This window comes from Arthrobacter sp. ASL1 (assembly GCF_056680475.1).
In genome coordinates, this window is record NZ_CM155284.1 from 856,883 (window position 1) to 968,566 (window position 111,684).

Annotated in this window: 108 protein-coding genes, 2 pseudogenes and 1 riboswitch (2 of these 111 only partly in view); of the genes and pseudogenes, 42 read left to right on the plus strand and 68 right to left on the minus strand. The window is 67.9% G+C overall.

Annotated features, from left to right (window positions below; all coding sequences use genetic code 11):
• The 17 genes from AC1MEQ_RS04000 to glyA form a co-directional block, all read right to left on the minus strand.
• Positions 1-195: the beginning of a YihY/virulence factor BrkB family protein gene (locus AC1MEQ_RS04000; RefSeq protein ID WP_479794165.1), read on the minus strand. It extends 993 nt beyond the left edge of the window; the window shows 195 of its 1,188 coding nt (coding positions 1-195); it begins with the start codon at positions 193-195; its stop codon lies beyond the left edge, outside the window.
• On the minus strand, positions 167-748 hold the full coding sequence (locus AC1MEQ_RS04005) for a 2'-5' RNA ligase family protein (protein ID WP_479794166.1): 582 nt from the start codon (positions 746-748) through the stop codon (positions 167-169). Before AC1MEQ_RS04005 ends, AC1MEQ_RS04000 begins: the two co-directional genes overlap by 29 nt.
• A gap of 3 nt (positions 749-751) precedes the next feature.
• A complete protein-coding gene (gene trpS / locus AC1MEQ_RS04010; RefSeq protein WP_479794168.1) occupies positions 752-1,825 on the minus strand; it encodes a tryptophan--tRNA ligase in 1,074 nt (357 codons plus the stop codon).
• Positions 1,826-1,837: 12 nt separating this feature from the next.
• A complete protein-coding gene (locus AC1MEQ_RS04015; protein WP_479796048.1) occupies positions 1,838-2,683 on the minus strand; it encodes an exodeoxyribonuclease III in 846 nt (281 codons plus the stop codon).
• 15 nt (positions 2,684-2,698) lie between these two features.
• Positions 2,699-3,220 (minus strand): hypothetical protein, encoded by a 522-nt coding sequence (locus AC1MEQ_RS04020; RefSeq protein ID WP_479794170.1) that lies wholly within the window; start codon positions 3,218-3,220, stop codon positions 2,699-2,701.
• 115 nt (positions 3,221-3,335) lie between these two features.
• Complete coding sequence (locus AC1MEQ_RS04025) at positions 3,336-4,397, minus strand: saccharopine dehydrogenase NADP-binding domain-containing protein (protein WP_479794172.1); 1,062 nt, start codon at positions 4,395-4,397, stop codon at positions 3,336-3,338.
• Positions 4,394-4,753 (minus strand): VOC family protein, encoded by a 360-nt coding sequence (locus AC1MEQ_RS04030; RefSeq protein WP_479794174.1) that lies wholly within the window; start codon positions 4,751-4,753, stop codon positions 4,394-4,396. The genes AC1MEQ_RS04025 and AC1MEQ_RS04030 overlap by 4 nt, the downstream gene beginning before the upstream one ends.
• 60 nt (positions 4,754-4,813) lie before the next feature.
• Positions 4,814-5,644, minus strand: coding sequence for an ABC transporter permease (locus AC1MEQ_RS04035; protein WP_479794175.1), 831 nt, complete (start codon positions 5,642-5,644; stop codon positions 4,814-4,816).
• 1 nt (position 5,645) lies between these two features.
• On the minus strand, positions 5,646-6,479 hold the full coding sequence (locus AC1MEQ_RS04040) for an ABC transporter permease (RefSeq protein WP_479796050.1): 834 nt from the start codon (positions 6,477-6,479) through the stop codon (positions 5,646-5,648).
• Between the two features lie 103 nt (positions 6,480-6,582).
• Entirely contained in the window at positions 6,583-7,524 is a 942-nt protein-coding gene (locus tag AC1MEQ_RS04045) for an ABC transporter ATP-binding protein (protein WP_479794177.1), read from the minus strand.
• Between the two features lie 49 nt (positions 7,525-7,573).
• Entirely contained in the window at positions 7,574-8,689 is a 1,116-nt protein-coding gene (locus AC1MEQ_RS04050) for a fatty acid desaturase family protein (RefSeq protein ID WP_479794179.1), read from the minus strand.
• A 217-nt stretch (positions 8,690-8,906) separates the two neighbouring features.
• On the minus strand, positions 8,907-9,887 hold the full coding sequence (locus tag AC1MEQ_RS04055; RefSeq protein ID WP_479794181.1) for a hypothetical protein: 981 nt from the start codon (positions 9,885-9,887) through the stop codon (positions 8,907-8,909).
• An 87-nt stretch (positions 9,888-9,974) separates the two neighbouring features.
• Positions 9,975-10,250, minus strand: a complete 276-nt coding sequence (locus tag AC1MEQ_RS04060) for an SHOCT domain-containing protein (RefSeq protein ID WP_479794183.1) — start codon at positions 10,248-10,250, stop codon at positions 9,975-9,977.
• A 164-nt stretch (positions 10,251-10,414) separates the two neighbouring features.
• On the minus strand, positions 10,415-11,101 hold the full coding sequence (locus AC1MEQ_RS04065) for a response regulator (RefSeq protein ID WP_479794185.1): 687 nt from the start codon (positions 11,099-11,101) through the stop codon (positions 10,415-10,417).
• Positions 11,098-12,237, minus strand: a complete 1,140-nt coding sequence (locus tag AC1MEQ_RS04070) for a sensor histidine kinase (RefSeq protein WP_479794187.1) — start codon at positions 12,235-12,237, stop codon at positions 11,098-11,100. The genes AC1MEQ_RS04065 and AC1MEQ_RS04070 overlap by 4 nt, the downstream gene beginning before the upstream one ends.
• Before the next feature lie 148 nt (positions 12,238-12,385).
• Positions 12,386-13,270 (minus strand): bifunctional methylenetetrahydrofolate dehydrogenase/methenyltetrahydrofolate cyclohydrolase, encoded by an 885-nt coding sequence (locus tag AC1MEQ_RS04075; protein ID WP_479794189.1) that lies wholly within the window; start codon positions 13,268-13,270, stop codon positions 12,386-12,388.
• A 2-nt stretch (positions 13,271-13,272) separates the two neighbouring features.
• Positions 13,273-14,562: a serine hydroxymethyltransferase gene (gene glyA, locus AC1MEQ_RS04080; RefSeq protein ID WP_479794191.1), complete on the minus strand. Its 1,290-nt coding sequence runs from the start codon at positions 14,560-14,562 to the stop codon at positions 13,273-13,275.
• Positions 14,563-14,630: 68 nt separating this feature from the next.
• A riboswitch (ZMP/ZTP riboswitch) is annotated at positions 14,631-14,718 on the minus strand.
• Between the two features lie 141 nt (positions 14,719-14,859).
• On the opposite strand from glyA, the gene AC1MEQ_RS04085 reads away from it, so the two are divergent.
• The 9 genes from AC1MEQ_RS04085 to AC1MEQ_RS04125 all read left to right on the plus strand — a co-directional run bounded on the left by AC1MEQ_RS04085 (position 14,860) and on the right by AC1MEQ_RS04125 (position 25,408).
• Positions 14,860-15,930 (plus strand): FAD-dependent oxidoreductase, encoded by a 1,071-nt coding sequence (locus AC1MEQ_RS04085; RefSeq protein ID WP_479794192.1) that lies wholly within the window; start codon positions 14,860-14,862, stop codon positions 15,928-15,930.
• Between the two features lie 5 nt (positions 15,931-15,935).
• The gene (gene purU, locus AC1MEQ_RS04090) at positions 15,936-16,784 is read left to right on the plus strand and encodes a formyltetrahydrofolate deformylase (RefSeq protein WP_479794194.1); all 849 of its coding nucleotides are present in this window, start codon (positions 15,936-15,938) and stop codon (positions 16,782-16,784) included.
• Positions 16,785-16,817: 33 nt separating this feature from the next.
• Positions 16,818-17,339, plus strand: coding sequence for a gamma carbonic anhydrase family protein (locus AC1MEQ_RS04095; protein WP_479794196.1), 522 nt, complete (start codon positions 16,818-16,820; stop codon positions 17,337-17,339).
• Positions 17,340-17,390: 51 nt separating this feature from the next.
• Positions 17,391-18,464: a Gfo/Idh/MocA family protein gene (locus AC1MEQ_RS04100; protein ID WP_479794198.1), complete on the plus strand. Its 1,074-nt coding sequence runs from the start codon at positions 17,391-17,393 to the stop codon at positions 18,462-18,464.
• A gap of 72 nt (positions 18,465-18,536) precedes the next feature.
• Entirely contained in the window at positions 18,537-20,006 is a 1,470-nt protein-coding gene (locus tag AC1MEQ_RS04105) for a glutamate-cysteine ligase family protein (protein WP_479794200.1), read from the plus strand.
• Between the two features lie 114 nt (positions 20,007-20,120).
• Positions 20,121-21,311 carry an ROK family transcriptional regulator gene (locus AC1MEQ_RS04110; RefSeq protein ID WP_479794202.1) on the plus strand — a complete coding sequence of 397 codons (1,191 nt, stop codon included), beginning with the start codon at positions 20,121-20,123 and terminating at the stop codon, positions 21,309-21,311.
• Positions 21,312-21,381: 70 nt separating this feature from the next.
• On the plus strand, positions 21,382-22,941 hold the full coding sequence (gene mmsA / locus AC1MEQ_RS04115; RefSeq protein WP_479794204.1) for a multiple monosaccharide ABC transporter ATP-binding protein: 1,560 nt from the start codon (positions 21,382-21,384) through the stop codon (positions 22,939-22,941).
• A gap of 51 nt (positions 22,942-22,992) precedes the next feature.
• On the plus strand, positions 22,993-24,261 hold the full coding sequence (mmsB, locus tag AC1MEQ_RS04120) for a multiple monosaccharide ABC transporter permease (protein ID WP_479794205.1): 1,269 nt from the start codon (positions 22,993-22,995) through the stop codon (positions 24,259-24,261).
• 43 nt (positions 24,262-24,304) lie between these two features.
• Positions 24,305-25,408, plus strand: coding sequence for a substrate-binding domain-containing protein (locus AC1MEQ_RS04125; protein WP_479794207.1), 1,104 nt, complete (start codon positions 24,305-24,307; stop codon positions 25,406-25,408).
• 85 nt (positions 25,409-25,493) lie between these two features.
• Here AC1MEQ_RS04125 and AC1MEQ_RS04130 read toward each other — a convergent pair whose 3' ends face one another.
• Positions 25,494-26,516: a bile acid:sodium symporter family protein gene (locus tag AC1MEQ_RS04130; RefSeq protein WP_479794209.1), complete on the minus strand. Its 1,023-nt coding sequence runs from the start codon at positions 26,514-26,516 to the stop codon at positions 25,494-25,496.
• Between the two features lie 231 nt (positions 26,517-26,747).
• On the opposite strand from AC1MEQ_RS04130, the gene AC1MEQ_RS04135 reads away from it, so the two are divergent.
• Positions 26,748-26,879 (plus strand): hypothetical protein, encoded by a 132-nt coding sequence (locus tag AC1MEQ_RS04135; RefSeq protein ID WP_479794211.1) that lies wholly within the window; start codon positions 26,748-26,750, stop codon positions 26,877-26,879.
• Positions 26,880-27,070: 191 nt separating this feature from the next.
• On the opposite strand, the gene AC1MEQ_RS04140 is transcribed toward AC1MEQ_RS04135, so the two are convergent.
• A complete protein-coding gene (locus tag AC1MEQ_RS04140) occupies positions 27,071-28,315 on the minus strand; it encodes a type II toxin-antitoxin system HipA family toxin (RefSeq protein ID WP_479794213.1) in 1,245 nt (414 codons plus the stop codon).
• Positions 28,299-28,643, minus strand: a complete 345-nt coding sequence (locus tag AC1MEQ_RS04145) for a helix-turn-helix transcriptional regulator (RefSeq protein WP_479794214.1) — start codon at positions 28,641-28,643, stop codon at positions 28,299-28,301. Before AC1MEQ_RS04145 ends, AC1MEQ_RS04140 begins: the two co-directional genes overlap by 17 nt.
• Positions 28,644-29,140: 497 nt before the next feature.
• On the opposite strand from AC1MEQ_RS04145, the pseudogene AC1MEQ_RS04150 reads away from it, so the two are divergent.
• The 7 genes and pseudogenes from AC1MEQ_RS04150 to AC1MEQ_RS04180 all read left to right on the plus strand — a co-directional run.
• Positions 29,141-29,740 (plus strand): annotated as a pseudogene (locus AC1MEQ_RS04150) (recombinase family protein).
• Positions 29,741-29,987: 247 nt separating this feature from the next.
• Positions 29,988-31,658, plus strand: coding sequence for an ABC transporter substrate-binding protein (locus AC1MEQ_RS04155; protein WP_479794216.1), 1,671 nt, complete (start codon positions 29,988-29,990; stop codon positions 31,656-31,658).
• 15 nt (positions 31,659-31,673) lie between these two features.
• A complete protein-coding gene (locus AC1MEQ_RS04160) occupies positions 31,674-32,693 on the plus strand; it encodes an ABC transporter permease (RefSeq protein WP_479794218.1) in 1,020 nt (339 codons plus the stop codon).
• Positions 32,694-32,698: 5 nt separating this feature from the next.
• A complete protein-coding gene (locus AC1MEQ_RS04165) occupies positions 32,699-33,562 on the plus strand; it encodes an ABC transporter permease (RefSeq protein ID WP_479796052.1) in 864 nt (287 codons plus the stop codon).
• Positions 33,559-35,199, plus strand: a complete 1,641-nt coding sequence (locus AC1MEQ_RS04170; RefSeq protein ID WP_479794220.1) for a dipeptide ABC transporter ATP-binding protein — start codon at positions 33,559-33,561, stop codon at positions 35,197-35,199. The genes AC1MEQ_RS04165 and AC1MEQ_RS04170 overlap by 4 nt, the downstream gene beginning before the upstream one ends.
• 379 nt (positions 35,200-35,578) lie before the next feature.
• Positions 35,579-36,358: an alpha/beta fold hydrolase gene (locus AC1MEQ_RS04175; RefSeq protein ID WP_479794222.1), complete on the plus strand. Its 780-nt coding sequence runs from the start codon at positions 35,579-35,581 to the stop codon at positions 36,356-36,358.
• Between the two features lie 50 nt (positions 36,359-36,408).
• Positions 36,409-36,693, plus strand: a pseudogene (locus tag AC1MEQ_RS04180) (transposase); the annotation flags it as partial.
• 374 nt (positions 36,694-37,067) lie between these two features.
• Here the strand turns inward: AC1MEQ_RS04180 and AC1MEQ_RS04185 are convergent.
• Together AC1MEQ_RS04185 and AC1MEQ_RS04190 are read right to left on the minus strand one after the other, a co-directional pair.
• On the minus strand, positions 37,068-39,293 hold the full coding sequence (locus AC1MEQ_RS04185) for an NADP-dependent isocitrate dehydrogenase (protein ID WP_479794224.1): 2,226 nt from the start codon (positions 39,291-39,293) through the stop codon (positions 37,068-37,070).
• A 183-nt stretch (positions 39,294-39,476) separates the two neighbouring features.
• Complete coding sequence (locus AC1MEQ_RS04190; protein WP_479794226.1) at positions 39,477-40,052, minus strand: DUF6318 family protein; 576 nt, start codon at positions 40,050-40,052, stop codon at positions 39,477-39,479.
• Between the two features lie 219 nt (positions 40,053-40,271).
• On the opposite strand from AC1MEQ_RS04190, the gene AC1MEQ_RS04195 reads away from it, so the two are divergent.
• A complete protein-coding gene (locus tag AC1MEQ_RS04195) occupies positions 40,272-41,207 on the plus strand; it encodes an N-acetylglucosamine kinase (protein ID WP_479794228.1) in 936 nt (311 codons plus the stop codon).
• Here AC1MEQ_RS04195 and AC1MEQ_RS04200 read toward each other — a convergent pair.
• From AC1MEQ_RS04200 to AC1MEQ_RS04215, 4 genes are all read right to left on the minus strand, one after another.
• Positions 41,191-41,970: an alpha/beta hydrolase family protein gene (locus AC1MEQ_RS04200; RefSeq protein WP_479794230.1), complete on the minus strand. Its 780-nt coding sequence runs from the start codon at positions 41,968-41,970 to the stop codon at positions 41,191-41,193. The genes AC1MEQ_RS04195 and AC1MEQ_RS04200 overlap by 17 nt on opposite strands.
• A gap of 91 nt (positions 41,971-42,061) precedes the next feature.
• On the minus strand, positions 42,062-42,328 hold the full coding sequence (locus AC1MEQ_RS04205; protein ID WP_479794232.1) for a hypothetical protein: 267 nt from the start codon (positions 42,326-42,328) through the stop codon (positions 42,062-42,064).
• A 180-nt stretch (positions 42,329-42,508) separates the two neighbouring features.
• The gene (gene purH, locus AC1MEQ_RS04210; protein WP_479794233.1) at positions 42,509-44,173 is read right to left on the minus strand and encodes a bifunctional phosphoribosylaminoimidazolecarboxamide formyltransferase/IMP cyclohydrolase; all 1,665 of its coding nucleotides are present in this window, start codon (positions 44,171-44,173) and stop codon (positions 42,509-42,511) included.
• A 139-nt stretch (positions 44,174-44,312) separates the two neighbouring features.
• Entirely contained in the window at positions 44,313-44,855 is a 543-nt protein-coding gene (locus AC1MEQ_RS04215; protein ID WP_479794235.1) for a COG4315 family predicted lipoprotein, read from the minus strand.
• 201 nt (positions 44,856-45,056) lie between these two features.
• Here AC1MEQ_RS04215 and AC1MEQ_RS04220 point away from each other — a divergent pair, with 201 nt between their 5' ends.
• Together AC1MEQ_RS04220 and AC1MEQ_RS04225 are read left to right on the plus strand one after the other, a co-directional pair.
• The gene (locus AC1MEQ_RS04220; protein ID WP_479794237.1) at positions 45,057-45,554 is read left to right on the plus strand and encodes a sigma-70 family RNA polymerase sigma factor; all 498 of its coding nucleotides are present in this window, start codon (positions 45,057-45,059) and stop codon (positions 45,552-45,554) included.
• Entirely contained in the window at positions 45,551-46,303 is a 753-nt protein-coding gene (locus AC1MEQ_RS04225) for an anti-sigma factor family protein (protein ID WP_479794239.1), read from the plus strand. The genes AC1MEQ_RS04220 and AC1MEQ_RS04225 overlap by 4 nt, the downstream gene beginning before the upstream one ends.
• Here the strand turns inward: AC1MEQ_RS04225 and AC1MEQ_RS04230 are convergent.
• Complete coding sequence (locus tag AC1MEQ_RS04230; protein WP_479794241.1) at positions 46,300-46,968, minus strand: hypothetical protein; 669 nt, start codon at positions 46,966-46,968, stop codon at positions 46,300-46,302. The genes AC1MEQ_RS04225 and AC1MEQ_RS04230 overlap by 4 nt on opposite strands.
• A gap of 205 nt (positions 46,969-47,173) precedes the next feature.
• Complete coding sequence (locus AC1MEQ_RS04235) at positions 47,174-48,445, minus strand: Nramp family divalent metal transporter (protein ID WP_479794243.1); 1,272 nt, start codon at positions 48,443-48,445, stop codon at positions 47,174-47,176.
• A gap of 214 nt (positions 48,446-48,659) precedes the next feature.
• Between AC1MEQ_RS04235 and AC1MEQ_RS04240 the strand changes: the two genes are divergently transcribed.
• The 3 genes from AC1MEQ_RS04240 to AC1MEQ_RS04250 all read left to right on the plus strand — a co-directional run bounded on the left by AC1MEQ_RS04240 (position 48,660) and on the right by AC1MEQ_RS04250 (position 51,620).
• On the plus strand, positions 48,660-50,009 hold the full coding sequence (locus AC1MEQ_RS04240; RefSeq protein WP_479794245.1) for an MFS transporter: 1,350 nt from the start codon (positions 48,660-48,662) through the stop codon (positions 50,007-50,009).
• A gap of 94 nt (positions 50,010-50,103) precedes the next feature.
• A complete protein-coding gene (locus tag AC1MEQ_RS04245; protein ID WP_479794247.1) occupies positions 50,104-51,387 on the plus strand; it encodes a S8 family serine peptidase in 1,284 nt (427 codons plus the stop codon).
• On the plus strand, positions 51,384-51,620 hold the full coding sequence (locus tag AC1MEQ_RS04250) for a hypothetical protein (RefSeq protein WP_479794248.1): 237 nt from the start codon (positions 51,384-51,386) through the stop codon (positions 51,618-51,620). The genes AC1MEQ_RS04245 and AC1MEQ_RS04250 overlap by 4 nt, the downstream gene beginning before the upstream one ends.
• A gap of 132 nt (positions 51,621-51,752) precedes the next feature.
• Here the strand turns inward: AC1MEQ_RS04250 and purN are convergent, their stop codons facing one another.
• A complete protein-coding gene (gene purN, locus AC1MEQ_RS04255) occupies positions 51,753-52,331 on the minus strand; it encodes a phosphoribosylglycinamide formyltransferase (RefSeq protein WP_479794249.1) in 579 nt (192 codons plus the stop codon).
• A 44-nt stretch (positions 52,332-52,375) separates the two neighbouring features.
• Here purN and AC1MEQ_RS04260 point away from each other — a divergent pair, with 44 nt between their 5' ends.
• Together AC1MEQ_RS04260 and AC1MEQ_RS04265 are read left to right on the plus strand one after the other, a co-directional pair.
• The gene (locus AC1MEQ_RS04260; protein ID WP_479794250.1) at positions 52,376-52,780 is read left to right on the plus strand and encodes a hypothetical protein; all 405 of its coding nucleotides are present in this window, start codon (positions 52,376-52,378) and stop codon (positions 52,778-52,780) included.
• Positions 52,777-53,331, plus strand: coding sequence for a DinB family protein (locus AC1MEQ_RS04265; protein WP_479794252.1), 555 nt, complete (start codon positions 52,777-52,779; stop codon positions 53,329-53,331). The genes AC1MEQ_RS04260 and AC1MEQ_RS04265 overlap by 4 nt, the downstream gene beginning before the upstream one ends.
• Positions 53,332-53,342: 11 nt before the next feature.
• Here the strand turns inward: AC1MEQ_RS04265 and AC1MEQ_RS04270 are convergent, their stop codons facing one another.
• Positions 53,343-54,593 carry a cell division protein PerM gene (locus tag AC1MEQ_RS04270; protein ID WP_479796054.1) on the minus strand — a complete coding sequence of 417 codons (1,251 nt, stop codon included), beginning with the start codon at positions 54,591-54,593 and terminating at the stop codon, positions 53,343-53,345.
• A gap of 280 nt (positions 54,594-54,873) precedes the next feature.
• On the opposite strand from AC1MEQ_RS04270, the gene AC1MEQ_RS04275 reads away from it, so the two are divergent.
• Positions 54,874-56,091, plus strand: coding sequence for a glycosyltransferase family 4 protein (locus AC1MEQ_RS04275; RefSeq protein WP_479794254.1), 1,218 nt, complete (start codon positions 54,874-54,876; stop codon positions 56,089-56,091).
• A 551-nt stretch (positions 56,092-56,642) separates the two neighbouring features.
• Here the strand turns inward: AC1MEQ_RS04275 and AC1MEQ_RS04280 are convergent.
• The gene (locus AC1MEQ_RS04280; RefSeq protein ID WP_479794255.1) at positions 56,643-57,872 is read right to left on the minus strand and encodes an MFS transporter; all 1,230 of its coding nucleotides are present in this window, start codon (positions 57,870-57,872) and stop codon (positions 56,643-56,645) included.
• Positions 57,873-58,131: 259 nt separating this feature from the next.
• Between AC1MEQ_RS04280 and AC1MEQ_RS04285 the strand changes: the two genes are divergently transcribed.
• Complete coding sequence (locus tag AC1MEQ_RS04285; protein ID WP_479792799.1) at positions 58,132-59,379, plus strand: IS256 family transposase; 1,248 nt, start codon at positions 58,132-58,134, stop codon at positions 59,377-59,379.
• Here the strand turns inward: AC1MEQ_RS04285 and AC1MEQ_RS04290 are convergent, their stop codons facing one another.
• From AC1MEQ_RS04290 to AC1MEQ_RS04310, 5 genes are all read right to left on the minus strand, one after another.
• Entirely contained in the window at positions 59,380-60,453 is a 1,074-nt protein-coding gene (locus AC1MEQ_RS04290; RefSeq protein WP_479792800.1) for a tyrosine-type recombinase/integrase, read from the minus strand.
• Positions 60,450-61,385, minus strand: coding sequence for a tyrosine-type recombinase/integrase (locus AC1MEQ_RS04295; protein ID WP_479790705.1), 936 nt, complete (start codon positions 61,383-61,385; stop codon positions 60,450-60,452). The genes AC1MEQ_RS04290 and AC1MEQ_RS04295 overlap by 4 nt, the downstream gene beginning before the upstream one ends.
• Entirely contained in the window at positions 61,382-62,467 is a 1,086-nt protein-coding gene (locus AC1MEQ_RS04300) for a site-specific integrase (RefSeq protein ID WP_479790704.1), read from the minus strand. Before AC1MEQ_RS04300 ends, AC1MEQ_RS04295 begins: the two co-directional genes overlap by 4 nt.
• Before the next feature lie 323 nt (positions 62,468-62,790).
• Entirely contained in the window at positions 62,791-62,976 is a 186-nt protein-coding gene (locus AC1MEQ_RS04305) for a hypothetical protein (RefSeq protein WP_479794257.1), read from the minus strand.
• Between the two features lie 2 nt (positions 62,977-62,978).
• Positions 62,979-64,025 (minus strand): MBL fold metallo-hydrolase, encoded by a 1,047-nt coding sequence (locus AC1MEQ_RS04310; RefSeq protein ID WP_479794259.1) that lies wholly within the window; start codon positions 64,023-64,025, stop codon positions 62,979-62,981.
• A 103-nt stretch (positions 64,026-64,128) separates the two neighbouring features.
• On the opposite strand from AC1MEQ_RS04310, the gene AC1MEQ_RS04315 reads away from it, so the two are divergent.
• Positions 64,129-65,049 (plus strand): LysR family transcriptional regulator, encoded by a 921-nt coding sequence (locus tag AC1MEQ_RS04315; RefSeq protein ID WP_479794261.1) that lies wholly within the window; start codon positions 64,129-64,131, stop codon positions 65,047-65,049.
• Positions 65,050-65,202: 153 nt separating this feature from the next.
• On the opposite strand, the gene AC1MEQ_RS04320 is transcribed toward AC1MEQ_RS04315, so the two are convergent.
• Positions 65,203-65,712 (minus strand): MarR family winged helix-turn-helix transcriptional regulator, encoded by a 510-nt coding sequence (locus AC1MEQ_RS04320; protein WP_479794263.1) that lies wholly within the window; start codon positions 65,710-65,712, stop codon positions 65,203-65,205.
• 218 nt (positions 65,713-65,930) lie between these two features.
• Between AC1MEQ_RS04320 and AC1MEQ_RS04325 the strand changes: the two genes are divergently transcribed.
• From AC1MEQ_RS04325 to fahA, 3 genes are read left to right on the plus strand one after another with little or no spacing between them, the layout of a single operon-like run.
• Complete coding sequence (locus AC1MEQ_RS04325; RefSeq protein ID WP_479794265.1) at positions 65,931-67,136, plus strand: homogentisate 1,2-dioxygenase domain-containing protein; 1,206 nt, start codon at positions 65,931-65,933, stop codon at positions 67,134-67,136.
• Positions 67,133-67,993 carry a hypothetical protein gene (locus AC1MEQ_RS04330; RefSeq protein WP_479794267.1) on the plus strand — a complete coding sequence of 287 codons (861 nt, stop codon included), beginning with the start codon at positions 67,133-67,135 and terminating at the stop codon, positions 67,991-67,993. Before AC1MEQ_RS04325 ends, AC1MEQ_RS04330 begins: the two co-directional genes overlap by 4 nt.
• Entirely contained in the window at positions 67,990-69,252 is a 1,263-nt protein-coding gene (gene fahA / locus AC1MEQ_RS04335; RefSeq protein ID WP_479794269.1) for a fumarylacetoacetase, read from the plus strand. The genes AC1MEQ_RS04330 and fahA overlap by 4 nt, the downstream gene beginning before the upstream one ends.
• Positions 69,253-69,296: 44 nt before the next feature.
• Here the strand turns inward: fahA and AC1MEQ_RS04340 are convergent, their stop codons facing one another.
• Positions 69,297-70,115 (minus strand): aldolase/citrate lyase family protein, encoded by an 819-nt coding sequence (locus AC1MEQ_RS04340; protein WP_479794271.1) that lies wholly within the window; start codon positions 70,113-70,115, stop codon positions 69,297-69,299.
• Complete coding sequence (gene hpaH / locus AC1MEQ_RS04345) at positions 70,100-70,885, minus strand: 2-oxo-hept-4-ene-1,7-dioate hydratase (protein ID WP_479794273.1); 786 nt, start codon at positions 70,883-70,885, stop codon at positions 70,100-70,102. The genes AC1MEQ_RS04340 and hpaH overlap by 16 nt, the downstream gene beginning before the upstream one ends.
• Before the next feature lie 333 nt (positions 70,886-71,218).
• Here hpaH and AC1MEQ_RS04350 point away from each other — a divergent pair, with 333 nt between their 5' ends.
• Positions 71,219-71,416: a CsbD family protein gene (locus AC1MEQ_RS04350; RefSeq protein ID WP_479794275.1), complete on the plus strand. Its 198-nt coding sequence runs from the start codon at positions 71,219-71,221 to the stop codon at positions 71,414-71,416.
• 142 nt (positions 71,417-71,558) lie between these two features.
• On the opposite strand, the gene AC1MEQ_RS04355 is transcribed toward AC1MEQ_RS04350, so the two are convergent.
• Positions 71,559-72,185 (minus strand): CE1759 family FMN reductase, encoded by a 627-nt coding sequence (locus AC1MEQ_RS04355; RefSeq protein WP_479796055.1) that lies wholly within the window; start codon positions 72,183-72,185, stop codon positions 71,559-71,561.
• A gap of 75 nt (positions 72,186-72,260) precedes the next feature.
• Positions 72,261-72,473, minus strand: coding sequence for a hypothetical protein (locus AC1MEQ_RS04360; protein WP_479794277.1), 213 nt, complete (start codon positions 72,471-72,473; stop codon positions 72,261-72,263).
• A gap of 250 nt (positions 72,474-72,723) precedes the next feature.
• Between AC1MEQ_RS04360 and AC1MEQ_RS04365 the strand changes: the two genes are divergently transcribed.
• On the plus strand, positions 72,724-73,578 hold the full coding sequence (locus AC1MEQ_RS04365; protein WP_479794279.1) for a DNA/RNA non-specific endonuclease: 855 nt from the start codon (positions 72,724-72,726) through the stop codon (positions 73,576-73,578).
• Positions 73,579-73,774: 196 nt separating this feature from the next.
• Here AC1MEQ_RS04365 and AC1MEQ_RS04370 read toward each other — a convergent pair whose 3' ends face one another.
• The 23 genes from AC1MEQ_RS04370 to AC1MEQ_RS04480 form a co-directional block, all read right to left on the minus strand.
• Positions 73,775-74,506, minus strand: coding sequence for a GvpL/GvpF family gas vesicle protein (locus AC1MEQ_RS04370; protein WP_479794281.1), 732 nt, complete (start codon positions 74,504-74,506; stop codon positions 73,775-73,777).
• 113 nt (positions 74,507-74,619) lie between these two features.
• The gene (locus tag AC1MEQ_RS04375) at positions 74,620-74,943 is read right to left on the minus strand and encodes a gas vesicle protein K (RefSeq protein ID WP_479794283.1); all 324 of its coding nucleotides are present in this window, start codon (positions 74,941-74,943) and stop codon (positions 74,620-74,622) included.
• A gap of 39 nt (positions 74,944-74,982) precedes the next feature.
• Complete coding sequence (locus AC1MEQ_RS04380) at positions 74,983-75,984, minus strand: gas vesicle protein (protein ID WP_479794285.1); 1,002 nt, start codon at positions 75,982-75,984, stop codon at positions 74,983-74,985.
• A complete protein-coding gene (locus AC1MEQ_RS04385) occupies positions 75,985-76,485 on the minus strand; it encodes a gas vesicle protein (protein ID WP_479794287.1) in 501 nt (166 codons plus the stop codon). It lies immediately after the preceding gene.
• Between the two features lie 65 nt (positions 76,486-76,550).
• Complete coding sequence (gene gvpO, locus AC1MEQ_RS04390) at positions 76,551-76,805, minus strand: gas vesicle protein GvpO (RefSeq protein ID WP_479794289.1); 255 nt, start codon at positions 76,803-76,805, stop codon at positions 76,551-76,553.
• A 284-nt stretch (positions 76,806-77,089) separates the two neighbouring features.
• Positions 77,090-77,323, minus strand: coding sequence for a gas vesicle protein GvpG (locus AC1MEQ_RS04395; RefSeq protein WP_479794291.1), 234 nt, complete (start codon positions 77,321-77,323; stop codon positions 77,090-77,092).
• Positions 77,324-77,326: 3 nt separating this feature from the next.
• Positions 77,327-78,058: a GvpL/GvpF family gas vesicle protein gene (locus AC1MEQ_RS04400; protein ID WP_479794293.1), complete on the minus strand. Its 732-nt coding sequence runs from the start codon at positions 78,056-78,058 to the stop codon at positions 77,327-77,329.
• Between the two features lie 19 nt (positions 78,059-78,077).
• Positions 78,078-78,515, minus strand: a complete 438-nt coding sequence (gene gvpJ, locus AC1MEQ_RS04405; RefSeq protein ID WP_479794295.1) for a gas vesicle protein GvpJ — start codon at positions 78,513-78,515, stop codon at positions 78,078-78,080.
• 10 nt (positions 78,516-78,525) lie between these two features.
• Positions 78,526-79,779, minus strand: coding sequence for an SRPBCC family protein (locus tag AC1MEQ_RS04410; protein ID WP_479794297.1), 1,254 nt, complete (start codon positions 79,777-79,779; stop codon positions 78,526-78,528).
• A gap of 53 nt (positions 79,780-79,832) precedes the next feature.
• Positions 79,833-80,654, minus strand: coding sequence for a hypothetical protein (locus AC1MEQ_RS04415; RefSeq protein ID WP_479794299.1), 822 nt, complete (start codon positions 80,652-80,654; stop codon positions 79,833-79,835).
• A gap of 309 nt (positions 80,655-80,963) precedes the next feature.
• Positions 80,964-82,220 (minus strand): ABC transporter ATP-binding protein, encoded by a 1,257-nt coding sequence (locus tag AC1MEQ_RS04420; RefSeq protein WP_479794301.1) that lies wholly within the window; start codon positions 82,218-82,220, stop codon positions 80,964-80,966.
• Between the two features lie 31 nt (positions 82,221-82,251).
• Positions 82,252-83,094, minus strand: a complete 843-nt coding sequence (locus AC1MEQ_RS04425; protein WP_479794303.1) for a carbohydrate ABC transporter permease — start codon at positions 83,092-83,094, stop codon at positions 82,252-82,254.
• Positions 83,094-84,047 (minus strand): carbohydrate ABC transporter permease, encoded by a 954-nt coding sequence (locus AC1MEQ_RS04430; RefSeq protein ID WP_479794305.1) that lies wholly within the window; start codon positions 84,045-84,047, stop codon positions 83,094-83,096. Before AC1MEQ_RS04430 ends, AC1MEQ_RS04425 begins: the two co-directional genes overlap by 1 nt.
• A gap of 46 nt (positions 84,048-84,093) precedes the next feature.
• Positions 84,094-85,407: an extracellular solute-binding protein gene (locus AC1MEQ_RS04435; protein ID WP_479794307.1), complete on the minus strand. Its 1,314-nt coding sequence runs from the start codon at positions 85,405-85,407 to the stop codon at positions 84,094-84,096.
• Positions 85,408-85,604: 197 nt separating this feature from the next.
• Positions 85,605-85,895 carry a hypothetical protein gene (locus AC1MEQ_RS04440; protein WP_479794309.1) on the minus strand — a complete coding sequence of 97 codons (291 nt, stop codon included), beginning with the start codon at positions 85,893-85,895 and terminating at the stop codon, positions 85,605-85,607.
• Positions 85,873-86,142 (minus strand): hypothetical protein, encoded by a 270-nt coding sequence (locus tag AC1MEQ_RS04445; RefSeq protein WP_479794311.1) that lies wholly within the window; start codon positions 86,140-86,142, stop codon positions 85,873-85,875. The genes AC1MEQ_RS04440 and AC1MEQ_RS04445 overlap by 23 nt, the downstream gene beginning before the upstream one ends.
• Before the next feature lie 29 nt (positions 86,143-86,171).
• A complete protein-coding gene (locus AC1MEQ_RS04450) occupies positions 86,172-86,426 on the minus strand; it encodes a DUF7218 family protein (protein ID WP_479794313.1) in 255 nt (84 codons plus the stop codon).
• Between the two features lie 98 nt (positions 86,427-86,524).
• The gene (locus tag AC1MEQ_RS04455) at positions 86,525-88,162 is read right to left on the minus strand and encodes a molybdopterin-dependent oxidoreductase (RefSeq protein WP_479794315.1); all 1,638 of its coding nucleotides are present in this window, start codon (positions 88,160-88,162) and stop codon (positions 86,525-86,527) included.
• A gap of 123 nt (positions 88,163-88,285) precedes the next feature.
• Complete coding sequence (locus AC1MEQ_RS04460; RefSeq protein WP_479794317.1) at positions 88,286-88,723, minus strand: DUF4383 domain-containing protein; 438 nt, start codon at positions 88,721-88,723, stop codon at positions 88,286-88,288.
• Between the two features lie 141 nt (positions 88,724-88,864).
• Positions 88,865-89,698 (minus strand): anti-sigma factor, encoded by an 834-nt coding sequence (locus AC1MEQ_RS04465; RefSeq protein ID WP_479794319.1) that lies wholly within the window; start codon positions 89,696-89,698, stop codon positions 88,865-88,867.
• Entirely contained in the window at positions 89,698-90,279 is a 582-nt protein-coding gene (gene sigK / locus AC1MEQ_RS04470; protein ID WP_479794321.1) for an ECF RNA polymerase sigma factor SigK, read from the minus strand. The genes AC1MEQ_RS04465 and sigK overlap by 1 nt, the downstream gene beginning before the upstream one ends.
• 163 nt (positions 90,280-90,442) lie before the next feature.
• Positions 90,443-91,156, minus strand: a complete 714-nt coding sequence (locus tag AC1MEQ_RS04475) for a fasciclin domain-containing protein (protein ID WP_479794323.1) — start codon at positions 91,154-91,156, stop codon at positions 90,443-90,445.
• A gap of 361 nt (positions 91,157-91,517) precedes the next feature.
• Entirely contained in the window at positions 91,518-94,028 is a 2,511-nt protein-coding gene (locus AC1MEQ_RS04480) for a hypothetical protein (protein ID WP_479794324.1), read from the minus strand.
• A gap of 113 nt (positions 94,029-94,141) precedes the next feature.
• On the opposite strand from AC1MEQ_RS04480, the gene AC1MEQ_RS04485 reads away from it, so the two are divergent.
• Positions 94,142-96,619 (plus strand): phosphoketolase family protein, encoded by a 2,478-nt coding sequence (locus AC1MEQ_RS04485; RefSeq protein WP_479794326.1) that lies wholly within the window; start codon positions 94,142-94,144, stop codon positions 96,617-96,619.
• A gap of 58 nt (positions 96,620-96,677) precedes the next feature.
• On the opposite strand, the gene AC1MEQ_RS04490 is transcribed toward AC1MEQ_RS04485, so the two are convergent.
• Both AC1MEQ_RS04490 and AC1MEQ_RS04495 read right to left on the minus strand, forming a co-directional pair.
• The gene (locus AC1MEQ_RS04490; protein ID WP_479794328.1) at positions 96,678-97,601 is read right to left on the minus strand and encodes an SDR family oxidoreductase; all 924 of its coding nucleotides are present in this window, start codon (positions 97,599-97,601) and stop codon (positions 96,678-96,680) included.
• A 94-nt stretch (positions 97,602-97,695) separates the two neighbouring features.
• Complete coding sequence (locus AC1MEQ_RS04495; RefSeq protein ID WP_479794330.1) at positions 97,696-100,191, minus strand: ATP-dependent DNA ligase; 2,496 nt, start codon at positions 100,189-100,191, stop codon at positions 97,696-97,698.
• Between the two features lie 129 nt (positions 100,192-100,320).
• On the opposite strand from AC1MEQ_RS04495, the gene ku reads away from it, so the two are divergent.
• From ku to AC1MEQ_RS04515, 4 genes are all read left to right on the plus strand, one after another.
• The gene (gene ku / locus AC1MEQ_RS04500) at positions 100,321-101,352 is read left to right on the plus strand and encodes a non-homologous end joining protein Ku (RefSeq protein ID WP_479794332.1); all 1,032 of its coding nucleotides are present in this window, start codon (positions 100,321-100,323) and stop codon (positions 101,350-101,352) included.
• A 177-nt stretch (positions 101,353-101,529) separates the two neighbouring features.
• Positions 101,530-102,585: an acyl-CoA dehydrogenase family protein gene (locus tag AC1MEQ_RS04505; protein WP_479794334.1), complete on the plus strand. Its 1,056-nt coding sequence runs from the start codon at positions 101,530-101,532 to the stop codon at positions 102,583-102,585.
• Positions 102,579-103,982, plus strand: coding sequence for a PIG-L family deacetylase (locus AC1MEQ_RS04510; RefSeq protein WP_479794336.1), 1,404 nt, complete (start codon positions 102,579-102,581; stop codon positions 103,980-103,982). Before AC1MEQ_RS04505 ends, AC1MEQ_RS04510 begins: the two co-directional genes overlap by 7 nt.
• On the plus strand, positions 103,975-104,763 hold the full coding sequence (locus AC1MEQ_RS04515) for a glycosyltransferase family 2 protein (protein ID WP_479794338.1): 789 nt from the start codon (positions 103,975-103,977) through the stop codon (positions 104,761-104,763). Before AC1MEQ_RS04510 ends, AC1MEQ_RS04515 begins: the two co-directional genes overlap by 8 nt.
• A 74-nt stretch (positions 104,764-104,837) precedes the next feature.
• Here AC1MEQ_RS04515 and AC1MEQ_RS04520 read toward each other — a convergent pair whose 3' ends face one another.
• Positions 104,838-106,010: an alcohol dehydrogenase catalytic domain-containing protein gene (locus AC1MEQ_RS04520; RefSeq protein WP_479794340.1), complete on the minus strand. Its 1,173-nt coding sequence runs from the start codon at positions 106,008-106,010 to the stop codon at positions 104,838-104,840.
• A 153-nt stretch (positions 106,011-106,163) separates the two neighbouring features.
• Positions 106,164-108,269 carry a catalase gene (locus AC1MEQ_RS04525; RefSeq protein ID WP_479794342.1) on the minus strand — a complete coding sequence of 702 codons (2,106 nt, stop codon included), beginning with the start codon at positions 108,267-108,269 and terminating at the stop codon, positions 106,164-106,166.
• A 294-nt stretch (positions 108,270-108,563) separates the two neighbouring features.
• Here AC1MEQ_RS04525 and AC1MEQ_RS04530 point away from each other — a divergent pair, with 294 nt between their 5' ends.
• From AC1MEQ_RS04530 to AC1MEQ_RS04545, 4 genes are all read left to right on the plus strand, one after another.
• Positions 108,564-108,971, plus strand: a complete 408-nt coding sequence (locus AC1MEQ_RS04530; protein ID WP_479794344.1) for a GNAT family N-acetyltransferase — start codon at positions 108,564-108,566, stop codon at positions 108,969-108,971.
• A 219-nt stretch (positions 108,972-109,190) separates the two neighbouring features.
• Entirely contained in the window at positions 109,191-109,709 is a 519-nt protein-coding gene (locus AC1MEQ_RS04535) for a hypothetical protein (RefSeq protein WP_479794346.1), read from the plus strand.
• 43 nt (positions 109,710-109,752) lie between these two features.
• Entirely contained in the window at positions 109,753-111,180 is a 1,428-nt protein-coding gene (locus AC1MEQ_RS04540; protein WP_479794348.1) for a phytoene desaturase family protein, read from the plus strand.
• 204 nt (positions 111,181-111,384) lie between these two features.
• Positions 111,385-111,684: the 5' portion of a TIGR03885 family FMN-dependent LLM class oxidoreductase gene (locus tag AC1MEQ_RS04545; RefSeq protein WP_479794350.1), read on the plus strand. Its footprint extends 675 nt past the window's final position; the window shows 300 of its 975 coding nt (coding positions 1-300); it begins with the start codon at positions 111,385-111,387; its stop codon lies beyond the right edge, outside the window.

The following is a 111,684-nucleotide window of genomic DNA, read 5'->3' on the forward strand; positions in this document are numbered from 1 at the left end:
TTTCTCGCGTCGGGCGCGCCCGAAGGCGGTGCGCTGGTGCACCACTGCGGCTCGCAGCCCGGCATGGTCCAGCGGTGAGACGGCGTCGGCCACCAGATCCGGGTCGGACGGCAGGTCGACGCCCGGGCCCGCGGCGGGAGGGGCCGCACGTTGGGCGATGGTGCGACTAGCTAGGCGTTTGTCCGGCTTGGCCAAGGATCAGTTCCTCCTGCAGGGCCCACAGGCCATCGGCGTCGTGTTCAAACAACCCGATTCTATCCACAGGGAATTCCGCGGCGTAGCCACCCAGGCTTTCCAACGCGAGATCGAGCTGGCCTGCCGTCAGGTCGTGCGCGATCGTCAGGTGGGGGTGGAAGTCGAATTCCGCGGTGGAACTCAATGGCCCGGACTGCAACGCCCGGTGCAGGTCGACGCATTCCTCGAACCCCTCCTCGACCTGCAGGAACACCACATTGGTGACCGGCCGGAAGCTGGCCGTGCCACGCAGCGCGATCCGGAAGGGACCGGAGCCGGCGGCGATGTGGCGGACATGGTCCCGTGCCGCGATCCAGTCGGTCGCCACGGCACCGGTCACCAGCGTGATGTGCGGGGGGATGCTCTGTGCCACGGGATCGCCCAGCGTGGTACGCGCCGTGCGCAGCTCCGAACGCAGCGGCTCGGGCAGCGGGATGACCACGCCGACGCTGACTGCCTCGTCCCCGGGGCCTGGGGCCCCGGGGATCTCGGTTTCCGGCTCGGGAAGGACCATGCGCTAACGCGCGTCCTCGCCGATCGCCACTTCACCGGTCACGGCCGCGTTGACGGCCGGCAGGAAACCGACATTCGCGTAGACCGCCTCCAGGGTGGCGGAGGCGATTTCCCGGGCGCGCGCGGCGCCGACGGCCAGCTGCCGGTCGAGTTCTGCGGAATCGTCGAGCAATTCGAAGGTCCGCCGGCGGATCGGCTCGACGCGGGAGACCACCGCGTCGGCCACGTCGACCTTCAGGTGCCCGTACATCTTGCCCTCGTACTCCGCGACAAGGTCCGCCACGGGCCGGTCGGTGATCGTCGAGAGGATCTCCAGGAGGTTGGTCACCCCCGGTTTGGTCTCGCGATCGTAGGCGATCACGGTATCGGTGTCGGTCACCGCCGACTTGATCCGCTTGGTGATGAGCTTCGGGTCGTCGAGAATGTTGATCAGCCCGTTCGGGCTGGCCGCCGACTTGGACATCTTGGACCGGGGGTCCTGCAGGTCGTAGATGCGTGCCCCCTCCTTCTGGATCAGCGGTTCGGGGATCCGGAACGTCGCCCCGAAGCGGTGGTTGAACCGCTGCGCCAGGTCGCGGGCCAACTCGACGTGCTGGCGCTGGTCGTCGCCCACCGGCACGGCATGGGGCTGGTACAACAGGATGTCGGCCGCCATGAGCACCGGGTAGGTGAACAGGCCCAGGCTGGCCGATTCCTGGCCGCCCTTGGAGGACTTGTCCTTGAACTGGGTCATGCGCGAGGCCTCCCCGAACCCGGTGATGCAGTTCAGCACCCACGCCAGCTGGGCGTGCTCGGGGACGTGGGACTGGACGAACAAGGTCGCGGCGTCCTGGTCGATGCCGCCCGCGATGTACTGCGCGGCGGTCCGGCGCGTGCGCTCACGCAATGCGGCGGGGTCATGTCCCATGGTGATGGCATGCATGTCGGGAACGAAGAAGAAGGCGTCGAAATCGTCCAGCGATTTCACCCAGTTGACCAGGGCCCCGAGGTAGTTGCCCAGATGCAGCGAATCGGCGGAGGGCTGCATGCCGGACAGGACGCGGGGGCGGTGGTCCGCGGGATTCTGGAGTTCAGTCATGTGTGCGTGTTCCTAGAACTGGTAGTCGATGACCAGTGGTGCATGGTCGGAGAAGCGCGACGCGTAGGTCGGTGCACGGTCGACGACGGCGTTGCCGGCGATCGCGGCGAGGTCCGGGGTGGCCATGTGGTAGTCGATGCGCCAACCGGTGTCGTTGTCGAACGCCTGTCCGCGCCAGGACCACCAGGTGTAGGGCCCGTCGACGTCCCCGGCCAGCCGGCGGGCGACGTCGTGGTAGCCGATCTCCTCGCCGAAGAACCGGTCGAAGTAGGCACGCTCCGCCGGGAGGAAGCCGGACCGTTTGACGTTGCCCTTCCAGTTCTTGATGTCGCGCTCGGTGTGCCCGACGTTGAGGTCACCGGTCACCAGGACGTGGTCCGAGTCGGCCTTCAGGGCGGGCAACCGGGTGGTCATGACGTCCAGGAAGCGGAATTTGTCGTCCTGCTTCGGGGTGTCGACCTCTCCGGAGTGCACGTACGCGCTGACCACGGTGAGGGTCGCACCGGCGATGTCGAAGTCGGCCTCGACCCAGCGCCCGGAGGTGGCGAAGTAGTCCTCGCCGATGTGTTCACGGGTGGCAGTGGGGGCCAAGCGGGAGGCGATGGCGACCCCGGCGCGACCCTTGGCCGCGGCCTCTGCGTGCAGGATGTGCCACTCGTCGCCCAGCAGCTCGCGCACGATCGCGTCGGGGGCGCGCACTTCCTGCAGGGTCAGGATGTCGATATCGCGTTCGGCCAGCCAGTCTGCCATTCCACGCTTGTAGGCGGCCCGGATGCCGTTGAGGTTGACGGAGGCGACGCGCACGGCGCCGGCGTTCTTGCTGGGGTTCTGTTCCGCTGCTGTGCTCACCCGATCCAGCTTACCGAAGATCGGTCAGTCGATGACCTCGCCGGAGAGCGGAGCGCTGCCGTCGGAGGGTTTCATCATGTCCCGGGCGTTGTGGGCGGTGATTTCGATGGTCTCCAGGGCACGGTCGACCATGCCGCGGGCCTCGGCGCCCGGCGTGTCGAGGTGCTCCTTGATGACGCCGGCCTGGACCTGGACGATCTTGAAGGAGTGGTCCAGCTTCAGGTCCCGGGCGCGGGTCCCCTCGTCGACGACCACGGTCTCGGAGGGGCCGGGCTGCTGGGCGCGGGCGGCCATGGAGGCCGACGCGTTCTGCAGGTGGCTGCTGACCTTGCGGGCGCCGCGGCGCAGTCCGAACACCAGGAAGGCGGCCAGCAGCAGCCAGGCCAGGGAGATGACGGCGACGATCCAGCCGATGACGTCGTTCTGGTTGGCCGCAAAGACGACCGCGACGAGGAAGACGGTGACCATCACCGCCAGCGACAGGGTACTGGCCTTGAGGGTGATCTTCTTGTCCGGGGCGGTCCGGACCGTGCCGAGGGGTTCCATGCCCTCCAGTATCCCAAACCGGCGGGCAGTCGAGGGACGACTTTCCCGTGGGCGAACACCGCCAGCGGTGGACGACGGCGGTGTCCCCCACCCCGGAGGCCGGCCCCCGCCCCCCTCAGCTGGTGGTGACGCCCGCCAGGAAACGGTCCTCGGCGGCGTAGTCGAAGAACCCGTCGAAGTAGGGATCGGCGTCGAACTGGCTCCGTGGCCGGGTGGCCATCCAGTCCAGGGCCGGCCCGATGGTCTGCGCATAGCTGCCCACGGGGACATACCCCAGGGCCGTCGCGGCGGAGGTGTCCAGGACGATGCCGGGGCGGGCGTCCCAGGGGTGGGCACCGAGCCCGGCAGGAGCGTCGTCGGCCAGCAGCACCTCACGCCAGTCGTGGCCGAAATGCGCGGCCACCGCGTGGGCGATGTCCCGCCCGTTCGGCGCATCGGGGTCGGCGCTATTGAGGATCCGGGTTCCCGGCGGCGCGTCGGCGATGCAGTGCACCAGGGCAGCGGTGTTCACGGCGGCCGTGGTGTGGTCGGTTCCGGTGCCGGCTCCGGCGAGCAGGACAGCGGGCCGCCGGTCCATGACGCGCCGGGCGAACACCCATTCACGCGGCCGGGCGGTGCCGACCCCGTGGACCTTGGAGGCGCGGATGACCGTGGTGTTGGCTCCGGCGTCCAGCAGCACGTTTTCGGCAGCGACCTTGTTCGGCCCGTAGCCCCGGGGCGAATTGTGGGGCATGTCGCCCGGGGCGAGGGTGGGGTGGTCCTCGGCGATGGGCCCGGCGAACGAGGGGCCGGCGGGTGAGTTCACGTGCCGGCCGGTGGCGTCGACGTACACGGCCTTGCTGGAGAGCATGACGGTGGTGCCGACGTCGTGCAGGAAGGGCAGCAGCAGGCGGGCGTCGGCCGCCGTGTAGGCGAGCGCATCGACGAGCAGGTCGGCGCCGCCGCTCAGCAGCGCGGCGAGGGCCCCGGCGTCGTGCCGGTCCACAGTGGCGAAGCCGACACCGAGTGCCCTCAGCCCCGCCGGGAGGTGGGCGGGGGTCCGGCCGGTGACCGACACGGCCCAGCCGCCCCGGGCCAGGCGTTCGGCGATGGCGCGGCCGAGCAGGCCGGTCCCGCCGAGGACGACGGCGCGGCGCCGGGTCCCGGTCCGCATCCCGGCCCGTCGGCCCCCGCTCACCAGGTGACGAGGCAGAAGGGGTGGCGTTGCGGGTCCAGGTAGACCCGGTAGTTCTGTCCGCCGGTGTTCATCGAGGTGGCACCCAGCTTGAGCACCGCTTCCTCGGCGACGTCCAGATCATCGACCCGGATGTCCAGGTGCGCCTGTTGCGGGTGCGTCTGCCCCGGCCAGTCGGGGGCCTGGTAGTTCTCCACGCGCTGGAACGCGATGGCGGGACGGTCCGGGGCGTCGCCGATGGTGATCCATCCGTCGTCGTCATGCTGCACCCGCACCATGCCGAGCATCTGCTCGTAGAAATCGGCCATGATTTCCGTGTCCTCGCAGTCGATGACGACCGCATGCCAACTGCCGATCACGGCGCCTCCTTGGGTTCTGGTGTGGAACAGACTACCTGCCGACGGGCCCGGGCACCCAGCTCACTTCAGGAACAGGGCCCGCAGCCGGTGCGTGGTCAGCGCCATCCCGACGGCCGCCATCACCACGTAGTAGAGCAGGTGCACGGCGGTCATGAGCCCGAAGGAGCCCACCGACAACTGGCGCAGCAACTCGACTCCGTGCCAGAGCGGCAGCGCCTGGATCACCCACTGGATCGGTTCCGGGTAGACGCTCAGCGGGTAGAACGTGGCCGAGAACAGGAACATCGGCAGCATGATGAACGTCACCCAGTCCAGCTGCTGGAACGTGCGGATGTACGAGGTGATGCCCATCCCGATGGAGGCGAATCCGAAGGCGATCAGGACCGCTGCGGGGACCATCAGCAGCGCCCACCAGGTGGTGATCAACCCCATCGCCGCCATGACGATGGTGAAGCCGGTGGCGTAGAGGAACCCGCGCAGCAGGGCCAGGAAGATCTCCCCCAGCGCGACGTCGAGCGGGCCGAGCGAGGTGTAGAGCATGTTCTGGTAGAGCTTGGCGTAGTTCATCTTGAAGAACACGTTGATGGTGGAGTCGTAGAGGGCCCCGTTCATCGCCGAGACGGTCAGCAGGGCCGGCGCGATGTACGCGGCGTAGCTGATCGGTGTTCCGCCGGGGCCCTCGACCGTTCCGATGAGGGCGCCGAGGCCGATCCCCATCGAGAGCAGGTACAGCACCGGCTCGACGAACCCGGAGATCATGATGGCGGCGTTGGAGGTCTTGGTGGCCACCAGCCCGCGCACGATCACCGCGCGGATGTTGCGCGAGTAGAGGGCCGCCAGCGGCCTCCGGTCGGCGGTCAGTTCGAGGTCTGCATCCCTCACCAGGCTCATCTCAACCCTCCAGCCGTCGGGCGTAGACGCGCCGGGCCAGCAGCAGTCCCCCGCCGGCCAACGCCAGCAGGTACAGCACATGGAGCACCGAAAACCAGCCGGGTTCGGCGTAGCCGTAGGAGAGCACGCGGCCGAGTTCGGTGGCATGCCAGACCGGGGAGATCCAGCCGATCCACTGCAGGAACCAGGGCAGCGTGGACAGCGGGAACAGGGTGCCGGAGAACAGGAAGAAGGGCATGACGATGAACCGCTGGACCAGGGCGAACTGGCCCTTTTCCTCCGTGATCGACGCGGAAAAGGCCATCAGCGGGAGCCCGAACGCCACCCCGGCCAGGGAAGCGGTGAAGATCGTGACCCACGCCCACCCGCTGGTGGCGGCCCCGAAGAACAGCACGATCACCAGGTAGACGGCGCTCTGGGCCAGGATGCGGATCGTCACGGCCAGCGCGTGCCCCTGGCAGATCTGTTGCGGCGTCAACGGCGTGGCCAGCGGCCCGTAGTAGGTCTTCCACCACTTGAACCCCGACATGACCGCATAGCTGAATTCCCCGGCGGCGGTCATCATGGCGGCCGAGGCCAGCAGGGCCGGGGCGATGAACTGCAGGTAGCTGACGCCGCCGAACGCCCCGCCCCCGGAATTCGAGTCGACGAGGGAAGCGAGCCCGATCCCCATCGCGAACAGGTACACCAGCGGATTGCCCACCGAATAGGCGATGACGATGTCCAGGTAGCCCTTCATCCCGCGCAGGTGCTGCTCGGCGAGGTACCAGGTCCCGAAGCGGCGGGCCTTCGCAGCGCTGGTCAGCGGGGGGTGCGGCACGAGGGTGGAGGCCAGGTAGGCCGGGACGTCCTGTCCTGCGGAGGACGACGACGGTGCCGGCGCAGGCTCCCCGGCGGGGGCCGCGTCGCCATCACCGGTGGCGGGTCCGCGCGCGGGGCTACTCAATGAGGCTCCGCCCGGTCAGCCGGAGGAACACGTCCTCCAGGGAGGAACGGCGCACCAGCGAGGTCAGCGGCGTCAGCCCGCGGGCGCCGACCGCCTCGAGGGCGGCCTCGCCATCGTGGGCGTAGACGAGCAGGCGGTCCGGCAGGACCTCGATGCGGTCCCCGATCCCCTCCACGGCCGTTGCGGCCCCGGCGTTCCGGTCGGCACCGAAGCGCAGTTCGAGGACCTCCCGGGTGGAGTACTGGCGGATCAGCGACGACGGGGAACCCTCGGCCATGATGCGCCCCCGGTCCACCACGATGAGGCGGTCGCAGAGCTGTTCGGCCTCATCCATGTAGTGGGTGGTGAGGATGAGGGTGACCCCGCGCTCCTTGAGCCGGAACAGCCGGTCCCACAGGATGTGGCGCGCCTGCGGGTCCAGGCCGGTGGTCGGTTCGTCCAGGAGCAGGACGCGTGGGTCGTTGATCAGCGAGCGGGCGATGGTCAGCCGGCGCTTCATGCCCCCGGAGAGGTCCTCGACCCGGGCGTTGGCCTTGTCGGTGAGCTGCGCGAAGTCCAGCAGCTCATCGGCCTTGGGCCGCAGGTAGGACAGCGGCAGGCCGAAGTAGCGGCCGTAGACGATGAGGTTGTCCCTGACCTTGAGTTCCTGGTCCAGGTTGTCCTCCTGCGGCACCACGCCGAGGTGGGCGCGGACCTCGGGACCCTGTTCCTCGGGGTCCAGGCCCATGATCCGCAGCGTGCCGCCGCTGCGCTGGGACACCCCGCCGATCATCCGCATGGTGGTGGACTTGCCGGCCCCGTTGGGGCCCAGCAGCCCGAAGGACTCCCCGGCAGGGACCTCGAAGGAGATGGCATCGACCGCGGTGAAGTCGCCGTAGCGCTTGGTCAGCTGGTCGGCGGCGATCACTGTCGGACGGGATGTGGTCTGTGGCACAACCGCACTCTACTGCCCAGCAGTGGTTGGCACAAATCAATCACCGCGTCTAGTGCGGGCGGTACTCCGTGACCATCGGGCAGTCGAAGGGATCACGGGCCGAAAGGCCAACCTCGTTGAGGTAGCGGACGACCTGGCCGTAGGAACCGGCGACGGAGGCAACCGTGTAGGGGACCTTCAGTTCCTGGCAGTACTGGCGGACCATGGTGCTGACCTCGCGCAGGTGCGGGCGCGGCATGCTGGGGAACAGGTGGTGCTCGACCTGGTAGTTCAAGCCGCCGAACACGGCGGTGAGCACGCGGGTGCCCCAGGATGTCTTGCCCACGATGTTACGGCTGGTGAGCACCTGGCGGCTGAAGAAGTCGATGGTCGAGGTCTTCGGGATCAGCGGCATCCCCTTGTGGTTCGGCGCGAACGAGGCACCCATGTAGATGCCGAACACGGCGAGCTGGACGCCCACGAACGCGCTGGCGATCCCCCAGGGCAGGAAGATGTAGATCGCGGCGAGGTAGATGGCCAGGCGCAGCCCGATCGTCGTCAGTTCCCGCTTCCGGGCCTTGACCTTGTTGCTGGAGAAGAGGTACTTGATCGAGTGGATGTGCAGGTTTACGCCCTCGAAGGTGAGCAGCGGGAAGAAGAGATAGCCCTGCCGGCGGGTCAGCCAGGCCATCAGGCCCTTGCGGGCCGCCGCGTCCTCGGGCTGGAAGGAGATCGTGTCCTGATCGATGTCGGGGTCCTTGCCGATGGTGTTCGGCTTGGCGTGGTGGCGGGTGTGCTTGTTCATCCACCACTGGTAGCTGATGCCGACGACCGCGTTGGCCAGGATCCGTCCGGCCCGGTCGTTGGCGGGACCGGATTCCATGACCTGGCGATGCGAAGCCTCATGGGCCAGAAACGCGAACTGGGTGAGGATGATGCCCAGGGCAGCGGCGACGAAGAGCTGGAACCAGCTGTCGCCGAGCAGCGTGAACCCCGTGACGGCTGCGGCCAGGAAGAGTGTCAGGAGCATCACAACGCCCAGGTAGTAGCCTCGGCGGCGGCGCATGAGGCCCGCCTCCAAGACACGGTTCTTGAGGAGACTGAAGTTCCGGGCGCCGGCGTTGCGGCGCCGCGGGGCAGCCTCGGTCGGTGACGGGGAGGTCATGGAAGAGGTTTGAGTGCTCATGGGCAACTCCCTACTTAGCAAAGTTCTCGGCGGTGACGCCGCAGGACCCATAGACAAAGGGCCCTTGGCTCTCCACTGTACCCACAAACACTGTGTGCGTCCTGCAAGTGCGTACGGTGCCCGCCAGATCGCCTGGCTCCGGCCGGTCCGGGGACGACGGAGGACCGCCCCGGTGTTTTACCACCGGGACGGCCCTGCGCAGGGGTGCGGCTGCCGCTCAGCCCTGGTCGCGGTGTTTCGGCACGTCGCCGTGGCGACCGTGCGGATCCACGTCCTCGGGGTCGAGCCCCTCGACGCCATCGTCCGGGTGACGGGCGTCGCGTTCACCCCGTTGACTGGCCGCGGCACCGTAGGCGTCCGGGCTGTCCATGGCCAGGGGATCGCCGGAGGCCGGGGCGGCCTCCTGACGACGGGGCGGTTCCCCGTCCTGGCGGGTGCGGCTCCCGTAGGCGTCGGCGTGGTGTTCGGCCACCGGTGCACCGGCGCTCTCGGCGTCCGGCTCGGGGTTGGCCCCGCGCCCGGGGCCGTCGCCGCGGTGCTCCACGGCCGGTTCCCCGGCGCGGTGGGTCGAGTACGGGTCGACCGGTTCGGCGGCGCCGCCCCGGTGCTCCTGGCCGTCCACGGGAGAAGCGGCCGCGGGCCTTTCATCGGCGCGCGGGCGGTCCGCCGCAGCGGCACCAGCGCCACCGGCGGCCATGCCGGCCCCGGTTCCGGCCGGACGATCCCGGCCGTCCGCCGGATCCACGCGGTCGTCGGCCCGCCGCGCCGGGGCCCCGTCGGCGGTGTTCCGCGACCGGCCGTCGGACCCGGTGTCGGGATCCAGCTGGTCGGCGTGGCGCAGCCGTTCCTCCGAATGCCGTTGGCGCTCGGCGGCGTCGGCACCCAGGGTGTCGGCTTCCATCCGTTTGCGTTCGGCCGCGACATCGGCATCGTTGGCTTCGGTCTGCAGGCGCCTGGCCTCGACGTCGCGCTCCTTCGCCTTCAGTTCCGCGGAATCGGCATCGGCTTGCGCCCGCTGGGCGGCATTTTCGCGTTCGCGTGCCTCGAGTTGGGATTCCTGGGCCTCGGTGCGGATCCTGCCCGCCTCCTCGCGATTGCGTTCGGCCTTGCGGCGGCCGGCAAGACGGGCGATGATGCCGATGATGATCAGCACCACCACGATGGCGACGATGATCCAGACGATCTGTGATGTGTCCATGCGATCTAACCCCCTGGTGGGTGGGAAACTTCGGGACCTTACACGGCCATGTCTACCATTTCTGCCCGGTGGACGACAGCATGCAGGTTACCCGCGGCCCGATCCGCGCAACACCTCCAGCCGCTGGCGGAACTCCGTCTCGTCGACTTCGCCGCGGGCGTACCGCTCCCGCAGGACGCCCTCGGCGGCCCGCCGGTGTTCGACCTGGTGGCCGCGGCGGCGTCCGAAGACGAAGAGGGCGATCAGCAGGATCCAGAACAGCGGAAAGATGAACCACCACCCGAATCCCCCGTGTCCCCAGTTGGCGGCATGGCCAGCGGCCTGGGCGGTGGTGGTGGCAAGGGCGGCTGTTGTCATCAGCATGGTCTCTCCTGGTGGTTGATGGCGGCCGGTGTGGCCACATCACCCACCCTTCCGCGTTCCGGGTTGACGGGCATCCGGCCCGGGGAGGCACTTCCCGCACCGTCGCATACACCACCGGGAGGCGCTGCCCCGATGCCGGGAGTAGCTGGCGGCACCGGCAACGTTCAGGTGCCGGCGTCCCCGTCCTGCGCCGTGCCCGGGGTGACGAGCCCGCTCTCGTAGGCCAGGACCACCAGCTGGGAGCGGTCCCGGGCGTCGACCTTGCCCATGATGCGCGATACATGCGTCTTCGCGGTCAGGGGGGTGATGAACAGCCGTGCGGCGATGCCCGCGTTGTTCAGCCCGCGGCCGACCAGCGCCAGGACCTCTCGCTCGCGCAGCGTCAGGGCCTCCACACTGGCCGGCGGGCGCACCGGTTCCCGCCGGGTGCCGGCGACGCGGGCGAGCAGCCGACGGGTGACCGAGGGCGAGAGCAGGGCATCGCCGCGGGCGACGGCGCGCACCGCCCGCAGCAGCTCCTCGGGTTCGGTGTCCTTGACGAGGAATCCGCTGGCGCCGGCACGCACCGAGTCCAGGATGTAGTCGTCGAGCTCGAAGGTGGTGAGCATGATGACCTTCGTCCCGGCCAGGTCGGGGTCGGCCAGCAGGGCGCCGGCCGCCTCGATCCCGTCGCCGCCGGGCATGCGGATGTCCATGAGCACGACGTCGGGGCGCAGTGCCCGGGCCTGGGCCAGGGCCGCCGCGCCGGTGGCTGCCTCGCCGACGACGTCCAGGTCGTCCTCGGCGGCGAGCAGCGAGCGGAATCCGGCACGGATGAGTGCCTGGTCGTCGGCCAGCAACACGGTGGTCATGGGTCCTCCTGTGCGGGGATGGTCACGGTCACGGCGGTCCCGGGGTCCAGGTCCGCCAGGTCCACGGTGCCGCCGCGTGCCGCCACGCGCTCGCGCATGCCGCGCAGGCCGTTGCCGTCGGGGGCACCGCCGCGGCCGCGTCCGTCGTCGCGCACCCACAGCCGGGCCCCCGCGTCCTCGAGCGTGAGCTCGACCTCCACGGTGCGGGCCGCGGCGTGGCGCACCACGTTGGTCAGCGATTCCTGCACCGCCCGGAAGAGGACGTTTTCCGTGCGTCCGCCCACCCAGCCGGGCCAGGGCTTGGCGGGCGCGGCGTACCTGACGTCGAGGCCGGCCGTGCGGACCCGTTCGATGAGTTCGTCCAGCGCGTCGAGCCGTTGGCTGGGCACCCGGGGCGCGTCCTGGCGCAGCACGGCCAGCACCTCGCGGACCTCGGCGAGGGCAGCGGCGGAGCCGGCCTTGATGGTGGCCAGCGCCTCCAGCAGGGCGTCCGGGTCGGGGTTGCGGCGGCCCAGATGCAGGGCCACGGAGGACTGGACGTTGATCATCGAGAGCGAATGCGCGACGACGTCGTGGATGTCGCGGGCGAGCACCAGGCGTTCCTCGTCGCGCCGGTGGGTGGCCTGCTCGCGGGCGATGCGTCGTTGTTCGGCGCCCCGTTCCCGGCGTGCGCGGGCGAGTTCGGTGACCAGCAGGATGACGGCGAACCAGGCAGGCAACACCAGCCAGCGGCCTTCCCGGACCGCCTGCCCCGGCCCCGATGACCATCCGGGGGCCACTCCCGGGGCCAGGTCGGCGACGGCCAGGCCCACCGCCAGCACGGCCACCGATGCCCAGCCCCACCAGCGGGCGCGGCCGAGTACCGCGAACACCAGAGCCAGGACCAGGGAGAGCAGCACCGGGCCCCACGGGTAGCCGGCGAACAGGTAGGCGCCGTCGACCAGGGTGATCGCGGCGGCCGCGGGGCCGGGCGCCCGGCGGCGCAGCAGCAACAGGGCGGGGCCGGCGAGCAGGAGCACGATCGCGCCCCCGGGCAGCTCGAGCCGCTGGTGGTGGGCCGCGAAGGTGCTGCCGACGAGCTGGAAGAAGGCCACCACCACCGGCAGCACGGCCAGCGGCGGTCGGCGTCTTCCCATGGTGTGAGCGTACCCGCGCACCCACACCGGGACATCCGCCCGCGGCGGTAGCCGAGGCACCGCCGTCGTACTCCCGCCGGTGTAGGCCCCCGAACGGCACGGGGCCCGGGAACCGTGTGGTTCCCGGGCCCCGGAGGGGCAATGGCGGTCAGCCGGCCTGGCGCTCGGCGGATTCCACCACGTTGGACAGCAGCATGGCGCGGGTCATCGGGCCCACGCCGCCGGGGTTCGGCGAGATCCACGAGGCGACGTCGTAGGCGCCCGGGTCCACGTCCCCGGTGACCTTGGCCTTGCCGGAGCCGTCGTCGACCCGGCTGACGCCGACGTCGAGCACGATCGCGCCGGGCTTGAGGTCCTGGGCCTTGATCATGTGCGGGGATCCCGCGGCGGCGATGACGACGTCGGCGCGCGCCAGGTGCGCGGCCAGGTCGGTGGTCCCGGTGTGGGCCAGGGTGACCGTGGCGTTGATCTCCTTGCGCGTGAGCAGCAGGCCGATGGGGCGGCCGATGGTGACGCCGCGGCCGACCACCAGCACGTCCTTGCCCAACAGGTCGATGCCGTGGCGGGCCAGCAGTTCCACGCAGCCCTTGGGCGTGCAGGGCAGCGGCGACTCCATGGGGCGGTTCACGTTGGCCACGAGACGGCCCAGGTTCATCGGGTGCAGGCCGTCGGCGTCCTTGGCCGGGTCCATCGCCTCCAGCACGGCGTCCTGGTCGATGTGCTTCGGTAGCGGCAGCTGGACGATGTAGCCGGTGCACTCGGGGTTCTCATTGAGCTCACGGACCTTGGACAGCAGCATGTCCTGGGTGGTGTCGTCGGGCAGGTCGATGCGGATCGAGGTGATGCCGACCTCGGCGCAGTCCTTGTGCTTGCCGCCGACGTACCACTTCGATCCCGGATCATCGCCCACCAGGATGGTCCCCAGGCCGGGGGTGATGCCGCGTTGGGCCAGGGCGGCGACGCGTTCGGTCAGTTCGGCCTTGATGGCTGCCGCGGTGGCCTTGCCGTCGAGGATCTGGGCACGTTCTGCCATGTTTACCACTGCTCCAATTCTGCGTAGAGGGGGAATGCGGACGCGAGCTTCCCGACCCGGGCGCCGAGGGCCGCGGTGTCTGCCGCCGCCCCGTCGCGCAAGGCGATGGCGATGATGTCGGAGACCTCGGTGAATTCGGCGGCACCGAAACCGCGCGTGGCCAGTGCGGGGGTGCCGATGCGCAGCCCGGAGGTGACCATCGGCGGGCGGGGGTCGAACGGCACGGCGTTGCGGTTGACCGTGATGCCGATGGAGTGCAGCAGGTCCTCGGCCTGCTGGCCGTCCAGCTCGGAGTCACGCAGGTCCACCAGCGCCAGGTGGACGTCGGTGCCACCGGTGAGCACGGAGACGCCCTTCGCCGCGACGTCCTCCTCGCCGAGGCGGGCGGCCAGGATGCGCGCGCCCTCGAGGGTGCGTTCCTGGCGTTCGCGGAACTCCTCGGACGCGGCGATCCTGAACGCGACCGCCTTGCCGGCGATGGCATGCATCAGCGGTCCGCCCTGCTGGCCGGGGAAGACATTGGAGTTGATCTTCTTGTACAGCTCCAGGTCGTTGGTCAGGATCAGACCCGAGCGCGGCCCGGCCAGCGTCTTGTGCACCGTGGAGGTCACGACGTCGGCGTAGGGCACCGGGTTCGGGTGCAGGCCGGCGGCGACGAGCCCGGCGAAGTGGGCCATGTCGACCCAGAGCAGCGCGCCGACCTCGTCGGCGATGGAGCGGAAGGCGGCGAAGTCGAGCTGGCGCGGGTAGGCGGACCAGCCGGCGATGATGACCTGCGGCTTCTCGGCAATGGCCTGGGCGCGCAGCTTGTCCATGTCGATGGTGAAGGTGTCCGGTTCGACCTCGTAGGCGGCGACCGTGTAGAGCTTGCCGGAGAAGTTGAGCTTCATCCCGTGCGTCAGGTGTCCGCCGTGGGCCAGCGAGAGGCCCAGGATCTTGTCCCCGGGCTCGATCATGGCGGCCAGGGCTGCGGCGTTGGCGGAGGCGCCGGAGTGCGGCTGGACGTTGGCGTACTTCGCCCCGAACAGGGATTTCACGCGGTCGCGCGCCAGGTTCTCGGCGACGTCCACGTGCTCGCAGCCGCCGTAGTAGCGGCGGCCCGGATAGCCCTCGGCGTACTTGTTGGTCAGCACCGAGCCCTGGGCCTGCAGGACGGCGCGCGGGGCGAAGTTCTCCGAGGCGATCATTTCCAGGGTGTTGCGCTGGCGTCCGAGTTCGGCGGTCAGCACCGCGGCGATCTCCGGGTCCACCTCGGACAAGGGCTGGTTGGTGACGATGTTGTCTCTGCTCACTGGTTCTTCTCCTGCTACGGGGATGTTCTGCGGTCTGGGACACGACGACGGCGCAAGCCGCATCGCTGACCCCGGGTCCAGGCGCGCGATCCGGTGGTTGATCCTGCCGTCGCTCCCCCGTGGTCCTCCACTTAAACGCCAGTCGCGACGCTCCCATGCTAACCGAGCCGGGCCCGGCACTGCCGAAGGTTTACGCGCCCATTGCGCGGCATGAAGCCCGTCACCGCACGGTGGGGAATACGCACCCATCCGCAGCCGTTCCCCCAGTAGTTGAGTATTCAAGCAAAGGGGTGTGGCATGCAGGTCGTGGTCATCGGGGCGGGCCAGGCGGGGCTCAGCGCCGCCTACCACCTGGTCCGGCGCGGGCTGGCCCCGGGAACCGACTTCGTGGTGCTCGATGCCAACGACGGGCCCGGCGGGGCCTGGCGGCACCGCTGGGACGCGCTGACCTTCGATGCGGCCCACGCGCTGCACGACCTGCCCGGCCTGGCCCTGGGCACCCCCGACCCCCAGGAACCGGCCTCCGCCGTCGTCTCCCGCTACTACGGCGACTACGAAGCGCGCTTCGGGCTCGGGGTCATCCGCCCGGTTCCGGTAGTGTCCGTCACCCGCGCCGACGACCCCGCCGACGGGCTGCTCGTCCGTGCAGCCGACGGCAGGACCTGGACCGCCGGCGCCGTGGTGAACGCCACCGGCACCTGGGACCGTCCCTACTGGCCGTCCTCTCCCGGTCGCGGCGACTTCGCCGGCCGGCAGCTGCACACCCACGACTTCACCGCAGCCACCGACTTCACCGGCGAGCGCGTGCTGGTGGTCGGCGGCGGGACCTCCGCCGTGCAGTTCCTGCTCCAGCTCGATGCCGCCGGCGCCGACACCACCTGGTCGACCCGTCGCGCCCCGGACTGGACGGACATCGCCTTCGACGCAGCATGGGGCCGCGGCGTCGAGGAACGGGTCAACGCCCGCACCTCCGCCGGGCTGCCGCCGCGCAGCGTGGTCGCCGAGACCGGGCTGCCGCTGACGGCGCAGTACCGCGACGGGATCGCCTCCGGGGTACTGGCCTCCCGCGGACCGCTCCAGCGCCTGCTGCCCCACGGCGCGGTCTTCGCCGACGGCACGACGGCGGAGATCGACGCCGTGCTCTGGGCCACCGGGTTCCGGGCCGCGGTGGAGCATCTGGCCCCATTGCGGCTGCGCGAGCCCGGCGGCGGCATCCGCCTGGCCGCGGACGCGGTCTCGGTGGCCCGCGAGCCGCGCCTGTTCCTGGTCGGCTACGGGGCGTCGGCCTCCACGCTGGGGGCCACCCGGGCCGGCCGGGCCGCGGCGCGGGCCGCCCTGCGGTCGCTGGAACCGGTGCCGGTAGGCTAGGTGCGGTGACCAGCCAGCAATTCATCGTGACCCTCTCCTGCGCCGACCAGCCCGGCATCGTGCACGCCGTCTCCGGCGCCCTGCTCCAGGCCGGATGCAACATCACCGAGTCCCAGCAGTTCGAGAGCCCCGAGTCGGGCCTGTTCTTCATGCGCGTCGCCGTGTCCACCGCCGCGGACATCGACGCGGTGCGCGCCCCGCTCGACGCGGTGTCCGCCGCCTTCGACATGACGCTCGCCGTCCACCCCCAGGCCCAGCCGCTGCGCACGCTGATCATGTGCTCCACCGCCGGGCATGCGCTCAACGACCTGCTCTTCCAGCAGCGCGCCGGTTCGCTGCCCATCGAGGTCCCGCTGATCGTCTCCAACCACACCGATCTGGCCCCGATGGCCCAGTTCTACGGGGTGGACTTCCTGCACCTGCCGGTCACCGCCGGCACCAAGCCCGACGCGGAGGCGCGGCTGCTCGAGCTGGTGCGCCGGCACGACATCGAGCTGGTGGTCCTGGCCCGCTACATGCAGATCCTCTCCGACGGGCTCTGCCGCGCACTCTCCGGGCGCGCCATCAACATCCACCACTCGTTCCTGCCCTCCTTCAAGGGTGCACGCCCCTACCACCAGGCGCACGCCCGCGGCGTGAAGATGATCGGGGCCACCGCCCACTACGTCACCGCGGACCTGGACGAGGGGCCGATCATCGACCAGCAGGTCATCCGGGTCAACCACGCCAAGACGCCGGAGCAGTTCGTGGCGATGGGCCGCGACGTGGAGGGGCGCACGCTGGCCCAGGCCGTGCAGTGGGCCGCCCAGCGCCGTGTCCTGCTCGACGGGCGCCGCACCGTCGTCTTCAACTAAGGCACCGGCGGGCCGGGTTTGTACACTCGGGTCATGACCCACATCATCACCATCGATTCGAAGACCCCGAAGGTCGCCCAGCCGTCCTTCATCGCCCCCACCGCCGTCCTGTCCGGCGACGTCGAGATCGGCGAGCGCGCCAGCGCGTTCTACGGCGTCTCGGTCCGCGGCGACTCCGCCCCCATCCGCATCGGCGCCATGACCAACCTGCAGGACAACGTCGTCGTGCATGCCGATTCCGGCTACCCGGCCACCGTGGGCACCGGCGTCTCCGTCGGCCACTCGGCCGTCATCCACGGCTGCACCATCGGCGACGGCTGCCTGATCGGCATGAGCGCCACCGTGATGAACGGCGCGCAGATCGGCGAGCAGTCCCTCGTCGCGGCCGGCGCCCTGGTCCTGGAGGGGACCGTCGTCCCGCCGCGCTCCCTGGTGGCCGGCGTCCCGGCCAAGGTCCGCCGCGAGCTCACCGAGGAGGAGGTCCACGGGTTGCGCACCAACAGCGAGCACTACCTCGTCCTGGCGGAGAAGCACCGCGCGGCCAACACGCACTGACCCGCCGGGCGGTGCGTTGCCGCCCCCGGGCCCCCGTGCCAAGCTGGGGGCATGAGCCTGCGCTTCCCCACCCCGCCCTGTGCCGAGCCGAACGCCGCATCGCCCCTGTCCGCGACGGGGCGCCCGGTGCGCTGGGGCGTGGTCTCGACCGGACGCATCGCCAGCACGGTCACCGCGGACCTGGCCCTGCTCGAGGACGCCGTCCTGCAGGCTGTCAGTTCGCGCGATGCCGGCCGGGCCGCCTCCTTCGCGGCCGAACACGGCTTCGCGACGTCCTACGGGGACGACGGCGGACGCACCGGACTGGCCGCGCTCCTCGCCGATCCGGCGGTGGATGCCGTCTACATCGCCACACCGCACGGCCAGCATTTCGAGGTCGCCCGCGACGCCCTCACCGCGGGCAAGCACGTGTTGTGCGAGAAGTCGCTGACCATCAACGCCGCCGAGGCGCTCGAGCTCGTGGAGCTCGCCCGCACGCGCGGGCTCTTCCTCATGGAGGCGGTCTGGACCCGGTTCCTGCCGGCGGTGCACCGCGCCCTGGAGCTCGTCGACTCCGGCGGGCTCGGCGACATCGCCTGGATCCGCGCCGACCTCGGCTTCCCCGCCCCCTACGACCCCGCCTGGCGGCTCTGGGATCCCGCGGCCGGGGGCGGCGCCCTGCTGGATCTGGCGGTCTACCCGCTGACCTGGGCGCTGGGCTGCCTGGGCTTCCCGAACTCCGTGCAGGCGGTGGGGAACCTGAACGACGACGGGGTGGACACCCAGGAGTCCCTCACCCTGGGCTACGGCTCGGGGGCGCAGGCCCAGCTGCTCTGCTCACTCACCGGGGCAGGGCCCCGCGAGGCGGTCATCGCCGGCAGCACGGGCTGGCTGCGCACCTCCGGGCCGCTGAACAACCCGTCCTCCTTCGAGGTCCACCCCCTCGGGGGCGAGCCGCGCACCGTGTCCTTCGAACCGGTGGGGCGGAACTACGTCTACGAGCTGCGCGAGGCGACCCGCTGCATCCAGCAGGGACTCGCCGAGAGCCCGACCATGAGCTGGGCCGATTCGGTGGACACCATGCGCCTGCTCGACGGGGTGCGCAACCAGCTCGGTGTCAGCTACCCCAACGACGCCGTCGTGTGAGCCGGTGCCCGCGCTCCCGGGCGGATCCCGGTTGCCGTATACACCGCGGCGACTCGCCAGTACTCTCGGTTCATGGGAGCCGAAGTCAGCAAGAAGACCTTCACGCGGGCGCAGCGCACGACGTACCGTGAGCGCCTGAACCAGAACCTCGAGACCTTCGAGGCGTTCCTCTCCGATGGGCATTTCGCCGCCTCGGGAACCATCGGCCTGGAGCTCGAGTTGAACCTGGCCAACGGGGACTTCACCCCGGCCATGCGCAATGCCGCAGTGCTCGAGTCCATCGCCGACGAGGCCTTCCAGACGGAGATCGGCGCGTTCAACATCGAACTGAACCATCCGGCCCTGGACGTGGCCGGGCGTGGGCTGCGCGAACTCGAGGAGAGCCTGCGCGAGCAGCTCAATCGTGCCGATGCCCGGGCCGACGCTGCCGGGGCGGACCTGCTGATGACCGGCATCCTGCCCACGCTGCGTGCCGACCAGCTGCAGGAGAAGGGCTGGATGAGCGCGGGCAAGCGCTATGCGGCCCTGAACACCTCGGTGCTGCAGGCCCGCGGCGAGGATGTGCTGATCGACATCTCCGGGCGCGAGCACCTGCGTTTCTATGCCCAGACCATCGCCCCGGAGGCCGCCTGCACCTCGGTCCAGCTCCACGTGCAGCTGTCCCCCAACGAATTCGCCCCGGCCTGGAACGCAGCCCAGATCATTGCCGGACCGCAGGTCGCGCTGGCCGCCAACTCCCCCGTGTTCCTCGAGAAGGTGCTCTGGCATGAGACCCGCATCGAGTTGTTCAAGCAGGCGATCGACACCCGTGCACCCGAAATGCGCGCCCAGGGGGTGCGGCCCCGCGTGTGGTTCGGCGAACGCTGGATCACCTCGTTCTTCGACCTGTTCGAGGAGAACGTGCGCTACTTCCCGGCATTGCTGCCCGAACTGGCCGGACGGCGGCCGGAGAAGACCCGTTCGGGGGCACCACAACTGCACGAGCTGCTGCTGCACAACGGGACGGTCTACCGCTGGAACCGGCCCATCTACGACCCGGGAACCGCCCTGCCGAACCTCCGCCTGGAAAACCGCCTGCTGCCCGCCGGGCCCAGCGTGCTGGACACGGTGGCCAACGCCGCCTTCTTCTTCGGTCTGGTCCGCCGGCTGCGCACCGCCCAACGCCCGCTCTGGTCGAGGATGGCCTTCGGGACCGCCACGGAGAACTTCCTGGCCTGCGCCCGCGACGGCCTGCACGCCACCGTCTACTGGCCCGGCGTCGGGGAGATCCCGGTCTCCGAGCTCATCGTGCGCCACCTGCTGCCGCTGGCGGCCGAGGGGCTCGCCGACCTCGGCGTCGACGACGCCGTGGCCGCGCGCTACCTCGACGTGCTGCGCGAGCGGGCCAGCACCGAGCAGAACGGCGCCCTGTGGCAGATCCAGGCGCTGGACCGCCTCGAGGGCCACGGACTCGACCGGCGCCGGGCCCTGCAGGAGATGACCCGGTTGTACTGGGAGCACATGCACCACACCGGCCCGGTCCACGAGTGGCCGCTGCCGTGACCCCAGGCCCCCGGGAAGCCACCTTGCGGTAATTTCAAAAGGCCAAAGATCACGTTTTGGCATTCATGCGTTCACTTCTTGACGCCAAGTCAAATGTGATGCAGACTACTTCCCATGCTGGAAACGAGAGCCGCGTCACCGACGGCGCGCAAGAGCCCGGGCTCCCAATCGGCGCTACGCCACCTGAACCAGCAGCGCATCATCGATTGCCTGCTCTCCGGACCGTCCACCCAGGCCGAACTGGCCCGGCAGACCGGGCTGTCCACCGCTACGGTGTCGAACATCGTGAAGTTCATGCAGACAGCCGGACTCGTCAGCACCGAACCCACCACCAGCTCCGGCCGACGCGCCCTGAACGTGAAGCTGATCAGCGACGGCGCGATCGCCGTCGGCATCGACTTCGGGCGCCGCCACCTGCGCGTGGTGTTCTCCTCGTTGAACTACCAGATCGTCGCCGAGAAGACGGTCATCCTGCCGCTGGGCCACCATGCCGAGGAGGGCATCGCCGCGGCAGCGGGACTGATCACCGAACTGCTGGCCGCCAAGGGCCTGGCCCCCAGCGCCCTCATCGGCGCCGGTGTGGGCATCCCCGGCCCCATCGACCGCCGCACCGGCACGGTCGCCCAGGGCGCCATCCTGCCCGAGTGGGTGGGACTGAACATCCAGGAACGGCTCGAGGAAACGCTCGACCTGCCCGTGATCGTGGACAACGACGCGAACCTCGGAGCCCTGGCCGAGGTCACCTGGGGCCCGCACAACGGGATGGAGAACCTCGTCTTCATCAAGATCGGTTCGGGCATCGGCGCCGGGCTGATCATCAACGGCGCCCCCTACTACGGAAATGTCGGCATCACCGGGGAGATCGGCCATGCCACGGTCCAGGAGCACGGAGCCGTCTGCCGCTGCGGCAACCGCGGCTGCCTGGAGACGGTCGCCTCCACCACCGTCATGATCAACCTGCTCTCCCGGTCGGGAACGCCCCCGGAGACGGCGGAAGACATCGTCGGGCAGGCAGCCGACGGGCGCTCGGCGGTCCTGCGGGTCGTGGATGACGCCGGCATGGCCGTGGGACAGGCGCTGGGCAACATCGCCAACCTGCTCAACCCGGAAGTAATCGTCGTCGGCGGCCCCCTGGCCGGACTCGGCGACCTGCTCCTTGACCCCATCCGGCGCGGCCTGCTGCGCCATGCCGTCCCCGTCGTCGGCGCGAGCACGACGCTGGTCATGTCGTCCCTGGGCGACCGGGCCGAGGCCCTCGGAGCCGCCGCATTGGCCTTCCAGCATGTGGGCATCCGTGCCCCCTGATCCCGTCGCCGGACCCCGAGGACGACACAGCACCCCCATCGACACATCCACCGGAAGGCCGCAGGGCACCATGAACACACCACCCACCGGGCACCAGGCCCCCAACATCCTGGAGATGCGGTCCATCACCAAGGAGTTCCCGGGCGTCAAGGCCCTGGCCGACGTCAACCTGGCGGTCCGCGCCGGCGAGATCCACGCCATCTGCGGGGAAAACGGCGCCGGGAAATCCACCCTGATGAAGGTCCTCTCCGGCGTCTACCCCCACGGCACCTACACCGGTGACATCTACTTCCAGGGCGCCATCCAGTCCTTCCGCGGCATCAACGCCAGCGAGCAGGCCGGCATCGTGATCATCCACCAGGAACTCGCGCTGATCCCCGAGCTGAGCATCATGGAGAACATCTTCCTGGGCAACGAACCGACCCGGTTCGGCATCATCGACTGGGCCTCGGCCCGGGTGCGCGCCATGGAGCTGCTCGCCCGCGTCGGCCTCTCGGATTCCCCGGACACCCCGATCAAGGAAATCGGCGTCGGCAAACAGCAGCTGGTGGAGATCGCCAAGGCACTGAACAAGTCGGTGAAGCTGCTCATCCTCGACGAACCGACCGCGGCACTGAACGAATCCGACTCCCAGCACCTGCTGGACCTGATCCGTGGGCTCAAGGGCAAGGGCATCACCTCGATCATGATCTCCCACAAGCTCAACGAGATCGAACAGGTCGCCGATTCCATCACCATCCTGCGCGACGGGGAATCCATCGAGACCCTGGACGTGGCCAACGAGGGTGTCAACGAGGACCGGATCATCAAGGGCATGGTGGGTCGCACGCTGGAATCGCGTTTCCCGCACCACACCCCCCAGATCGGCGAAAAGTTCTTCGAGGTCAGCCACTGGAACGTCGCACACCCCCAGATCCCGGACCGGATGGTCTGCAAGGACTCCAGCTTCTTCGTCCGCCGCGGCGAAATCGTCGGCTTCGCCGGTCTGATGGGTGCCGGCCGCACCGAGCTCGCCCGATCCATCTTCGGGCGTTCCTACGGGAAGTTCGTGTCCGGGACCATCACCCTGAACGGCCGGGACATCGTGCTGCGCAATGTCGCCCAGGCCATCGACGCCGGTTTGGGCTATGTCACCGAGGACCGCAAGACCCTGGGCCTGAACCTGCTGGACGATATCAAGGCGACCACCGTCGCCGCCAACCTCAAGGAGATCAGCCCCCGCTCCATCGTGGACCGGAACCGTGAATTCGAGGTGGCCGAACACTACCGGCAGGCGCTGCGCACCAAGACCCCCTCCGTGGAGGAGGGCGTCAACAAGCTCTCGGGCGGCAACCAGCAGAAGGTGGTGCTGGCCAAGTGGATGTTCACCCAGCCGGACCTGCTGATCCTGGACGAACCCACCCGCGGCATCGACGTCGGCGCGAAGTTCGAGATCTACGGCATCATCCAGGAACTGGCCAACCAGGGAAAGGGCGTCATCGTCATCTCCTCGGAGCTGCCCGAACTGCTGGGGCTCTCGGACCGCATCTACACCATCTTCGAGGGGGCCGTCACCGGCGTCGTCGACAAATCCGAGGCCACCCCCGAACACCTCATGCGGCTCATGACCTCAAGCCGCGTCCCCGCCTAGGCCACCCCGGCCGGCCTCCCCCCGCAAACCCCGCGAACCAAGGAACTAACAATGAACGCGATCAAGCAGCTCTTTGGCGGCAACACCCGCCAATTCGGCATGATCTTTGCCCTGGTGGCCCTGGTGGTCTTCTTCCAGATCATGACCGAAGGCGTGACCCTGACCTCCGGCAACCTGATGAACCTGCTCAACGGCAACGCCTACATCCTGATCCTGGCCATCGGGATGGTACTGGTGATCATCGCCGGCCACATCGACCTCTCCGTCGGCTCCATCGCCGCCTTCGTGGGCATCACGGTGGCCCTGACGATGCGCGACTGGGGCCTGCCCTGGTGGGGCGGCGTCCTGCTCGGACTGGCCCTCGGCGCGGTCATCGGCGCCTGGCAGGGGTTCTGGGTCGCCTACGTGGGGATCCCGGCGTTCATCGTGACGCTGGCCGGCATGATGCTCTTCCGCGGGCTGAACCAGTTCGTCGGCAAGTCGAACACGATCCCGGTCCCGGAGGACTTCCAGTACATGGGCGCCGGCTACCTGCCCGAAATCGGGCCGACCACCGGATACAACAACCTCACGGTGCTCCTGGGCCTGGCCACGGTGGCGCTGGTCGTCACCATGGGGCTGCGCGGCCGGGCCAAGGCCGCACGGCTGGGCGCCGTGGTCGCGCCGATGTGGGTGCAGGTCACCAAGCTGACCCTGATCAGCGCGGCCATCCTCTACGCGACCTACCTCTTCGCCACCGGCCGCCCCGGCACGTCGCTGCCGATCCCCGGCATCATCCTCATCGGCCTGGTGCTCATCTACGGATTCGTCTCCTCGCGCACCGTCATCGGCCGCCACATCTACGCCGTCGGCGGCAACCGCCACGCGGCGGAGCTCTCGGGCGTGCGCTCGAAGAAGGTCAACTTCCTGGTCATGATGAACATGGCCATCCTCGCCGGCCTGGCCGGCATGATCTTCATCGGCCGCTCCACCGCCTCCGGCCCCTCGGACGGCATGATGTGGGAGCTCGACGCCATCGCCGCCGTCTTCATCGGCGGCGCCGCGGTGACCGGCGGTGTCGGAACCGTCGTCGGGTCGATCATCGGCGGCCTGGTGATGGCCGTGCTGAACAACGGCCTGCAGCTGCTCGGCGTGGGCGCCGACGCCACCCAGATCATCAAGGGTCTGGTGCTGCTGGCCGCCGTCGCCTTCGACGTCTACAACAAGTCCCAGGGCAAGCCATCCATCACCGGGCTGCTCTCCCGCGGGCTGCTCACCAAGAGCAAGCCCGAGGCGGAAGCCGTCGAGGCCTCCCAGGAAAAGATCCCCACCGGGGCCTGAAAACCACCCGCTCCACCTCTCTCACACCAGAAAAGGAAAACCAATGAAAATCATGGGCAAGGCAACACAGCTCGCGGCGGTCACCGCGATTGCCGCGCTGGCGCTGACCGGCTGCGGCCGCCAGGATGCCAGCACGGATGCCGCCGCGGGCTCCTCCGCCGCCGGATTCGACCAGGGCGCCACCATCGGCGTCGCCCTGCCGCAGAAGACCAGTGAGAACTGGGTCCTGGCGGAAAACCTGTTCAACAAGGACCTCACGGACGCCGGCTTCAAGGCAGATGTCCAGTTCGCCAACGGCGGAGTCGCCGAACAGCAGAACCAGATCAACGCCATGATCACCAAGGGCGCCAAGGTCATCATCGTCGGTGCCATCGACGGCAAGCAGCTGGGTAACCAGCTCAAGGCCGCCAAGGATGCCGGGGCCACGATCATCGCGTACGACCGGCTGCTGCTGAACACCAAGGACGTCGACTACTACGTGGCGTACGACAACTTCAAGGTCGGCCAGCTGCAGGGCCAGGCGCTGCTGGACGGGTTGAAGGAGAAGAAGGGCAAGGCGCCGTACAGCATCGAGCTCTTCGCCGGGTCCCCGGATGACGCCAACGCCAAGGTGTTCTTCGACGGTGCCATGGACGTGCTGCAGCCGAAGATCGACGACGGCACGCTCAAGGTCGCCTCGGGCCAGAAGAAGTTCGACCAGGCGGTCACCCAGGGCTGGAAGGCCGAGAACGCCCAGAAGCGCATGGACACCCTGCTGACCGGCACCTACCCCGGTTCCAAGAAGGTCGACGGCGTACTGTCCCCGAACGACACGCTCGCCCGGGCCATCCTGACCTCGGTCAAGGCCGCCGGCAAGGACATCCCGATCGTCACCGGACAGGACTCCGAGGTCGAATCGGTGAAGTCGATCATGAAGGGCGTGCAGTACTCCACCATCAACAAGGACACCCGTGCCTTGGTGGAGCATGCCACGTCCATGGTCAAGGACCTGCAGCAGGGCAAGGAGCTCGAGGTCAACGACACCGAGTCCTACGACAACGGCGTCAAGGTCGTCCCGGCCTACCTGCTCGAACCGCAGATCGTCACCAAGGCCAACGTGAAGGAAGCCTACGTGAACGACCCGGTGCTCGGCCCGATCACCAAGTAGCACCGCAGCACCCCACCAAGGAGGGCGTGCGACGGCGGATCATCCCGCCGGCGTGCGCCCTCCTTTTCATGCCACGCGGCGGCGGCTACCGGGTGCGCGCGCTGCTGCGCCTCCAGATGGCGGCGAGGATGGCTCCGGAGACGTTGTGCCAGACCGAGAATACGGCGCCAGGAAGGGCCGCCTCGGGGGCGAAGTACGTCTTGGCCAGGCCGGCGGCGAGCCCGGAGTTCTGCATGCCGACATCGATCGCCATGGTGCGCCGCGAGGGGATCGGCAGGCGGAAGAGCTTGGCGGCGCCGTAGCCGAGCAGGTAGCCCAGCCCGTTGTGCAGGATGACCGCGGCCAGGATCAGCAGCCCGGCGCTGAAGATTGCCGCGGCACTGCCGGCGACGACGGCGATGACCACGAACGTGATCGCCAGCACCGACACCCAGGGCAGCGCCGGCAGCACTGCGGCAACCAGCTTCGGCGCGGCCATCCGCACGACCAGGCCCAGCACCACCGGGACCAGCACGATCTGCACGATCGACAGGGCCATCGACCCGGCGTCGACCGGCAGGTACTGCCCGGCCAGCCAGAGGGTGAGCAGCGGGGTGAAGATCGGGGCGATCAGCGTCGAGACGCTCGTCATCGTCACCGACAGGGCGACGTCGCCCTTGGCCAGGTAGGTCACCACGTTCGACGCCGTGCCGCCGGGCGCGCAACCGACCAGGATGACGCCGGCGGCCAGGGCCGGGGGCAGGCCCAACAGCGTCGAGACGCCGAGGCCGGCCAACGGCATGATCACGTACTGGGCGATCACACCCAGCAGCACCGGCAGCGGCTGGCGGACCACCAGGGAGAAGTCGGGCAGGGTCAACGTCAGGCCCATGCCGAACATGATGAGCATCAGGCCGGGGTTGATGAACGCCGCCCAGCCCAGGAACGGGGCCGGGAGGAACAGCGCGATGGCTCCCCCGGCGAGGATCAACAGCGGGAACAACGTGACGGCCACGCGGGCGCTGCGCTCCTCGCCGGCATTCCCTCCGGCGGTGGGGGCAGCTGCCCGGTCGGACGTGGCCGTCGAGCGGCCACCGCGGCCCTCTGGATTTTCTGGAGTGGTTGACATGGGCAACATGATCCCAAAACGGCGGTCGCCGCCGGTAATTGTGACCCGCCCGCTCCAGGACCCGTTCATGACACGCGCGTACATTGTCCGAGGACAACTGCACGGAATGCCCACAGTCGCCTGCCTGATGTGCCATGCCCTTTCGGCGACAAATTCCGGCGGCAGGCGTACTACGGAGTTGGCGATGGCTGGTGCTTCAGCTGCGGGGGCTTTGCCCGCCACGTCAAGCTCATGTTCATCAACGGCGCGGGCCTCGAACCGGCACCACCGGTGACACCTGTGGGCATGGGCAAGGCCACTCGGGGTGTGGAGCTGGAGTCTTTAGGGATTCTCGATAAACACCAGATCGCGATGTGGATGTAGCAAATTGCGTCCGTGCGCGGTGTTGGTGGTAGGAAGCGTTGAGCAGAGGGGGCGAAGCGTAATGAGGTGCTGTCAGTTAGTGGGTGGATCGATCTCGGCGTCGCTCGGGCACCAGGGTCCCTGGACGGGCGGCTTGCCGGCAGTTCCTGAGTGCTCATCGACGCCTTGGCGACTTTGCCCACGGTCGAACTTCACCGATCACGGAAACCGTAGAGGGTGCCGGGATTGAGAAACTGCCGCCCCCACAGGAGGCGCCTGTCGGCGCTGGTCAGCATTCCGAAGTCCGAAGCCTCTGCCCAGTGCTCACGAATAGCGTCTTCGATTCGGGCAACGATGCTGTTGGCCTCGTCTCTGGTCAGGTCATAGAGACTACGGGCGGCGATGAGGTCAGATAAGTTGTTCCGCCTTGTTCCGTTCCTGTCATATGCGATGGCCTGCGAAGCCGTCTCTCCGCTACGCCGCATGGGCGAAAGGTCATAGGCGGGGCTGAGTATCGCTACAGATCCGTCCCAGAGCGCCGCGTGGTTCCGAAGGTGGTCGTCGGAGTTGGAGATTGACATGTTGAATGCGATGCGTGCGAAGAGCTCGGATGCAGTACCCTCGGGCGCGCCGTTGCTGCGAAGAGCGTCCAGAAACTCGACATAGCTGCCGCTGCGCGCCTGCAACTCGTCTAAGCCGGTCAGGGTCAGGGCACTCGTCGCAAGGATGCGCCCGCCGTCGTTCGTTCGGTCGAATCGCTCAACCAGCAGGACAATCCGACCGAGGACACTCTCGACCCGAGTTCGAGCGACGTTGAGCCCCGCCTTCTCGGCGAGAAACATGCTCGCTGCCTCTGCCCCGACCACAGGGAAGTGGTCATTGGATGCGGTGAACTTCGCGATGTACTCGCGACCAGAGTCGTGGATGACGGACTTCGGGCGCGCCCCACCCATCGCTGTACCGCTCAGGAGAGCTCGCTCGAGTTCGAACGGCAGATCGGCTCCGGCTTCAATGAGGTCTGCTGCGTTCAGGAGAGTTTCCAGCGGGGCGGACGCCGTAGCACGCGGGACGTAGTCGGTGACTGACGTCTGGAAATCGATAGCGCCGAAGCGGTTGGAGCCGGAGTTCAAGAGGTATGTGCGTTCGTCAAGGTCACCCGTGTCTGCGTCGTCACCTCGGTCACCGGTGACTTGGTACTGAACGACCCGCCGGCCCCATGCATCTGGTGACGAGTCGCGCAGAGCACCAGGTAGCCCCATTGACCCAGTGGGCCCGAACGTTCGCTTTGATAGCGGGAGGGTTGGGGCTAGGGAAATGGCGTTGCCGCGCTCCAGATACCGCCGACCGTAGTCGAAGGAGAACTGGCCGGGCGCACCCTCCCGAAGACGGCCAGCGGGGACCGGTGCGGCCGCCTCGGGCAGCCACGCCCAAACATAGATGTCAGAAGTCGAGGCCATCGTCGTTGTCCTTTCGCTTCTTGTCCACACGTGCGGGAAGTAGTGCGAGCCGTTCCTCGCCTCGTCGGCGGAGCGCGATGAGTTCACCGGGGTCGTCGACCCCGAACAGGGGGACACCAACGATCGACGCAACGTTGAACACGTTGCCGATACTGCTCGCGGCGCTTCCGCGCTCGATGGCCGCCAAGGTTTTCCGTGTCATGCCGGCTGTGCCAGCGAGATGCTCGGCGGTCATCCCTCGCGCAGCGCGTGCCATCCGGATTTGCTGCCCGAGCACGACCATCGCGTCCTCGGCAGCGCGGGTTACACCAAGTTCTCGACGTCCCATGGGTAATAGTTTACCCCTAAAGCCTATTTATGTATAAACTATTACCCGTTCCACTCCCGCGCCAGGTGTTACCCCTCGATGAGCGCGTCGGCGCCGCGACGACGGGTCCCGTTGCCTTGGGTTAGCCGAGTGCCAGGGTGTGGAGAAGTCGAAAGACTCGACTTACAGGCAGCTCGAGCGGTTACGTCTGGATCCGATGCCACAGTGACGACATGTCTCCACGCCGCCTTTCCGCGCGCAGACATGAGGAACGATGCTGCCGACACTCAACGCCAACTCGTAGAGGACCACACTCCGCTATGACCACATCGCGACTAACCAACGTAGAGCGTTCTTCCGCTACCTCCGCACCGCCTATGCGCGCGGCCCGCAAGCCGGTCCTCCACCGGGCACGACGGATCAAAATATGAGTTGCCGAGAGCACCGGGCCAACGCCGTCCCGTAAGACCCTTCCGGTGACTTGTCCGGTGAAGGAACTACGCGGCGCACTGATCTGCATGTCTGAGATCACCACTCGCTACGTACAAGTGTCCACGAAATAGCAAGACCTCACCGCGCAGCGTGATGCCGGGCCAGCCCTTGGCGTCGACTCGGAACGTGTCTATGTTGATCATGGGCTTACCAGCATGAACAAGAATCGTCCTGGCCTGCGCGAGGCCTTGGCCGCGTGCCGCGCGGGGGACACGTTTGCTGTGACCAAGCTTGACCGCCTGGTCCGTTCCGTTCGGGATGCCCACGAAATTGCCGATGACCCCGCCCGGCGCGAAGCCAAGCTCAGCATCGACGGTTCCGTCCATGAACCTACCGACCCAATGGGCAAACTGCTGTTCACGGTGTTGGCGATGATCTCCGAGTTGGAAGTCGACCCTATTCGGATGCGCACCCGCGAAGGAATGAAGGTCGCCAAAGCCAAAGGTCGACTTCGGGGGAAGCAGCCCAGACTCTCGGCGATGCAAGAAAAGCACCTACTCGAACTCCACGCCGCTGGGGAACACGGCAAGGCCGAGCCGGCTGAGCTGTTCAGGATCGCTCGCTCTACTGTCTACCGAGCCATTGAATGTGGGCAGCTGCAGAACCTAAACCACCACACGCCGTGAAATTCTGTGCAGCGAACTTCTGACATGTTGTGCACGCTACGCCGAACAATTAACGGTTCATAGTCGCCTGCACACCTCTGGCACTCTGATCCTGCCGGTGCAGTCGTCTTCGACAATGACGGGCGCCACGGCGCGGCGCGGGGGTCTGGACTAGGATGGTGGGGCGCTTAGCGCACCACCGCACCGCTTCGTCGCCGGCCCGCAGCCCGGGTTGGCGACACCCCAGCACCTGTCGAGGAAGTCAGCCATGCCCGCATTCCCCCGTTCCGCACGCCCGGCAACCACCGTTGCCGGCCTGCTCGCCGCCTCGCTCCTGTTGGCCGGTTGTGCCGGCTCCGGCGGATCCGGCGGCGCAGGTGACCCGTCCGCCGCGGGCGAACCGGTCAGCGGCGGCACGATGGTCTACGCCTCCGGCGACGCCGAACCGACCTGCCTGGACCCCCATGTGGGAGGGAACTACCCGCAGGCACTGCTGGCCGGGCAGTTCCTCGAGACGCTGTACACCAAGGACGACGACGGCAAGATCGTCCCGTGGCTGGCCTCCGGCGCCGAGGTCTCCGCCGACGGCAAGACGTGGACGCTGAAGCTGCGCGACGGGATCACGTTCACCGACGGGACAGCGTTCGACGCCGCCACGGTCAAGGCCAACATCGAGCACCTGCAGGACCCGGACACCGCCTCCTCCACCGGCTACCTGGCCGTGGCGAAGATCAAGACCATGGACGTCGTCGATGACACGACCCTGCGCCTGAACCTCTCCGCCCCGGATTCGGCGCTGCTCGAGTCCTTCTCCATGCCGTGGGTCGCGATGGAATCGGCGAAGGCCCTGAAGCGCAGCCAGGCCGAGAACTGTGCCTCCCCGGTGGGCACCGGCCCGTTCACCGTGGAGAAATGGACGAAGCAGGACTCCGTCGAGCTCGTCCGCAACGAGGACTACACCCCGCCGGTGCAGGGCTCCGGCCACGACGGCCCGGCCTACCTGGACGGCATCACCTGGAAGTTCATCCCCGAGGCCGCCACCCGTTACGCGGCCCTGCAGTCGGGCACCGTGGACATCATCGACAACGCCCAGCCGGACACCATCAAGGCCGCCGAGGACTCGGGCACCATCGGCCACCTCGATGCCCCGCGCCCGGGCGCCTCGAACCGGATCGAGCTCAATTCCTCCAAGGCACCGTTCAACGACGAAAAGGTCCGCGAGGCCTTCGTCCGTGCCGTGAACGTCGATGACGGCATCTCCTCGCTGTTCTTCGACACCGCGAAGCGCTCCTACTCGGCGCTGTCCAGCGTCGAGCCGATGGGCTACTCCGACAAGTCCCTCTTCGGCCGCGACCTGGCCGCGGCCAACCGCCTGCTCGACGAGGCCGGCTGGGACCAGCGCGACGATGCCGGATACCGCACCAAGGACGGCAAGCGCCTGTCGTTGGCCTTCCCCGTGAGCACCAACCAGTCGGTACCGGCCGAGCAGTCGCTCTTCCAGCAGCTGCAGGCCACCGCCAAGGAGGCCGGATTCGAGGTCAAGCTGGACCTCCTGGATCTCTCCAGCTGGTACGGCGTCCTCGGGGAGAACCAGTACGACCTGGTCTCCGCCCCCTACACCAAGGTGGGCCCGGACGTGCTGAGCATCCTCTTCCACTCCTCCAACACGGTCCCGGCGCCCTCGGGCTACTTCGCCAACCATGCGCAGGTGAAGGACCCGAAGCTCGACGCCCTGCTGGAGGCCGCCAGCGCCACCACCGACCCGGCGGAACGCAAGGACAAGTACACGCAGGCGCAGCAGATCGTGCTCGGCGGCTACTACATCCTGCCGTTGTACGACCAGCAGAACCACTTCCTGTACGGCCAGCAGCTGCACGGCGTGGGCGCCACCACGGCGGTGGCCTCCCCCACGTTCCACGACACCTGGCTGCAGGACTAGGCACGACGGCGGCGCATGGCTGAGACGGCATTGCTGGGCTCCCCCGGCGGCGGCTTCCCCCGCCGGGGAGGCCGAGCCGTCGTGCCCCGGAATGGACGGTGGCGGGCCGCGGGGCTCTGGCTGGCCCGCCGGATCGGCTCGGCGGTGTTCGTGCTGTGGGCCGTGGCCACGCTGATCTTCCTGGCCATCCGGCTGATCCCCGGGGACCCGGCCGAGGCCATCATGGGCGGACCCGGGTCCCAGGCCTCCGCCGAAGCGCTGGACGCCGCGCGCGCCGAATACGGGCTCGACCAGCCCCTGTGGGTCCAGTACCTCTCGCAGCTGGGCCGGCTGGCGACCGGGGACCTGGGGACCTCCTATGCGCTGAAGGTCCCGGTGGCGCAACTGCTCGGCGACCAGCTGCCCGGCACGCTCGGACTGGCCGTCGGCGCGTGGGTACTGGCATGGATCCTGGCCCTGGGGCTGGCGCTCTGGTCCGGGCTCGGCGGCCGCGGCGCCGCAGTGGTCGGTTCCGCACTGGAAATCGCTGCGGCCTCCGTGCCGCACTTCTGGCTCGGCTCGGTGCTGGTGCTGCTCTTCTCCACCGCGTGGGGCTGGCTGCCACCGGTGAGCAACGGCAGCGCCCCCGGACTCATCATGCCGGTCATCACGCTGGCGTTGCCGCTGGCCGGATTCCTGGGCCAGGTGATGCGCGAATCGATGCTCACCGCCATGAACTCCCCCTTCGCACTCTCGGCCCGCGCCCGCGGGGAGTCCGAGGCCGGCGTCGTGCTGCGCCACGCCCTGCGCCACGCGGCACTGCCCGGGATCGCCCTGTCCGGGTGGGCGCTGGGATCCCTGGTCTCCGGTGCCGTCGTCGTCGAATCGATCTTCGCCCGCCCGGGCCTGGGCCGCAGCCTGCTGCAGGCGGTGACCCTGCGCGACGTCCCGCTGGTCACCGGGGTGGCCCTGGTCTCGGCGCTGGCCTACGTGGTGGTCATGGCCGTCTCCGACCTGGCCGAACAGGCCATCGACCCGCGGACCAGGGACCGGTGAGCGGCATGGGCAACGCCTCGACTCGCCGCGCCGGTACCCTGCGGCGCGGGCCACGGGCCGGTTGGCTGCGGGCCGGCAATATCCTGCCCGCCGTGGCGGCACTGACGGCGTTGTTCCTGGTGCTCGCCGCGCTGGTGCCCGGATGGCTGGCCCCGACCGATCCGCTGGCGATCGACCCGTCGGCGGCGTTCCGCGGCCCGTCCGGCGCGCATTGGCTGGGCACCGACGAATCGGGCCGGGACATCTATTCACGCATCGTGCACGGGGCCCGTCCCTCGCTGCTCATCGGGGCCGCGGCCACCGCGCTGGGCCTGGGCCTGGCGCTGGTGCTTGGCCTGGCGGCGGGGCTGGGTGGGCGCTGGCTCGATGCCGGGGTCGGGCGCATCGTCGAGGTCCTGCTGGCGCTGCCCGGGCTGCTGTTGGCCCTGGTCTTCATCGCGCTGGCGGGCCCGGGCGTGGCGACCACGATCGTCGCCGTTGGGTTGTCGACCGCGCCGGGCTATGCCCGGATCATCCGCACGCAGGTGCGCGCGCTGCGCACCTCGCCGATGATCGAGGCCGCCCGCGTGCTCGGCCACTCCCCCGCCCGGATCCTCGCCAGGCACCTGTTGCCCAACGCGCTGGGACCCGTGCTGGTGTTGGCCACCCTGGGCATCGGGCAGGCAGTGGTCTGGGCGTCGGCGTTGAGCTTCCTGGGCCTGGGCGAGGCACCCCCGGCGCCGGAGTGGGGCGCGATGCTCGCCGCCGGACGCACCTATCTGGGCTTCGCCTGGTGGATGACGTTCTTCCCCGGGCTGGCGATCGTCGCCACGGCGGCCTCGAGCACCGTACTGGGCCGGACCCTTCAACGCCGGGCGGTGGGCGCATGACTGTTGCACCCCTGTTGCGCGTCGACGGGCTCGACGTCGGCTTCTCCGGCACGGCCGTCGTCCAGGATGTGTCCCTGCAGATCGGCCGGGGCGAATGCCTGGCCCTGGTGGGCGAATCCGGCTCCGGCAAATCCGTCACCGCTCGCGCGCTGCTGGGGTTGGCCGGCCGCGGCTCCCGGGCCGCCGCCCGCACACTGGACTTCGACGGGACCGATCTCTCCAGTGCCGGGCAACGCGCTTGGCGCCGGCTGCGCGGGTCGCGGATCGGCCTGGTGCTCCAGGATGCACTCGTCTCCCTGGACCCGCTGCGGACCGTCGGCCGGGAGATCGACGATGCGCTGCGCCTGCACACCGCGCTGTCCCCGGCGGAGCGTGCGGCGAAGGTCGCCGGCCTGCTGGAATCGATGGGCCTCGCTGCAGCCGATGCCGGACGCCGGGCCGGTGAACTGTCCGGGGGCATGCGCCAGCGGGCCCTCATCGCCGCGGCCACGGCCCTGGATCCGGACCTGCTGATCGCCGATGAACCCACCACCGCGCTGGACGCCGAGGCCCAGGCGCAGGTCCTGGATCTGCTCGGTGGCTTGCGCGCCGGTGGGTCGTCGCTGCTGCTGATCAGCCACGACCTGGCGGTCGTCTCCGCGGTCGCCGATCGGGTGGCGATCATGCGCGGCGGCCGGATCCTCGAACAGGGGTCGACGGAACAGGTGCTGGGGGCGCCGGAGCACGAGTACACGCGGATGCTGCTGCGCGCCGTTCCCGCCGGCCGCCCGCGGGGCACCCGGCTCTCCGCCCCGACCGGCGGTTCAGGTGCCGGACCAAATGCGCCGGACGCCAAGCTGCCGGACTCCTCGCCGTCGACCGGAGGACCGGTCCTGGAGGCCAGGAACCTGGTACGCAGCTTCCCAGTCCTCGGCGGAGGTATCCAGCATGCGGCCGCCGATGTGAGCCTGCGCATCGAAGCGGGGCGGACCCTCGGTCTGGTCGGGGCTTCGGGATCGGGCAAGAGCACGACGGCGCGGATCCTCCTGGGCCTGGACGTTCCGGAGTCCGGAACGGTCGAGTTGTTCGGCGAGCCATGGGTGCCGCTGCCGGAGGCGTCCAGGCGGCCCCGGCGGACACGGCTGGGTGCCATCTACCAGGACCCGCTCAGCTCGTTCGACCCCCGCCGACGAGTGGGCGCCATCCTGGCCGACGCGCTGGCCGCGACCACGACCGGCAGCGCGCCCGAAGGTGCCCACGACCCGGCGGGCCTGCTGGAGCTGGTCGGCCTGGATCCGACGCTGGCAGGGCGCCATCCGTCCACGCTCTCGGGCGGGCAACGCCAGCGGGTCGCCATCGCCCGGGCCCTGGCTCCCGGCCCCCGTGTGCTCATCTGCGACGAACCGGTGTCCGCCCTGGACGTGTCGGTGCAGGCGCAGATCCTCGACCTCCTCGATGACCTGCAGACCCGGCTCGGGCTGGGCTACCTGTTCATCTCGCACGACCTAGCCGTCGTCCGCCATGTCAGCGATCGGCTGGCCGTCATGCGCGACGGGCGGATCGTGGAAAGCGGTCCCACCGAGCAGGTGTTTGCCGACCCACGACACGAGTACACCCGCGCCCTGCTGGCGGCTTCCCCCACGCTGTCCTCGAGCTGACACGGACTTGACGCGGCCACGAGTCAGGCGTGCTGGGCCACGTCGAACTCATTGCCCTGCGGTCGGCGTGCGTGAACCAGCGGAAGCCGTCGTCTCCCCGACGTCCTATGAGGGTGGCTCCGGCAGCGAGCAAGCGATCGACCTCGGTTCTGGATCGGGCGCCTTAGCCTTTAACCACCGATCTGCCTGGGCGTCGGCCGGCGCCGCGGCCGAAAAGACGGACATCTCCCCATAAATGACGTCCTACTCCACCGATGTCCAGCGAACGATCACGGCCGAGGCCGTCGACGAATGGAACGCCGGCCGGCTCTGTGCGGTCAGGCCTTTCGCAAGATGACTTTCTGGCCAGATATGTTGCACCACCACCTAGAGTGAACTCATGCTGCACTCAACCCGGCAAGGCTCCGGTAAGCCACTCCTCCTGATCCATGGGCTCGGTTCCAGTATTGGTAACTGGAACCCGGTAATCCCGGCGCTGGCCGCTAAACGCGAGGTAATCGCCGTCGACCTCCCCGGTTGCGGCGAATCCGCGCCGCTGACCGGCGAAACCACCATTGCCACGCTGACCGATGCCGTCGAAGCCTACATCCGCGACGAGGAACTGGGTGACATTGATCTGGTAGGCAGCTCCATGGGCGCCCGGATGGCAATGGAGATGGCACGGCGAGGGCACGCTGGTACCACGATCGCCCTTGACCCTGGAGGCTTCTGGAGTGACCGCCAGGCAGCGATCTTTGGTGCAAGCATCAAAGCATCCGTCGCACTGGTGCGCCGCATCCAACCGGCGCTCCCCTTCCTCACGGGCAACCCGGTGGGTCGCACGGCCCTGTTGGCTCAGTTCTCCGCCCACCCCTGGAGGCTGCCGCAGGATCTGGTCCTGCATGAGCTTCGCGGGTTCAAGACATCGACCAGTCTTGACCCGGCCCTCAACGCGCTGATTCACGGGCCCCGCCAGGAAGGCGCACCGTCCGGTTCACTCAAGGGCAAAGTGGTCATTGGATGGGGTCGAAAGGACAAGGTCACCGCTCCCAGCGAGGCGGCGCGAGCCACGGAGCTGTTCCCGGATGCAACACTCCACTGGTTCGAAAACTGCGGTCACTTCCCGCACTGGGACCAACCATCGGAAGCGGCGCGCCTGATCCTCGCTAGCACTGCCTGAGCACGGGGGCGGAGCCAAACCCGCGCCGGCATCGGGGACACTGCCCCGGCAAGGAGGACTCCCGCAACGGGTGCCGCCACCAGGACTTCAACACCCGGGCCGGGACCCTGGACGTGGCCATCCCCAAGCTGCGCCAGGGCTCGTATTTTCCGGACTGGTTGCTGGAGCGCCGGCGCCGTGCCGAGGCGGCCCTGACTTCTGTGGTGGCCGCCTGCTACCTGCTGGGCGTCTCGACTCGTCGAATGGCGAAGCTCGTCGAGTCCCTGAGTATTACCCGGCTCTCCAAGTCCCAGGTCCCGGCCATGGCCGCTGACCTCCCTGCTCGGCGAGAAAGCCGTGGACCACCTCCCTGACTGTGGCTTGAAGAAGGACGAGCCGCGGTTGGACCAGCCAGGCGCGGATCCGCTTTGGGGTTCCGGAACCTGACGAACTACATCGCCCGATCACTGCTGGAATGCGGAGGATTCAGGCCCCATACACTCTGGATTGTGAAGAGCCACAATAGTCGCCACAAGACTCTCGGAATGGTGAGAGCACCCCCCACTGCCATCCTTCTCCGACAAGTCGCATAGCGGGGCTCAAGCCCCTTCATGGTCCGCGGGCCCTTGCCTCCCGGCCCGGACACAACAAACGGCGCGCCGCCCGGTGGCAATCACCGGGCAACGCGCCGTCGTCATGCTCTGGGAAGCCGGCTACCCCGGCGACCGTGCTACTTCCGGGACAGGGTGTCCAGCACGCGGTTCAGCGTGGCGGACGGGCGCATGGCCTGCGTCGCGGCCTCGTCCGAGGGACGGTAGTAGCCGCCGAGCTCCACGGCGGAGCCCTGCACGCCGAGCAGTTCGGCGTTGATGGCGTCCTCGTTCGTGGCGAAGTCCTTCGCGATTTCGGCGAAGGCTGCGGCCAGCTCGGCGTCCTGCTCCTGCTTCGCCAGCTCCTGGGCCCAGTACATGGCCAGGTAGAAGTGGCTGCCGCGGTTGTCGAGTTCGCCGACCTTGCGCTTGGGCGACTTGTTCTCCAGCAGGAAGGTGCCGGTGGCGGCGTCCAGCGTGTCGGCCAGGACCTGCGCGCGGGCGTTTCCGGTCGAGGTGGCCAGGTGCTCGAAGCTGACGGCCAGGGCCAGGAATTCGCCGAGGGAATCCCAGCGCAGGTGGTTTTCCTTCAGCAGCTGCGAGACGTGCTTGGGGGCGGAACCACCGGCACCGGTCTCGAACAGTCCGCCGCCATTGATCAGCGGGACCACGGAGAGCATCTTCGCCGAGGTGCCCAGTTCCAGGATCGGGAAGAGGTCGGTGAGGTAGTCGCGCAGCACGTTGCCGGAGACGGAGATGGTGTCCTCTCCGCGGCGGATGCGGTCGAGCGTGTAGGCGGTGGCGTCGATCGGGGACATGATCTCCAGGGTCAGGCCCTCGGTGTCGTGCCCGGCGAGGTATTCATTGACCTTGGCGATCAGGTTGCGGTCGTGGGCGCGGGTCTCGTCGAGCCAGAAGACCGCGGGGGTCTCGGAGGCGCGGGCGCGGGTGACGGCCAGCTTGACCCAGTCGCGGATCGGGATGTCCTTGGTCTGGCAGGCGCGCCAGATGTCGCCCTGCTCGACCTTGTGCTCGATGAGCACGTGGCCGGCGGCATTGACGATCTGCACGGTGCCGGCGGCGGCAAGTTCGAAGGTCTTGTCGTGGCTGCCGTATTCCTCGGCGGCCTGGGCCATCAGGCCGACGTTCGGGACGGTGCCCATCGTGGTCGGGTCGTAGGCGCCGTGGGCGCGGCAGTCGTCGACGACGGCCTGGTAGACGCCGGCGTAGGAGCTGTCGGGCAGGACGGCCAGGGTGTCGTGCTCGCCGCCGTCGGCGCCCCACATGTGGCCGGAGGTGCGGATCATGGCCGGCATCGAGGCGTCCACGATGACGTCCGAGGGAACGTGCAGGTTGGTGATCCCGTGGTCCGAATCCACCATGGCGATGGCCGGGCCGTTGGACAGCCCGTCCTGGATGGCCTTCTTCACGCCGTCACGCACGCTCTCGGAGACCTCGTCCAGCCCGCCAAGGATGGCGGCCAGGCCGTTGTTGGCGCTCAGGCCAGCGGCCTCGAGGTCGTCGCCATAGGTGGCGAAGAGGTCGGGGAGGAACGCCTTGACGACGTGGCCGAAGATGATCGGGTCGGAGACCTTCATCATGGTGGCCTTCAGGTGGGCGGAGAAGAGCACGCCCTCGTCCTGGGCGCGGGCGACCTGGGCGGCCAGGAACTCGTCCAGCTTCGCCGCGGACATGAACGTGCCGTCGATGACCTCGCCCGCCAGGACAGGGAACGCCTTCTTCAGGACCTTGACGCTGCCGTCCTCGGCGGTGAAGCGGATCTCAAGCTGGTCGTCGTCGGCAATGACGACCGACTTCTCGTTGGCGCGGAAGTCGCCGCCGTCCATGGTGGCGACGTTGGTCTTGGAGTCCTTGGACCAGGCGCCCATGGTGTGCGGGTTCTTGCGGGCGTAGTTCTTCACCGACAGGGGTGCGCGGCGGTCCGAGTTGCCCTCGCGCAGTACGGGGTTCACGGCCGAGCCCTTGATGCGGTCATAGCGGGAGCGGATGTCGGTTTCCTCATCGGAGGAGGGGTTGTCCGGGTAGTCCGGCAGGGCGTAGCCCTGGGACTGGAGTTCGGCGATGGCCGCCTTCAGCTGCGGGATCGAGGCGCTGATGTTCGGCAACTTGATGATGTTCGCCTCGGGCGTCCGCGCGAGGGCACCGAGTTCGGCCAGCGCGTCGGGCTGGCGCTGCTCCTCGGTCAGGAAGTCACCGAAGACGGCGATGATGCGGCCGGCGAGCGAGATGTCGCGGGTCTCGACGTCCACGCCGGCGGTCGAGGCGAAGGCCTCGACGACGGGCAGGAAGGAGTAGGTGGCCAGCATCGGCGCTTCGTCGGTGTGGGTATAGATAATCTTTGCCATGGGTGAGGCATCTCCCTGAAGGTCAACGGTTTGGGGAGATCAACGTGATGATCTCAACGTCTCCAACTTACCCGAGTGGCCCCTCCGGCCCATATTCCGTACCGGCATGAGACGACGCCGGCGCCCGCCCCACGAGGGGCAGGCGCCGGCGTCGTACCGGATGTCCAGCGGTAGGCGGTGCGCCTACTCGGCCTCGGGGGCCTTCGCGTTCGGGGTCTCCTTCAGCGAGGTGATCTTCCAGCTGCCGTCGGCGTAGCGTCCGGTGACGGTGTAGGTGGTCCCGTCGGCGTCCCACTCGGTTTGGTCCACGACCTTGCCGTCCTTGTCGAGGGTCTTTTCGGCATCCTGCATGAACGGGACGATGGCGCTCAGTTCGCCCTTCTTGTCCACCTGGCCCACGGCGGCGACGTCCTGGGGCTTGGGCTGGCCGCCCTCGATCTTGCCGCCGTCGGCGTAGACCTTGGCGATGGCCTCGGCGGACTTCGTGCAGGTCGCGCAGTCATCGGTGACGGCGAGCATGCCCTCGGTCTTTCCCGTCTGCAGGGCGTAGGTCATCGCCTCGAAGTAGTAGAACGTGGTGGCCGAGAGCCCGGCGGCGCCCTCGGCCTTCATCTGCGCGTTCGTTTCGGGTGCGGCGACGGTGACCGTTTCCGAGGAGGCGGACGGTGTGGCCGCCGGTTCCCCGGCTGCACATCCGGCCAGGGCCAGGGAGGCCGCGGCGATGGCAACGCCTGCGCCCAGGGTGCGGGTGATCTTCATGATGGTGGCTCCAGTGGATCGTGATGGTCGTTCGGGGCGGACGTGGCGTCCGTCGCCACCACGCTACCGGTTGCCCCAGGCCACCATTTGTGAAATGCCACACATCACGCGGGTCGATCGTCGGCCTCGTGTCCAATCTCACAGCCGGGTCGACGCCCGGTATGATGTTCCGGGCGCCGCATCGGCGTCACGAACACTTACCGACGAAGGGTGGCGGGCATGCCCGAGGCGGCACTGGCGATTGATGGTGGGCAGACGGGAATCCGCGCCCAGGTTCGGGACGTGGACGGCACCGCCCGCGGTGGCCTGCCGATCCAGGAATTCCGCGGCATCCTCACCGACCGCCCATTGGCCCCGCAGATCGCCGACGTCGTCGGCCGGGCGCGGGCAGCTTCGGGGCTGGATTTCACCACCGTGTCCGCAGGGCTCTCGGGGTTGACCGACGGCGAGAGCCTGGCACCTGCCCTGCTCGCCGCCACAGCGGGTTTCGGCGTCTCCACCGTCCATCTGGTCCACGACTCCGTCAGCTCCTACCTGGGCGCCCTGGGCGATGCGCGCGGAGCCGTCATCGCGGCGGGGACCGGATCCGTGACGCTGGCTGTCGGGGCCACCGAGGTCGTGCGCATCGATGGCTGGGGGTACATCATGGGCGACGCCGGCAGCGGATATTGGCTGGGCCGGGAGGCACTCGTCGCGGTCATGCGCGCCTTCGACGGGCGCGGCCCGGCCACCGCCCTCACCGAGGTCATGCTCTCCGAGTTCCCGGACCTGGCCCAGGCCTATGTCGACCTGCAGCGCGATCCCGACCGCATCCGGCGAACCGCGTCCTACGCGGCACATGTCGCCCGGTTGGCGGAGACCGACGAGGTGGCCCGGGACATCTGCGACGCCGCGGCCGAGGAACTCGCCTTGGCCGTGGCCGCCGGGCTGCGCCGCGTGGGTGAGGACCGGTCGGAGTCCCCCGCCGTCTGCTTCCTCGGCGGGGTCCTGCGGGGCGAGCGCGTGCGCTCGCAACTCACCGCCCGGCTGGCTGCGTTGTGGCCGCACCTCGAGGTGCGTGAACCACTGGCGACCTCGCTCGAGGGGGCCGCCATGTTGCCCGACCTCGATCCATCTTCCGCCCTGGCGCATCAGGTCCTCACGGCTCGACGCTAGCCACCTGCCGGACCCACGTTTCCACGACATCGATGGCTTCGGGCAGCATCGTGTAGCCATGGCCGGTATCGAAGCCGGTAAATTCAGCACCCGTGTCCGAAGCCAGTCGCTCCAACTCCGCGAACCGATCCTCGCCATCGGACTGGGACATGGCCAGCAGCACCGGACGGCCGATGACCTGGAGGTCCTTCCGGAACGATTCTTCGCCGGCCATCCCATAGCCGGACAGGCTGAGCACGGCGTCGGCGCCTGCGGCACGGCCCCAATGAACAGCCAGGTATCCGCCAAGGGAGGCTCCCACTATGACCACTTCGCGGGCCCCGCTCGCCCGCAGGTGCTTGACCCCGGCGATCATCTGGGATTTCTGGTTGGCCTCCGTACCGGCGCATTCGGCCTGCCCGTAGCCACAGAGATCGAAAGCCAAAAACCGGGTACCACCACCGATTCCGTTCAAGGTGTCCGCCGCCGCGACCCAACCACACATGCCGTCACCATCGGTCTGGTGCAGCAGCAGGACACCCGTGGTGCCGTGTCCCCACGTCGCCGCGGGTGCGTTGGTGGATCCGGTAGCCAGGTTCTGGGCAGTGATGGCCACTGGGGCTGCACAGCGGGTGTCGTTGGGGACGTCGACGGCCTGCGACGTGGAAGTGCCCGCTGACGTTGGTGAAGAGTTGTCTGTGGCCGGTGCGGAGCAGCCGCACAGTGCCGCCACGGCCATGAGGGCCAGCAGGCGGATCACGTGACGCGCGAGGCGTGGACCCATTCCCGGAGCCTACGAGAACCGGTACGGGCGGGCAAGGGAAATTCCCGCTTCCTGGTCGATCCCCAAAAGCACCGCACGGCCCGGCCCCGCCTTAGATTCTTCCGCGGCGCAGGTAATTCACGGAAGCTTGGTCCTGTACTGCCTTCTGCTCCGGGCGCAGGCCATGCACTTCCCGCAACATCTCGTGCTCGGCACGGCCGGCCGCGGGACGACGGGAGACACGGTACCGGTGGATGAACCACCAGATGGCCGCGACCAGCGCAAACGCACCGATGACCAAGCCCGCCAGCAGGTTCCCCTGGCCATCATCCGCTGTTTCCACCGTTGCCGTCAGCTGGCCCATGGTTGCATTCAGCATGTGGTCCCCCTCCATTGATCCGTCGGCCCAATGTATCGACAATTCGTGTCGATGGGATCACCCCAATGGATGAGTTTCTCCCCGCCCGCGGTGGGCCCCGGATGGCAGCGGCCGGTCCCCCGGTGTGTGGGGAACCGGCCGTGCCGTACAGGTGCTCGGCGCCGGGAAGGCACCGCTTTGTCAGTGGAAGAAGTGGCGTGCCCCGGTGAAGTACATCGTGATGCCGGCGTCCTTGGCCGCGGCGACGACTTCCTCGTCCCGGATCGAACCGCCGGGATGGACCACGGCCTTCACCCCGGCGTCGATGAGGATCTGCAGTCCGTCGGCGAACGGGAAGAACGCGTCGGAGGAGGCGACGGCACCGCGGGCCCGCTCTTCGGAAGAGGCATCCGCGGCTCCGGACGCGCCACCGGCGGCATCGACGTCGGACTCGACGGAGACCCCGAGCGTATTGGCACGCTCGACGGCCAGCCGGCAGGAATCCACGCGGTTGACCTGTCCCATGCCCACGCCGACGGTGGCGCCGCCGCGGGCGAGCAGGATCGCGTTGGACTTGGCGGCCCGGATGGCGCGCCAGGCGAAGACCAGGTCGGCCAGCGTTGCCTCGTCGGCGGCTTCACCGGCGGCCAGCGTCCAGTTGGCCGGGTCGTCGCCGTCGGCATCGATCCGGTCCGAGGCCTGGAGGAGCATGCCGCCGGAGATCTGCTTGTATTCGACGCCGTCGCGCTCGTAGCCGACCGGCAACTGCAGCAGGCGGATGTTCTTCTTGGCCGTGAGGATCTCCAGGGCCGCGGGCTCGAAGCCCGGCGCGATGACGACCTCGGTGAAGATCGACCGGATGGTCTCGGCCATCCCTGCCGTGACGGTGCGGTTCGCGGCGATCACCCCGCCGTAGGCGGATACCGGATCGCAGGCGTGGGCCTTGCGGTGCGCATCGGCGATCGGGTCATCGGCGCCGGGCGTGGCGACGGCGACACCGCACGGGTTGGCGTGCTTGACCACGGCGACCGCCGGGTCGGCGAAATCGAAGGCGGCACGCAGAGCGGCATCGGCGTCCGTGAAGTTGTTGTAGCTCATCGCCTTGCCGTGCAGCTGTTCGGCCTGGGCGATGCCGGCAGGGGCCGAGCTGTCGACATACAGGGCGGCCGCCTGGTGCGGGTTCTCCCCGTAGCGCAGGGTTTCGGCCCGTTCAAGGGCAACGCCTGCGTAGGGCGGGAACTTCGCCGGGGCATCGTCGTCGCCGAACTGGGCGGCGGTCCAACTGGCGACGGCGGTGTCGTAGGCGGCAGTGTGCGCGAAGGCCAGGGATGCCAGGCGGCGGCGGGTCTTCAGGTCGAATCCGCCAGACTGGGCGGCCTCGACGACGTCCCCGTACGTGGCGGGATCCACGACGACGGCGACCGAGGGGTGGTTCTTCGCCGCGGCACGGACCATCGAGGGCCCGCCGATGTCTATCTGCTCGACGACGGCGTCCTGCCCGGCACCGGATTTCACGGTGTCCACGAACGGATACAGGTTGACCACGACCAGGTCGAACGGCTCGATGCCCAGGTCGGTGAGTTGCTGGACGTGTTCGGGCAGGCGGCGGTCGGCCAGGATGCCGGCGTGTACCCGCGGGTGCAGCGTCTTCACGCGGCCGTCCAGGCATTCCTGGAACCCGGTGACCTCGGAGACCTCCGTGACCGGGACGCCGGCTGCCGCGATCTTCGACGCAGTGGAACCGGTGGACACGATGGAGACGCCGGCCGCGTGCAGGCCACGTGCCAGGTCCTCGAGCCCGGTCTTGTCGTAGACGGAGATCAGTGCCCGACGCAGCGGGACACGGTCAAGGACGGTTTGGCTCACGAAAAGCTCCCTGGGAAATCAGCGGGTGGGGGTGCTGCCCACTCTACCGTCCAGCGCATGGCCCGGCGTTTTTTGTTGCATGCACCCCCGTCGGTCGATGTGGCCTCCGTTGACCGGCCGGCGACCTTGCCCGTCCGCGTCAGTAGCCGCCGGTTGAGGCGGGCGAGGCGGTGATCATCTCCCCGTTGGGTGCCGCGACGTACCAGAGCTGGTTCAGCCCTTGTCCGAGCGTGTCGCCGGGTGCCTTATCCTGGGCGAAGTAGTACAGCGGCAGGCCGTTCAGGGTGAGCTGCTTGCCACCATCGGCGGCCTTGATCGTCCCGATCTTCCCCGAGACACCCGCAGCCGTGGGCTGGTCCGCGGAGGCCTTGGCGATGGGCCAGGCGTCCAGGCATTCAGCCGTGCACGCGCTGGTGTCCGTACCCGGGGCGTCCTTCTTGAAGTAGTAGAGCGTCATCCCCTTCCCGTCCACGACGATCGTCCCGAGGCCGGTCGATTTGGTGCCCAGGTCGGTTCCCGAAGCGGCCGGGGCCGACGTCGTACTGGCGGCGGCCCCATAGCCACCACCGCCGCTGGCCTGGCCCGCAGTGCTGTTGCCTCCCCCGCAGCCGGAGAGCACCGTCGTCGTGATCGCCAGAGCGGTCACTGCCAGCGCCAGCCGGCGTGCATGCATGTTGCGCATCGCCTTGTCCTTCCCTCGCGGGGCGCCCCGGCCGGGTGGCTGGGTTACCGCTCCCCTACCGCTTAAGACGGATGGGGAACATCATGGGTTCAGCTCGACCGGTGGAAGTTCCGGGCCCGGCCAGGGGAAGTGAACCATTGCACGACGTCGTGCGTCCTAGGAGGTGAGGCCATGCGCAGGACGCGGAAGAACGGTCAGTCAATGGACGAGATGGTGGTCGCCGAGATGTACCGGGAACATGGCGAGGCGCTGCTGCGTTTCGTCCGGCGCGCCTCGGGCGATCCCAACGCTGCCGAGGACGTCGTGCAGGAAACGGTGCTGAGGGTCTGGCAGGCAGCCCCGGAGATCTCCGGCAGCCTGCGCGGCTACCTGTTCAGGACGGCGCGCAACGTCATGATCGACAACTACCGCCGGGCCGCCAGCCGCCCGCGTCGTTCCGGTGCGGACCCGTCACTCGAATCCATGCCCGATGCCGTCGAGCGGATCGATGAGCTGCTCACCCGCGTGCTCATGGAAGAGGCGCTGCACAGGATCAGTGCCGGGCACCGCGACGTGGTTCTGGCCCTGCACTACAACCGGCTCAGCGTCGCCCAGGCCGCGATTGAGTTGGGGATCCCGGTGGGGACCGTGAAATCGCGGGCGTTCTACGCATTGCGCGAACTGCGTTCGGTGTTGGAGGAAATGGGGGTGGAAGGATGACCGGCATCGACCACACACCGGGCGGCCACGACGACCTGGGTGCCTACCTGCTCGGTGGGCTCTCGGACGGCGAACGGACCCGATTCGGGGAGCATCTGAGCGGCTGCGCCGCGTGCCGCAGCGAGTTGGCCCGGCTCGGCGACCTGCCCGCACGGCTCGGAGCACTATCGGCCCGGGAGGCCAACCAACTCCTCGGCGGGGGCCAGCCAGCGGGGGGCGCGCCCACTGCCGGTACGGTCCGCCCCGTGGCCAGCGGCACGACGGACGCCGGCAGGCGTCGCCCGGTCGAGGCGTGGCTGCGGAGCCTGGACGAGCGCCGGCGTATCACCCGCCGCCGGGCCGTCGCGCTCGCCGCGTCCGTGGCCGTCATCGCGGCGGCTGCCGGTGGGGCCATCGGGTACGCGGCCGGTTCCCCGACGGACCCCGCTGCGCCGGCGCCGACGGCCAGCTACACGTTGACCTCCGAGCGCGGCGTCCAGGCCCGGGTGGACCTCGAGAAGAAGGCCTGGGGGACCGAGCTGTCGCTCACCGCCACGGATCTGCCCACGACCGGGGTATTGGAACTGTGGGTCCAGTCCGGCTCGGGTAGAGCCGAACGCGTCGGCTCATGGACGGCCACGACCACCGGGAAGTCGGCGATCACCTGTCCGGTACCGGTCCAGCTACCCCTGATCGAACGGGTCCAGGTCCGGTCGGGAACCCGGTCGGTGGTGGCCGAGGTACGCCTTCCGACGGCCGAAGCCGGTTAGGAGACCAGATCGGGGAAATGACGCGAGAGCTGCTCCGGGGTCAGGCAGCGCCGCAACAGGGCGTCCGCGTGGTCGTCGTCGGAGACGTACACGACGATGTCGGCATTACGGCCTTGGGCCAGTTCCTCGCGCAGGCTGGCGGTGACCGAAAGCAGCACCTCGTAGAAGCGGCGGATCGTCGGTTCCCAGCCGGAGGATTCGGCGACACGGGTGAGCGCCTGGCTCCAGAGTTCGGCAGCTGATTCGTCGAAGAGCTCCATCGAGCACCAATGCCAGTCCGGCGGGTTCCAGCGGGCCGAGTAGTAGCTGGAGTCGGCCTCTGTGGCCTCGCCCTCTTCCTCCAGTCGGTGCAGTTCCCCGTCGATGTCGAAACCATCATCGTCGTCGGACTCGTCGTCCGTGGCCTCGTCCTCGACGTCGTCGTCCACGGTGGCTGCGTCGGAATCCGTCCCCAGGTTGAGCGGATCGGGCCCCTCACCGTCCTCCTCGACTTCCTCGGGTTCTTCGGTGACAAGGTCGGCTACCTCCACGGGGCCGCGGTCACGGGTGAGCGCCTGCTCGGAGTTCAGGGCCAGGACCGGGAGTTCGACCCGTCCGCTGGGTTCGGTGGACACCCCATCGAGCGCCACCGCATAGAAGACGTGCTCGGGATGATGCTCGATCACGTCCCGTGCCTGTCGCAATGCCGATCGCCGGATTGCCTCTTCCAAAGCCGTCCAATCCACTCCCATGACCAGAGCCTACCCCCGCCAGCGATCCCTGCATAAGGCCTTTCACCCGGCGTGGTGCCAGGAAAGCCAACGGGCGCCGGACGGGCCCCTGGGTGGGTCCGTCCGGCGCCCGCCGGGATGCCGGTGGCGTGAGCCGCCGCTACACGTACTTCAGGATGGTGGTCACCAGCTGGTAGATGCCGAGCCAGATGAACAGCACCGCGGTGATGACCAGCGCCGTGTTGGTGTACCAGCGGTTGCGCCATTCCTTGGGCACCCGGTTGGTGTTCAGCAGCGGCAACAACGTGATGGCCAGGAACGGCATGAACAGCGAGCCGAGGACACCGTAGGCCAGCACCAGGGCGATGGGCTTGCCCAGCAGGAGCAGCAGCATCGGGGGGAACGTCAGCCAGAGGATGTAGAAGCGGAAGTACTTGCCGTGCGCGCGCGAATCCTTGTGGTCCGAGCCCTTTCCGCGGATGTTGCCCCAGAAGTCCGCGAACATCAGCGAAACCCCGTTCCACACGCCGATGACCGAGGAGAACGCGGCGGCGAAGAAGCCGACCAGGAACGCGATGCCGATGAAGGTGCCGTACTTTTCCTTGAGCACGTCGCTCAGGTCGATCAGGCCCTTGTCCCCGGCGTCGATGGTGACACCGGCAGCGGCGACGACCTCGGTGCCGACGACCATCATGGAGATCACGAAGATGCCGGTCATGACGTAGGCCATGGTGTTGTCGATCCGCATCACGCGCATCCAGCCGGGCTTGACCCAACCCTTCTCGCGCAGCCAATACCCGTAGGCCGCCAGGGTGATCGTGCCGCCGACGCCGCCGGCCAGGGCCAGCGTGTACAGCACGGAGCCGTGGGGCAGGCGCGGGACCAGGCCCGCGAGCATGGCGGGCACGTCGGGCACGGCGATGATGGCCAGGCCGACGATCGTGACGAACATCAGGCCGACCAGGACTGCGGTGATCTTCTCGAAGACCGAGTAGCGGTTGAACCAGACCAGCAGGAATCCGGCCAGGCCGGTGCCGATGGCGAAGACCCACTGCGGGACCATGGGGAAGATCGCGGCCAGCGGAAGGGCGGTGGACGCCATGGCCGAGGCGCCGTAGATGAACCCCCAGATGATGATGTAGGGCCCGAAGTACCAGACGGGCCAGCGGCCCAGGGTGCGCCAGCCCTCGAAGATCGTCTTGCCCGTGGCCAGGGAGTAGCGTCCGGCCCCCTCGACGAGGACGATCTTCAGGATGACGCCGACGATCAGCGCCCAGAGCAGTCCGTAGCCGAACTTGGAGCCGGCGACCAGGGTCGAAACCATATCGGCGGCGCCGACGCCAGTGGCCGCCACGACCAGGCCGGGGCCGATGATTTTCCATTTCTTGGGGGGTTCGAGCTCGGTTCCGCGCTCGGTGGTTTCCTCTGACATGTTGTGCAGGTCCCTTCAGGCGTGCGGCAATGCACGCCAGATGTGTGGTGATCGCCACCAAGTGTAGTGCCCGCGATCTCCCGGACCCAGACCATGTCGGCAGCATCGGCGCCATCACAACGGCTAATCTTGAGCTGGGTGGCCGCCCGCGCCCGCCCACGCCGGCGCACGGCCACATCTTCCCGCCAGCCAGACCCGAGGGGACCCCTACGCCATGAACGAGTACCGCACCCTGCGCTCCGGGGACGCGATCGTCCAGAACCTGCCCTGGCGGTGGGGCGTGCAGGGCAGGATCTTCGTCATCGGCGGGCTCGGGTTCATGTTCGACGCCTGGGACGTCACCCTCAACGGCGCGCTGATCCCCCTGGTCATGCAGGAATGGGGGCTCGAGCGCACGACGGCGGCATGGCTGGGAACCGCGAACCTGATCGGCATGGCGCTGGGCGCCTTCATGTGGGGCACCATCGCCGACCGGATCGGACGGCGCCAGGCATTCACCTGGACGCTGCTGATCTTCTCGGTGTTCACGGTGCTCGGGGCGCTGTCCCCAAACTTCATCTTCTTCGCCGCGTGCCGCTTCCTGGCGGGTGTCGGCCTCGGCGGGTGCATCCCCGTGGACTACGCCCTGGTCGGCGAGTTCACCCCGGCGAGGCAGCGTGGACGGGTACTGACCGCCATGGACGGCTGGTGGCCGGTCGGCGCGGCCGCGGCGTTCTTCATCTCGGCGGTCATCCAGGCCGCCACCGGGAACTGGCGGCTGATCCTGCTGGTCATGGTGCTGCCGGCCCTCCTCGTCTTCTGGATTCGCCGCTCGGTCCCGGAATCCCCGTTGTTCCTCATTCGTGCCGGCCGCCAGCGGGAGGCCTCGGCCGTCATCGATGACCTGGTGCGCCGCACCGGTGCCGTCGAGGAGCCCTACACGCTGCCCGATGCGGCCACGGTCCCCGCCCTGTCCGCCGGGTCATGGCTGGACCAGCTGCGCCGCGTGTGGGCGTTCAACTGGCGGATCACCGCGGCGGCCTGGGGCCTCTTCCTGACGGTGCTGCTCGTCTACTACCTGGCGCTGACGTGGATGCCGACCATCCTGCTCGACGCCGGCATGGCCGAGTCCGCCGCCCTGTTCAGCACGGCCGGCATGGCCGCGGTCGGCTTGGCCGGCGTGGCGGTCGCCGCACTGCTGATCGACCGGGTGGGCCGCAAATGGCTCCTGGGCGTGACCGGGCCGTTGGCCGCCGTCGTCTTGGTGCTGGTCGCCCTGTCCCTGTCGCAACCCCGCCTCGCGGTGGCCTGGCTCCTCGTCTTCGGGTTCATCATCCAGATCGCGATCCCGGTGCTCTACACCTACGTCTCGGAACTGTATCCGACGGAACTCCGCGGTTCCGGATTCGGCTGGGCCTCCACCTTCAGCCGGCTCGGCGCCGGGTTCGGCCCCCTGCTCTTCGCATGGTTGTGGCCGGTGTTCGGGTTGGCCAACGCGTTCCTTGCCGCCGGTGCCCTGGTCCTGATCGCCGTCGCGTGGATGGCCCTGCGGGCTCCGGAAACCCGCGGCTCGGCGCTGCATTAGCGCGGTTCCTCCGGCCCATTCCCCCGGCCGATTCCCGGGGCTACACTGACCCTACCGGGGGTCCTTCCCCGGTGACTAGGGTGGAGGCAGCGCCATGTTGGATCCAGACTTTTCCGGCTCGACCGGAGAACACACCGGCCGCTACATTGTGGTTTTCGACGACGACGAAGCCGACCCGATGGGCGTTCTGGCCAGCAGCGGCCTCACGCATGTTGCCAACACCCGGGACCTGGCTGCCCTGGATACCGACGCGGCTCGGACCGAGGCCATGACCGGAACCGTCGGGACGTTCTTCTCCGAGTTGAACATTGCGGTGGTGGCGGCAGGCGACAACGAGCTGGCCGGGCTGCGGACCCGCGCTGTCGGCGGGACCCCGCACTTGCGCTGGTATCCGGAACTGATCCACCACATCCTGACCCCGACCGCGGGCAAGCACCGCTCCGAGGCCGAGGCGGGCAGCCCGGAGTCGTTCGCCGACACGGATGAGTTCACCTGGGGGTTGCTGGCGACCCACGCCGCCGAATCCCCCTATTCGGGCAAGGGCATCAAGGTAGCCGTCCTGGACACCGGTTTCGACGAGACGCACCCGGACTTCGCCGGGCGGACCGTGGTCACCAAGTCCTTCGTCGATGGCGAACCACCACATGACGGGCACGGGCACGGAACCCACTGCATCGGCACCTCCTGCGGCCCTCGGCAGTTTTCCGGTGGGCGCGGATACGGCATCGCCTACGAGGCCGAAATCTATGCGGGCAAGGTGCTCAGCAACGAAGGGTCCGGATCCGACGCCGGCATCCTGGCGGGCATCGACTGGGCCATATCCCAGGGATGCGCGGTGATCTCGATGTCGCTTGGCGCCGATGTGAACCAGATCCATCCGCCCTACGTGGCTGCCGGCAAACGCGCCCTGTCACACGGCACACTGATCGTTGCCGCTGCCGGGAACAACGCCCAGCGCTCCGCCGGGAACCCGGGCTTCGTCGGCACCCCCGCCAACAGCCCCTACGTCATGGCCGTGGCGGCAGTCGATGATGCCCTCGATGTCGCCGACTTCTCCGCCCGTTCATCCACCTTGCAGGGCGGCCAAGTCGACGTGGCCGGGCCGGGCGTGGCCGTGTACTCCTCGTGGCCGATGCCCAAGCGCTACAACACGATCAGCGGGACCAGCATGGCGACCCCCCACGCGGCGGGGGTGTCCGCGCTGCTGGCGGAATCCACCGGATTGCGCGGCCGCGAGCTCTGGGCCGAAGTGGTCCAGGTGGGCCAGCGGCTGGACGCCGCCTCGGTGGACGTGGGCTCCGGCCTCGTCATCGCCCCGCAGGCCGCGCCACCGGACCCGCAACCCGCAGACCCCGGCCCGGGCGACGACGCACCGTGAGCACCCGGGTGACCGTTACCCTCACCGATGCGCAGGCCAAGGAGGTCGAGGAGGCCGCCGGGCGGCTGCGCGCCGCAGGCATGGACGTCGAACAGGTCCTGGGCTCGTTGGGCATGGTCACCGGGACCGTGGCCGAGGAGCGCCGTGCCGGGTTGGAGGCGCTCGACGGCGTGGCCTCGGTCAGTGTCGAACGGGTCGTGCAGTTGCCCGACCCCGGGTCCGAGATCCAGTAGGAATCGTCAACGGACCGGATCGCGGAACGATTTCCGGTACCCAGCGCACCGCGGGCAACGGAACCGGGCACGGCTGGCCCGCGCTGCCCGGGTGGCCACGGTCCCCACGCCGTCGTGACGTGGCCGCCCGGGCTACCGGCGGGCGGGGTGCCCCGCGGCCAGGGACGACAGGGTTTCGATCAGCAGGGTGCGCTCGGCGACCTTGATGCGTTCGTGCAGGGACTCCTCGGTGTCGTCGTCGAGCACCTCGACGGCACGCTGGGCCAGGATGGGGCCGGTATCCACGCCGGCGTCGGCGATGTGGACGGTGCACCCGGTGACCTTGACGCCGTAGGCCAGCGCGTCGCGGACGCCGTGGGCTCCCGGGAAGGCGGGCAGCAGTGCGGGGTGGGTGTTGACGTAGGTGCCGTCGAAGGCGGCGATGAACTCCTCGCCGACGATCCGCATGAAGCCCGAGGACACCACGTAGTCCGGCTTGTAGGACAGGCACTTCTGCGTGAGCGCGTGGTTCCAGTCGGCCCGGTCGGCATAGTCGCGGAAGGGCACCTCGAACGTCTCGATCCCGGCGGCATCCGAACGCCCCACTCCCCCGGTGCCGGCACGGTCCGCGCCGACTGCGGCGATCTCGAGGTCGAGCTCCCCGGAGCCGACGGCGTCGATGACGGCCTGGAGGTTGGAACCGGTACCGGAGACGAGGACAACGATGCGCATCCTGCCAGTTTAGGTGCTGGTCGGCGCCCGACTAGGCTAAGGACATGCCTGCACCCGAAGAGGACGCCGCCGCGCGCCTGGCCGCCGTCAGTGGATGGGTCCGCGCCGTCGTGCTGTTGGTCGTCCTGGCCTACCTGACCTCGTCCATCGAACTGCCGTGGAAGATCGCTTCCGTCGCGTTCGGTTGGGCCGGCGTCGTCTGCGGGATCGTCGCCTCAGTGAAGGTGCTGCGGCGCAAGCTCCCCGGGGTCCTGCGGATCACCGTCCCCCTGGCGACGCTCGCGTGCCTGCTGTTCACCATCTCGACCTCGACCCAGGTCGTCTTCTACCAGCCGACGGCGGAGTACGAGCAGTGCCTGGCGGACACCGTCACCGACCGCTCCCAGGCGCAGTGCAAGCACGACTACGAACAGAAGCTCTCGACCTTCCAAGGAGTCATCGGAACATGAGCCCCGAAGCACCGGCCCCGGACGGCGGCCCCGGCCAGCCGGAACCGGACACCAAGGACTGGACCTGGGCCATCGCTCGGCGCTGCGACGAATGCGGTACCGACGCATCGGCCATGAGCCCGCAGCAGATCGCCGCGGACCTGCGCGCATCGTTGCCCCGCTGGGCCGGGGTGCTGCGCCGCGAGGACGTGGCGGTGCGGAGCGCGCCCACCATCTGGAGCCCACTGGAATATGCCGCTCACGTGCGCGACGTGTTCAAGGTGATGCACTACCGCCTGGACCTGATGTACATGGAGGACGCACCGACCTTTCCCGATTGGGACCAGGACGCCACCGCACTGGAGGACGATTATGCCCACCAGTCACCGCAGGTCGTCGCGACCCAGCTGGCCGCAGCGGGCCGGGGACTGGCCGACGCCTTCGATGCCGTCCTGAACCGCGACCTGCACCGGCGCGGGCTGCGGGGCAACGGCGCCGAATTCACGATCCAGACGCTGGCCCGCTACGCCTGGCACGACGTCGCCCACCACCTGCACGACGTCCGGGCCTGAGCCGTTCGGCCTCAGTCCTCCAGGACCGGGTCGCGCTCCAGGAACGGGGCCACCAGGTAGCCGATGATGACGCCCAACCCGACCTCGCCGGCCAGCAGCACGGCGGTCATCCAGACATTCGGGCCCAGCTCGGTGAGCCGGCCGATGCCCAGCGAACCACCGGCCAGCCAGCTGCCCAGCAGCGAGACCAGGCCGGCGACCGCACCGATGAACAGGCCCAGCAGCAGCGTCGACAACGCCAGCGCCGCCCAGCGCACCTTGAGCCGGATGGAGATCCAGTCCTCGAAGTGGTTCTCGCCCTCGCGCAGGAACCACCAACCCGCCAGGATGCCGGCGAGCACGGGCAACAGCATGAAGACCCAGGCCGAGCCCAGGTCGCCGGCGGGCAGTGCGCCCAGGACCGGCATGGCGGGCAGCGGGCCGACCGCGGTCCCCAACGGCCCCAGGGTGCTGCCCACGCCCAGGGTGATGCCGCCGCCGCTGATCCAGGCCAGCGACCACAGCACCAGGTTGGGCACCACGCCGAGCTGGGCGATCGTCAACACGGCTCCGCCAATCGGTCCGGGCTGGAGCTGCTGGTAGATGTTCGAGATCTGGAGCCAGTGCATCGCCAGGGAGGCGGTCAGTCCCAACGCCGCCAGGCCGAAGGTCACCGCGTAGCCCACCAGGCCGGCGCGGATGACCGACCAGAGGTAGGAACCGGCCCAGCGGGAGTGCTGGCTCGTCGTGGCGATCCATTCGACGAAGTCCACGCCGAACAGCCGTCCCCAGGAGCCGGCCTCGCGCCGGACGCCGACGATGACCCCGAGCCCGGCGGGGATCAACGGGATCAACGACGCGGCACCCAGGTTCACCCCGACTTCCTCGGTGGGCACGGCGAAACCGGTGACCAGCCCGACGAGCAGGTAGGCGCCCAGTGCCCCGGCGATGCCCTGCCACAGCTGGTCGGTGTAGGAGGCGCGGGCGATCCGCCGCCCGGAACGCCAGGCCAGGAAGAACGGGATGAGCGTCAGCCCCAGCGGGATGAACGTCAGCATCCCGCTCACCACGGCCGGGGAGTCGCCGCCGGCGGCCAGGTTCAGTTCCAGCGGCACCCCGTGGATGAGCAGCCACACCTGTCCGCACATGCGGAACACCGAGTCGAGCGAGCGATGGGCGAATCCGTCGGAGAACCAGACGGCCATCAGCGGGACGACGACGAGTGCCGCGGAGAAGAACGCACACTGGATGAACTCCAGGGCACCCTGGAGCCAGAGCGGCATGGGGATGCCCTCACGCCATGATTCCCGCAGGGAATCGACGGCCGCGCCCCCGCGACCGCTCTTGTCCCCCGGGCTCTTCCGCCGGCCGGAGCCGGACTGCTGCGCTTTTTTCATCGTCTCAATCGTGCCACCTGAGCCCGGCGAACCGTGCCAACGACGCGACCCGGGAACCGGGTACGACGGCGGCACGGGCCCGTGGGCCCGGGCGGTGCCCGGATGTTCACCTGTCCGCCGCCCCGAATTCAGCCCGGCATCATGCGGGCACAGCAGACTTTCCGGTGTGAGAGTCGTCGTGGTCGCAGAGTCCTTCCTTCCGCACTTCAACGGAGTCACCCACTCGGTGCTCCAGGTCCTGGCGCACCTGCGCCGGACCGGACACGAGGCCCTGGTGATCGCCCCGGCCGGCGGCACCCCCGAGGGCGCACGCCCCGGGGAGACGGCGGCCCCGGGGGCCGGCATCGGCGGGGCCCGCACGGGCACGGTGCCGGGCACCGGCGTCGAAATGGTCGAGGGCTTCCCGGTGGTGCGCCTGCCCTCGTTGCCGCTGAGCGGTTATGCGAACGTCCGGGTCGCGGCCGGGACCGTGGCGCGCATCCGCCGGCTGATCTCCGGGTTCGGCCCCGACGTGGTGCACGTGGCGAGCCCCTTCGTGCTCGGCTGGCGGGCGATCCAGGCCGCCGGACAGCTGGGGCTTCCGCTCGTGTCGATCTACCAGACCCAGGTGCCGGCCTACGCGAGGCGCTACGGGGTGCCGTGGCTGGAGCCGGTGCTGTGGAACCACGTACGGGCCATGCACCAGGCGTCCACGGTCACTCTGGCGCCCAGCAGCCACTCACTCGATGAACTGCAGCAGGCTGGGGTTCCGCGGCTGCGGATGTGGCGCCGCGGCGTCGACACCCAGCGCTTCTCACCGACGCGGCGCGATGCCCGGCTGCGCGCACGGCTGGCCCCGGACGGCGAACGGCTCATCGGCTATGTGGGCCGCCTGGCCACCGAGAAGCAGGTCGAGGACCTGTCCGTTCTCGCCGACCTGCCGGGCACCCGGCTGGTCATCGTCGGTTCCGGTCCACTGAAGGAGACCCTGCGCCGGCGCCTGCCCGGAGCACATTTCGCCGGCTTCCTGGACGGGGACGAACTGGCCACGATGATGGCCAGCCTGGACCTCTTCGTGCATCCCGGCGAATCGGAGACCTTCTGCCAGACCATCCAGGAGGCCATGGCCTCGGGGTTGCCGGCCGTCGCCGTCGGCCGCGGCGGCCCGCTGGACCTCATCGACTCCTCCCGCACCGGCTGGCTCTACCGGCCCGGGGACCTGCAGGGGCTGCGCGGGCGGGTGGCCGATCTGGCCCATGACGACGCCAAGCGCGCGGCCTTCGCGGCAACGGCCCTCGCCTCGGTGCAGACCCGCTCCTGGGCCTCGGTCTGCGACGAGCTGCTGGTCCATTACGAGCGCGCGATCAACGTCAAGAACCGCAGCCTGCACGCCCGATCGGTCTGAACCGCGCTCACCGCCTGTGCGGAGGACCTACCACTGAACGTATCCCGTGCACGGGGTAGGAATGGCTTCCAGGTCGCGGACCCGGACTCCATCATCGAGCGTTCCCGCGGTCTGAATGCGGCGCCGGCCCCCCGGCAGAACACCACGGACGAGGCCGTGGTGCGCGGGGTCCTCATCCCGACGGCACCGAGGTCTTCTTCGCCGCCGATCCGGCGACACGGCCTGGGCCGACGAGTTCGGCACGGCGGGCCCGGCCACCCGGCACCGGCGTTGGCGAGGGCGCCGGGGAGGCACCGGCGTAGTGCCTGGTCGCCGGGATCGACCGCATGAACCTGGCGCAGCCATGGCAGGCGTTCGACGAGGCGGCGCTGTTCTACGAGTCGGCGCCGCAATTCTCGACCCGCCCGACCGCCGGGGCCCCAGCCCGTTGGGTCTGGTCTTCAACCAGGCTGCAGGAGGCTGCGGCACGAATCGCCGAGGACTTCGGCGGGCGCTCCGTTTGTGCGCCGGCAGAAGCCGGGCCTGGGGCCACGGCTCCCGCGCGGTTTCGACTACGCCAGTTCCTTTGTGGACGTCTCCTTGTTCTTGAGCAGAACGATCAGGACGATTGCAAGCATCCCGCCCCAGAACAGCGAGACCAACGGGCTGGCACCGGTCTCCAACACCAGGGTTTGGGCAATCAGCGGTGACAGCCCAACCCCCAGAGCCGAGGCGCCTTGGAAGGCCAGTGAGGCACCGGTGAAACGCACCGACGTGGGGAACAACTCGGCGATGTAGGCGCCGACCGGACCAAAGAGCAGACCTTGGACGATGCCGTTGCCCAGCACGATCCCGATCCCGAAGCCCGCCAGCGTTCCGCTTTCCATCAGCGCGATGATCGGATAGGCCAGGACGATTCCCAGGATGGCCCCGCTGGAGATGATCACCCGCCGGCCGAACCGGTCGCTCAGGCGGGCCGCGGCGAACGTCATGATCAGGGTGACGACCGCGCCAGTGGCCTTCCAGTTCAACACCCCGGTGCGGGGCGCGCCTGAATCGATGGCAACGGAGACACCCCACACCGTCATGAGTCCTTGCGTGACAGCAAAGCCCAAGGCAACCACCAAAGCCACCGCGACCGTCCGCGGGTGGCGGGCCAGCACCTCCATCAGCGGCAGCCGGCGGCGGGCACTGGCTTCCTCCAGCTGCTCGAAAAGGGGCGACTCGGAGACCTTCACACGGATGAACAATCCGATGCCGACCAGCACGGTGCTGAGCAGAAAGGGGATGCGCCATCCCCAGGTCAGGAAGGCATCGCCGGTCAGTGCGGAGGACGCCGACAGCGCGAGCGTAGCCAGAATCGCCCCGGCGGGGCCGCCGGCGGTGGCGAAGGAGGTGGCGAATCCGCGTTCATGCTTCGGTGCATGTTCCAGCGCCATGAGGGCCGCTCCGCCCCACTCACCGCCGACTGCGATGCCCTGGACGAGCCGGATGGCCGTCAAGATGATGGGTGCGGCCATGCCAATCGAGGCTGCGGTTGGCAGCAGACCGATGGCCAGCGTCGCGAAACCGATCACCAACATGGAAACCACTAGCATTTTCTTGCGCCCCACGCGGTCGCCGAAGTGACCGAAGATGGCACCGCCCACGGGCCGCGCCAGGTAGCCGACGGCGAAGGTGGCGAAGGATGCAAAGGTCGCCATTGCCGGCGTCATGCCGACGAAGTAGATCTTGTTGAAAACGATGGCCGCGGCCGTGGCATAGAGCAGGAAATCGGTGTTATTCCGACCTCGGAATAACACAGATTGTTCCGATTCTCAGATTATTCCGAGAAGGGTTGGTGTCGTTGCTGGACGGGCGCGTGACCTGGGGCGGAGTTGCACCGGTGGTGCGGTTGTCGGGATAAAAGGGTTAGCCTCCGGTGAGGCCGCATAGGCGGGTTGCGTCCCCTGGAGTGGTGTAATTTCCCTAGTCAGCGAGTTGCACGCTTAAAGTAGCGAGCCATCGTGCGATGGTCAGTGAGTACCGATCAAAGAACTCACGGAAAGACACAAACACACGATGGCTCTAGACCAGTCTGCCCTTCTCGAACTCCTCGGACAACTCAAGCTCACCGATGTCCCCGACCGGATCCGCACCGCGACCGAAACCCTATACCAGCAGCTCATCGAGGCGGAGGCGACCGCGTTCATCGGCGCCGCCCCCTTCGAGCGCTCCGAGGGCCGCACCAATCAGCGAAACGGCTCCCGGCCCAGGACGCTGAGCACCACCGCCGGGGACCTGAACCTGAAGATCCCCAAGCTGCGCAACGGCTCGTTCTTCCCGGCCCTGCTCGAACGCCGACGCCGCGTGGACCAGGCCCTCTACGCCGTGGTGATGGAGGCCTACCTGCACGGCGTCTCCACCCGCAAGGTCGATGACCTGGTCAAGGCCCTGGGCGCCGATACCGGGGTCTCGAAGTCCGAGGTCTCGCGGATCTGCCAGGACCTGGACCACGAGGTCGCCGCCTTCCGGGACCGCGACCTCTCCGCTCTGGGCTACCCGTACGTCTTCCTCGATGCCACGTACTGCAAGGCCCGCGTCGGGCACCGCGTCGTCTCCCAGGCGATCGTGGTCGCCTTCGGCGTCGCCGCCGACGGTCGCCGCGAGGTCCTGGGCTTCGACGTCGGGGACAGTGAGAACGAGGGCTTTTGGACGGCGTTCCTGCGGCACCTGAAGGCCCGCGGCCTGGACGGGGTCAAGCTCGCCATCTCCGACGCGCACACGGGGCTTAAGAAGGCCATTGCGACCGTGTTCCAAGGGGCGGCGTGGCAGCGTTGCCGGGTCCATTTCATGCGAAACGTGCTCTCGATCGTGCCGAAGGGCTCCCAGGAGATGGTCGCCTCGATCATCCGCACCGCCTTCGCCCAGCCCGACGCCGAGCACGTGAACACCCAGTTCGACGAGGTCATCCGGATGCTTGCCAAGTCCCATCCGAAGGTTGCCGGGATGCTCGGCGATGCCCGCGACGACGTGCTCGCGTTCACCGGATTCCCGAACCGGCATTGGCGCCAGATCTGGAGCACGAATCCCATGGAGCGGGTCAATAAGGAGATCAAGAGACGGACCGATGTCGTCGGGGTATTCCCCAACCCCGCGGCCCTGCTCCGGCTCGCCGGCGCGGTCCTGGTGGAGCAGCACGACGAGTGGGAAGCCGGGGACCGCCGCTATCTCTCGGAGGCGTCCATGGCCGCGCTCCAGACCGTCGAGGCGGCGCCCGCGGCAGAGGTCGAGGAGGCGATTTTGATCCCCGAACTCACTGCCTCATAATCAGATCACTGACCCGCACGGTGTCGAGGTAAACTCCACCACTCCACGGGACGTGACCCATAGGCGCTGGATGATGTCCTCGTGGTGGTGCCAGATCGGTACGGCTGGTGGACTGGTGCTGATTCCGCCGGTGGCTTTGGCGAGGGCTTGACGTTTCATTTCAGTGTCAGCGTGTGCGTAAATCAGCGTGGTCTCGGGGTCAGCGTGACCGAGCCATTCGGTGAGTAGCGCCAGGGGCATGCCTGCTTGGTAGAGGTGCATGGCCCGGGAGTGCCGCAGCATGTGGGGGTGGATTTTCTCTGGTATTTCGGGGCAGCTTTCACGGGCCTTGGCACCGTGCTGCCGCAAGAACCTGGCGACGTTGTCGTCGGACATGGGGGTCTTGCGGTGTCCGTGGATCGTGTAGAACAGCGGTTGCGCCGGGTCAGGATCGGGGTGGAAGGCTGCGGTGTAGCGGCGGCAGTGGGCGGCGGTCTCGGTGGTGATGGGCAGGCGGCGGGGTTTGGATCCCTTCCCTGTCAGCTCGACGGTGAGCCGTTTGACGTCGATGTCGCCGAGGGTCAGGGCGAGCAACTCGGCGTCGCGGGCGGCCAGGTCATACATGAGGATCATGAAGAACTGGTCTCGCGCACCGATCCTGGTGGCGGGGTCGGGAGTGGCCAGCAGGGCGGCGATGGCGGTGGTCGTCAAGTGGCGAACGGTCGGGGTAGCCGGGGCCTTCAGCGCGGGGATGCCGTTGAGCTCGGTCAGGTGCATGGCCAGTGTCGGTTCGGCGGTGGCGGCGTACCTGAAGAAGGAACGGATACAGGCCAGGCGCTGGTTGTAGGTCGTCGCCGTCCATCCACGTGTGGTCCTCATGTGCTCCAGGAATCCGAGGACGCAGGCACGGTCCAGGATCGTGAAGGTGATCCGGTCCAGCGGAACTTGTCGGCTCTCGGCGAGGTAGGCCAGGAGCATGTTCCAGGTGTGGCGACAAGAGGTGATGGTGTGCGGGCTGGCGCCGCGTTGCCGGGGCAGGAACACGGTGAACCACTCGCGCAGATGCCGGTAGAAGCTGTCGTTAGACGTGGTCATGGCGTCACTTCCGGGATGATTCCTGCCACGCCGGTCAGCCCTGTGGCGGACAGTCTCTCGGGCAGCAAATGGATGTAGTAGGCGGTGCCGGAGTAGCTCTCGTGGCCCATGTAGGCCGACAGGTAGGGCAGCCACACGTTGAGGTCGCGGCCTTCCTCGACCCAGCGCGTCAGGGTGCGTGTGGCGAAGTTGTGGCGCAGCGTGTAGGGCGTCGAGCCAGGTGCCAGGTCCCCGGCGATGGCGCAACACCGGTGGTACGAAGCGGTCAGCCAACGGCCCGGATATGGCTGTCCGGGGTGGTATTCGAAGAAGAACTCCCGGTCGGGGCGGCGCAGGTTCGCCAGTTCCTCATAGCGGGCCAGCAGGGCGGCCATGCCGGCATCGATCGGGACACGGCGGTCCTTGTTGCGCTTTGACTGTTCGATCACCACGACCGCCTGGTCGTAGTCGATGTCACGGCGGCGCAGCCGCCGGGCTTCCTGCGGCCGTAGCCCGCAGCCGAGCACCAGCCGGAACAACACCGGGATCGTGTATTCGCGGAACGGGCTTGCCGGGTTCGCCGGGAATGAGTCAGTCGCTGCGAAGAAGCAGGTCAGCTCCTCGTCGGTGAACATGTGCGGCAGGGTCCTGGCGGGGCGACTGATCCAGTCGGAGGGCAGGAGGAACGCTTCGATGCCGATCATCGTCAGGTACTTGCCGAACTCGCGGATCGCGCGGGTTTTGTACGCCGGCCATTCGGTGCAGGTTCCTTCCGCGCACCAGGCCGTCACCAGCTCCCGCGTCAGAATCGTCTCGCCGGGTCGATGGGTCTGGCAGAACTTGTCGAAGCGCTGCATCGGATAGGCCAAGGTCCTCGCGTAGCCCAGACCGGTCCGCCATTCGAGCATCGCCTCGATGTGGGAGGCGAAGCCGCTGCCGAACAACGCGTTCATCGCAGGGCCTCCATGGTGGGGGCGAACTGGTCAAGCGGCAGGCAGCATTCCCGCAGGGACCCGTCGGCCAAGGCGATGTAGCGCCTCGAGGAGTCGAGGCGGCCGTGGCCGAGGACCTGGGCGGCCAGCTCCAGCTCGGCGCCGGACTCGACCAGGCGGGTGCCCGTCGTGCGACGCAGGGCGTGGAAGGTCTTGCCGTCGTGGGCCCGGTGGGACACGCCGGCCTTGGGGAGCCACCGGTTCATGACCTGCGCCCCGGTCGGCCCGCTCAGCTTCACGAACGGGGCGCGGACGCGGACGAAGACCTCGGGCGCATGGCATGCCGGTCTGCCATGCAGGAGCCAGTCCGCGATCGCATTGCCGGCCTCTGCCGACAGCGGCAGCGTCAGCGGTGCCGAGGTCTTGTGCTGGACCAGGCGGATCTCATCCCGGTGCCAGTCGATCTGCTCCAACCTCAGCGAGAGGATGTCGCCGCAGCGCAATCCGGTCGACAACGCCAACCGGACCATCGCGTAGTCCCTCTTCCCGCGCGCAGAGCCGGTCTCGATCGCGGCGAGGATCCGGGCGGTCTCCTCGGGTGTGAAGCACGGCAGCGCCCGTACTCGCCGCGGCCCGACTCTGGCCAGCATCACCTCGACCCCCAACATCGAGTAGCCCTCCTGGTTGGCGAACCTGAAGAACCGTTTGATGGCCCACACGGTGTTGCCCATGCCCGAGGTGTGACGGGGCCCGGCCTCGACGAGGAAGCCGCGGACCTCATCAAGCGTCACAGATCCAAGGGTGCAGCCGGTGCCTTCCAGATAGCGCAGGAACTGGCGCACCTCGCCGACCATCGAGCTCACCGAACGCGATGCCAGCTCGTCATGCAGCGACTCCGCGAAGGCAACAAGGACTGATTCCCCCGGTGTTCCCAAGCCCGAGGGCGGCCTGCGCCGTCGCCAGAGAACGGCACCGGTCTGCTGGAACTGCAGCATCATCTCGGCTGTCTTCTCCAGCGTCGACCGCGTCATGGGACCGATCTGGCCACGCTGCACCCGTTCGTCCATGGCCGGCAGGAACTCCGCCACGATCTTTTCTGTCAACCGATCGATCCCCCGGCTCTCGCAGTACCGAACCACCACGCGGCAGCAGCTTCGGTAGTACCCGACTGTCGAATCGGCCAAGCCAATGCGCTTGGCTTCCGCCAGCACGCCCCCGACAAGCGTTGATAGACCCTTCTCCATGACCCAGACCTCCATCGGATGGTCGCGGCCACTCGGGAACGGGCCGCGGTCACACCACGATGCACAGGCCACTCTTCCCGAGTCCATGGGGAATTCCCCGGCCCAGGATGCCGGGCGCTAGCTTCCGGGCCCAACAGGTTTATCCCGATCGCAAGGAGAGATCGTACAAGCCACAGGACCGCTCACGCAGAAATCGGAATAATCTGAGAATCGGAACAATCGTAGTATTCGACAGCGCTGCCGATAAAACTCGAAGCCAGCACGCGCTTCATCTCGGGAGTCTTCAGGGACACCTGCAGGGCCGGCGTCTGGCCATGTTCGTTGGATGCCATCGGCGTTCGCGGTTCGGGGTTGGTGGAGGTGGACATGTTTACTCCTGGGTTCCAAAGGGAATGGTATCGAGATCGTCGGGCAGGTAGAAGTCGCCGGTGAAGTTCCGTCGGGCGTCTTCCCAAACCGACTGGGGGGCGGTACCGGGAACGAGATGATGCAAGGCCAAACGCCGGGCCCCGGCCTTGTTGGCGATCCTCGCGGCGTCGGCAGCACTTGTGTGGCTTTTGTAGTGGTGGTCCCGGGAGGCAACCGCCACCGGGTCGCTGGTTCCCGCGTACATACCGTCGATGTAGTCGAAGTCGATCGCCTCGTGGAGCAGCAGGCCAGTGCCGCTGGCGAGGACGATCATGTTCGGGGTCGGTGCCGTGTCACCCGAGAGGGTGACCGAACCTTCGCGGGTATCGAAACGGAAGGCGAAGGCCGGTGCTATGGGTGGGTGTTCCACGAGAATCGCCGAGACCACGACGTGCCCGTCCTCGAAAACGACGAACGGCTCCATGTCGGGGGTGGGGTTGTCGTTCGGGTGGTACCCGGTTCCCGGCGGGATTTCGATGTCCGCCACCTCGAACAGCTCATGCGGCGAGGGTCGGAGGGAATCGATGATCCGGTCGTTCAGGTCCGTCGCGAAGGCCTCCATCAAGAGGTTGAACGTGTCCTTGGTCCCGGGCGTCGGTCGGTTCGGCGCAATGTAATCCGGCATCATCGAGGCCCGCGACGACAGCGTCGGCAACATACCGCGATCGCCAGGGCCGAGAATTGGCACCGGGTCGCCGATGCGAGAGCCAAGCTCATACAGCCCGAAGATCGCCAAGCTTCCCAAGTCGATGGTGTGGTCCGAGTGGAGGTGCGTGATGAAGATTCCCCGCAAGTCCTTCAAGTCCAGACCAGCCTCGTGGATGCGACGACCAACGCCATGACCGCAATCCACCAGGTAGAAGCCGTCGTCGACGATGATTGCCGTGGAGATGCCGCACCGCTCGCTTGCTTGCCCCCGCGCCCACCAACGGGGACCGCCAGCAGTCCCCAGGGTCACGACCCGGGGACCGGAGGACTGTTCCCCGGATGTTCGTGTTGCACTGCCCATGATTCATTGCCTCCGTTTTCGGGTCATTGGTCGATTTCCATCGTGAGCGTCATCACAACCGCTGTATAGTCGATAGATCTGAAAGCAGACATAAGGGAATTCGATGGCTGAGACTACGATCCGGCAACTCCAATATTTCGTTTCCGTGCTCGACCACGGCTCCGTCACCGCTGCAGCGCGGGCATCCCACCTCTCGCAATCCGCCCTGTCGATGGCACTGTCCCAGCTCGAACGGGCCTTCGGCGAGCCGTTGTTCGTCCGCACCAAGGCACAACGCATCACCCCGACACCTGCGGCACTGAGGCTGGCCCCCCATGCCCGGAACGCCCTCGAATCGATCGCTGCGGCGCACATGGCGGTATTGGAGGAACAGCACGAGCTCCGAGGGCTGTTGCGCGTGGGCTGCCTGACGACGCTGTCCCCCGCCCTCCTCCCCGCCATGGTGCGGGATCTAGCCGAGCAGCACCCGGAAGTGGCACTCCGTCTGGTCGAGGGCAGCGCCGTCGAACTCCAGGAACTCGTCCGTCGTGGTCAACTCGACGTGGGGTTCATCTACCGCAGGATGCTCGAGCACGATCTGGCCCACAGCGATCTCGCACCCGCGACGATGCATGTCATGCTGCCGGCCACGCATCCCCGGGCGACGGCCAGCAGCGTGTTCATCCACGATGTCCAGGATCTGCCGCTACTCCTGCTCGATGTCCCACCGACCGCCGAGTCCATATTGGGCATGCTGATGGGGCTGGGGGTCGCCCATCCTCCCCGCCTGCGATCGGGGAACATCGAGACCATCCGTGAATACGTCGCCCAGGGACTCGGCTATTGCCTGGTCAACACCATCCCCGGGCATCGGCAGAGCTTCGAGGGACACGAGATCGCGTACGTTCCGTTGGCCGACAACATCCCCGCGAACGCGATCACCGCCGTCTCCCTTGCCGACCATCGCCCCTCCCAGCGCAGCCAGGCGGCAATCGACTCCGTGGCACGCCATCTGGCGGCCCGCAACCCGCTGCACAGCCCCTGACGGCGGCGATGGAATCCGGACCGCCGGAAACGCCCAGTGAGCCCCGGGGGTCCGCGCTAGATACCGCTGGAGGCAGACCCGGTGTTTATGCATTGCTTGCCAACGCACCGGCGCGCTTTCGGCTTCTGGCCGCTGCGCCTCACCACGGTGGCACTAGGAACGCAAGCGCAGGTGGTCGACACCTTGCCCCGTCATGAGTTTGCGCAGCAACATGATCAGCAGTTCCTGCTCGATATCCGATAGGGATGACGCCCACCCGCTCTCGCGTTCGTTTTGTACCCTGAACAGCTGCCGGATGAACACGAGCCCCGCCTCCGTCAGGCTCAGCGTGACGGACCGGCCATCCGCAGCGGATGGTTGCTTCTCGATGAGATCTCGACCGATCAGCGAATGGGACATGTTCGACACGGCAGTGCGCGTCATGTTGGTCAGGCGTGCGAGTTCGTGTGCGGAGATCGGCCCGGCGTGCCATAACACGAAGAGGAACCTGTAGGAGGACCAGGAGCCGCCCTCACTGCGGTGTACGGCAGATTCGAGGTCATAGGTAATGGCACTCGAGGCACGGTTCAACGCCAGGATCACCATATTGGCCGACAAATCGATGTCATCGAATTCGCGTCCGAGGTTTTCGTGTGCCGAATCAATGAAATCCCAATAGTCCATAGGTGAATCTTTCTACGTCGTTTTCGCCACGTCCAATCGACACACTTCCCGTCGCGACCCGACGTCGACCAACGGGTCATCGATGGCGTCGTGCGTCGTCTGCCAACGGGCATAGTCCATGGTCCTCTCGAGAAAAATCTAATTTAGAGTCGCCAATTTTAGTACACACATGTACTATTTTTATGACGCAGCCCACCCATCTCCTGAAGGAGGAGCCCATGGCCTACTACCGCCAACTCGGCACCATTCCCCAAACTCGGCACACCGTCCATCGAACGGAATCAGGGAACATGCTCTACGAGGAACTCATGGGTGAGGAGGGGTTCTCCTCGGATTCATCGCTCTTGTACCACCGCGGCATCCCTTCGTCCCTCGTCGGGGCCCGCAAGTGGAATCTCCCGGATCTCACGACCGAACCGAACCACCCGCTGGTGCCGCGCCACCTGAAGCTGCACGATCTCTCTACGGAGGAATCGGCCCGGGGAACCGACGCGGTCACCGGTCGGCGCCTCGTCCTGGCCAACGGCGATGTGAGGATCAGCTACGCATGGGTCGGTATGACCTCGCCGCTCTACCGCAATGGCATAGGCGATGAATGCGTGTACGTCGAACGCGGCCGCGCCACGGTCGAGACGGTCTTCGGCTCGCTCCCGGTATCCGCCGGGGACTACGTCATCATCCCGCGCGCGACGACCCACCGCTGGGTGATCGACGAGGGAGTGGCACAGTTGTACTTCGTCGAAGGCAACAGCCATATCGGGCCGCCGCGCAACTACCTCTCGAAGCACGGCCAGCTGCTCGAGCACGCCCCGTATTGCGAGCGCGACTTGCGTGGCCCCTCCGAACCGCTCTTGAGGGAGGGAACGGATGTGGACGTCTACATCAAGCATCGCGGTCGCGGGGCCGGCGGCATCGCCGGGACGATCCACACGCTCCCCAGCCACCCATTCGACGTCGTGGGGTGGGACGGCTGCCTTTACCCCTACGTCTTCAACATCAACGACTACATGCCGATCACCGGAAAGGTGCACCAGCCCCCGCCCGTTCACCAGGTCTTCGAGGGCCACAACTTCGTGGTGTGCAATTTCGTCCCCCGCAAGGTCGACTACCACCCGCAGTCCGTACCGGTCCCCTACTATCATTCGAATGTCGATTCGGACGAGATCATGTTCTATGTCGATGGCGACTACGAGGCCCGCAAGGGCTCCGGGATCGGGAAGGGTTCCATTTCCGTCCACCCGGGGGGCCACCCTCATGGGCCGCAGCCCGGAGCGATCGAGGCGTCCCTCGGGATCGAATACTTCGACGAGCTCGCCGTCATGGTCGATACGTTCCGCCCGCTCGATCTCGGCGAGGCCGCCCTGGCCGTCGATGACGGCAAGTATGCAGCGTCCTGGACCGGACGCTGGAAGGACCAGCCATGAGCCGGCGAGACTCCCCCGACGTGTTCTCCGGTTTTTTTGACGATGCGGCAGTCTACCCCCCGGGAAATGCCCCGCTGGCGCAGGCGGTCGAAGACCATCTGGCACGTCGACGGACGGCGGTCGCACGCATCATGGGCCCGATGGTCCTTCCGGTCTCGATGCTGGCCGATGCGAACCGACAGGTCGCCGCCGCCGGCTCCGAGCCCGTGGACATCCACGTCGTCACCCTCGACGAGGAAGCGCCCACCGTGATCAGTGACATGGCCAGGTACCGTTGCCTGAAGCTGGCCGGGCTGGAAATCAAGCTCGGGGACAACACGTCCGACTTCGGGTTCCTCCGTGAGCTCGGTAGGCGCACGGACGCCTCGATGTATGTGGAGCTAGACGCAGACCGCGTCCGGGCCGGCGTCGTGGATGACCTCGTTCCGTTCACGGCACGTGCAAAGTTCCGGACCGGCGGCGTGCGGGCCGACCTGTTTCCCACCTCCCGCGGACTCGCCGAGATGATCGACCGGGCGGTGCGTGCAGAGGTCCCCTTCAAGCTGACCGCGGGCCTGCATGAGGCCATCCGCTTCACCAGCACCGCCACGGGCTTCACACACCATGGATTCATCAACATTGCCGTGGCCGTGGCCCAGCTCCAGGCGGGGGCTGCCGTCGGCGACGCGGCGGCAACCCTTGAGTCCACCCGGGCGGATACTCTCGTCGGCTCCTTTGCGACGCTTCGGCCTGACTGGCGGCTGACCTTTGTGTCCTTCGGGACGTGCAGCGTCCCCGAACCCGCGCACTCACTCGAACGGCTGGGACTCATGGAGCCCGGTATGGCAGCACTAGCAGAAAAGGCAGAAATAGCATGAGCATCAATCATCCCCACGGCAGCGCCGCGGCCCAGTATGCCAATACAGGCTACGGAGTCGACAACCTGCCCTTCGGTTCGGTTTCCACCACCGGAGAGGAGCCATGGCTGGCGATCCGGCTGGGCGATAAGGCCTACCCCGCACACGAGCTCGGCCAACTGGCCCATCTCGATCTATCGATCGTGGATCTCCTGCATGCGCCGAACCTCGACGCCCTCCTGAAGGCCAAACACACCACCTGGGATGCCCTACGTGCGGGGATCACGGCGTTCCTGAGCGGTGAAGGCAGCACCGATGCCCTGCGTGATCTCGGCCATTCGCTGGCCGACGCCACCTTCCACCTGCCCTTCACGGTCGCGGACTATGTCGATTTCTACGCCTCCGAGCACCACGCCTCGAATGTCGGGAAGATCTTTCGTCCCGATCAGGCTGCCCTGCTACCCAACTGGCATCACCTTCCGGTGGGGTACCACGGACGGTCGGGCACCATTGCGGTTTCGGGCACCGACATCGTGCGCCCCAAGGGCCTGCGGCCGGAGCCCGGCTCCGATCCGACATTCGGACCCAGCCAGCGACTCGACATCGAGACCGAGCTCGGGTTCGTCGTCGGCGGAGGCGCTCCGGAAGGCGAAATCCCCCTGGCACACGCGGAGAACCACATCTTCGGCGTCGTCGTCGTCAACGACTGGTCCGCCCGTGACATCCAGGCCTTTGAATACGTGCCGCTGGGCCCGTTCCTGGGCAAGTCGTTCGCCACGTCGATCGGCGCATGGGTCGTCCCCCTGCCCGCCTTGGACCACGCCCGGGTGGCGCTGCCTGAACGGGTTGCGAAGCCGGCGGCCTACCTGGATACGGACAAAACCGGCCCCGGGGGTTTCGACATCCACTTCGAAGTCGAGGTCGACGGTGAAGTCGTCTCCAGGCCCCCCTACGCCGGCATGTATTACTCCGGCGCCCAGATGCTGACGCACATGGTGGTCAACGGGGCCTCGCTGCGTCCCGGCGATTTCTTCGCCTCCGGAACGATCTCGGGTCCCGAACGGGACCAACGCGGTTCATTCCTCGAACTGACGTGGGGTGGCAGCGAACCACTGGTCCTTGGCGACGGGACTCACATGGGATTCCTCCAAGATGGCCAGAACATCATCCTGCGTGCGACGGCCCCCGGTGCCGCCGGCGGCTCCATCGCCCTCGGAGAGGTTTGCGGGCGGGTCCTGCCGGCCACCCCGGGGCCTGGAGGAACGGGCCCCACGACGTGAGGCCGTAGCATGTCTACACCACCGCCATGCCGCGGCACGCTCCCTCAGTAGCTGGCCGGCGCCCCGCCACTGGCTGCCGGATCTGCCGGGACGAACTTCGCCGCCAGTGCTTCTGTCCCCCGGGCCAGCAGCGCCACGTCGGCGCCGACCCCGACGAAGTCGACCCCGGCGTCCATGTAGCGCCGTGCAGCGGCCTCGCCGAACGCATTGACGCCGACGAACTTGCCGGCTGCCTTCACCGCGGCGATCGTTGACTCCACGCCGGCGACGACGTCCGGGTGGTCCTGCTGGCCGAGGACGCCCATCGAGGCGGCCAGGTCGGAGGGGCCAATGAAGATCCCGTCGATACCGTCGACGGCGGCGATGTCCGCGGCGTTGGCCACGGCTTCGGCCGATTCGACCTGGACGATCAGCGTGATCGTCTCCGAGGCGCGGTCCAGGTAGCCGGGGATCCGGTTCCAACGTGCGGAGCGGGCCAATGCGGAGCCGACGCCGCGCACCCCCAGCGGCGGGTACCGGACGGCGGCAACTGCCGCCTCGGCGTCGGCCACGGTGTGCACCATGGGCACGATGAGTGTCTGGGCCCCGATGTCGAGGTACTGCTTGATGAGAACGGTGTCGTTGACCGCCGGGCGGACCACCGGAACCACCGGGTAGCCGCGCACGGCCTGCAACTGGGCCAGCACGGACTCCGGGGAGTTCGGCGAATGCTCGGCGTCGATGAAGAGCCAGTCGAAGCCGGCGCCGGCGCAGATCTCGGCCACCAGCGGGGAGGCCGAGCAGACCCAGATGCCAGCCAGCGGGCGGTCTGCTGCGGCGAGGGCGTCGCGGAAGGACGGGTCGGGGGTTACGCGAAATGGCATGTGATGGTCCCCAGTTCTCCGTAGTCGGCGAAGACGGTGTCGCCCTCGTTGACCCACATCGGGCGGGTGAACGAGCCGGCGAGGATGATCTCCCCGGCCTTGAGCCCGTCGCCGTGCGGGGCGATCTTGTTGGCCAGCCAGTGCACCCCGGCGGCCGGGTGGTTCAGCACGCCGGCGGCCACACCGGTCTCCTCGACGACCTGGTTCTTGTACAGGATCGCCGCGACCCAGCGCAGGTCCACCGCGTCCGGGGCGACCGGCCGGCCGCCGATCACCATGGCACCCATGGCGGCGTTGTCGCTGATCGTGTCCACGATCGTGCGCCCCTCCATCTCGATCCGCGAGTCGAGGATCTCCAGCGCGGGGGTGACGTATTCGGTGGCCCGCAGCACGTCGAAGATGGTCGCGCCCGGCCCGGAGATGTCCTCCTTGAGCACGAAAGCCAGCTCCACCTCCACACGCGGGTGCGTGTAGCGCTTCCACTCGATGGTCGAGGCGTTCTCCAGCACCATGTCGTCGAAGATGATGCCGTAGTCCGGTTCGGTGATCCCGGTGGCCACCTGCATCGCGCGGGAGGTCAGGCCGATCTTGCGCCCCGCCAGCCGGCGCCCGTTGGCCTCGCTGCGCTGGCGCCACAAATCCTGCACCCGGTAGGAATCCTCGATGGTCATCTCCGGGTAGCGCGCCGTCAGGCGCTGCACCGGTGTGCGGGTGCGTCCGGCCTCCACCAGTTCGTCGGCAATGGCGGTGATGGTCTCGTCGCTGAGCATGTCGGCATGGGCCTTCCTGATCCTGCGGGACGACGGCGACCCGGTCCACGAGGTGCCGTCACATCCCAACTCGTCCCCATATCGTATACGATCGGCCGCGTGATGGACGTCATATTCCGCCGGCCACATCCAACGCCATTTCGTGCATCGGCTCCATGCCGCCGAAGCCGCCAGGACCGGAACGGAAGTCATGTTCGCGCAGGGCACTTTCGGCTAGACGGATGGACCCTGCGCCGTTAGCGTGGAAGTCACCGTGCGGGTCACGCCGTGGCCGACCGGCACGACGGTTCCACCGAACCGCCATCTGAGCAGTACCGATGAAAGGAATGCGCAATGGGACTCGGAGACAAGATGTCCAATAAGGGCGAAGAGATGTCTGGAAAGACCAAGGAAGGTCTCGGCAAGGCCACCGACAACGAGCGCCTCGAGGCGGAGGGCAAGGCCGATCAGTCCAGCGCCCGCACGAAGCAGGCCGGCGAGCACGTCAAGGAAGCCGCGAAGGACTTCAAGGACGGCTTCACCGACAAATAAGGCACGACGGCGGCGCTGGATTGGCTCGCGGACCGCGCCCCCACGGGGGCACGGATGCCGCGGGCGTGCCTGGCGTTGTTTGTTGAGAGAAGACGTGAGGGGCGGACCCATGGGTCCGCCCCTCACGCACGTCCGGACCCGGTCAGGCCCCGGGCTGGATATTGGCCAACAGCTCCTCGAAGGGCAGCGACTCCATCGGATCGGGGCGCTCGGCCGAGGCGCGGACACCGCCCAGCGCGCGGGCCAATTCGGCGCCGGCGCGGGCCGCACGTTGGCCCAGCTGACCGCCTCCGGTGTCGCCTCCCCAGTCCTCCGGAGCCGCGAACACAGCGGTGGGCATGGCATTGGCGCGCAGATAGCTGAAGATCGGGCGCATCACGTAGTCGACCACCATCGAGTGGCGCGCCGAGCCGCCGGTGGCCGCCAGCAGGACCGGCTTGCCGTCCAGGGCCGTGGGATCGAGTACGTCGAGGAAGGACTTGAACAGCCCGGACACGGAGGCGGTGAAGACCGGGCTTACGGCGATGAGCGCATCGGCCCGCTCCACCTGCCCGATCACCTCGGCCAAACGAGGCGGCGCATATCCTGCCACCATCGTGCTCGCGATGTCCACGGCCACGTCGCGTAGTTCGATGATCGAGACCTCGGCCTCGACCCCGTCGTCCGCCAACGCCGCTGCGGCGGCCTGGCCCAGCTGGTCGCCCAGCATGCGCGATGTCGAGGGCGTGCCCAACCCTCCGGAGATGACGACGATTTCTGTGGCCACGATGGCTTCCTCCCACTTGGTTCAATGCGTTTGCATATAAAACCGCGTGGCCGGCCGATCTATTCCCCTCCAAGTGGTCTAGTCCGCCGGGTGGTGCTCCCGGGAGTTGCCAGCGTCGGCTTCGGGGCGCGGCAGGAAGGTCAGGCTTAATCGCTTCACGATGCCGTAGGCCAACATGTACAAGCCGATCAGGACGGCGAACCAGAGCGAACCGCCCGTATCACCATCGCCCAGGACTGCCGCGTTGAGGAAAGCGCAGGCCACGAGCACCAGCAATCCCCCTGTGGCCATCGCGCCACCTTGGATACGTGAATGGACCGATAATGCGCCTTGTGAGCGGCTACCTGCGGGAACTGCACTTCCGTAACCCATGACCCTCTCCTTCGAAAGCCTATCCGGCCCCGGACGAGCCGAATGGGTACCTCCACCGTAGGCCGGACCCCCACCGGAAACAAGGGACCTAGTTCCCGGTGGAAGAAGGCCGGTAATGACCCGGTAACGCCGAGGGGCTTTCATGGAAGACAAGACTGAGGAGCCTCCCATGACCACGATGACCGCACAGGCCCCCGGTGCCACCGCGGACCGCACCGGGTTCGCCGCCAACTTCCTGGGGCCGACCGTGCACACGCCGCTGCTGGATGCAGGAATCGCCGACGATGCCGTGCCCTGGGAGGGTGGCGACACTATCCCGTATACCCACTTCTCGCTCTCGCTCAGCCGGAGCCATCGGTTCGCCCGGTGGGTGGCATGGAACATCGACGGCTCCTGCCTCAAACGGCTCAGCCGCGCCGGAGGGTCCTTCATCAAGGATCCCCGCCTACCGGAATCGGTGCAGACTGGCAACGAGCTCTATGCCGGTAATCGTCTCGACCGCGGCCATTTGGCACGCCGCGCCGATCTGCTCTGGGGCGCAGTGCAGGAGGCGTCCCAGGCAAATGCCGACTCGTTCTACTACACCAACATCAGCCCGCAGATGGACGACTTCAACCAAAGCAAGAAAGACGGGTTGTGGGGTCGGCTCGAGAACGCGGTCTTCGACGATGTCGACGTCGACGACCTGCGCGTCAGCGTCTTGGGTGGGCCGGTTTTCCGCGATGACGACCGCATGTACCGAGGAACTGCACTGCCGCGCGAGTACTGGAAAATCGTCGTCTTCCTCGAAGCCGGCGTGCTGAAGTCCCGTGCCTTCCTCCTGACCCAGGAACTCGACCAGCTCAGGGCACTGCCGGATCTGGACGAATTCCGGGTCTACCAGATCGGCCTGCCGGAGCTCGAACGGCGCACCCAGCTGCACTTTGACCAGACGTTGCACGATGCGGACGTGCCAACAGCGGCCACACCCCGGACCCTGGCGGCCCGTACCCCGTTGGAATCACCGGCCGACATCTTCTGGTAGCCGGCCGGCACCCGCTCAGCCTGCGTCGGCGGCCTCGCGTTCGGCCCGCTCGATCTCCTCGGCCCGATCCCTCCCACCGGAAACAAGGGACCGAGTTCGTGGGGCATCGTCGGGGTCAGACCTTCTCCATGCCTCGATCTCGAACGCGGGGGGCCAGCCTGCATCCCCCACTCCCGGTGGTCCCCTGGAGCGTGCGCTACACCTCGTCCAGCTGCGGCACCTCGGCGAACGAATAGGGCGGCCACGGACCGAGGAAGCGGATCTGGGCGGCCGGTTGCTCCTCGCGGATGGCGGTCAGCTCGAGGCCGACATCTTGTACACCAGCCTTGGACACGAGGACCGAGACCGTCAGTACGGGAGTGACGCCCGGGGCCGGGCGGGCTCGTCGATTCTCGACCAGCTCTTCACAATGGGCGGCGAGGCGTCGGCGGTAACCCGGATAGAGTGCGTCCGCCAGCTCCTCCGCGGCCGCGCGTTCCATCGTCTCAACGCGCTTTTGCAAGAGACGCGTGACTCCGGCGGGCCGGCCGACCAGGCTCTGCCGCAGATCTGCGACCTCGGCGTTTCCCTCCGCGGCGATTTTTTGCTCGAGGCTGATTTCGATGCGCAGTTCCACCCGGTCGCGCAAGGCAGCGAGCCGTTGCCCGAGGGCGGTGGAGGAGGAATCCAGCCATGCGGCCAGCCGTTCACGTGCCGACTCCTGCTGGCCCGGCGCAACGATGACGTTGAAGCTCATCGGAAGCACGGTCCCGGCCGCCTCCCAGACGCGCTCCACAACCTGTCCGTGTTCCAGGATCCAGCGTTCGACGTCGGCATCGGCTCCCTCGAAGGGAGGCGCCGAGTGTTCGTGCACCACGGCGACGGAACCGTCGGTGGCCGAAACCGTGTCGACCCGGGCGCCGCCAATACCGGAGCCCAGCTGGTTCATCGGAACAGGACCGGGCACGATGGCGTAAACATACAGGCCCTCCCCTGGGCCCCTGCCCGTCGGCGGAAGGGGCTCGGACCCCGAAGCAACGACACCTTGTGTCACCGGGTCGCTCACCGCCCCTCCTCCTTGGATGGTTCGGCCCACCGCTCCGGGTTGACGAACTTATCCACCAGTTCATCGACGACGTCGTCCAGACCCCGGTGCAGGTCATCCACCGAGTCGGTGATCCCATGGTCCGATTTGATCTGGTCCATGGCCTCGTCCAGCTCCAACAGGGCCTCTCCCAACCGGTTCTGTTCCTCCTCGGTCAGGTCCCCGCCCTCGATCCGCCGCAGGGCCTGGGTCTCCAACGCCTCCTGGATGACCTCCACCAGGGTGACCACCAATGTCAGAACACCGTGCTTGAGGCTCTCCTCATTGACTCGCAGCGTCATCGCCGACCTCCACGTCTCGTGTGCTCGCGGTTCCGTATTTCACTTCTTCAGCCTCTGGAGCAGGGAGGTCCATTGGTCTAGTCCATGTCCAGCGAGCCGATAGGTGCCAAGCGCCGTTTCCACCACCAGGACAGCGTTTTTCCCGACCGGCGAACGCCCTGACACCACCGTGGCGGCATCGACGTCGCCGACGCGCAACCGGATGGCGGGACGCTGATCCAGCGCCCCCTTCCAGGTGAACCCGGCGACCTCGTCGAATTGCCCGGTTCCCCCGCGCCATATCGGGCTACCGGAGCGCGGCTCCTCGTACCAGACCTGGTCCTCGAACAACAGCGTGTCCGGCACGGGCTGGCGCCCGTTGGTCTCGTCCGCACCGGCGCCCGGTTCGTTGCCGCGGCGTGGCCCGGTCACGGCTTGCCTGCTGCGCGCCTGCATCACCATGTCCCGGAGCCTCGCTGGATCCGCCGCAGACAAAAGCGTTTCGCCATATCGCGTCGTGGCAATCCGGAGTCGTGTCCGCTCGTCTCCGCCGACGCTGGCTTCCGAGGTGAGTTCGATTCCGGTCACGTCGTCGAGAGCCGTTTGCCACAACACTTCGTGGGGGTCGCGCCGGAAGGCGATGACCCGTTCACTGGTCAGACACAGCGAACAGGGCCTCCATGTACCGGAGCCGTCATACGCCCCCGGCAGATAGTGGCCTCCAGACATTTTGGCGATGAGCTCCTCGTGCTCTCCGAGCGGTACCTGGCGGTCGACGGATTTGCGGGCCCATTCCCGGCTGCGTTCGTCCCAACCCCTCATCATGCCGTAGGCCAACATCGTTTCCATTCCCGCGAACGTTGCCCGCAGGTTGATGCCAATCAAGGGGATGTCCGCCACCGTGATGATCAGGTCAAGGTCCAGATAGACACCCTTGTCCAGCAGGACGTCGACCAGGTCGTGCAAGGTTGCGCCGGGATCCCTGGTCGGCTCCATCGCCACCGCCCGGGGCAGGTTGTCGACCTGGCCGGGCTGGCCCGCGCCCGTTAGCCCAGCAGTCATCTACTGATCGGCCCGTTTCCGGGAACTCTGCTGCGTCGGGGAAACGGAGCCCTTGCCCGCAGTAGCGGCCTTGCCCGACCGCGAGGCATTGGCCGCGGTCTCCAGTGCCAGGGCGCTCTCCCACCCACACCACGGGCAGAACTCGTTCAAGAGCTTGTCGAGCGGGGCGCGTTTACCGCATTCGGGACAGGTGTCCTTCTCCTCGATCGCCGTCTGCCAGGCGACCGTCTCCCGGTCGGTTCCCGCCGGGAATTCCAAGCCGTAGCGCGCAGCAGTCTCGAAGGAGGCCAACGCCGCACGAATGCGAATCCCCAGCAATTCGACGCCCGCGACGGAGACCATGATGTCTGCATTGATGACCAGGCCCTTGTCCAACAGCGTCTCGATCACATGGGACAGGGTTCCTTCCCTGCTCTTCTGCGGTTCCATGGCCGTCCCGGAAGGGGGCCTGTTGGCGGCGCGGACAGGTGTGCTGCCATCGCCTGAGTTGCTGAGTGTCATGGCGCCTCCCACCTCGTCTCCATCGGGGAACATTCTTTCAAACTACGATCTGACATGAACCGAGACTATCCCTCGCGCGCTCGTCCGCGAACGTACCGGGCACCACGCGCATATGACACCAGCTCGGCTTCCGCATCGATCGTGACCTCGTACTCCGCCAGGACATCGGAAGTGTTGGGGACCCGGCGAGTCTCCACGACCTCGACCGTGACGGTCCAGCCCTCGTCCTCCCTGTGGATTCCGACGATTCCTTCCGGGTCCCGGTCCGTCAGGTCCCTGAGTTGGTCCATTGCCGAGCGGGCAGCCTTCGCCGTGCTCATCCGCGGGCTGGACTTGGACGGTCCGCCGCTCGGGGCCCGGGTGGGCTTCTGACCGTCACCGGACGACTTCTCAGCAGACTCCACTGGGCGCTTACGCCGTACGGGCGAGTTGCCTGAGGAGTCCTGGCCGGCCCGGCTTTGGGTGGTTTTCTTCGCCGCGGCAGGCCGCTTTGCCGCCGGCCGCGATTCCTTGCCCTGCCCCCCGCCCGAGTCACTACTCCCCTGCGGGCGGGTGTTCTCCGTGTTGTCTGGGTCCTCGGTGGCCATGCTCTTACCTCCCGCTGTCAGCGTCTGCTGGATTCAATGAACCTTCTCACAAGTTCCTCTTCAAGCGCCGACGCCGTCTCGGGATCGATCGTGCCGGCCGACTTGGCCTCGGCGACGTCCTCCAGCTGGCGGCGGATCGCCGCGGGATCGTAGTAACGGCGTTCCGCCTCCTCCAATACCCGCTCGGCGACCCACGTCGTACCCCGCACCGGAGCCAGCGGAAGCCCCAGGATTCCGGAAATCAGTCCCATGGCTCAGACCTCCCCGACGAAGTCGTAGGGGGCTTGGGGACCGAGTAACCGAAAGTTGATGCGCCCCTGCGCGGCGGTCGCCAACGTCTCGAGCGCGCTTTCGAGGTTCACCTGGTCTTCGCGCTCCACGAGGACGGCGACCTCGAGGAGGTCATCGGCCTGGCCGGCTTCCCGGGTGGCTATTTCACGCACCACGGGCCTCAGCACGTCGAAAATCTCCGGCGCATCGACTGCTGCTGCCCGTTCGAACTCCTGGACCACCCGTTCGCCCAGCCGAATCCGCTCATAATGCGATGCATCCTCGGTTTGCTCGGCGGTGGCTTCCCGCAAGGCCGCGATGTCCGGATTGGCCGCAATGAATTCGGCCAGCAGTGCTTCCTGGACATAGCGGGCCCGGATGGCGTACTGAACGGCGCCGTCGACCCGGCGTAATCCGGCCTCGTAGTCCTCGTACATGGAGGGCAGGACGTCCTCCACGATGGTGGCCACATCGGCCACCACCGTGGCGAACGTCATGGGAAGCACAGCGCCGGAAGCCGCGATCGTGTCCAGGACGTTGCTGTGGGCCAGCAGGTCGTCCGGGGTGCCGAGACCGTCTACGTCTTCGATCTCGGAGACCACGGCGGAGTGTGCGCCGTCACCCAGTCTTTCGACTCGCACGCCTTCGATACCGGCCAGTCCTTCCGGCAGTTCGGTGGCGCTTGGCACCACTCCATACACGTACAGGCCGCTCAAGGCGCTCCTTCCACTGGGCTCATTCAGAGGATCGAGCCGCGGGCTTGCGCCGCGGTCGACGCTCCTTGCTGCCCTCGTCGTCGTCTGAGTCCTGTTTCTTGTCGTTGTCGGGCGTCAGCGCGTCCTTGACTCCTGACAAGGCTCCGCTGGTCTTGCCCTTTGCCCCACCTTCGGTCATGGACTCCATCAGCTCGGGAAGGTCCTTGCCTCCCTGCTGGGTCAGGTCCAGCCGGTTGGTGGCCTCGGCGAAACGCAAATACGTATCGACACTGGCGATCACGATACGAGCGTCGATGGTCAAGACCTCGATGCCGACGAGTGAAACGCGAACATACGCGTCGATCACCAGGCCCTTGTCGAGGATGATCTCGACGACGTCGGCCAGTGAACTGGACCGGGGGCGTTCGAGATATCCGCCGCCGCTGCCGCCACTACGCGATTGGGTCATGGATGTCATGGTCCCTTACCTACTTCCTTACGGATTCTTCAGGTTCGGCTTCTTCGGACTGTTCGTCTTCGGCAGGCTCCTCAGCTTCCTCGGCTTCGGGGGCCTCCTCGTACTCTTCGTCCTCGGCAGGCTCCTCAGCTTCCTCGGCTTCGGGGGCCTCCTCGTACTCTTCGTCCTCGGCAGGCTCCTCCGCCTCTTCGGCGTCGCCAGCCTCCTCGTACTCTTCCTCCTCGTCCTGCGCGACAGGCTCGTCGTCGGGGGCTACGTCCTCGTCGTATTCCTCCTCGTCATCGCTGGCAGCAGGCTCTTCCTCGGCCACTTCTTCTTCGGCTTCAGGCTCCTGCTCATCGGCTTCGTCAGCGTCCTCCTCGGACTCCGGCTCGTCCTCATAGGCCGTGTCCTCGTCATCGGCCGAATCCGCTTCTGCTTCATCGTCCTCCGGGTACTCCTCGTCGCCCTCGTCGCCCTCGGCTTCCTGCTGCTCCTGTTCGACGACCTCCTCATGCGTGCGCACGATTTCCTCGTCCCGGATCTCTCCGCGCCAACCCTCGACGCTGTCGGGGTCGAGCATGGTCGTGGTCATGACATGGCGTACATAGCGCTTCATCTCCACCCGTACACGGCGTCCGACGGCCCGCCAGATCTGCGCCGTCTTCTCGAAGAAACCCTGCGGGTAGTACTCGACGACGATGCAGATGCGGGTCAGCCGGTCGGCTACCTCGTGGAAGGTGACGGCGCCGTCCAGATGTCCCTTGTCTCCGGTTGACTTCCAGACGATGCGTTCATCGGCGACCATTTCCTTGATGGTGGCGTCCCAGGTGCGATGCGAAAGGAAAACCTGGCCCTTGAAGGTAACGGACCCCTCGTCCTCTTCGTGTTCGACGCTTTCGACCTTCTTCATGAAGTCCGACCACTGCTCGAACTCGGTCCACTGGTTGTAGGCCACCGAGACCGGGACGCCGACATCGATCCATTCGACGATGTTGACCAGCTTCTGGTTGCTGCTTCCGCTTCCGCCACCGCCGGTGAAGGCGTCCTTGACCTTGTCCTTCACGCCGGATAGGGCACCTCCAGCTGCGGCCTTGGCGGGATTCTTGCCCTCCGCCGCGGCCGTGGCACCCTCTTTCACTGCCTTCCCGCCGGGTCCGCCCTCGCCGCCGGCGAAGTCGGTCAATTTGCCCGTCAGGTCCTGCACCTTGTTCGATGCGAGACTCATGCCGTGGTTCAGGACGGACTTTCCGTAGTCCTTCGCCTTGCCCATGATCTCTCCCATCGGAGAGCTTTCCTTCGATTCCGAACTGGTCGTGTCAGCCACTTAGTTACACCTCACTTCGATGAAGACTTGCGGGGACGGGACGCCGCCGGCTTCGAGCCGCTGCTCGCGCTCTTGGCCCGAGCGGATGTTTGCTTGGCCTTGCCTGTTGCCTGCTTGGCACCGGACTCGGCCTTCGACGATGCTGCCTTGGTCCGGCTGGTTGCCTGCTTGGCACCAGATCCGGCCTTCGACGAGGCCGCCTTGGTCCGGCTGGTTGCCTGCTTGGCACCGGACCCCGCCTTAGACGAAGCCGCCTTGGCAGTGGACTGCGTCTTCCGGGCTGCGGTCTTGGCAGCCGGTTTTGCGGGCCTGCCCTCCTCGCCGGAATCCTCGTCCGCTTCCTCGTCGTCCTCCTCGGACTCTGCCGGAGCCTCGGAATCCTCGTCCTCGGACTCTGCGGGGGCCTCGGATTCCTCGTCGTCCTCTTCGGGCGCCTGGTCCTCCGACTCCGGCTCTTCCGACGATGCCTCTTCGGGCTGGTCCTCGTCTTCTTCCGAATCCTCCGACGACTTATCGCCGCCGCTCAATTCGTTGAGCTTTGCCGTGCGGGCCTGCAGATTCGAATTCAGCGAGTCCAGACCGCGCGTTGCCCCCGCCACCGCAGCACCCTTGGCCGCGTCCATCAATTTGCCCGTCACCTGCTCGACGAGCTTCGAGGCTTCGGGCGACGACTCGATCATCTTCGTCGCCTCCGCAAGAATTTCTGACTTACTGCCTGTGAGCTTGCGTCCTGCCAGCGCCCCCGCCACGATCAGTGCCAACTTCATCTTCTTCGACCGGCCTAGCAGATAGCCACCGGCCAATATTGCTGCGAGCTTCATTTTCTCGTCCACAGTTTCCTCCTAAGCGGGTTGGGAGCTCTGCCTTCACTGGCCACAGTACATATGACGTACAGACGAGGGAAGCGCCTGCGTCGTTGCGCGGGAAACCCACATTCTGCAACCCCGGCCCCGTTTCCCCCCGGGACGGTCTGCGCGCGAGCGCGGAACGCCAGGGTGGCCGCAGGTGCACACTCTGCCTGCCTGGAGGTCCCTCATCCTGGCCGAGAACGCCGCGGCGGATCCCGGCGTGGGCGGGGCCGACGGCGCGCCGACGCGGGCAGGAACTGGTTTCCGGTTGGCCAAGGACAAGGCACCGGGCCGTCAGCCGGCCTCGGCCGCCTCGCGTCCGGCCCGTTCGATCTCCTCGGCACGTTCCTGGTTCGCTTCATCGGTCAGGGCGGCCCCAGCCGCGGCATCGCGGGTGAGGTTCTCCCCCGTCGCGGGGTCGAAGACGTGCAGCCGGCGGGTGTCCAGCCACAGCTCGGCGGGCCGACCGCCGCGGATCCGGCTGGCGGCATCGAGGGTGACCACGACCTGGGGGCGCAGCTCGTCGGCATCGAGATCCCGGGCGAGCCCGTCGAGCAGGTCCTTGACCTCGGGCGAGGGCTCGAAGTGGATGTAGCCGTATTGCTCGTTGCCCAGCCATTCGGTGTGGCTGGGTTCGGCGGTGATCACCGTGCCGTGGGCCAACTTGGACTCCTCGACCAGTGTCGCGTCCTCGAAGTACTCGGGACGGATCCCCAGCAGCACCACGTCCTTGCCGGCGGCCCGGGCGGCCAGCGCGTCGGGGACGGCGATGTCGCCGATCGGGGTCTTGAGCGTGTTGCCCTCGGCGGTGGCGGGCAGGAAGTTCATCGATGGGCTGCCGATGAACCCGGCGACGAAGAGGTTGATGGGCTGTTCGTAGAGTTCGCGTGGCGAGGCGATCTGCTGCAGCTCACCCTTCTTGAGCACCGCGACCCGGTCGCCGAGGGTCATGGCCTCGGTCTGGTCGTGGGTGACGTACACGCTGGTGGTGCCCAGCCGGCGCTGCATCTGCGAGATCTCGGCGCGCATCTGCCCGCGCAGCTTCGCATCCAGGTTGGACAGCGGCTCGTCGAAGAGGAAGGCGTCGGCCTGGCGCACGATGGCCCGGCCCATCGCCACGCGTTGGCGCTGGCCACCGGAGAGGTTGCCGGGCTTGCGGTCCAGGTGGTCCGTCAACTCCAGCGTCTTCGCAGCGGTGCGCACCCGTTCCTGGACGTCGTCCTCGCTGAACTTGCCCTTGGCCAGGCGCAGCGGGAAGGCGATGTTCTCGAACACGGTCAGGTGCGGGTAGAGCGCATAGTTCTGGAAGACCATGGCCAGGTTCCGGTCGCGCGGGGCCTTGTCGTTGACCCGCGTCTCGTCGATGTACAGGTCCCCGCTGGTGATGTCCTCGAGTCCGACGATCATGCGCAGCAGCGTTGACTTGCCGCAGCCCGAGGGCCCGACGAGAATCACGAACTCACCGTCGGCGATGTCGATGGAGACGTCGTTCACGGCCGGGAACCCGTCGTCGTACTTCTTGACCAGGTTCTTCAGCGAAATCGATGCCATGGGATGTCCTCTGCTTTCTCGGGTCAGGGCCTTAGCCCTTGACGGCGCCCTGGGTCAGCCCGGAGACGATCTGGCGTTGGAAGCCCAGCACCAGGAGCACCACCGGGATGGTGACGATGATTGCGGCAGCGGAGATCGCGCCGGTGGGTGATTCGAACTGGGAGGCGCCGGTGAAGAACGCCAGGGCGGCCGGCACCGGCCGGGCCGCCTCGGTCGAGGTCAGCGAGATGCCGTAGACGAAATCGTTCCAGGCGATGAAGAACGCGATGATCGCCGTGGTGAACACCCCGGGTGCGGCCAGCGGGACGATGGCCTTGCGGAACGCCTGCCAGGCGGTGGCCCCGTCGACCTGGGCTGCCTGCTCGAGCTCCCAGGGGATTTGCCGGAAGAAGGCCGCCAGCGTCCAGATGGAGATCGGCAGCGTCAGCGACAGGTACGGGATGATCAACCCGAGCCAGGTGTCGTAGAGCCCGATGGTGCGCCATACGTTGAACAGCGGGGTGACGATGGAGATGACCGGGAAGATCGAGACGGCCAACGCGGTGGTCAGCACCAGCTTCTTGCCCGGGAAATCCAGCCGGGCGATCGCGTACGCGCACAGCGTGGCCAACACGACGGCGATGGCCGTGGCGATGAGCGTGATCCCGATGGAGTTGCGCAGCGACGTCAGGAACAGTCCCTGGGCGTCGCCGACGAGGATCTGTTCGTAGTTGACCCCCGACCAGGTGGTCGGCAGCAACTTGCCGTTGGACAGGTCGCTGGGCTCCTTGAACGAGGTGGCCAGGATCGAGAAGACCGGGAACAGCGCGTAGACCGCGACGACAATGGTGATGAGGATCCAGATGAGCCTCGTCTTGGGGGTGGTCCTTTTCATCACTTGCCTCCCTGGGAGCCGGCGAGGTCGACCTTGAACAGCTTGATCGCCACGAAACAGATCAGCAGCACGCAGATGAACAGCAGCACCGACACGGCCGAGCCGAGCCCGATCTCCAGCCGGCCGATCGAGGTGCGGTAGGCCAGCAGCGAGAGCACCTCGGTGCCGTACGCGCCATTGGTCATGATGAACACGTTGTCGAAGATGCGGAATGCGTCCAGCGCACGGAAGAGCACGGCAACCATGATCGCGGCCTTCATGTTCGGCAGGATCACCCGCTGCATGCGCTGCCACCAGGTTGCCCCGTCGACCTCGGCGGCCTCCGTCAGCTCGTCCGGGACCTGGGCCAGGCCGGCGAGCAGCAGCAACGAGATGAACGGGGTGGTCTTCCAGATCTCCGAGGCCATGATCACGAACAGCGAGGTCCAGGTGTCGGCGAACCAGTTCAGGTCCGGGCCGATCCCCGGCACCCAGTCGAACCAGTTGTTGACGAACCCGGAGTTGATGTCGAAGGCGTAGAACCAGGCGAACGCGGAGACCACGGTGATGATGCCGTAGGGCACCAGGATCGCGGTGCGCACGAACCCGCGCAGGGATTTAAGCGCCTTGTGCATCACCAGCGCCAACGCGAAGCCCAGGACGAGCTCGACCACCACGGTGATGACCGTGATCAGCGAGGTGACGCCGAGGTCGTGCCACCACAGCGAATCGGAGAGGATCACCCCGTAGTTCTTCAGCCCGATGAAGGCCTTGTCCCCCGGCGCGGTGAGCCGGAAGCTGAACAGCGAGTCCCAAAGGGCCTGCAGGATCGGATACAGGGTGACCGCCAGCATGACGACGAAGGCGGGCCCGGCCAGCCACCAGCCCAGCCGGCGTTCGGCGCGGCGCCTCTCGGAGAGGAAGACGCCGGTCTGCCGGCGCCTGCCGGTGCGGGTGTCCACGGGGGCGCTCATGGCCGCTCCTCCCCCGTCCGGACCGGCACGACGTTGCTGATGCGCCTCATAGCAGCCTCTCCCCTCGCAGGACCTCGATGATGAAGTCGGTGGTCATCTTCGGCGTCGTGGCCGGGTCGACACTGGATGGCGGCGCCCAGTGCTGCTGGATCCCGGTGGAGACCTCGTTGTAGTACGGGGTCTGCGGGCGGGGCGCCGACTGGCGCAGCGATTGCCTGATCGTCTCGGCCATTGGGAACTTCTCCTTGATGGACGGGTCGTCGTAGGCGGTGGAATCCGAGGGCGGGTTGCCGTTGGTCACGAAGTACTCCACCTGGTGTTCCGGGGTGACGATGCATTCGATGGCGTCGTAGGCCAGGTCGACGTGCTTGCTGGCCGCCCCGACACCGAGGTTGATCCCGCCCAGTGGCGGCCGGGATTCCTTGCCGGCCTCGGTTTGCGGGTAGAGGCCCCAGCCGATGTCCTCGATCAGCGACTTGTCCAGGCTGCCCGCCTCGACGCTGGCGTTGGTGGCGGGCCAGACAAACGGCCAGTTGACCATGAACGAGCCCTTGTCGCCCTGGAACTGGAGCATCGACTCGTTCTCCGCCTGGGTCGCCAGGCCGGGCCCGCCCAGGCCCTCCTTGCCGATCGTCGAGACGATCTCGGCGGCCTTGGTCCCGGCCTCTGATTCGAGTCCGAGGCGGATGTCGTTGGCCGAGGCCTCGGGGTTCTCCACGATGTGGCCGCCACCGGATTCAACCAGCGCGTTGACCCACACCGTCATCGATTCGGCCAGGGCACCTTGCACGCCCAGATACTTCTTCTCGTCCTTCGCCGCCTTGATGAGCTGATCCCAGGTGACGGGTTTGGACATGTCGAGGCCGGCGGCCTTCGCCACCGACTTGCGGTACCAGAGGATCTGGGTGTTGGCCCAGAACGGGACGGTGACCAGGCTGCCCTTCCACTTCGCGCCGGCCAGGGCGCCATCGAGGGTGTTCTGCGTCGTCTTCTTCGCGGTGTCCGCGGGAACGGGGGCGAGGAAGCCGGGCTCGGCCAGTTCCGGGATGAACGGCGGATCCAGGCTCATGATGTCCATCGAGGTGTCGCTGGCGGCCAGCCGCCGGGCGAGCTGCTCGCGTTGGGCCGCTGCGTCGGAGGGGAGCAACGTGGTCTCGATGCGGTACTTGCCGTCGGCCGCTGCCGTGCACTTCTTCGCGATGGCCGCCTGCCCGCCGTCGTCGGGGTTGATGTACCAGGTGAGCACCGGCGTCGAATCCGCCGGCCCGCACCCGGAGAGCAGCAGTGCCGACGCGGCGGCCGTCACTCCCGCCCAGCGTGCTCCGCGCCGCAGCCGGACGCGCCTCGAATGTTCTGGCATCAGCAAGAGCCTCCCCGTCAATGTCGGCGGTGCCCGTACGTTACCGGTCCGGTCGGGCCCTGAAACTGAGACTATGCCCTGAATGTGCTTTGCGCCACAAGTGGGCCCTGTGGCGCGTGTCGTCCGATGGGACGCAGCGGAAAACCCGCCGCACCATCTCGTCGATGGTGCGGCGGGCTTCCGTTGGCCGGGGTTGGTCAGCCGGCGTCGTAGCGGTCCTCGTCATCGTCGGGACGCCGGTCGGGATCCTCCGCGTCGTTGCCGCTGCCGTCGGGGACCTCACGGTGCTCGAGGGTGCGGATCGTCTCGTCCTCGCCGCCGGGGACGTCGACGAGTTCCCCGCCACCGCGGGGCCCAACACTGCGGTGCTCAGCCCCGTCGCCGCCGGGGTTGTCGGCACCGAGTGTCGACGGGTCCTGGGGTGCCGCCGGTTCGTCGGCCCGGCGGGCCCCTGCATTTTCTGGTTCAGCCTTTTCGACGTCGGACATATGTGCCACCTTCCTCGGGGAAATCAAGTGCACCGGGGCCCCGCAGGCGCCGGTAAATGCCGTAGGCCACCATCACGAGGCCGAGTATGACGCCCAGCCAGACAGGGCTGGCCATGGAGGCGCCGTTCAGGGCCTGGATCAGAAGGTAAACGCCGAAAACGACGACGACGATGGCCCCGGCAAGGGCCAGCTTCATTCCTGCCGGCTCCATGTCCCGCGGCCAGCGGGAACTCTCATTTTGTGGCATGGCCTCTCCCTGCTCTCGCTGTGGGGGCTTCAGGAATTCCTGAGGGATTTGATCAACTGGTCCTTGTTCTGGTCGGAGTAGCCGGACAAGCCGATCTCCTTGGTACGGGATTTCAGTTCGTCGACCGTCCAATCCTCATAACTGCGGGCCTCACCGCCGCGTTCGCCGACCTCGTCGCGGCCGTCGCGTGCTGCGGCGTTGGCGATGCGCGCGGCCTTCTGCTTCGAATTGCCCTCGTCGCGCAGGTCCTCGTAGAGGTGTTCGTCCTTGATCCTGTCAGCCATCTGGTGCTCCTTTCGGCAGTTGGTCCCTCCAGCCTAGGCACTGCCCGGTGAAGGTCAATGTCTGGTGTACGACCGCTGCGGGAGTCCGACCCGGCGGATCAGCCGACCGTGAACTGCAAGCGCTGCAGGCCGCTGGAGCCGTTGGGTGCCGGGTTGGCGCGTTCGGCGGTCTGGACGGTGCCGTCGGCGTCGATGGCACGGACCGTGGCCGAGTGGGTGCCGGACGTGGCATCCTTCCAGGCGTAGGACCACTGGCGCCACGTGTCGACGGTGGCCTCGGCCGCCAGGTTTGCGGTTTGCCAGTCGCCGTCGTCGATCTTGACCTGCACGGCCTTGATGCCCGTGGTCTGCGCCCAGGCGGTGCCACCCAACATGACAGTCCCCGGGGCGACCGTCGAGAAGGCTCGGGGAACGTCGATGCGGGATGAGAGCTTGATGGGGCCATGATCGGACCAACCCCGGGTGGTCCAGTAGCCGGTCTTGTCGGCGAACCGCGTGACCTCCAGGTCGACAACCCACTTGGTGGCGGAGACGTATCCGTAGAGGCCGGGGACGACCATGCGCACCGGGTAGCCGTGTGCGAGCGGGAGGGGTTCGCCGTTCATGCCGACCGCGAGCAGGGCATTGCGCTCGTCGGTCAGTACTTCCAGCGGGGTGGAGGCGCTGAAGCCGTCGATGCTGGTGGACAGGACCATGTCGGCTCCGGACTGGGGGCGGGCGCGTTCGAGGACCTTGCGCAGCGGGTAGCCGAGCCACTTGGCGTTGCCGACCAGATCCCCACCGACCGGGTTGGAAACGCAGGTCAGCGTCAGCCACGTTTCCACGAGGTCCATGCCCAGCAACTCGTCGAAGCCCATGGTGAATTCCTCCTCCACCATGCCGTGCACACGCAGGCTCCAGCCCGCCGGATCGATCCGCGGAACGGCCAGCGCGGTATCGATCCGGTAGAACTGGGCGTTGGGGGTGACGAAAGGCGGCATGCCCTTGACGTCGGACGCGACCCCCTTGGGCAGCGTGATGGCATTCTTCACCGGCCTCGGCAGCTTCAGGGCCTCGCGGGTGGCTTCGGCGGTGTTGCGCACGGCTGACAGCGCCCGCCCTCCGGCCAACAGCGCGGCGGCACCCACGGCGCCGATGGCCGAGCCGAGGAGGAAGCCCCGCCGGGAGGACGACGCCGGAGCCCGGTCCGGTGTGGCCCGGCTCTCGGTGGCGGCCCGGCCCGTGTATTTGGTCGCGGCGGTCTGGGCGGTTGCGGCCGCGGCGAGGCCGGTGAGGTAGCGCAGGGCGAGGATTCCGGCGATGGTGCCGACAATCGTCGGGATGAGGTCGAGGACGCCGGAGGTCGGCCGCGACAGGACGCTGGCCGACATGCCCACGCCGAGGACGACGATGACGCCGATCGCCGCTGCGGTGCGCGTCCGGGCCAACAGGCCGGTACCCGCCGCGACGAGGGCGGCGACGATCCCCATGGACACGAAGAGCGCCAGCTTGTCGTTGGTGCCGAACAGGCCGATGGCGAAGTCCTTGAGCCACGGCGGGGTGATGTCGATGAACGTCTGGCCCAGCGCGACCAGCGGCGACGAGGTCGTGGAGAAGAAGGCCGAGACGAGTTCGGCAACGCCGAACAGCAGGGCCGCGGACACCAGCCCGGCGAGGGCGAAGCGCCACCACCGCAGCAGGTGCCGGATTCGGCCCGGGCGGGTCGTGCTTTCGCGTGGCGTGCTGTGCGTGTCCATGGTTGACCTTCCTCGGTCTCCGGTGGCCCTGTCCGCGCAGCGGCGTGGGCCTGTGTCTATGATCGCCCGTTCGGGCCGTCCCGGCGAGACATCGACGGGACGGCCCTCACGCGCGGGCTGGGGTCAGGCCTTCTTGCGGCCCAGGATGCTGCCGAGGGCGACCATCGCTGCGCCCAGGACGAGGTGGAGCCAGTTGTCGGCGTCATTCAGGGGAACGAAGTTCGCCGGCGTCCCGTGTCCGACCAGCAGGCCGTAGATCCACAGCACCAGGTAGATGATGCCGCCGATGATCAGGTAGCGCTTGGCCGACAGGGGGCCGCGGGCGAACATGAGCCCGGCGATGCCGAACAGCAGGTGCACGACGTTGTGCAAAACCGACACCTGGAACAGGCCCAGCAGCATGGCCCCGGAATGGTGTCCGGCGAAGGTCAGTTCGCCGACGTTGGTGGTGATGCCCGGAACGAAGCCGAGCACGCCGACCAGCAGGAAGGCTGCGCCAACCACGAGGGCTGCCAGCTGGACGTGGGTGCGGCGGGTTGTTGTGGCATGTGTGGTTGCCATGGTCCTTCTCCTAAGGTGCGCCGCCCCGGATGTGCCCCGGGGCGTGTAACACCTGTACTTCGGAGCCGGGGTCCCCGCGGATTGGATGGGATCCCGCTTTCCTGCAGGTCACGTCCACCCACCGGGGACGTCGGGCAGGACCTACAACTTCTGCAGCATGATGGGGGTGGTGGTGGGTTGTTTCGAGCCCTGGGCGGGTTCGACGGTGATGCCCAGATGCGTGGCGGAGCCCATCGAGCCCTCGATCAGGGTCGTTCCCGTGTCGGCCATCATGCCCATGGGTGTGGCACCCTGGTCGTCGATGAGCCAAAGCTCGTATCCCTTGTCCGAGGGCAGGGAGGGAAGGTTCTGCGCCGTCAGGGCGGCCACGCCGGCCGATGCCGAGTAGGCGATCGTCACCTGGGCGCCGTCGTCCATCTCCTGGGTCGCCGATTTCATGTCGCTCGCCGCGGTGAGCTGCTGCATCTTGTCCTGGTGGGCCCCCAGGGCGGCGAGCTGGTCCTTGAGCTGTTCCTGCTGTTGGTTCTGGTTGACCACGACTCCGGTCAATCCCCCGGCGGCCAGCAGGCAGGCCGCGGCGGCGGCGGCCAGGTACTTGGTCGACCGCGGGGTGCGCCCGGCGCGATCGGCGCGGCGTGCACGCTCCCGGCCGAGGTCGAGGACACCTGCGGCCGGTTCGGCGGCGGGTGGACCCGATGTGGCGGCAGCGTCGGCTTCCGTGGCAGTGGCCGGGGACTGGCTGGCCGGCAGCTGGGGGGTCTGCCGGATGGCGGCCATGATGTTGGCCTTCACGTGTGCCGGCGGGGCCACCGGGGTGGTGTGCTCGGCCAGCAGGGCCGCGGTCTCGCTCAGGGAGCGGACCTCGTGCTGCGCGTCGTCGGAGCCGAGGACGGCGTTCTCGAATTCCTCACGCTCCGCCGAATCCAGGGCGTTGAGTGCGTAGGCACCAGTGAGCAGGTGCAGTTGCCGGTCCATCACGCCACTCCTAACTGGTCTCTGAGTCTGATCATGCCATCGCGGATACGGGTCTTGACCGTCCCGACGGGGATTTCCAGGAGGGTTGCTACCTCCTGGTGGGTGTAGCCGCCGTAGTAGGCGAGTTCGATGGCCTTGCGCTGTGCGTCCGAGAGGTTCTTGAGCGCCAACTGCACCCGTTCGCCCTCGAGGTGGGACTCGACGGTGTCCTGGACGTCGTCGTAGCTTTCCTCGAATTCCTTGGCGCCCTGGCGCAGATCCCGTTCCCGGCTGCTCTGGCTGGCCCGGACCCTGTCCACGGCCCGGCGGTGTGCCATGACCATGATCCAGGAGACGGCCCGTCCGCGATCGGCATCGTACCGTGCTGCCTGTTGCCAGACCTCCACGAAGACCTCCTGGAGGACTTCCTCGCATTGGGCCTCGTCGCGCAGCACCCGGCGGATAAGTCCGAAGACCCGCGCCGAGACGTCGTCGTACAGCATCTCGAAAGCGGTTTCGTCACCAGCGGCGACTCGTTGGATGAGTTCCTCATGGTCGGTGGGTGCGGGTTCCCCCGCAGTCCGGGTCCAAGGAATTCTCATGGATGCAAGTCTCGCACGCTGTGCGTCCTGTCGAAAACACGATGCGACCTTCCGTGTCGGCGGTCCGTGGTGAGGTACTGCGCAGCGGTGGCCCGCCGGATGGAAGACGGCGGGCTCCGGCGGTCTGAACCGCCGGAGCCCGATGTCCATCGTTGATCCAGCCCTACTTCTTGGCCGGCGGCATCAGCACCGAGTCGATGAGGTAGACGGTGGCGTTGGCGGTCTTCACGCCGCCGCAGATGACGGAGGCGTCGTTGACCTTCAGGTTGTCGCCGCTGCCGGTGACCTTGAGGGTGTCGCCTTCGACGGTCTTGTGGGTGCCGGCGATCTCATCGGGGGCGATCTGGCCGGGGACCACGTGGTAGGTCAGGACCTTGGAGAGCATGTCCGCATCCTCGACCACTGCGGTGAGGTCCTTCTTCGGGATGGCGGCGAACGCGTCGTCGACCGGGGCGAAGACGGTGAACTCGTCGCTATTGAGCGTGTCGACCAGGTCCACCTTGGGGTTCAGCTCGCCCGAGACGGCCTTGGTGAGGGTCTTGAGCATCGGGTTGTTCGACGCGGCGACGGCCACCGGATCCTGGGCCATGCCCTTCACCGAGCCCTTGCCCTCCGGGACGGCCTTGGCGTAGGCGGCGCATCCGGGGCCCACGAGGTTGGCTGCCGGGTCCATGTCCGAGGACATCGACGAGGAGGATCCGGAGGAGGACTCCGACATCGGTGCGGAAGACATGGGTGCTGCGGACGAGGACTCCATCGCCTTCGATGAGGAGTCCCCGGAGCCGGCGTCGCTGCCGCCTGCGCAGGCACTCAGGCTCAGGGAGCCGATGGCGAGCAGGCCGAACAATGCTGCGTATTTGCGGTTCATCGTCTTCATGACTTTTCTCCTTGCTGGTGCGGCCACTGCCGCCATGCTTCCCGTCCCCTGCGGGGTGGGCTGTCATGAAGTCATTCGGAACCGAGGGGACACCGGATTGGATGGATTGAAAAAAAGTTCCAGCAAATATTCGCTACTACACCATGACGGCGTTCCTGTCCAGCCCCGGGCATGGGGAGAACTCCCCATCGCGGGCAACCGGTGGTTACCCTAAAGTAGCCATATCGGCATCGGAGCTGTTTTCCCCCCAAGATTGCTCCGATGCCGAGACCTCTTCTGCAGTGGGAGGCGGCCGGAATCATCCGACCGCCTCCCACTGCGTTAACCCCGGCGCACCGCCTCCACCGCCGTCCGGGCCGCCTCAGTGTCCCAGCCGTCCGCGCAGGTCGATGAAGGCCCGGGCATAGGCCGTCGATTCCAGGTAGTGGCCGTGGGTGGCCGGAACGAACTGGTAGGCCTGTTCGCGGTAGGACGCCGCGGCACGGTCCATCGCCGAGCCCGACCCGGCGTAGCGCACCGGGAACCCGAGCGGGTCCGCGGGTCGGTAGAGGTTCAGCCACCGCTCCCCCAGGACGCTGCCCAGGGACCCGGGGAGCACGACGACGGCGCCTCCTGGTTGCCCGGCCCCACCGTGTTCCTGCTCCAGTTCACCGGCCAAGGTGGGCGGCCAGGGGTCGTGCGCGGTCGGCGACGGCGGACCGGCCGGAACCACGGAGAGCACGTCCGGGCCGCAGACGGCGGGGAAGAACCGGGAGAAGTAACGGCGCAGCTGGCACCCGTAGCTCAGCAGCCCGACCCGTTGCCGGTCCCCCTCCGCCAGACCCCGTGAGCCCAGCTGGAACACGGCAGCCACGGCCAGCACGATCCCCATCGAATGCGCTGAGAGCACCAGCCGACGCCCACTACCACCGCCGGGCGCCGTGGCCCCGCCCTCGGCGAACCAGTCCACGATCCGGTCGGCGAGTTCGGGCACCACGCGCTCCGCATAGCAGGAGGGGCCGAAGGGGTGGGCCTGCGTGGGCAGGAAACACATCAGGTCCCACAACAGCCCCAACGGGCGGGCGTCGGAACGGCGCGAGGCCAGGAAGAGGAGCACGACGGCGATCATCCCGGCCCACAGCCCGGCGTCACCCAGCCCCCGCAGCACCGCCCACACCCCGTCCGAGTCGGCGGAGGTGTCGGCAGGGGCCAGCACCAGGGCGCACCAGCCAACGCAGATGCCGACGAACACGGCCCAGCCGAGCCAGCCGATGTAGATCTCCATGCGACGCATCAGCGCGGCCTGCCGACGGGCCCGGTGGACGGCTTGGGCCGCATGGGTGGTCATCGGGCCCGTCGTCCAGTGGCCGGCCTGGTGCACCAGGCGCTCGCGGATGGCGGTGATCTCGCCGGCCCGCACGCCGCGGCCGCGGAGGTAGATCCCGGCCTGGCGCAGCGCCAACCAGCACACTGCGACCACGAGCAGCACCAGGAAACCGGCGCCCTGCAGGACGTAGACCCGCGGCGGCTTCGGCCCACCGAGGAGCCAGCCGACCCCCAGCACGACGGCGAAGGAGAGCAGCAGCGCGAAGCCGGCGGCCAGCGACCCCATCACGAACGGCCCCCGCCCGTTCCACCCCAGCGTGTCCCGGCCGGTTCGCGGTTCACCCGGGGCCTCGGGGACGGCCCTGGAGCGGGCCAACCGTTCGGCCTGGATCAGCACCGCGGCCAGGGTGAGAGCCAGAGCGAGCACGATCACCGTGGCGGCCAGCGCCCCGGAGCGGGCGCCGCGGGCGGCGGACGGATCGACCACGCCCAGCACGGCCACCGCGAGAAGGAGCACCGCGCAGCCCACCAGGTAGGCCACGTGGTACCGGGGCCGGTCACCCGCGACCTGGGCCTGTGGCCGGGTGATCCAGACGGCCCCACCGAGGGTGGACAACACCGCCAGGATCGTGGCGACCAGCCAGGCGGGAGCCGGCCACCCGGAGCCGGCGACGCGTGCGACGTCGGCGTGGTCGAACGCCAGGATGGCGGCCAACCAGGCCAGCGCCGCACCGCAATGGATCCGCCGCAGCCGGCCCATCCCGGAACCGACCAGCCAGAGGTCCCGCTGGGCCAGCAGGGGCGCCCCCTCGGCCACGGCAGCATCCGCATCCAGGGGTACCCGGCCGGGCCGCGACGGCCCGGTGAGATAGCGGGTGCGCCCCAGCATCGGCAGGACCACCACCACGGCGAGCGCCAGCAACGGCAGGACCAGCAAGAGGCCATCGCGGGCGCCGGGACCGAAGCCGGCCAGCGGGGCCAGCACGGTCCGCGCGCCCGGACAGGTAGCCTGCAGGGCGGCGGGGCCGGTCGCCGGCCCGGTGCCGAAGCATTGCCGGGCGATCATGTCCAGGGCGACGGTCGCCGCCGTCGTGACGAACAACAGGCTCAGCAGCAGCCCGTACATCCGCAGGGTCCCGGCACCGCGGCCGGTGCTGATGGTGTGGGCGATCCACCGGTGTTGGCCGCGGGTCGTGCCGCCGGGGGCCGCCACGGTGCCGGTGCCGATCTGCGACCGGGACCAGTAGGCGGTGTTCGCCAACCCATAAGGGGCCAGCGCGAACCAGAGAACCTTCACCAGTGCGTCGCCGATCCTCCCCAGCGCCGGCAGCCCGGTGAACCGGGCCAGGCGACCCCAGGCATAGGCCTCCACCCTCCGGTCGGTCGGCGCGGTGGCTGGAAGCGGCAGCCGGTAGGTGGAGAAACCGGCCAGCTGGTCCCCGCGGACCATGCGCACCCGATCCGGCGTGGTGCCGAGCATCTGGTACGGCGGGGTGTTCAGGACCCCGTGGATGCGCAGCTCCAACAGGTTGGCACCGCCTTCGGCGGCCTCGTGCTCGGTTCCCATCCCGGCCCCTTCCCACAGTCGTCCCCTGCTGCCAGTGAACCACGTCGGCCCGCCGCGCGCCCGGACCACGCGGGACACTGACAGGCCCTGCCACCGGGTCGTAGAGTGCGGACATGGACCCCACCACACCAGCACAGCGCCCCACCCGCGAAGGCCCCGCCGTGGACGACGCCGGCGTACGGGACCTCGAATCCTGGTGGCGTGCCGCCAACTACCTCTCCGCCGGGCAGATCTACCTGCGTGACAACCCGTTGCTGCGCCGTGCCCTGGAACCGGCGGACATCAAGACCCGCCTGCTGGGCCATTGGGGCACCACCCCCGGCCTGAACTTCATCTACGCCCACCTCAACCGGGCCATCATCGCCGGTGGCCAGCAGATGCTCTTCGTCACCGGCCCCGGCCACGGCGGTCCGGCCAACGTCGCGAACACCTACCTGGAGGGCACCTACACCGGGATCTACCCGGAGATCACCCGGGACGAGGACGGGATGCGCAAGCTCTTCCACCAGTTCTCCTACCCCGGGGGCATCCCCAGCCACGCGGCACCGGAAACGCCCGGGTCCATCAACGAGGGCGGCGAACTCGGCTACTCCCTGTCCCACGCGTTCGGGACCGTGTTCGACAACCCGGACCTCATCAGCGCCTGCGTCATCGGCGACGGCGAGGCCGAAACCGGTCCGCTGAACGGGGCCTGGCAGTCCGTGGCGTTCCTGGACCCGGTGCACGACGGCGCCGTGTTGCCGATCCTGCACCTGAACGGCTACAAGATCGCCAACCCCACCGTCCTGGCCCGGATGCCCGAGGACCGGCTGCGCAAGTACTTCGAGGGGCTGGGTTATGCCCCCCGTTTCGTCACGGTCGCCGATCCCGCCGACCATGCCGGCGCCCACCGCGGCTTCGCCGCGGCCCTGGACGCGTCGCTGCGGGAGATCGCGGCCATCCAGCACCGGGCCCGGGGCGCCGCGGCCGACGGGTCGACCGGCCCCGGCCCCGGCCAACCGGCCTGGCCCATGATCGTGTTCCGTTCACCGAAGGGCTGGACCGGCCCCGACGTCGTGGACGGCCTGCAGGTCGAGGGCACCTGGCGCGCCCACCAGGTGCCGTTGGCCAACGTGCACGATGACCCGGCCCATCTGGCGAAACTGCAGCAATGGCTCGCCTCCTACCGGCCCGGGGAGCTCTTCGACGACGCCGGCGCACCCCGGCCGGACACCGTGCGGCTCACCCCGGCGCCGGGGCTGCGGATGGGCAGCTCCCCGGCGGCCAACGGCGGCACCGTGCTGCAGGACCTGACCCTGCCGGACATCGCCGACCATGCGGTGGCCGTCGCCTCCCCCGGAACCGAACGGACCGGCGCGATGGCCATCCTCGGGGGCTGGATGCGCGAGGTCATCGCGGCGAACCCGCACACCTTCCGGCTCTTCGGACCCGACGAGACCGCCTCCAACCGGCTCTCGGCCGTCTACGAGGCCACCGACAAGGTCTGGCAGTCCGAGCTGTACGACGGCGATGAGCACCTGGCGCGGGCCGGACGGGTCATGGAGGTGCTCAGCGAACACCTTTGCCAAGGCTGGCTGGAGGGCTACCTGCTCTCGGGCCGGCACGGGGTCTTCAACAGCTATGAGGCGTTCGTGCACATCGTGGACTCGATGTTCAACCAGCACGCCAAGTGGCTCGAGTCCCACCGCAAGCTCCCCTGGCGCCAACCGGTGGCCAGCCTGAACTACCTGCTGTCCTCCCATGTCTGGCAGCAGGACCACAACGGGTTCTCCCACCAGGACCCGGGGTTCATCGACGTCGTGGTGAACAAGAAGGCCGAGGTGGTGCGCGTCTACCTGCCCGTGGACGCCAACACGCTGCTGGTGACCATGGACCATGTGGTGCGCACCCGCGATTACGTCAACGTCGTCGTCGCCGGCAAGGCGCCGGCCCTGCAATGGCTGGACCTCGGGCAGGCCATCGAGCACTGTACCGCGGGCATCGGCATCTGGGATTTCGCCGGCACCGAGGTGCACGACGGCGGGGAGAACGACGGTGGGGAGAACGACGGCGGGGATCACCACGGCGGGAGCCAGGGCCGGGACCCGGACGTCGTGCTCGGCTGCGCCGGCGACGTGCCCACCGCCGAGGTCGTCGCCGCCGCGGACCTGTTGCGCCGGGACGCGCCCGGGCTTCGGATCCGGGTGGTCAACGTGATCGACCTGATGCGCCTGCAGGATGACACCGAACACCCCCACGGGCTGACGGACGCCGACTTCGACGCGTACTTCACGCGCGATCGTCCGGTCGTCTTCGCCTACCACGGCTATCCGTGGCTGATCCACCGGCTGACCTACCGCCGGGCCAACCACCACAACATCCACGTGCGCGGCTACATCGAGGAGGGCACGACGACGACCGGGTTCGACATGGCGATGCTCAACCGCATCGACAGGTTCCACCTGGCACTGGACGTGCTGGACCGGGTCCCCGGAATGGACGAACGCTACCCGGGCCTGCGCCAACGCTACGAGCAGGCGCTGGTTGATGCCCGCGGCCACACGCGGATGTACGGCGAGGACGCACCGGAAATCACCGGCTGGACACTCTGACCCGCCGCCGGGCGGCACCCGGGGTCCGGCGCCTGGTGGACCCCGGTGCCCGGGCCGTTCAGGGGGTGGATTTGCCGCCGTTGACGTTCAGCGTCTCCCCGAGGACGTAGCTCGACTCCGCCGAGGCGAGGAACACGTAGGCGGGCGCCAGTTCCACCGGTTGGCCGGCCCGGCCCAGCGGCACGTTGTGCCCGAATTCCGGCAGTGCATCCTTCGGCTGGCCGTCGGAGACCTGCAGGGGTGTCCAGATGGGGCCCGGCGCCACGGCGTTCACGCGGATCCCCCGCGGTGCCAACTGGGTGGCCAGGCCCTTGGTGAACGCGTTGATGGCGGCCTTGGTGGAGGCGTAGTCCAGCAGGTGGGGCGACGGCTCGTAGGCCTGCACCGAGGTGGTGTTGATGATCGTGGACCCGTCGGGGAAGTGCTTCAGCGCCGCCCGGCAGAGGGTGAACATCGCCTGGATGTTCACCTGGAAGGTCTGGGCGACCTGGTCGTCGTCCAGGTCCTCGAGCTTTTCGACGGCGATCTGCTTTCCGGCGTTGTTCACCAGGATGTCCAGCCCACCCAGGGCCTCGGCAGCCTGGTCGACCAGCGTGGTGCGGTAGCCGTCGTCGAGCAGGTCACCGGCCAGGCCGACGCCGATGCGGCCCTCGGCCTCGATGACGGAGATGACGTGGCGGGCATCCTCGTCCTCGGCCGGCAGGTAGGCAATGGCGACGTCGGCGCCCTCGCGGGCGAACGCAATGGCCACCGCTGCACCAATGCCCGAATCACCGCCGGTGACCAGCGCCTTGCGGCCCGTCAGCCGACCGGTCCCCACGTAGGTGTCCTCGCCGTGGTCGGCCTTCGGCTCGAGCTGGGCGTCGAGCCCGGGTTCGGGCTGGTCCTGTTTCGGCGGTGAGATCTTCGGGTACCGCGTCACCGGGTTGTCCAGCCGCAGCTGCGCCGCGGCGTCCTGCGGGTTCGGTTCCTGTTGTTCCATGGGATGGCCTCCGGTCTGGGTCGGCTGTGCTTCCTGCGCCCACGCTAGGTGAGACGCCGGGCACGGGCAACGCTTCGCGTCGCGGCCCGGAGCATCATTCCCAGTGGACGTCGGCCGGTTCCTTGTCCGGTCTCCAGCCGCGCCACGCCGGGTGGCGGAGCCGGCCGTCACCGGTGATTTCGCTGAACCTGACCTCGCCGACCAGCTTCGGCGAGACCCAGGTCGCGTCGCGCCGATCCGCCGCCGGGACGTCGTCGACCGGTGGGGTCTTGCGGGTGATCCGGCCGAGCCGGGTCTTCGCCTCCTCCAGGTCCGCGGTGGAGAACCCGCTGCCGACACGGCCCACATAGTGCAGGGCCCCGTCGTCGTTCACTGCCAGCAGCAACGAGCCGATCGAGTTCCGGCGCGAGCCGGCCCCGGCGCGCCAGCCGATGACGACGACTTCCTGGTGGGCCTCGTGCTTGATCTTGATCCAGCCGTGGCTGCGTTTGCCGGGCAGGTAGCGCCCGTCGGTCTTCTTGGCGACGACGCCTTCCAGACGCAGTTCGCGGCTGGTGTCGATGGCGTCCTGCAGGGTGCCGGTGTGGGCGATGGGGAGGTGGATGTGTTCGCCTTCGGTGACCGCGTCGAACATCGCCGACCGGCGTTCGGTGTACGGCGAGCGCATGAGCTGGCGGACCTCGCCGGCATCGTCGTCGGCCGGCAGGCGGAGGGCGTCGAAGACCATGTAGTGGACGGGGATCTGGTCGGCCATGGCCTCGATCTCCCGCTTCTTGCTCAGCTGCATCCGCTGTTGCAATTGCCCGAAGTCGGGACGCCCGGAGGCGTCCAGGGCGACGATCTCGCCGTCGAGCACGGCACCGTCGCCGGCCAGGCCGGCCAGTTCCGCCAGCTCGGGGTAGGTGGCCGTCATGTCGTTGCCGTTGCGGCTGACCAGCGACACGGCCCCGTCGGAGACGCCGGCGATGGCCCGGACCCCGTCCCACTTCATCTCGTAGGCCCAGTCGTCGTCGGCGACGAGGTCGGCGGCCGCCCCCCGCGTCGCCAGCATGGGTGCGGGCAGCCCTTCCGGTTCGGGGTGCTTGGCCGGAGACCGCGTCGGCATTTCCGATGCCGTGCGGGCGTTCGAACCCTCCTTCGGGCGTCCTGCAGGCTTTTTCGCCACCCGGGTCGCTGCGGCGTCGCCGTCGGCATCCGGCTGGTCCTTCATGAGGTGGATGAGCCAGTTCTTCTCGGCCCCCATGCCCGGTGCGTTGATGAGGGCGTAACGGCGCGGCACACCGCCCAGGCCGCCGTCGGGGCGGCCGTGCAGCACGGCGATGACCTCCTTGCCTTCCCGCCATTTTTCCAGTTCGCAGGTTCCGGTGTCCCAGAGCGTGACCTGGCCCGCGCCGTATTGGCCCTTCGGGATGGTCCCCTCGAAGGAGCCGTAGTCCAGCGGGTGGTCCTCGGTCATGACGGCCAGCCGGTTCTCCCCGGCATCCAGCGGCGGCCCCTTGGGGACGGCCCAGGAGACCAACACGCCGGAGTGCTCCAGCCGGAAGTCCCAGTGCAGGCTCGAGGCGTGGTGTTCCTGGATGACGAAGGCCGGAGCGCCATCGCGTTCCGACGCCGGCTCCTCGGGGACGGGTTCGGGGGTCTTCGTCGCATCGCGCATGGAGCGGTACTTCTCGAGCCGGTCCGGCGACGTGCTGCCGGACCACCCCTGTTCGGCCAGCGGGTCGATGCCCTCGGCCACCCGTTCGAGCACCTCCTCGAAGTCCAGCTGCCGCAACTTGGGGTCCTCGATCTCCTCCCAGGTGCGGGGGGCGGCCACCAGGGGCTGGGACCGGCCGCGCAGTGAATAGGGGCAGATGGTGTTCTTGGCTCCGTTGTTCTGGCTCCAGTCGACGAGGACCTTGCCGGCGCGGAGGGTCTTCTTCATGTCCGAGACCACCAGCTGCGGATGGTCGGCCTCGAGGGCACGGGCCAGCTCATGGGCGACCTCGGACACCTGGGCGGAAGTGTAGCTGCCGTCCAGTGGTGCGTAGAGGTGGATGCCCTTGGACCCCGAGGTCACCGGGACGCTCTCCAGGTCCATGTCGGCCAGCAGCTCGCGGCACAGCCGGGCGGTCTCGGCACACTCGGGCAAACCCGCCCCGTCGCCCGGGTCCAGGTCGAGCACCAGGCGGTCCGGGTTGGCCTGTTCCCCCTGCGGGGTGAACCGCCATTGCGGGACGTGCAGCTCCAACGCCGCGAGCTGGCCGAACCAGGCCAGCACGGCCGGCTCGTTCGCCAGGGGGTAGGTGTTGGAGTGGTCCTTGTGCTTGAGCTCCACGCGCGGCACCCACTGCGGCGCGGAGTCCTCGAGGTCCTTGCGGAAGAACACCTGGCCCGGTTTCTCGGCGGTGCCCACGCCGTTGACCCAGCGCTTGCGCGTTGCCGGGCGCCAGGCGGCCTGCGGGATGAGCACGTGGGCCACTCCTGCCAGGTAGCGCAGGACGTCGGCCTTGGTCGTGCCGGTCTCGGGATACAGGACCTTGTCCAGGTTGCTGATTTTCAACCGCCGGCCGGAGACGTCGACCGTTTGCTCGTTCGCGCGTGGTGACATGGGGCTTTTCCTTCCGTCCAGCACCACTCTGCCTTCCGTTCAACCGCTTGGCCAGCTTCGGTGCCGGTCACTGGCAGGACCGGCCCGTTTTTGCTGGCCACCCCCGGCGGCCGGTGCTTGACTAGGGGCATGAGGGCAATATGGACGGGCGCCGTCGCCTTCGGCCTGGTCAATGTGCCGGTCAAGGCCTACGGGGCCATCGAGGACCATGACGTCAGCCTGCATCAGGTCCACGACGCCGATGGCGGGCGGATCCGCTACCAACGCCGCTGCGAGGTGTGCGGGAAAAAGGTCGACTACGGGGACATCGACAAGGCGTACGAGGAGGGCGAACGCACCGTGGTGCTCACCGACGAGGACATGGAGTCGCTTCCCTCGGAGAAGAGCCGCGAGATCGAGGTCGTCCAGTTCGTGCCGAACGAGCAGATCGACCCGATGATGCTCGAGCGCAGCTACTACCTCGAACCGGATTCGAAATCGCCGAAGGCCTACAAGTTGTTGCGCCAGACGCTGGAGGACACCGAGCGGACCGCGGTGGTGAAGTTCGCGCTGCGGCAGAAGACCCGGCTGGGTCTGCTGCGCGTGCGCGGCAACGTCCTGGTCCTGCAGGCGATGCTCTGGGCCGACGAGGTCCGGGAGGTCGATTTCCCAGCGACCAAGACGACCACGAAGATCAGCGACAAGGAACTGAAGATGTCCGCGGCGCTGGTGGACCAGTTCAGCGACGACTTCACCCCGGAGGAGTTCGAGGACGAGTACCAGGTCGAGCTGCGCACGCTCCTCGACGAGAAGCTCAAACACGGCGACACCCTGGATACCGATGCAACCTTCGGAGACCAGGAGGCCGCCCGGGACGAGGCGGGGTCCGGGTCCGGCGACGTCATCGACCTGATGGAGGCGTTGAAGCGCAGCGTGGAGACCAAGCGGTCCGGTTCCGGCGGAGGCAGGGCGTCCGCACAGTCCGCGTCCACCCCTGCTTCGAAAAAGTCCACAGCCAAGAAGCCGACCGGCACGAAGGGCACGACCCAGGGTGCCAAGACGAACGACAGTTCGAAGTCCGGTTCCGCGTCCGGCAAGGGCACAAAATCGACCACGAAGAAGTCCGACAAGAAACCCGCCTCCAAGTCCGCCTCCAAGACTGCCGCCAAGAAGGGCGCCTAGGTGGGCGAACGACACCCCCGGGTCGAACCGGGCACCGGAGGGGTAGACCACCGGGCTGCCGGAACCGTCTCCACCGACACCAACCTGGCGTGTCGCCCCGCCGTTCGAGCAGGGCACCCAGTAGCCGGCAGCAGCTAGGCTGACATCGCGCATAGTCGACCAGCCAAGGAGGCCGATATGGAACCACCCACCGTGCAGTTCACCACCACTGAATCGCCATCGGGAAATCGCCTGGGTGCCGCCGGCCTGCTGGAGGCCGCCGCCCTCTGCGCCGGCGACCCGTCACCGCTCCTGGAGGTGTTGCGCACCGCGTCCGGACCGCCGCCCGTTCCCGGCGCCGGAGCCACCGTCATGTTGTGGGAACTGCTTGCCTCGGTCGCCGCCCTGGACCTCACCGCGGCGCGCACGCTCGAACCCCATCTGGATGCCGCGGCCATCCTCGACCAGGCCGGTCTCGGCTGGGAGCCGGGAACCACCTGGGGTGTCTTCGCCGCCGAGGGGCCCGGGATGCGGCTGGAGGCCACGGGCGCGGACGACGACGGAAGCTGGCTGCTCAGCGGCGACAAGCCCTGGTGCTCGCTGGCCGGCAGCCTGGACCACGCCGTCATCACGGCCGCGGTACCCGGCGGACGTCGTGCCTTCGCCATCGACCTGCGCCAGCACGGCGTCGTACCTGCCGCGACCCAATGGGCCAGCCACGGACTGGCCAACGTCCCCAGCGGCCCGATCCGGCTCGACGGCGTCGCCGGGAGGCCGGTGGGAGCCACCGACTGGTACCTGCACCGCGACGGTTTCGCCTGGGGCGGCCTGGCCGTCGCCGCCTGCTGGTTCGGCGGGGCCGTCGGGCTCTTCCGCACCCTGCACCAGGCGGCGACCCGCCGCGAGCCCGATCAGCTGGCCATGGCGTGGCTGGGCGAGGCCGACCGGCTGTTGGCCTCCGGTGCCGCGCTGCTCGCCGAGGCGGCCCGCCTAGTGGACGCCGGTCGGGCCGACTGGCTGCAGGCCCACCGCGTCAGGGGACAGGTGGCGACCCTCTGCGAGCGCATGCTCGCCATCTGCGGCCAGGCCCTGGGCCCCGGCCCGCTGGCCTTCGACGCGGACCATGCCCGCCGCGTCTCCGACCTGACCGTGTACATCCGCCAGCACCATGCCGCCCGAGACGATGCGGCGCTGGGGGGACTGGTCCTCCAAAAGACCGCCAACGGGTCCGGCTCCGGAGCGTGCCCATGGTGAACTTCAGCCACCAGGACACCGGCACCTTTGAGAGCGCCTGGGCCGACGCCGGGATCGCCGAGCTACCCCGACTCGACGACGGGGTGGTCCCCGGGACGGGGGAACATCTGATCGTGGTGGCCGCCCACCCCGACGACGAGTCACTCGGCGCGGCCGGGCTCCTCCACACCGCCCTGCACGCTGGTGCCACCGCCCATGTCGTCATCTGCAGCGCCGGGGAGGCCTCGCATCCCGACTCCCCCACGCACACCCCCGCGCAATTGGCCGTGCTGCGCCGACACGAATTGGACGCGGCCCTGGGGCTCTTGCGGGACGAAGCACCCGATCCACGGAACCTGAGCTGGGAACATCTGGGCCTGCCCGACGGCGGCCTGGCCGGGCAGGCCGACGTCCTCGAGTCCGCACTCACCACCGCCGTGGACGGGGCCGCCGGAGCGATGCCGGGGGCGGCACACCCCACCCGGACCGTGATCGCGGCACCGTACCGATTCGATGCCCATACCGACCACGATGCCGTCGGGGCAGCGGCGGCCCGCGTCGCGGAACGACACCACCTCGGCCTCCTGGAGTTCCCGATCTGGTATTGGCATTGGGCAAAGCCCGCAAGCCCGGAATGGCGGGGGTGGAACGCCCTGCCCTTGGACGCCGTGGCCCGCGACACGAAACAGCACGTCCTGGACGCACACCGCTCCCAGACACTGCCCCTGTCGCCGGCCGCCGGGGACGAGGTGCTGCTCGGCGGGGGTTTCCTGCAGCATTTCGGCCGCAGCAGCGAGATTTTCCGTTGGACCAGGCCGCCGCGGCGGGACTCCACGTCGGCGGCACGCATCTTCGATGACCTCTACCGCCGGAGGCCCGATCCCTGGGACTACCTGGGAAGCGGCTACGAACACCGCAAGCGCGCCGTGACGCTGGCCTCGCTTCCGCAAACCCACTACGGGTCGGCCATCGAAGCCGGATGTTCAATCGGTGTCCTCACCACAGCGTTGGCGGAGCGCTGTTCCCACGTCCTCGGGATCGACGCCAGCCAGGTGGCCTTGGATGCCGCGCGCCAACGCGTCGGCGCCGCCGGAAACGTCTCGCTGCTCCGCGCCGACCTGCCAGCGGGGTGGCCGGCGCAGTCTCCCGGCACGATCGACTTGGTGGTGCTGTCCGAGATCGGATATTTCCTCGGACGCGATGAATGGCAGATGCTGCTGCAGACCGTGGCCTCGGCCCTGCGCCCGGGTGGCGACCTGCTCTTGTGCCATTGGCTGCACCCCATCGACGGGTGGGAGCTCGACGGCCACCAGGTGCACGACATGGCCCGCTCCCTCGGCTGGAAGCCGGTGGTCGAACACCGCGAGGACGATTTCCTGCTCGAAGTCCTCCGGGCGCCGGGAGGCACCGGTGGCTAGCCCCGTGCCGCGGATCGAACAGGTGACCGTCGTGGTTCCCGTGCGTGACGAAGAGGAACTCCTGGACGCTGCCGTGGAGCATCTGCGGGCATCCATGGACCAGCTGGAATCCGGTGGCGGGCGCCGCGCGCGGCTGGTCCTCGTCCTCGATGCCTGCACCGACGGCTCAGCGGACATCGCTGCCGCGCTGGCGGACGCGGACGCCCGGGTCCGCATCATCACCACCGATGCACGGGCCGTGGGCACCGCCCGTGACCTGGGGATCCGCACCGCCCTGGCGGGTCTTCCGGCAGCGTCCCTACCCCGGCATTGGATTGCCACCACGGATGCCGATACCCGGGTCCCCGCCGACTGGCTCCAGACCTTCGCCGATGCCGCCGACGCCGGAGCCGATGCCCTGGTCGGAACGGTGGAACCCGACGCCGGTGAACTCGGGGCAATGCGCTACCGGGCCTGGCGGACGTTGTATGTCCGGGAGGACGGACACCCGCACATCCACGGCGCAAACCTGGGCGTGCGGGCCTCCACCTACTGCGCGGTGGGTGGTTTCGCCCATGTGGCCGGCGATGAGGACGTCAGGCTGGTCGAGGCCCTCCGGGCGCACGGCGCACAGGTGCGCTCCAGCGCCCGGCTCCACGTCGTGACCTCCGGACGGCTGCGGGGACGGGTCGGCCACGGTTTCGCGGACTTCCTGGCCCACCTGCCCGGCGATGACGGCGACACCGACCACCTGATGCCGGGGCCGACACGGTTCCTGGACACGCCCGGGCACCGGCAGTAGCGACGGCGAAATACAACGGGCAGGGCCCCGCATTCCGGCATCGGAACGCGGGGCCCTGCCGGTGGCACCGGCGGTCAGGGTTGCAGGACCACCTTGATGCAGCCGTCCTGCTTCTGCTGGAAGGTCGAATACAGTTCGGGGCCGCGGGACAGCGGGACCGTATGGGTCACGAGGTCATCCAGCCCGAGCGGATCCGCAGGATCCTCGGCGAAAGGCATCATCTTGTCGGTCCAGCTGCGCACATTGCACTGGCCTTGCCGCACCTGGATCTGCTTGTCGAACATCTCCAGCAGCGGCATCGGGGTTGCCTGCCCGGAGTAGACGCCGCTGAGCGAGATGGTTCCCCCGCGCCGGACCGCAGCAATCGACGCGTGCAGTACGGAGGTCGGATCGACCGCAACGGTTTCCATGGCCTTTCGTGCCGCCGTATCCGGCAACAGCCCGGTGACCTGTTGCATGAGCTTCGCCCCGGTCGAACCGTGGGCCTCCATGCCGACGGCATCAACGATGCCGTCCGGGCCGCGTTTCGTCATGTCCTGCAGCTCAGCTGCCACGTCCTTGGAGAAGTCCATGACCTCCACGCCGTGGCGGGCCGCCATGGCCCGGCGCTCGGGTACCGGGTCCACCGCGATCACCCGGTGGCCGAGGTGGACGCCGATCCGTGCGGCCAGCTGTCCGACCGGACCCAGCCCGAAGACCGCCAGTGTCCCGCCGTCGGGTACAGCCGCGTAGTCGACACCCTGCCAGGCCGTCGGGAGGATGTCCGACAGGAAGAGGTAGCGGTGGTCGGGTAGCTCCTTGCCGACCACCATGGCGCCATAATCACCGTGCGGCACCCGCAGGTATTCGGCCTGGCCGCCGGGCACCCGGCCGTACAACTCGGAGTAGCCCAGGAAGGCGGCACCCTTGCCGTGGCTGCGCACCTGGGTTGTTTCGCATTGGGATTGCAGTCCCCGCTCGCACATCCAGCAGGTTCCGCAGGAGACGTTGAAGGGGATGACGACGCGGTCCCCGACCTTCACCCGTGACACCTCGGAGCCGATCTCCTCGACGATTCCCATGGGTTCGTGACCCACGATGTCGCCGGCGTGCATGTAGGGACCGAGCAGTTCGTAAAGGTGCAGATCCGATCCGCAGATGGCCGTCGAGGTGACCTTGATGATGATGTCATCCGGTGCCTCGATGCGGGGGTCGGGGACATCGGAATACTCGATCTTCCGTTTTGCCTGCCACGTCAGAGCCTTCATGGTTCCTCCATCGGTGTTGGAACGATTGCGGTCGCCTCAAGTCAAACAGCGCTCCGCCTGCATTTGAAGTTTTTGTGTTACCCAGGAAGCGGCGGCCGTAGGTTCCGGGCGCCGCTTCCGGGCCCGGTACCGGTACCGGGCGGCGATTCCTGCTTAGGCGAACCGCTCCCAGACACGGTGCGTCGCGAGCAATTCGGCAGCAGCGGGCACGGCCTGGTCGGGCGCTGTCTCCCGGACTCCGGGGGACCCAGCCGGCAGCCCGGAACCGGTGATGACCTCCATGCCCGGCCCGGCGAGGATGATGGCCTTCGCCTGCCGGTAGACCTCCTGGAGCAGGAGCACCAGCCGCGGATCCAGATCACCGCCTTCCGGGGGCACGACGGCGCCGGCCTTGGTGTCCAGGTCGGGTTTCGCATCGGGGCCGGCAGCTGGTGCCGCGGCAAGGATCAGGGCATCGTATTCGATGGAACGGGCCGTCAGGAATGTCCGGTCGACCGGCGATCCGTCGGCGAGATGCCCGCCCGTCGGGGCGACGAGCAACGGGGTCATGCCGGCGGCGTGGGTGGCCGAGAGCAGGGTTTCGATGACCTTCGCCTCCGTGGCATGATCCGTGACGATGCCGATAACGCGACCGTCGACCGGCCACGACTTGCCGACCTGGGAGACCGCGGGGCTCGGGTCCCGGTCCTCGACCTCGGTATCCGGTTCCGGTGCGGGCAAACCGAGCGCCGTGGCGACCTCCGCGCACAGTCCGGCGTCGATGTTCGCGAGGGCCTGCACCTGGCGGGCCCGCACCTCCTCGCTGGTGCACTTGCCCAGTTCGAAGGTGTAGGCCTGCTGCACGTGGAGCTGTTCCTGTGGCGAGAGACTGCGGTAGAACAACCTGGCCTGGCTGTAGTGGTCCCCGAACGTGGCGGGATTGCGCCGCTCCTTCACGGATTCGGCAACGTGCTCCGGCACGTCGATGAACGGCATCCGCGTCGAATCGCCCCCACCCGCCATGAATGGGCACCCGCCGTCCTGGGAGTTCGGGTGGTAGGGGGCGATGCCCTCGTGGATGTAGGTCTGGTGCATCCCGTCACGGAGCATGTCGTTGACCTCGGCGTGCGGGAGGTTGATCGGCAACTGGGAGAAGTTCGGGCCGCCCAGCCGTGTGATCTGCGTGTCGATGTAGGAAAAGAGGCGCCCCTGCAACAGCGGATCGTTGGTGACGTCGATACCTGCCACGAGGTGGCCCGGGTGGAAGGCGACCTGTTCGGTTTCGGCAAAGTAGTTGGAAGGATTCCGGTCCAGGGTCATCTTGCCGAGCAGCTGCACCGGGGCCAGCTCCTCGGGAACGAACTTCGTCGGATCGAGCAGGTCGATGCCCTCGAACATCTGGTCCTCGGTGTCGGGGAAGACCTGGACGCCGAGCTCCCACTCCGGGAACGCCCCGGCTTCGATGGCGGTCGCCAGATCGCGCCGGTGGAAGTCGGGATCGTTGCCGTTGGTGAGCAGCGCCTCCTCCCAGACCAGCGAGTGCACGCCCAGCTTGGGTTTCCAGTGGAACTTGACCAGCGACGTCGTCCCGTCGGCCGCGACCAGCTTGAACGTGTGGACGCCGAAGCCCTCCATCATCCGGAAGGACCGGGGAATGCCGCGGTCAGCCATGAACCACATCGTGTGGTTCTGCGCCTCGGTGTGCAGGGAGACGAAGTCCCAGAAGGTGTCGTGCGCGGATTGTGCTTGCGGGATTTCCAGATCCGGGTGGGGCTTCACCGAGTGCACCACGTCGGGGAACTTGATGGCGTCCTGGATGAAGAAGACCGGGATGTTGTTCCCGACCAGGTCGAAGACACCCTCCTTCGTATAGAACTTGGTGGCGAAACCCCTGGTGTCGCGCACCGTGTCGGCGGAGCCTCGTGAACCTGCCACCGTGGAGAAACGGACGAACACCGGAGTCTCCACCCCGTCGGCAAGAAACGACGCCTGGGTGAGCCCGGCACCGGTGCCGTAGCTGACGAACCGGCCATGCGCTCCGGCGCCGCGGGCGTGGACCACGCGCTCGGGGATCCGCTCGTGGTCGAAGTGGGTGATTTTCTCGCGCAGGTGGTGGTCCTGTAGCAACACCGGACCGCGTGGCCCGGCCTTCAGGGAGTGGTCCGTATCGTGCAATGGGGTGCCCTGGCTTGTCGTCAGGGTCTCCCCCTGCGGATGATCCGGCTCTGCGTTGGAATTGGCCTTGGAGTGCATGTGGGGCTCAGGGCTGGGAATGGTCATGCTGCTTCCTCCAATGGAAAAGAGCGTTGCCGCCGAGCACCGGTCAGGTGCCATCATCTCCGATGGTCAGGTGCCCGTTAACGCCACGGTAGGCCCACGCGACCTGCGGCCGTCAAGGATTCGGGTCGTTACCCCCCGGGTACATCACCGTCGCGCCAAACCCGGAGCTGGCATCCATTGTTACTGCGACCGCTTGTCTGTACGCTGAGGGAACGGTTCAGCAGCGGGCCGACATCTTCGTCAGAAGAAAGTCACGGCCCGCATTGTGCCAGCCGTGGCGGGAAGGGTATGAACATGCCCGTCATCGAAAACAACCGCGAAGAATTCCAGTACCAGCTCTTTGAAGCCGGTGAACTCGCCGGCTACGTCCAGTACCGCATGGTCGGAAACGAAATTTGGATTCTCCATTCTTGCCTGGCCCGCAACTTCAAGTCGCCGGTTCTGGTCACCGCACTGTTGCGTCATGTCCTCGAGGATGCACACTTCCGCCGACTCGCCGTCGTGCCTTTCTGCCCGGCCATGCGGACGTTCGTGGAAGAGCATCCGCAGTATTTGCGTCTCGTCCCCCCGGCATGGCATGCGCGTCTGGCCGACCCGATCGATTGGGCGGAAAAAAGCGGTCCGACGACGCTGCTGGACCACGTGCGTTTGACCGGTTCACGCCGCGCCCGGATGAGGGTTCCGGTCCCGGCAACCGCATAACCGCGACCGGGCCTGTGCGCCCTCCGGATGGTGGCCAGCAGGGGGACCAAACTCCTTGGCTTCCACCCCGACGGAGGCCACTTCGTGTGCTCCTTGGCGTCACGGAATGCAATTCACTGCGGCACGAGCCATGCCTCCTGCCGTTCAGTTCCCGGGCGCGCCACACTTTATGGACGCCAGCGCGACCACCTGCAGCACGACGATTTGGAAGGGACCACCATGGACTCCGGCAATACGGGCATTAACCACAAGATGTATTCCACCTACCTCAACGAACACCTCCTGGGTTCCGAAGGCGGAATCGCTGCTTTCCAGGCAGCATCACGGACCTGGAAGGGTACCCCTGCCGAACAGGATTTCGCGTCGCTGGCCCGACAAGTTGGCGATGACCATGCGGACCTCGAGAAGATCATCCGAAGCCTCGGCTACCGCCCGCACCCCGTCAAACAAGCGCTCACCCATGGCGTACGGCTGGCCGGGAAGCTCAACCCCGTGAACATCCTGCGCCAGCAGAAAACGGGAATGACCCAGGTCGAACTGGATATCCTGCTGGGCATGCTCCGTGCCAAAAAAGCCATGTGGGAAACTCTCCTGCTCGTCGCCTCTCGTGACGCCCGCCTCGAAGTCCCCCTGCTGGAGGATCTGGACCGGCGTGCCGACAGCCAAATCCACCAGGTTTTCGACATCATCGAACGAACGTGGGAAAGTCGCTTTTTCGTACCGGATAGGACGCTATGACAGCATCGATGATCCCCCGGAATACACGAGAGAAGGCAGCGAGATGACCCACTCCGCCATTGTTGTCGGATCCGGGCCCAACGGACTCACGGCCGCCGCCGCGCTGGCTATCCGCGGCGTTGACGTAACGGTCTACGAACAAGCCGACGAACCCGGCGGCAGCGCACGCTCCGGGGAAATCCTGGGGACCGGGCTGGTGTCCGACCTCGGAGCTGCAGCGCATCCCTTCGCCGTCGGCAGTCCAGCGTTCCGCGCGCTGGCTCTGGAAGACCACGGATTGGAATGGGCCCACCCCCGCTATCCCATGGCGCACCCGCTCCCCGGCCAGGACTCCGCCATCTTGCACCGTGATGCTGCAACGACTGCCGGGCAATTCGGCCGCGACTCCGCAGCATGGCTGCGCCTCCACGCACCGGTGACGGCACACCCCTTGGAAACTCTGGAAAACATCACCGGACCGCTGCTCCGTCTACCTCCGCACCTGTTGCCCATGGCCTCGTTTGGCCTCCGTGCCGCCTGGCCCGCCGCAATGATGGCGCACACGATCTTCAAGACACCGGAGGCCCGCGCACTCTTCGGGGGTTCGTCAGCGCATTCAATGCTTCCCCTCACGCATCCATTCAGCTCGGCCTTCGGCGTCATTTTCGGCGGCTTGGGCCATACCCTGGGCTGGCCCGTCGCCCGGGGCGGCACGGGACAGGTCATCCAGGCGTTGCTCTCGGTGCTGCGCTCATACGGTGTCAAGATCCAGACGGGGGCACCGGTCACTGATCTGCGTGAGCTTCCGGCAGCCGACTCCGTGCTGCTGGATCTGACGCCAAAGCAGATCCTGGATCTTGCCGGTACCCAGCTCTCGGCACGCTACCGCGGGTGGCTTCGTCGCTGGAAGTACGGTACCGGTGCATACAAGGTCGACTACCTCCTGGATGGCCCCGTCCCCTGGCGGGACGAAAGAACCGCACACGCCGGCACCGTCCACGTCGTGGGTAGCTTCGAGGAACTCGTCCATGCCGAGCACCTGACCAACCGAGGCCAGCTCCCGGACCGGCCCTTCGTCATGGCCGCCCAGCAATCCATGGCCGATCCCTCCCGTGTTTCCGGGGATCGGCAAATCCTGTGGAGCTATGCCCACGTTCCCAACGGATCCCGGGCCGACGTCGGCCCGCTCATTGACGCGCAATTCGAGCGCTTTGCCCCCGGTTTCAGGGACCGCATCATCGGAAGGGTGGAGACCCCGCCGGAAGCCTTGCAGGCATGGAACCCGAACCTCGTGGGTGGGGACATCGGCGGCGGATCACTGCGTGGAACCCAGCAGGTGCTGCGCCCGGCCCCGACGCTGCGCCCCTACAACACCAGCCAAACCGGTCTCTATGTCTGTTCCTCGTCGACGCCGCCCGGCGGCGGCGTGCACGGGATGGCAGGGTGGCACGCAGCCCAGGCGGTCACCCGGGACTGGGACCGTGGGCGCTGACTTCGGGATCCGCCACTCAGCGGAGCGGCGAAATGAGCTCAGGGCATGGCCAGGTCGGCAGAAGTCAACATCGATGCCGGCCAGCGCATCGTCTTCAAAGAGATCGGACGCTGAAAAACGCGGCGCGCATGCGGGGTGGGAGCCTCCTGTCAAAACGAAGCATTACCCCTCGACGACTCCCTACCCCAGTGCTAGACAGGGGAAATGGCGACCCTTGGAATTCATGCCTCGCATGAGCAAATCGCCCCGGCGCAATTACTTCGCGACGTCCAACACGCCGACGCCGCCGGGTTCACCGCGGGGATGTGTTCGGACCACTTCACGCCGTGGTCCCACGCCCAGGGACATTCGGGATTCGCGTGGTCGTGGTTGGGTGCCGCCTTGGCCACAACGGACCTGACGTTCGGAACGGTGACAGCCCCCGGCCAGCGCTACCACCCCGCGGTCATCGCCCAGGCGGCGGCGACCCTCGCCAGCATGTTCCCCGGCCGCTTCTGGCTGGCA

Bases quoted from the DNA above. Each gene is read 5' to 3' on its own strand.
- AC1MEQ_RS04320 (WP_479794263.1), bottom strand. From the start codon at position 65,712: ATGGACTATTGGGATTTCATTGATTCGGCACACGAAAACCTCGGACGC.
- AC1MEQ_RS04395 (WP_479794291.1), bottom strand. From the start codon at position 77,323: ATGGGACTGATTTCCGGAATCCTGGGGCTTCCGCTGGCTCCGGTGCGG.
- fahA (WP_479794269.1), top strand. From the start codon at position 67,990: ATGAGCATCAATCATCCCCACGGCAGCGCCGCGGCCCAGTATGCCAAT.
- AC1MEQ_RS04490 (WP_479794328.1), bottom strand. From the start codon at position 97,601: ATGGAACAACAGGAACCGAACCCGCAGGACGCCGCGGCGCAGCTGCGG.
- AC1MEQ_RS04145 (WP_479794214.1), bottom strand. From the start codon at position 28,643: ATGGGACGTCGAGAACTTGGTGTAACCCGCGCTGCCGAGGACGCGATG.
- AC1MEQ_RS04285 (WP_479792799.1), top strand. From the start codon at position 58,132: ATGGCTCTAGACCAGTCTGCCCTTCTCGAACTCCTCGGACAACTCAAG.
- AC1MEQ_RS04075 (WP_479794189.1), bottom strand. From the start codon at position 13,270: ATGGCAGAACGTGCCCAGATCCTCGACGGCAAGGCCACCGCGGCAGCC.
- AC1MEQ_RS04190 (WP_479794226.1), bottom strand. From the start codon at position 40,052: ATGAAGATCACCCGCACCCTGGGCGCAGGCGTTGCCATCGCCGCGGCC.
- AC1MEQ_RS04050 (WP_479794179.1), bottom strand. From the start codon at position 8,689: ATGAGCACTCAAACCTCTTCCATGACCTCCCCGTCACCGACCGAGGCT.
- AC1MEQ_RS04425 (WP_479794303.1), bottom strand. From the start codon at position 83,094: ATGAAAAGGACCACCCCCAAGACGAGGCTCATCTGGATCCTCATCACC.
- AC1MEQ_RS04325 (WP_479794265.1), top strand. From the start codon at position 65,931: ATGGCCTACTACCGCCAACTCGGCACCATTCCCCAAACTCGGCACACC.
- AC1MEQ_RS04460 (WP_479794317.1), bottom strand. From the start codon at position 88,723: ATGGCAACCACACATGCCACAACAACCCGCCGCACCCACGTCCAGCTG.
- AC1MEQ_RS04465 (WP_479794319.1), bottom strand. From the start codon at position 89,698: ATGGACCGGCAACTGCACCTGCTCACTGGTGCCTACGCACTCAACGCC.
- AC1MEQ_RS04420 (WP_479794301.1), bottom strand. From the start codon at position 82,220: ATGGCATCGATTTCGCTGAAGAACCTGGTCAAGAAGTACGACGACGGG.
- AC1MEQ_RS04430 (WP_479794305.1), bottom strand. From the start codon at position 84,047: ATGAGCGCCCCCGTGGACACCCGCACCGGCAGGCGCCGGCAGACCGGC.
- AC1MEQ_RS04135 (WP_479794211.1), top strand. From the start codon at position 26,748: ATGTTCATCAACGGCGCGGGCCTCGAACCGGCACCACCGGTGACACCT.
- AC1MEQ_RS04410 (WP_479794297.1), bottom strand. From the start codon at position 79,779: ATGGGAGAGATCATGGGCAAGGCGAAGGACTACGGAAAGTCCGTCCTG.
- AC1MEQ_RS04290 (WP_479792800.1), bottom strand. From the start codon at position 60,453: ATGACCACGTCTAACGACAGCTTCTACCGGCATCTGCGCGAGTGGTTC.
- AC1MEQ_RS04505 (WP_479794334.1), top strand. From the start codon at position 101,530: ATGGAACCACCCACCGTGCAGTTCACCACCACTGAATCGCCATCGGGA.
- AC1MEQ_RS04220 (WP_479794237.1), top strand. From the start codon at position 45,057: ATGGACGAGATGGTGGTCGCCGAGATGTACCGGGAACATGGCGAGGCG.
- AC1MEQ_RS04450 (WP_479794313.1), bottom strand. From the start codon at position 86,426: ATGGCTGACAGGATCAAGGACGAACACCTCTACGAGGACCTGCGCGAC.
- AC1MEQ_RS04310 (WP_479794259.1), bottom strand. From the start codon at position 64,025: ATGGGCAGTGCAACACGAACATCCGGGGAACAGTCCTCCGGTCCCCGG.
- AC1MEQ_RS04330 (WP_479794267.1), top strand. From the start codon at position 67,133: ATGAGCCGGCGAGACTCCCCCGACGTGTTCTCCGGTTTTTTTGACGAT.
- AC1MEQ_RS04035 (WP_479794175.1), bottom strand. From the start codon at position 5,644: ATGAGCCTGGTGAGGGATGCAGACCTCGAACTGACCGCCGACCGGAGG.
- AC1MEQ_RS04270 (WP_479796054.1), bottom strand. From the start codon at position 54,593: ATGCCGCTCTGGCTCCAGGGTGCCCTGGAGTTCATCCAGTGTGCGTTC.
- AC1MEQ_RS04520 (WP_479794340.1), bottom strand. From the start codon at position 106,010: ATGAAGGCTCTGACGTGGCAGGCAAAACGGAAGATCGAGTATTCCGAT.
- AC1MEQ_RS04340 (WP_479794271.1), bottom strand. From the start codon at position 70,115: ATGCCATTTCGCGTAACCCCCGACCCGTCCTTCCGCGACGCCCTCGCC.
- AC1MEQ_RS04175 (WP_479794222.1), top strand. From the start codon at position 35,579: ATGCTGCACTCAACCCGGCAAGGCTCCGGTAAGCCACTCCTCCTGATC.
- AC1MEQ_RS04105 (WP_479794200.1), top strand. From the start codon at position 18,537: ATGGGAGCCGAAGTCAGCAAGAAGACCTTCACGCGGGCGCAGCGCACG.
- sigK (WP_479794321.1), bottom strand. From the start codon at position 90,279: ATGAGAATTCCTTGGACCCGGACTGCGGGGGAACCCGCACCCACCGAC.
- AC1MEQ_RS04130 (WP_479794209.1), bottom strand. From the start codon at position 26,516: ATGTCAACCACTCCAGAAAATCCAGAGGGCCGCGGTGGCCGCTCGACG.
- AC1MEQ_RS04235 (WP_479794243.1), bottom strand. From the start codon at position 48,445: ATGTCAGAGGAAACCACCGAGCGCGGAACCGAGCTCGAACCCCCCAAG.
- AC1MEQ_RS04165 (WP_479796052.1), top strand. From the start codon at position 32,699: ATGGGCAACGCCTCGACTCGCCGCGCCGGTACCCTGCGGCGCGGGCCA.
- AC1MEQ_RS04205 (WP_479794232.1), bottom strand. From the start codon at position 42,328: ATGCTGAATGCAACCATGGGCCAGCTGACGGCAACGGTGGAAACAGCG.
- mmsA (WP_479794204.1), top strand. From the start codon at position 21,382: ATGAACACACCACCCACCGGGCACCAGGCCCCCAACATCCTGGAGATG.
- AC1MEQ_RS04485 (WP_479794326.1), top strand. From the start codon at position 94,142: ATGGACCCCACCACACCAGCACAGCGCCCCACCCGCGAAGGCCCCGCC.
- AC1MEQ_RS04475 (WP_479794323.1), bottom strand. From the start codon at position 91,156: ATGAAGACGATGAACCGCAAATACGCAGCATTGTTCGGCCTGCTCGCC.
- AC1MEQ_RS04215 (WP_479794235.1), bottom strand. From the start codon at position 44,855: ATGCGCAACATGCATGCACGCCGGCTGGCGCTGGCAGTGACCGCTCTG.
- AC1MEQ_RS04440 (WP_479794309.1), bottom strand. From the start codon at position 85,895: ATGTCCGACGTCGAAAAGGCTGAACCAGAAAATGCAGGGGCCCGCCGG.
- AC1MEQ_RS04385 (WP_479794287.1), bottom strand. From the start codon at position 76,485: ATGACACTCAGCAACTCAGGCGATGGCAGCACACCTGTCCGCGCCGCC.
- AC1MEQ_RS04055 (WP_479794181.1), bottom strand. From the start codon at position 9,887: ATGGACACATCACAGATCGTCTGGATCATCGTCGCCATCGTGGTGGTG.
- ku (WP_479794332.1), top strand. From the start codon at position 100,321: ATGAGGGCAATATGGACGGGCGCCGTCGCCTTCGGCCTGGTCAATGTG.
- gvpO (WP_479794289.1), bottom strand. From the start codon at position 76,805: ATGAGCACGGCGAAGGCTGCCCGCTCGGCAATGGACCAACTCAGGGAC.
- gvpJ (WP_479794295.1), bottom strand. From the start codon at position 78,515: ATGACATCCATGACCCAATCGCGTAGTGGCGGCAGCGGCGGCGGATAT.
- AC1MEQ_RS04510 (WP_479794336.1), top strand. From the start codon at position 102,579: ATGGTGAACTTCAGCCACCAGGACACCGGCACCTTTGAGAGCGCCTGG.
- AC1MEQ_RS04535 (WP_479794346.1), top strand. From the start codon at position 109,191: ATGGACTCCGGCAATACGGGCATTAACCACAAGATGTATTCCACCTAC.
- AC1MEQ_RS04260 (WP_479794250.1), top strand. From the start codon at position 52,376: ATGCCTGCACCCGAAGAGGACGCCGCCGCGCGCCTGGCCGCCGTCAGT.
- AC1MEQ_RS04365 (WP_479794279.1), top strand. From the start codon at position 72,724: ATGACCACGATGACCGCACAGGCCCCCGGTGCCACCGCGGACCGCACC.
- trpS (WP_479794168.1), bottom strand. From the start codon at position 1,825: ATGACTGAACTCCAGAATCCCGCGGACCACCGCCCCCGCGTCCTGTCC.
- AC1MEQ_RS04295 (WP_479790705.1), bottom strand. From the start codon at position 61,385: ATGAACGCGTTGTTCGGCAGCGGCTTCGCCTCCCACATCGAGGCGATG.
- AC1MEQ_RS04225 (WP_479794239.1), top strand. From the start codon at position 45,551: ATGACCGGCATCGACCACACACCGGGCGGCCACGACGACCTGGGTGCC.
- AC1MEQ_RS04530 (WP_479794344.1), top strand. From the start codon at position 108,564: ATGCCCGTCATCGAAAACAACCGCGAAGAATTCCAGTACCAGCTCTTT.
- AC1MEQ_RS04540 (WP_479794348.1), top strand. From the start codon at position 109,753: ATGACCCACTCCGCCATTGTTGTCGGATCCGGGCCCAACGGACTCACG.
- AC1MEQ_RS04100 (WP_479794198.1), top strand. From the start codon at position 17,391: ATGAGCCTGCGCTTCCCCACCCCGCCCTGTGCCGAGCCGAACGCCGCA.
- AC1MEQ_RS04065 (WP_479794185.1), bottom strand. From the start codon at position 11,101: ATGACCACCGTGTTGCTGGCCGACGACCAGGCACTCATCCGTGCCGGA.
- AC1MEQ_RS04005 (WP_479794166.1), bottom strand. From the start codon at position 748: ATGGTCCTTCCCGAGCCGGAAACCGAGATCCCCGGGGCCCCAGGCCCC.
- AC1MEQ_RS04125 (WP_479794207.1), top strand. From the start codon at position 24,305: ATGAAAATCATGGGCAAGGCAACACAGCTCGCGGCGGTCACCGCGATT.
- AC1MEQ_RS04155 (WP_479794216.1), top strand. From the start codon at position 29,988: ATGCCCGCATTCCCCCGTTCCGCACGCCCGGCAACCACCGTTGCCGGC.
- mmsB (WP_479794205.1), top strand. From the start codon at position 22,993: ATGAACGCGATCAAGCAGCTCTTTGGCGGCAACACCCGCCAATTCGGC.
- AC1MEQ_RS04095 (WP_479794196.1), top strand. From the start codon at position 16,818: ATGACCCACATCATCACCATCGATTCGAAGACCCCGAAGGTCGCCCAG.
- AC1MEQ_RS04315 (WP_479794261.1), top strand. From the start codon at position 64,129: ATGGCTGAGACTACGATCCGGCAACTCCAATATTTCGTTTCCGTGCTC.
- AC1MEQ_RS04265 (WP_479794252.1), top strand. From the start codon at position 52,777: ATGAGCCCCGAAGCACCGGCCCCGGACGGCGGCCCCGGCCAGCCGGAA.
- purN (WP_479794249.1), bottom strand. From the start codon at position 52,331: ATGCGCATCGTTGTCCTCGTCTCCGGTACCGGTTCCAACCTCCAGGCC.
- AC1MEQ_RS04480 (WP_479794324.1), bottom strand. From the start codon at position 94,028: ATGGGAACCGAGCACGAGGCCGCCGAAGGCGGTGCCAACCTGTTGGAG.
- AC1MEQ_RS04525 (WP_479794342.1), bottom strand. From the start codon at position 108,269: ATGACCATTCCCAGCCCTGAGCCCCACATGCACTCCAAGGCCAATTCC.
- AC1MEQ_RS04110 (WP_479794202.1), top strand. From the start codon at position 20,121: ATGCTGGAAACGAGAGCCGCGTCACCGACGGCGCGCAAGAGCCCGGGC.
- AC1MEQ_RS04060 (WP_479794183.1), bottom strand. From the start codon at position 10,250: ATGCTGATGACAACAGCCGCCCTTGCCACCACCACCGCCCAGGCCGCT.
- AC1MEQ_RS04140 (WP_479794213.1), bottom strand. From the start codon at position 28,315: ATGGCCTCGACTTCTGACATCTATGTTTGGGCGTGGCTGCCCGAGGCG.
- AC1MEQ_RS04350 (WP_479794275.1), top strand. From the start codon at position 71,219: ATGGGACTCGGAGACAAGATGTCCAATAAGGGCGAAGAGATGTCTGGA.
- AC1MEQ_RS04185 (WP_479794224.1), bottom strand. From the start codon at position 39,293: ATGGCAAAGATTATCTATACCCACACCGACGAAGCGCCGATGCTGGCC.
- AC1MEQ_RS04445 (WP_479794311.1), bottom strand. From the start codon at position 86,142: ATGCCACAAAATGAGAGTTCCCGCTGGCCGCGGGACATGGAGCCGGCA.
- AC1MEQ_RS04240 (WP_479794245.1), top strand. From the start codon at position 48,660: ATGAACGAGTACCGCACCCTGCGCTCCGGGGACGCGATCGTCCAGAAC.
- AC1MEQ_RS04435 (WP_479794307.1), bottom strand. From the start codon at position 85,407: ATGCCAGAACATTCGAGGCGCGTCCGGCTGCGGCGCGGAGCACGCTGG.
- AC1MEQ_RS04200 (WP_479794230.1), bottom strand. From the start codon at position 41,970: ATGGGTCCACGCCTCGCGCGTCACGTGATCCGCCTGCTGGCCCTCATG.
- AC1MEQ_RS04455 (WP_479794315.1), bottom strand. From the start codon at position 88,162: ATGGACACGCACAGCACGCCACGCGAAAGCACGACCCGCCCGGGCCGA.
- AC1MEQ_RS04495 (WP_479794330.1), bottom strand. From the start codon at position 100,191: ATGTCACCACGCGCGAACGAGCAAACGGTCGACGTCTCCGGCCGGCGG.
- AC1MEQ_RS04375 (WP_479794283.1), bottom strand. From the start codon at position 74,943: ATGACGCTGCGAGTCAATGAGGAGAGCCTCAAGCACGGTGTTCTGACA.
- AC1MEQ_RS04070 (WP_479794187.1), bottom strand. From the start codon at position 12,237: ATGGGAAGACGCCGACCGCCGCTGGCCGTGCTGCCGGTGGTGGTGGCC.
- AC1MEQ_RS04160 (WP_479794218.1), top strand. From the start codon at position 31,674: ATGGCTGAGACGGCATTGCTGGGCTCCCCCGGCGGCGGCTTCCCCCGC.
- AC1MEQ_RS04170 (WP_479794220.1), top strand. From the start codon at position 33,559: ATGACTGTTGCACCCCTGTTGCGCGTCGACGGGCTCGACGTCGGCTTC.
- AC1MEQ_RS04195 (WP_479794228.1), top strand. From the start codon at position 40,272: ATGCCCGAGGCGGCACTGGCGATTGATGGTGGGCAGACGGGAATCCGC.
- AC1MEQ_RS04085 (WP_479794192.1), top strand. From the start codon at position 14,860: ATGCAGGTCGTGGTCATCGGGGCGGGCCAGGCGGGGCTCAGCGCCGCC.
- AC1MEQ_RS04370 (WP_479794281.1), bottom strand. From the start codon at position 74,506: ATGAACCAGCTGGGCTCCGGTATTGGCGGCGCCCGGGTCGACACGGTT.
- hpaH (WP_479794273.1), bottom strand. From the start codon at position 70,885: ATGCTCAGCGACGAGACCATCACCGCCATTGCCGACGAACTGGTGGAG.
- AC1MEQ_RS04245 (WP_479794247.1), top strand. From the start codon at position 50,104: ATGTTGGATCCAGACTTTTCCGGCTCGACCGGAGAACACACCGGCCGC.
- AC1MEQ_RS04360 (WP_479794277.1), bottom strand. From the start codon at position 72,473: ATGGCCACAGGGGGATTGCTGGTGCTCGTGGCCTGCGCTTTCCTCAAC.
- AC1MEQ_RS04305 (WP_479794257.1), bottom strand. From the start codon at position 62,976: ATGTCCACCTCCACCAACCCCGAACCGCGAACGCCGATGGCATCCAAC.
- AC1MEQ_RS04380 (WP_479794285.1), bottom strand. From the start codon at position 75,984: ATGACTGCTGGGCTAACGGGCGCGGGCCAGCCCGGCCAGGTCGACAAC.
- AC1MEQ_RS04020 (WP_479794170.1), bottom strand. From the start codon at position 3,220: ATGGAACCCCTCGGCACGGTCCGGACCGCCCCGGACAAGAAGATCACC.